Below are 115,343 nucleotides of genomic sequence, written 5' to 3' on the forward strand. Positions count from 1 at the left end.
TCAACCTGAAGAATCGCTCCATCGATATCGTCAGCGCCTTTCCGGGCAGCCGACTCAGCCCCCGCTACCACGACACCCGCAAAGGCACCGTGGCCCTGGCCGCCCCCCCGGCCGATTCCCTGGCCCGGGGCGAAGATCCGGCCTACTGCCGCTGGGTCGTCTTTCCCACCTTCATCGACGAGGGCGAGCCCTGGTGCGAGCCGATTTCCCGCGCCGAGAGTTTCGCCCTCATCGCCGAGCAGTCCTTCAACAAGGAGCGCATGGGGGTGACCGGGTTCACCGCCCTGGCGGCCATGCTCGACGGGGCCGCCTGCTATCAGATCGGCTACCGCTCCACTGCAGAAGCCCTCGATCTCATCGCCCGCATCCGTCGCGGAGAGGCCCCATGAGCCCGGAGCAGCCCCAGCGCCTTCTCCTCGACCTCCTGGCCCGGCCCCAGGCCGCCACCTCCCTGACACCGGGGCAGTGGGAGACGCTGCTCTGCCAGGCCCGGGCCGCCAATCTCATCGGCACCCTGGCCGAGCGTGTCGACGCCGCCGGCATCCCCTTGCCCGACGGCCTGGCGCGCCACCTGCGCGGGGTGGCGCAGCTCAGCGCACGGCAGCGGGAATCGGTGCTTTGGGAAGCGCACCTCCTCGACCGCTGCCTCGCCCCCCTGGGTATTCCGGTCGTCCTCCTGAAGGGTTCGGCCTACGTGCTGCGGCAACTGCCGGTGGCCCGCGGCCGCCTGTTCGGGGACATCGACATCCTGGTGCCGCGGGAGCATCTGGGCGCGGTGGAGGTCGCCATGATGACCGCTGGCTGGACCTCGGCCAAGCTGCATCCCTACGACCAGCGCTACTACCGCCAGTGGATGCACGAACTCCCGCCCATGCTCAACGTCCGCCGCGGCACCATCCTCGACATCCATCACACCCTGCTGCCCCTCACCAGCCGCCATCATCCCGATCCGGCGCTGCTCTTTGCGGCGGCAGAGGCTCTTCCCGGGTTTTCCTGCCTGCGCACGCCCTCGCCCGCCGACCTGGTCATCCATAGCATCACCCACCTCTTCCACGAAGGCGAATTCCACAACGGCCTGCGCGACCTGGTGGACATCGATGGTCTGTTGCGCCATTTTGCGGCCAGGGATGCGGGCTTTTGGGACGGTCTGGTGCCACGAGCCAGGCAATTGCAACTGGCCTCCCCCCTCTTCCTGGGGCTCCATTTCGCGCAACACGTGCTGGCGAGCCCCATCCCCCCTGCGGTGCTGGCCGCGGCCGCAGCCGCGGGAGCGCCGTCGGCGCCAGGCCTGCGGCTCCTGGAGACCCTGTTTTCCCACGCCCTGCGGCCGCAGCATCCGCGTTGCCTGGGCCCGATGAGCGGCTTTGCCCTCTGGTTGCTTTACGTCCGGGCGCACTGGTTGCGCATGCCGCCCCATCTGCTGACCGTCCATCTCACCCGCAAGGCCTGGCGCAGCGTCTTCCCGGAACCGGAACGCACCCGGCACGACGACGAGCCGGGGCTGCCCGGCTGAGGCGTTGCTCGCGCTCTACCGCCCCCGTTCCTCGAGCAGGGATTGCAGATGATTGACGGGGATGGCGTAGGTGATGCCAGAGGGCTGGCTCAGGGCGGATTCGCGGGTGGCCTTGACGAAGACCATATTGATGACGCCGATCACTTCACCGCTTTCGACGTCGTACACCGGGCTCCCGCTATTGCCCGGGTAAGCCACGGCGTCGAGCTGGAAAATACGGAACGCGCCGGCCTGGGTACGTCTGATGACCTGGGCGTTGAGACCACGGGCATTCGCCGCAGGGAGGACGATGGGGGGAATCGCCGAAACGATGCCCCGGTGGGAAACGGGGAAGAAGCCCAGGACAGACCCGATGGGAAAGCCCGTGAAGGCGATTTCCTGCCCCTCGCGCACCGTCTCGGCCCGGCCCAGAACGACGGGCGGCAGGGGCGATCCGTCAATTTCCAGGACGGCGAGATCGTGGGCCTTGTCTTCGACGATGACCCGTGCACGCCGTAATTGCCCCCCTCCCTCGGAGGCCCCGGCCACCTGAACGGCGAGGGAAGCGCCTTCCTCGCCGGCCAGTACCGCGACCACATGGGCATTGGTGACGATGTGCCGCCCGTCGCCCACGGCGAATCCGGTCCCCCGCAGGGTGAAGGGCGGCGCGGCGAGGGCCTTGTAATTCCCCACCGCCACGACGGAAGGCTTGATGCGGGCGACGGTATCGGGCAAAGCCCCCGCCGCGAAAGCCGGCATCCAGACCAGCAGGCCGAGCAAACCACCGACGAGCGGCCTCAACACAAGCGCATCCCCGGCGCGGCGCCCGCCATCACATGAGCCGCGAGCTGCGGATGCGGGGAAGTTCGGGCGAGGGGTCGGTCACGGCGGGATCGAAGGGGTGTTCTTCCTTGCGGAAGAACTCGACGACCCGCTTCACGTAGCCCCGGGTTTCCTGGTAAGGCGGCACGCCACGGTAGCGATTCACGGCCCCCTCACCCGCGTTGTACGCCGCCGCGACGAGGGCGACATCACCGCGAAAATAGGCCAGCAACCAGCGCAGATAAGCCAGACCACCGCGGATGTTGTCTTCCGGATCGAAGGGCTTCTTGACGTTGAAGCGGGCGGAAGTTTCGGGGATCAGTTGCATGAGCCCCTGGGCGTTCTTGGGCGAGACTGCCGTCGGGTTGAAGTTGGACTCGACCCGGATCACGGCGAGAGCAAGGCGCGGATACACGCCATACTGCGGCGCCAGCCGCGCCACCAACTCGTAGACCTTGCGCGCCTCGAGCGTGGCGTTGGCGATGATCTCCTCGCCCGCCATGTCTTCCGGCGGCGCGGGGTCGATCATGCACTCGGGCTTCTTGCTGGCGATATCGCCGAAGAAACGCAGCATGCGCTGGGCGTGCGCATGACCCTGGTCGGCGGCGAGGCGAAAGAAATAGGCCGCGAGCTCGTCGTCGCGCTGAACCCCGCGTCCGTTGGCGTAAATCCAGCCCACGCTGTACTGGGCCTCGCCGTCGCCAAGGCGGGACGCCTCGCAGTAAAGCTTTACGGCCTCCGCGACATCCCGTGCAACGCCTTCACCATGCTCGTACGCCCGCGCCTGGCTACGCAGCAACTCGCCCTTGTGGGAACTGAGGCTTTCGCTCGCCGCGGCGCCGCCGCAGGCCAGGGCGAGCGCCATGCCCAGTCCGGCCCATCGCCGGACAAGGGATGCGCGCCGCCCGTAAAGCATGGCCTGTCGCTCCGTCACAGGCGCCAGAGGGTCGCCCCGGCCGCCTCGAAGGCCGCCTGGTCGAACTGGCTCTTGACGTCGATGACGACGCCGTTGGCCTGCAACTTGACCATGTAGTCCGCCACCGGACGCGTCTTGATTTCCTTGTGGGATACCGCAGCCACGATGGCCGCCGCCTTGGGCAGGCTATCCCAGGAAACCAGGTCGACGCCGTATTCGTGGCGCGCCTCGGCGGCATCGGCCACCGGATCGTGCACCAGAACCTCGGTCCCGTAGGACTGCAACTCGCGAATCACGTCGATGACGCGGGAATTGCGCAGATCGGGGCAATCCTCCTTGAAGGTCAGGCCCAGGACAACGATGGGAGCACCCTTGACCGCCCAGCCATTGCGCACCAGGTGCTTGATGGTCTGTTCGGCGACGAACTTGCCCATGCCGTCGTTGATACGCCGGCCGGCCAGGATCACTTCGGGGTGGTAGCCGAGCATTTCGGCCTTGTGGGTCAGGTAGTAGGGGTCGACGCCGATACAGTGGCCGCCCACCAGACCGGGACGGAAGGGCAGGAAGTTCCACTTGGTTCCGGCGGCCAGGAGCACTTCCAGGGTATCGATGCCGATGCGGTCGAAAATGATGGCCAGTTCGTTCATCAGGGCGATGTTGAGGTCGCGCTGGGTGTTCTCGATGACCTTGGCGGCTTCGGCGACCTTGATGCTGGACGCCTTGTAGACACCGGCGGTAATGATGTCGCCGTAGACACGGGCCACCAGATCGAGGGTGGCGGGCGTGTCACCGGAGACGACCTTGACGATCTTGGTGACCGTGCGTTCCTTGTCGCCCGGGTTGATGCGCTCCGGCGAGTAGCCGATGAAGAAGTCCTGCTTCCATTTCTGGCCGGACAGCTTCTCGATGATGGGGATGCAGATTTCCTCGGTGGCGCCGGGATAGACGGTCGATTCGAAAACGACGGTGGCTCCGCGCTTGAGGTTGCTGCCCACGAACTCGGAAGCGCCCACCAGGGGGCTGAAGTCCGGCTGATGAGCCTCGTCAACGGGTGTCGGGACCGCCACGACGATGAAATCCGCTTCGCGGATGATGGCCGGATCGGTGCTCACCTCGAGTTGGGTCGCGGCCCGCAGATCCTCGCTGGACACTTCACCCGTGGGATCCTCGTAGCGGCGATAGGCCGCCACCTTTTCCGCGGACAGGTCGAAACCCAGCGTGCGGTATTTCTTGCCAAACTCGACGGCGAGCGGCAGCCCGACGTAACCCAGTCCTACTACAGCGATGGTCGTCATCTCATTCCTCTACGATTAACCAAATCAAAAAATTGAATCAAATCAGAGTCCACTGATCAGCTTTGCCACTTCCGCCTGCTGCGGGAACTTGTCCCCCAGCTTGGCGAGTACGTCCAGATGCTTGCGCGCCTCGGCCTTTTCACCGGCCTTGACCAATACCCGGGCGAGATTGAGCCGGATTTCGGCCTGCGCCGGAGCGAGATCCACCGCCTTGCGCAGCAATTCGAGGGCTTTGCCGGTGTCACCCTTCTCGGCCAGCAGCACGGCCAGCGTATCCATGAGCGACGGCGAATTGGGGGCCAGACTGACCGCCTTTTCGGCATACTCGATGGCCTTGGGATCCTTCAACTGGCCCAGGGCCCAGGCCAGATTGTTCAGCACCCGCGGACTGTTGGGCGCGATGTCCAGCATGGTGCGATACTGCTTCGCGGCCATCGCCCAATCCCCCTTGCTGGCGGCCACTTCAGCCAGGTACTGGCGCACCACGACATCCTTGGGATTGTCCTTCAGCCAGGTGGCGATGACCCGCTCTGCCTCAGCCTTGTTCCCCGCTTGCTCCAGGGTGGAACTGGCCTTGATCGCCAGTTCAGGCACCCTGCCCTTGTCGAGACCCAGGCGATAGGCCTTGGCCGCGTCTGCCCAGGACTTCTGGGACGTATGGACGTCGCCTTCGAAGGCGTAGCCGACAGGTTCAGCGGGACGCTGCTTCTGGACGGTCTTGGCAAGACTGAGGGCGTCCCTCGCCTTGCCGTCCTTCACCAGAAGGAATATCAAGGCACGCTGCGCCTCGAGGAAGTCCGGCTTGATTTCCAGGGCCTTGTGCAGATCCCTGACCGCCTGGCCTTCATCCTTGGCGGCGACACTCACTTCCGCCAACTTCAGGTAGGGCACGGGCGAGTGCGGCTGAAGCGCCGGAAGCTTGCCGTAGGCTGCCTTGGCCTGGTTGAAATCGCCGGCAAGCACCTGGGCGCGGCCCAGGACGTCGTAGAGTTCCGGCCGATCAGGAATCGCCGTCAGCGCCTCCTGGGCGGCCGCCACAGCCTTTTTGGCGTCCTTGGCCCGCAAATGGGACTCGACGAGGGCCAGGCGGGCGACGACGTCGGTCGGATTGGCGCTCACCGCCTTGCTGACCCAGCCCTGGGCCTCGTCCGCCTTGCCGCCGCTGGCGGTAATCATTTCGGCGATGGCCAGGTGGGCAGGCACACTCTTGGGGTCCGCGGCCAGCACGGTTTCAAAGCGACGCCTCGCCTCCTGGGGCTTCTTGTCACGAAGATCGAGCAGCGCCAGATTCTTCGCCGCCGGAAAGTAACCGGGCTTCAGGGCCGCAGCCTTTTCGAAAGCCTTGCGGGCCCCGTCATAGTCGTTCTTGCTCCCCAGAATTTCCCCGCGCAGGTTGAACACCGCCGGATCGTCGGGACGCTTCTTTTCCAGGGCAGCGACGGCCGCCAGGGCCTTGTCGATCTCATTGCGGCGCAGATGGGCGGACACGATGGCCAGATCGGCGACGGGCCCGCTGTCGCTGGCCGAAATGTCCGCCAGTTCTTCAAAGGCAGCGTCAGCCTTGCCTCCGGCCATGTGCATCATCGCGAGACGGGTACGCTTGGCCGGATCCTTGGGGTCGAGGGCCGCCGCCTTGACAAAGAATTGCTCCGCCTTCTTGTAGTCCTTCAGCTGGACGTAGACCTCACCGGCCAGGGCCAGCATCGCGGGGGACTTGTCGATCTGGTCCAGCACCGGCTTCAAGGTTTCCAGGGCTTTCTCGGGCTGGCCGGTCTTCAGGTAGGTGGAGACCAGAAGACGGCGGGCCAGCGGCAGGGTGGATTCGGCGGTCAATGCCTTGGCCAGATTGTCCTGGGCCTGGGTATAGGCCCCCAACTGGAAATCGACCGCCCCTGCGAGTTGCATGGAAACTGCCGAGGGGCGAATCGCCTTGTGGTACTGCTCGAGAACTTCCTTGGCCGCCTTGAAATCCTTGTTCTGATACGCGAGCTGCGCCTGCAGGAACTGCAGGCCCGGGGGATTGCCGATGCCTTTGCGCGCCTGCTCCAGGGCCTGCTTGGCGTCGTCCGGACGCCCCGCCCTGAGGAGGGTGTTCACCAGCGCAATATGGGCGCTACCAAACCGGGGCTTCTTCTCCACCGCCTTGCGGTAGGCGGCCACGGCCTCATCCGCCTCCCCCTTGCCGACCATGATGTCGCCCCGGAGTTTCCAGGCTTCGACCGCATCGGCATTCTGGGCCAGGATGCCGTCGACGATCGCCAGGGCACCGGGGACATCCTTGTCAGTGGTCGCTTTGACCCGGGCCGAAACGAGCAGAGCGGGCACATGGTCGGGCTTCGCGGCAAGGGCCGCCGCAAGGGCCGCCTTGGAAGCCTCCACATGACCGGCAGCCCCCTGGGCGATACTCATGGCGGTATGGTACTCGGCACTCGCCTCATTCCCGGAAACCTGTACCTTGGCGAACTCCTCCACCGCCTTCTTGGCCTCGCCCCGCATGGTGAGCGATCCGACCAGGACGGGAACGACCTTTTCGGCGGGGTACTTGAGTTCGAGCGCCTTCCTCAACTCCACTTCGCCCGGCGCAAGATTGCCTTCATCCACCAGCGCCTTGCCCAGCAGAAACCGCGCTTCGGCCGAATTGGGATCCTTCTGGAGCGCATTCTTGAGCTGGATCACCGCAGCCTTGGTGTCATTTTTGGCCAGGAAATCCTTGGCCGAGGACAGCAGCTTGGCCGGGTCGTCACCCCCACAGGCCGCAAGAGCAAGAACGAGTGCAAGGGCCGAAAGACGGAAGCTGTGCGAAGAGGTCTTGGTCATGAATTGATCTTTCCGGAGGCGAGGAAACGAGAGCTTATTTGAGGCCGAAGCGATGCATGAGGTCGTACAGGGTCGGGCGGCTGATGGCGAGCATTTCGGAGGCTTTTACCACATTGCCATTGGCCCTGCTCAAGGCCGCGATGACGGCCCGCCGCTCGGCCTCGTCACGCACCTTGCGCAGGTCGAGATCCCGTTCCTCCTGGGAACCGTTGTCACGCAGACCGAGATCCTCACGGGCGATTATATTGCCGTCGGCCATGATGACCGCGCGCTTGATGCAGTTTTCCAGTTCCCGCACGTTTCCGGGCCAGGAGTGAGCTTCGATGGCCTGCACGGCATCGTCGCCCAGGGCGATGGCCCCCCGGTTCTGTTCCTCGGCAAAGCGACGCACCAGGGCGTGGGCCAGCAGGGCCGCATCGCCCAGACGATCCCGCAAGGGAGGGATGTTGACCACGATTTCGGCCAGGCGGTAGTACAAGTCTTCGCGGAACTTGCCCTCGTCGATCAGGCCCCGCAGATTCTGGTGGGTGGCGCAGACGACCCGGACATCCACCGCAATCTCCTGCCGCCCCCCGACCCGCTCCACCACCCTCTCCTGCAGGAAGCGCAGGAGCTTGGCCTGGAGGGGAAGCGGCAAATCGCCGATTTCGTCGAGCATGAGGGTGCCCTTGTGGGCCGTTTCGATCTTGCCCGGGGTCGTCTTGGCCGCACCGGTGAAGGCACCCTTCTCATAGCCGAACAACTCGCTCTCGAGAAGATTGTCGGGAATCGCGGCGCAATTGATGGCCACGAAGCGCTCGGCGCGACGAGGAGACGCCTCGTGCAGACCCCGCGCCAAGACCTCCTTGCCGGTGCCGCTCTCGCCCAGCAGCATGACCGTCGCGTTGCTGCCGGAGACCTTCTCGATGGTACGGCACAGGCGCAGCATCTCCGGATCCCGCGTGATGAGCCCGTTGAGGGCATCCGGCTGACGCATGGCGTGCAGACGCTGGTTTTCCTTTTGCAGGTCGTAGAGCCGGAACGCCCGGTCCACGGTAAGCGCCAGGAGATCCGGTTCGAAAGGCTTGGCGAAAAAGTCGTAGGCGCCCAGGGCCACGGCGCGCAAGGCGTTGGTCTGATCGTTCTGACCGGTGAGGACGATGACTTTGAGATCCGGCTCGGCGGCGACCATCTGCTCCAGCAGGCGGAAGCCCTCGGAAACCGAATCCGGGTCCGGCGGAAGCCCCAGATCCATGGTCACCACGGCGGGCTGATGGCGCTTCAACTGCGCCAGCGCAGACTCCCGATCCGAGGCGGTCACCACGTCGTACTGGTCGAAGGACCACTTGATCTGCTTCTGCAAGGCCGGATCGTCCTCGACGACCAGCAGCGGCCTCGATTTTTCGCCGCTCATGCCGCGCTCTCCTGCTGGCGCAGATCGGCCCGCGACCCGCCCTCGAACAGGGGCAGCAGCACGGTCACCCGCGTCCCCTGATTCACCACGCTGTCTACCAAGATTTTCCCCCCGAGTTCATTGATGTACTGCGAGCTTTCGTAGGCGCCGATACCCATCCCGGCGTCCTTGGTCGTCTGGAAGGGCTTGAACAGGCGCTCGCGGATGAAGTCCGCCGACATTCCGTGGCCCGTATCGCCTACTTCCAGCATTGCCTGCCCCCCCTGCTTCTCGATGCGAATCCATACCCGGCCGCGCGGATCGGTGGCATCCAGAGCGTTCTGCACCATATGGCCGAGAACCCGCTCCAGTCGCTCCTCGTGCCCCCGGGTCATGAGAGCCTCCGCGATGTCGACATCCACCGTGCGCCCAAGTACCGCTTTGTTCTTCTGGATGCGCTCGGCAATCAATTTCAGGTTCACCCCCACCGGCGTACCGGGTGGCGTGGCCCCTTCCCGCAATTGAAGCATCAACTGCCGCATGCGTTCGACGGAATTTTCCACGGTCATCAGCATGTCTTCCTGAAATTCTGCGTTGTCCTTGTGTTTTTCCGCATTGCGCAGCATCAGGGAAAGCTGGGTGACGATATTCTTCAGGTCATGCACCACGAAGGCCGACATGCGGTTGAAGGCGTCGAACTTGCGCGCTTCGAGCAGGGCTTCGGTGGCCTGCAACTGCGCCAGGAAGGCTGCCGCCTGCCGTCCTGCGGTCTTCAGGAGATCATTGACCTCCCAGTTGACCTCGATGCGGGTCCGCGCACTGGCCAGAACGACGAAGCCGATCATTTCGGTGCGGGCCAGGAGCGGAACGATGAGCCAGGCATCGGGAATCTCGCCCAGCCAATCCGGCAGCGCGAGGCCCTCGTAGCGCCTCGAATAGCAGCGGTACTCCTCCAGATTGACGACCCAGCCGCTATCGGTGAGAAAGTGGCTGAAGGGCGAACCCGCCTCCTCCCGCGCCGCCACGGCGGGCATGTTCCAGCGCGCCGTCTGCACGAAGCTTCCTGCGGCCGAATCCCGCAGCCAAAGGCCGCCCCCCGGACTTTCCAGCATGTCGGCGAGACCCTTGATGACGTGCAGCCCCATGGTCTGCGGTGATCCCTGCTCCGAAAGAGTCTGGGTGAACTTGAGCCATTCCTCGCGATAGTCGTAGCGGTAGCTGAGAAAGTGCTTGCCGAGGAAAACCCGCACCCTGGCCCGCATGGATCCGGAAAAAGCAACGATGCACAAGCCGAGGAAGGCCATGAAGAGCAGGGCAAACTGCAGGGCCCGGCCCCAATCCCCGCCAAAGTAGCGGACGTAGTACCCCACGCCCGCCATGAACAGAAGGTAGCCCCCGGAAAGCAGCAGCGCCAGCGAATGGAATGCGACCTTCTGGGAGACCCGCAGGCGGGAGGTCCAGTCGCGGCTGCGATTCACCGGCAGGGCGATGAGCGGAACGATGAGCGCATGGGCAAATCCCCGCACGCTGAACACGTCCGGATCGACACGCCCGAAGAGCAGGGCATCGGAATAGAAGTAGAGGTCGTAAACGAAAGCCGCCGCGAGCCCCAGACAGAGAGGCTTGACGTTCCAGCGCGAATCGGTGGCCAGACTGCGATAGAACTGCTCGACCAGGAGCAGGGCGACGACGACCATGGCCAGGGATTGAACGAGATAGAACTTGGCCACCACCAGGGGCAGGCCGCCGGCCAGCCAGACCAGCACACGCAGACCGACGCCCACCAGCGCGACTGCTCCGACCAGCAGCACCACCGGGCGCGAGAGCGGGCGCCGCGTCCCTTTTTCCGGCCCGGAGCCCAGGAGCACGAGGATGAGGCCGTACCAGGCCGCGTAACGCAGGGCATCGCACACCTCTGCCGCCCCGCGGAAGTCCCGGGCAGCGCTGAACACGATTCCCAGGCTGGCGAGAGCCCACAGAGCGGAGGCCAGCACAGCCCCCAGCATGATGGCGGCCGGTTGGCGCTCCCCCTCGGCCTGACCCCGCCGGCTCAGCAGATAGCCGAAGAGCAGGACGTAGCCCGCCGCTGCCAGGCCATAGCCCCAGGCCGACAGTTCAGCGATACCGGAATCCATGGATCAGAAAGTCCCTTCGGACGGGTGGCGGATCACGACCCCGCCACATGGACACCCCCTCCGCCCAGCGGGGGGGGGCTGAGGCGATCACCTTGGCGCCGCGAATCCCCGACAGGGGGTCACTGGGCGCCCTTCGCCGTCAACACCACCCCCACCGTCTCGAAGAGGACCAGGATGTCCAGGAACAGGGTGTGATTCTTGACGTAATAGAGGTCGTACTGGAGTTTTTCGGCGGAATCCTCCACCGAAGCCCCGTAATGGTACCTGACCTGGGCCCAGCCGGTGACACCCGGCTTCACACTGTGGCGCACGGCGTAGAAAGGGATTTCCCGGGTCAGCTGATCGACGAAGAAGGGGCGTTCCGGCCGCGGTCCCACCAGGCTCATGTCGCCGTTGAGAACGCTGATGAGTTGCGGTAGTTCATCGACGCGGAGCTTGCGGATCACGCGGCCCACGCGGGTCACGCGGGAATCGCCGGAGGTCGCCCAGCGTGGCTTGCCGTCCTTTTCCGCGTCGGTGCGCATGCTGCGGAACTTGATGACGTTGAACAGACGTCCGTTGAGACCCACCCGTTCCTGACGGTAGAAGATTGGCCCGGCGCTCTCCAGGGAGATGATCAGGGCCGTCAGCAGCATGACCGGCGCCGCCAGCATGAGGAGCACCAGGGCACAGGCGATGTCGAAGGCACGCTTGACGAAGCTGCGCCAGGCCCCCTGGCCGAAGCCGTCGCCGAAGATCAGCCAGCCGGCGTAGAGGGAATCGAGGCGAATCTGGCCCAGGGTCTGCTCGAAATGGCTGGCCAGATCGAGAACGCGAATCCCGGCCAGCTTGCAGTCCAGCAGTTCCCGCAACGGCAGGGCGCCTCCGCGCCGCTCCGTCACCGCCACGACGATCTCGTCCACCTTCAATTGCCGCGCCGTATCGGTAAGGTGCTTGACATTGGACAGCACCTGATCGGCGGGGACGACGATCTCCTCCTCGTTGGAGGCGGGATAGAAGCCGACGACGAGGGCCGCCGGATCGGATTTGTTGAGGGCCTTGCGCACGGCCAGGGCCTTGGCCCCCGCGCCGAAGACCAGAATGCGCCGCACCAGCATCTGGGTCGGGGGGGCATGGACCGTGCTGACCCGATTGACCAGCATGCCGAAAACGGCCGACATGGCTGACAACTGGAGAAACTCGCGGCTCACCGCCGCGACGGGAAGCAGGAGAAAGAGCCCGTAGGCGAGGGGAACGGCGAGGTAAAGGGAAAGCACCGCCCGGGCTCGCGTCTGATGGATCGTCCGCCCATGGAAACGCTGATAGAACCCGAACCAGGCATTGAGCAGCAGCATGATCACCCCCAGGATCACCGCATAGACGGCAACCATGGCGAGGTCGATGGGCAAACCGGCGCCGACCCACAGGGTCGCGATGATCATCGCGACAAATACGAAGGAGAAATCGAAAAGGACTTGCAGCAGCGTACGCCACCGAACCCAATGATTGAACATCCTGACCACTGCTTACTCCGAGGCTTTGTGCGCGGGGCGCAATTTTTGTCGGCGGGTCCGTAAACCACCAGGCGGTAGCAGGCCGGACCCTCGCTCCGCGGGCGCTCCAACACGGCACCCGCCCATTCCTGTGGAGCGCATCTTAGGTTTGGGGTGCCAAAAGGGGGAGGCATTATTTCACGTCGCCCGGGAAATGCCGATAGCGGGGCGATCCCGCCATCGCTGCGCCGCAACAAAACGTGCCGGATTTGGTCCGAACCCCGCCTCCGCGGCAGCCTCCACCAGCCCTTCCGAGGGCGACATGTATTATTTCACGCGCACATTTTGGGTGAGCGTGTACCCTTGCGGGGCTTGAGCGGGAGGCATGTTCCCGGGACCCGTCGGGCGCGGAGTTTCGCGCTTCCCGCGCCCCCCGGGGAACCCTCCCGGGGGGCGCGGGACAGGGCAATCCTTGCTATGCTTCGCGCTTTTTCCCCGGAACCGCCGGACAGGAATTCAACCAGGCGCCCCGTTCCGGGGCGTCGCTGCCAAGACTTGACGAATCAATGAATCCAGAAATTCCCGGATATCCTGCGGACGCCTGCGGAAAACCCGTCATCGGCCTGGGCGACGCCGAGCTGTATGGCTACGCCCACCTCATCCGCCTGACCGAATCCCTCATCCTGGACCTGTTCAGCCGCGGCCTGCTGTCGGGAACCACCCATACCTGCATCGGCCAGGAACTCTGCCAGATGAGCGTGGTGCGGGCGCTGTCCGACCCCAATGACGTGGTGCTGTCCAATCACCGCAACCACGGTCACTTTCTCACCTATTCCGGCAATTTCCTCGGCCTGGTGGCCGAAATCATGGGGCGCGAGGCTGGCGTCTGCGGCGGTTTCGGGGGCAGCCAGCATATCGCCTTCCGTCATTTCCACAGTAACGGGGTCCAGGCCGGCATGACCGGTATCGGTGCCGGCCTGGCCCTCGACCGCCGCCTTGCCGGCAGCACCGCGGTGGTGGCCATCATGATCGGCGACGGCACCCTGGGCGAGGGCATGCTCTACGAGAGCATGAACCTTGCCGCCGTCTGGCAGGCCCGCGTGCTCTTCGTGGTCGAAAACAACGGCATCGCCCAGACCACCTACACCGCCGACACCGTCGCCGGCACCATAGAAGGCCGCGGCCAGGCCTTCGGCCTCAGGACCTGGCGCCTGGACGACAGTGCGCCCGATTTCGCCGCCGCAGTCGCCGACGTGGTGGCCGAGATGCGCGCGGGCGAAGGCCCCGGCATGCTGGTCATCGATACGCGCCGCCTGGGCCCCCACAGCAAGGGCGACGATCTGCGCAGCGACGCGGAAAAGGACTTCATCGCCCGCCGCGACCCGGTCGCCGCTCTGGGCGAACGCCTGGGCGACTCCGAGCGGGAGGCGATCGAAGCGCGCAACCGCGCCTTCGTCGCCCAGGTCGAAGCCCTCGCCCTCGCTTCACCCGAAGCCACCTTCGCCGACCTCCCCACCCATAGCCTGCGCCCCGCCGCAGCGGCGCCCGCAGCCGAGCTGCGCTCCGAGGCGAAAACCGTGCGCCAGTCGCTCAACGACGCCCTGCGCCACCTGCTGGCCAGCGATTCCCGCAGCCTGGTGATCGGTGAAGACCTGCACGAACCCTACGGCGGCGCCTTCAAGGTCACCGCCGGGCTGTCCGAGGAATTCAAGGGACGGGTCATCTCCACCCCCATCAGCGAGGCCGGCATCACCGGCGCCGCCATTGGCCTGGCCCTGGCCGGGCGGCGTCCCATCGTCGAAATCATGTTCGCCGACTTCCTGACCCTGTGCATGGACCAGATTTACAACCATGCGGTCAAATTCCCCGGCATGTTCGAGGACTGTTCCGTTCCCCTGGTGGTGCGGGCGCCCTGCGGGGGCCGCCGCGGTTACGGCCCCACCCACAGCCAGAGCCCGGAAAATCTGCTGGTTTCCGTCCCCGGCCTCACGGTGCTCTACGCCAGCCACCGCCACGCCAGCGGTGCCATGCTGGCGGATGCCTCAAGCCGCTGGCCCAATCCCACGGTATTCCTGGAGCACAAGCTGCTCTACGGCGAAACCCAGGACCCCCTTGATTACACGGTCGTCCCGGCCAGCCCGGCCGACGCGGGCGCCGATCTCTTCCCGACCCTGCGCCGGGGCGCCGTCGATCCCGACGTCACCCTGGTGGGCTTCGGCGGCATGCTGCCCTTCATCGAGCGGGCGGCCCAGCGCCTGGCGGAGGAAGAAGAGCTCGAAGTCGAGATCGTCGCCCCCGCCCTGCTCAGCCCCCTGCCGCGCCATACCCTGCTGGAAGCCCTGCTGGAAAGCCCGCGCATCGTGGTGGTCGAGGAATCCCACCACGAATTCGGCGTCAGCGCCGAACTGCTCGCCTGTCTGGCGGAAGCCGGCTACCGCGGCACCGTGGTCCGCCTAGGCCTGCCGCCGGTGCCCATCGCCGCGGCGCGCAGCCTGGAACGCGCCCAGCTGATCGACGAAAACGTCATCGTCGACAACGTCCTCGAATTGTTCTGATTGAAACGGATTTCCCTATGGCTGCAGCAATTCATGTCCCGCGGGTGAATAACAACGACGACGAGGTCAAGCTCGTCGGTCTCGACGTCGCCGTCGGCGCCCGCATCGAAAAGGGCCAGATCGTCGCCCAGGTGGAGACCGACAAGGCCGTGGTCGATGTGGAAGCCACCGCCGCCGGTTTCGTCCTCGCCGTCCAGGGCGAAGTGGAACAGGTACTCCGGGTGGGCTCGGTGCTTCTCTGGGTCGGCGAGACGCCGGACGAAGCGGTCCCCGAAGCGGAAACCGCCGCCGGCGCCCCCGGCGCCCGCGACCTTTCCGCCCCCACGGCACGGGCCCGCCTGCTGCTCGCCGAATACGGCCTGCAAGCGGCGGACGTGCCCGCCACCGGCCCCCGCCTGAGCGTCCGCGACATCGAGGCCCACGCCGAACGCCTGGGCCTCAGCCGGCGCCCCGCGGCGAGCGCCGCGCCGGCCGCCGCCGAATCCGCCCCTGTCGAACCGGGCGCCCGCGTCGGCCTGAGCGGCGAAGAGAAAGGCATGCTGGCCACGGTGCTCTGGCATCGCGACGTCGCCGTCCCCGGCTACGTCGAGGTGAGCTACGATGCGACCCCCTGGGACGAACTGGCCCGCGACTACGGCGCCCGCCACAAGCTGCTGCTCAACCCGCTCCTGCCGCTGCTGGCCTGGCGTCTGGTCGAGCTGGCGCGGGACAACCCCCGCATCAACGCCACCCTGGTCGGCCGGGAAAGGCACGAATACCGCGACGTGAACCTGGGCTTCACGGTCCAGGCCGGGGCGACCCTCTACCTCACCGTGCTGCGCGACGCCGCCCGCCGGGAGCCCTTGGCCTTCGTACAGGACCTGATCGACATCCAGCGCCGGGCGGCAGCCCACAAGCTGGCCCCCGAGGAACTGCAGGGCGCCACCATCGCCTTTTCCAGCATGGCGCGCTGGAAGGTCAATCGCCACGTTCCCATCCTGTCGCCCCACACCGCCCTCATGGTGGCCCATACCGCCAGCGCCGACGGCACCGGCATCCTGGGCGCGAGCTACGACCACCGCGTCCTCAACGGCTCCGAAGTCGCCGCCTTGCTGCGCCAGTTGAGCACGCCGCCCCGCCTGGACCCATAACCCGAAAGAGCACCCATGACCCTCGACAAGAACACCATCCAGGCCGCCATCAAGGCCAAGATCGTCGACATCGCCCGCATGCTGGGCAGCGACGCCAGCGACCTGGCCGCCGACGAACTCATCCCGGCCACCGGCTACATCGATTCCGCCGGTCTCCTCGACCTCATCGCCTGGTACGAGGCCGAATTCGACATCCAGGTCGCTGCCGAGGAATTCACCATCGACAACCTGGGCACCCTGGAGTCCATGGCCGGCTTCGTCCTGGCCAAGAAGGGCCTCGCCTAGGCATGGGAGCCCGACCGGCTCAAGCCTGCGGCGCTTTGCATCCCTTCTTCCTGGAAAGCGGGGGCGCCCGCCTTTTCGCAGTCCATCATCTCCCGGCGCCGGAACATCCGGTACGCGGACAGGTGCTCTGCGCCCTGCCCTTCAACGAGGAAATGAACCGCAGCCGCAGCATGGTGACCCTGCTCGCCCGGCGCCTTGCCGAAGGGGGTTACGGCACACTGGTCGTCGACCCTCTCGGCACCGGGGACAGCGCGGGGCACACCCGGGACGCCCGCTGGGAAATCTGGCGCGACAACCTGCGCGCGGCGCGGGACTGGCTGGGCGCGCAGCCCGGCAAGCAGCGGGTCTTCCTGGGTATTCGCCTGGGCGCCATCCTGGCCGCCGAACTGGCCGCCGAGACCCCCGGCCCCGCAACGGCCCTCGCCCTGTGGCAGCCGGTGACGGACGGCAAGCTGCACCTGACCCAGTTCCTGCGCGTGCGCATCGCCGCCCATCTCGACCGCCCCGACCTGCCCAAGGAAACCACCGCCGGCATGCGCGAAAGCTTTGCCGCCGGCGAGTGCGTCGAGGTGGCCGGCTACGAACTGCACCCGCAATTCGCCCGCAGCCTGGACGCTCTCAAACTGGCCCCCGCCGCTCCTGCGGCCGGCACCCCCTGCCTGTGGCTGGAAAACGGCAGCGAGGACGCCACCATCCCCCCGGCCAGCCAGACCGTCATCGACCGCTGGAACGCCGCCGGCGTCCCCGTCGTCGCCCAGACCTTCACCGGCCCCGCCTTCTGGCAACTGCACGAGCGCGTCCTGGCCCCCGCCGCGGTCGAGGCGACGCGGACCTGGCTCCTGGGCCTGGAATGAGCGCATGAAAGAGGAAGCCCTTAGTTTCGACTGCCAGGGCAGCGCCTTGGTCGGCATCCTGCATCGGCCGGAAACCCCCGGCCGGCGGGGCGTGCTGGTCATCGTCGGCGGCGGCCCCCAGTACCGGGCCGGCGGCCACCGCCAGCTCACCCTGTGGTCCCGCCGGCTGGCCGCTGAAGGCTACCCCGTCCTGCGCTTTGACTACCGCGGCATGGGGGATGCCCACGGAGACTTCCGCGGTTTCGAGCACATCGGCGACGATATCGATGCGGCCATCGCCGTCTTCCGCGCGCAGGTTCCTGAATTGGAAGAAGTGGTGCTGTGGGGCGAATGCGACGCCTCTTCGGCCATCCTCTTCCACGCCCACCGCCACCCCGGCGTCGGCGGCATCGTCCTGCTCAACCCCTGGGTGCGCACCGAAGCCGGTGAAGCCCGCGCCATTCTCAGGTTCTACTACCTGCAACGCCTGACCCAGGCCAGCTTCTGGAAAAAGGTATTCAGCTTCAAGTTCAACCCCCTGGCGTCGGTGACCTCGGCCCTGGGCCTGCTGTCCAAGGCCCGCAGCGCGGCTGCGCCGCCCTCCGCGACCGCCCCCGGCCCTGCCGCCGCGCCGGCCCTGCCCGCCGACCGTCCCCTGCCGGAACGCCTGCTCTTCGGCATGACGCGCTTCAAGGGCAAGGTCATGCTGGTCATGAGCGGGCGCGACCTCATCGCGCGGGAATTCGACGATCTGGTGAAAAGCTCGCCGGCCTGGCTGGCGGAGTTTGCGGCCAAGCCCGTCACCCGCTTCGATTTCGCCGAAGCCGACCACACCTTTTCTTCCGCCGCCCAGCGCGAGCAGGTGGTGAACTGGGGCCTCGCCTGGCTACGTAGCTGGTAAGCCCCCCGAGAACCGATTCCCATGGCACGCCCCCACATCGAACCCGTCACCGACGCCAGCCTGGACGAATTCGCCCAGTTTCTGCACGAAAACCTCTCCCGCGACCAGTCCCCCGCCCAATGGTCGCAGCGCTTTCGCACGTCCTGGATCGACCCGCAGCCCAACTACGGTTTCGTCCTGCGCGACGAGGGTCGCATCGTCGGCGGCATCGGCGCCATCTACGCCCAGCGCATTCTGGGGGGCAAGGAAGAGCGCTTCTGCAACATCACCAGTTGGTGCGTCCTCGACGCCTACCGCCAGCAGAGCATGCGGCTCGCCATGGCGGTCATCGGCCAACCCCGCTTCCACTACACCGACTTCTCCCCCACCAAGGTGGTGGCGGGAACCCTCCAGTTCTTCAAGTTCCGTGCCCTGGACGACCGCCAGGCAGTCCTCTTCAACCTGCCGGGGATTGCCCTGAGCAGCCGGGTGCTGACCGAACGCCGCGCAATCGAAGCCGCCCTGCAAGGCGAAGCCCTGCGCATTTACCGCGACCACGCCGATTTCCCCTGGCTACGGCACGTCCTGGTGGGGCGCCCGGGAGACTGGTGCCACGTCATCTACAAACCGCGCCGCTTCAAGCGCCTGCCGGCGGCGGGCATCATCCACCTGAGCGACGGCGCCGCCTTCTGCCGCCACTTCCGCCGTCTGGCCGGCCACTTCCTGGCCCGGGGCATGGTGACCACCCACGTCGAATGCCGCCGCCTGCCGCAGTTGCCCTGGCCGTCTGCGGTACGCAGCGGATTCAATCCCAAGATGGTCTTGAGCACGACCTTGAAGGACGAGGACATCGACTACCTCTATTCCGAAACCGTCGCCCTCGACCTGTGAAGCCCATGCGCAAGCTCCTCATGATCGCCTACCACTACCCCCCGGTGAAGGGGAGCAGTGGCATCCAGCGGACCCTCAAGTTCTCTGCCTACCTGCGCGAGCACGGATGGGAGCCGATCATCCTGACCGTACACCCGCGGGCCTACGCCCAGGTCTCCGACGACCAGATGGGCGAAATTCCTGCCGGCATGGTGGTCGAGCGCGCCTTCGCCCTCGACACCTCGCGCCACCTGGCCCTGGGCAAGCGCTATCTGGGCTGGATGGCCCAGCCGGACCGCTGGGCGGCCTGGACCCTGGGCGGCGTATGGAGCGGCCTGCGCCTCATCCGCCAGCACCGGCCGGCGGCGATCTTTTCCACCTACCCCATCGCCACCGCCCACCTGATCGGCCTCTCCCTCGCCCGTTCGAGCGGCCTGCCCTGGATCGCCGATTGCCGCGACTCGATGACCGAGCCCGGCTACCCCACCGATCCCCTGACCTGGAAAACCAACCGCCGCCTGGAACAATCCATGGTGCGCCACTGCACCCGGGCCATCTTCACCACCCGGGGCACCCTGGACATGTACGCCGAGCGCTATGCGGAAATCCCCGCCGAGCGCTGGGCCATCATCGAAAACGGCTACGACGAGGAGAACTTCCGCGACGCCGAGCAGGGTGCGGCACCGGCCCCCGCCGGTTCCCGGGAGCGGCTCACCCTGATCCACGCCGGTATCCTCTACCCCGCCGAGCGCGACCCGCGCCCCTTCTTCGCCGCCCTGGCCCAGTTGCGCGACAAGGGCGCCGTTCATGCCGGCAATCTGCGGGTCGTCCTGCGCGCCTCGGGCAACGAGGCGGAATACGGCAAGATGCTCGGCGCCCTCGCCCTGACCGATTTCGTCGAACTCGCGCCGCCGGTGCCCTACCGCGCCGCGCTGCAGGAAATGCTGGAAGCCGACGGACTGCTGCTCTTCCAGGGCAGCATGTGCAACCACCAGATCCCGGCCAAACTGTACGAGTATTTCCGCGCCGGCCGCCCCCTGTTCACCGTGGCCGACCCGGTGGGCAACACGGCGGAAACGGCCCAGGCGGCAGGCGCCGACGCCATCGCCGACATTCGCGACGCGGCGGATATCGCCCGGCGGCTGGAATCCTTCCTGGAGGGTCTGCGGCAGGGCACGGTGCGAGGCGTGGCGCCGGAGACGGCGGCGAGGAACTCGCGCAAGGCGCGCACCGCCGAGTTGGCAGCCCTGCTGAACAGCGTCACCGGCTCCGCCGGTCGCTGAGGGGGACGCGAGGTGCGCGCCGCCCTGGTATTCCTGTGGCGATCAGGCCGCCAGCTTGGCGGTCACGAAATCCAGCAGGGTGCCGAAGGTCTGGAAGACCGCGCCGTCGATTTCGTCGTCCTCGACGGAGAATCCGAAGCGATCCTCGAAGGCCGTCAAGACGGCCACCACACCGATGGAATCGACTTCGGGCACCGCTCCCAGGAGTGGGGTGCTTTCGGTGAATTTCGCCGCACGCCCTTCGAGGTTGAGGGTCTCGTCCAGCAATTTGATCAGTTCGCGTTTGATATCCAAGGCACTTCCTCTAGGGGCAAGAATCACCGTTTCGGGGCGTCCCCCGCCGGTTGCGGGGCGACGGATTATAACCGCAGCCGCCGGGCGCCCTGCGTGAGAATCCTCACGACGGCGGGCGCGGTGCGGCGTACCGCTACCCTCCCTTCCCCCCCCGCCGGGCCGGCGAGGAAAGACCAGCGACTCGACCGGCGTCCCCCGCACTAAGTCTCACCATGCTGTTCAACTCCTACGAATTCCTGCTGGTCTATCTGCCCCTGACCCTGGCGGGCTACTTCGCCCTGGGGCGACGCTCGGCCACCGCCGCCGCCACCTGGCTGGCCATCGCCTCCCTGGCCTTCTACGGCTGGTGGGACGTGCGTTATCTGCCCCTGCTGGGCGCCTCCATCGCCTTCAACTACCTGATGGGGGGCGCCATCGCCCGCCGGGCCGGCACCCCGGCGGCCAATCGCCTGCTGGCCCTCGCGGTGGGCGGCGATCTGCTGGCCCTGGCCTGGTACAAGTACGCCGGATTTTTCGCCAGTTCGGCCAACGCCCTCCTGGCTGCCGGCCTGCCGGTGCCGGAAATCGTCCTGCCCCTGGGGATTTCCTTCTTCACCTTCACCCAGATCGCCTACCTGGTGGACGCCTGGGCCGGCAAGGTGCGCGAAACCCGGCCGGTGCACTACGTGCTGTTCGTGTCCTACTTCCCCCACCTCATCGCCGGCCCGGTGCTGCACCACGGCGAAATGATGCCCCAGTTCGACCGCCTGCGGAATTACCGGCCGCGGCTCAACAACTTCATCATCGGCGGCAGCATTTTCATCTTCGGGCTGTTCAAGAAGGTGGTCATCGCCGACAACCTGGCACCCAACGTGGGGACGGTCTTCGACCAGACCAGCAACCCCACCCTGCTGGTGGCCTGGGGCGGCGTCCTGGCCTATACCTTCCAGCTCTATTTCGATTTTTCCGGCTATTCGGACATGGCCATCGGCCTCTCCCGCCTCTTCGGCGTGCGCCTGCCCCTCAATTTCAATTCGCCCTACAAGGCGACCTCGATCACCGATTTCTGGCGCCGCTGGCACATGACCCTGTCCCGCTTCCTGCGCGACTACCTCTACGTTCCCCTGGGGGGAAACCGCAAGGGCAAGGCGCGCCGCTACGTGAATCTCCTGCTCACCATGCTGCTGGGCGGCCTGTGGCACGGCGCCGGCTGGACCTACGTCCTGTGGGGCGCCCTGCACGGCATTTACCTCTGCATCCACCACGCCTGGTCGGCCCTGGCCCGCGGCTGGCGGCTGCCGCGCCCTCTGGCCGTGGCGCTCACCTTCGGGGCCGTCATCGTCGGCTGGGTGTTCTTCCGCGCCACCAGCGTCGCCCAGGCCCTCGACATCCTGGCCGGCATGGCGGGCCTGCACGGCGTCGCCCTGCCGGAAGCCATCGCGTCCCAACTCGGCCCCCTCAAGGCCCCCCTGGCCGAGATGGGCGTGCAGTTCTACTTCGGCAAGGGCGCCCAGTTCGTCTCCACCTGGGTCTGGGTGGCCCTCGCTGCGGCCATCGCCTTCGGCCTGCCCAACACCCAGGAGTGGCACCACCGTTTCGGCCCGGCGCTGGAAGCGGTCAGGAGCGACCGCCGCGCCCACCTGTCCCTCAGCAGCGGATGGGCTCTCGGTCTGGGTCTCGCTTGCGCCCTGTGCGTGGTGATGCTGTCGCAGCCCTCCGAGTTCCTCTATTTCCAGTTCTGATGCGGACATGAGCCTGCGCCCCCCCTCCCCCGCATCGGCCCGTCGGCGCTTTGCTGCGCTCTGGCTCGCCGCCCTCGTCGTAGCTCTGGCTGCGGTGGCTGCCTTCACCCGCCTGGCGGACCCCTACGGCCTCTACGAAGGTCCTCGCTGGGCGGCCTTCAACGCCCTCAAGGCCCGCCCCGACCTCACCCTGGGGGACATCAAACTGGCCGGCGCCCTGCGCCTGCGGCCGGACGCGGTCGTCCTCGGCAATTCCCGCGCCGACATCGGTTTCGATCCGCAAAGCCTCGCCGCCCGCGGCTGGGGCGAGCGCCCTTACAACCTCGCGGTGCCGGGCTCCGGCATCGAGACCAATGTGCACCAGCTGCGCACCCTGCTCGACCAGGGCGTCGTCCCCCGCCGCCTGCTGGTGGGCGTCGAATTCCTCGATTACCTGGAACGCCAGGGCGCCAAGCCCGCGCGCGCTCTGGCGGAACCCCGCCCCTGGCCGGAGCGCCTGCTCCGGCTGCGCCTGCAGGGCCTGTTCACCCTGACCGCCATCAAGGACAGCCTGGCCACCGTCGCCGCCCAGCATCGCGACGACACGCCGGTACTGCGCGCCGATGGCTTCAATCCCCTGCGCGAATACCCCGCCCTGGCCCGCAAGGAGGGCTATTTCTCGCTCTTCCGCCAGCGCGGACTGGAAAACGCGCGCCGCTTCCGTGACAGCCGCCCCCCGGCGGACTGGGAGGATACCCACGATTACCGGGCCCTGGAGCGCCTGCTGACCCTGGCCGCCGAGCGGGGCATGCGCGTCGACCTGGTGATCTACCCCTACCACGCCCAGGTGATCGGCCTTTTTGCCCGCTACGAGCTGTTGCCGGCCTTTGCGGCCTGGAAGTCCGCCCTGGTCGATCTGACCGATCGCCGGGCCACGGCGGGCACCGCCGTGCGCCTGTGGGATTTTTCCGGCCTCGACGAACGCACCGCCGAAGCCATCCCCCCGCGCAACGACAGAGGCAGCGTCACGCGCTGGTATTGGGAGGCCGGCCACTTCAAGGCAGCCCTGGGGGACGATATCCTGCGCCGCATCGGGGAAGAAGCCCCCGCCCACCGCCTGGCGCCCCCGCGCCTGCGTCCGCCGGACCTGACCCCGGCCCTGGATTCCCTGCTGTCCGCCCGCCCCGATCTGCGGGAAGATCTCGACCAGATCGTCGCCACGGTCAAGTGAAACGCATGCCGAGCCTCGCCCTCCCCCCATCCCCTCTGCTGCGCTGCGGCCGAGGAGATCCCGCCACGACGCCGCGCGCATTGCGCCCTGAGGCCCCCATGAAACCCGCCCTCTCCTGCCTGTTCGCCCTGCTCCTTGCCCTGCCGGGCATCACCGCGGCCGCCGCCGTCGATGCCGAGAAGGACTGGGCCGAACGCTCCCGCGCCCCCGGCGTCCTCGTCGCCGAAGGCTTCGACGACATCCAGGCCTGGGCGCGGTACAGCTGGGACAAGGCGGGCTGCAACGCGGACTACCAGGTGCGCGTCAATGGCTCCGTGGCGGGCTGCCGCAACAACGCCTGGGATTCCGCCGAGCGCAGCTCGGGCAAGGGCTCGGTGCGCTTCGACATCCTGCCGCGCACTTCGGAAGGTGGCGGCGGCAACATCGTCATCCCCTTCGGCGACTTCGCCACGCGGCAGTTCGGCGCCAACAGCGATCTCTGGGTCTCCTGGCGCCAGAAGATGGACGCCCGCTTCATCGCCGGCTTCCGCACCCGCGAGGGGCGCATCGCCAACGCCAAACAGGTCATCATCGCCCAGGGAGACATTCCCATCCCGGGAAGCACCAAGGTCGTCGAGGGCCAGGCGTGCAGCGAGAATCAGGTCGTCGTGGTCGCCTCCACGCCCCACCAGGGCAGCGCCCATCCCATCGGCTACATCGAGTGCGCCCGCTACCGCCCCTTCGAGCAAGCCCTGCGTGCCGGCCAGTATGGGGGCGATGCCCGGGGCAGCACCGCCATCACGCGCCAGAACATGCGTACCGACGGCAAGGGGCGTCACACCTGCATCGGTTGGCCCGCCCACCTGGACAAGAGCGGCTGCCTCAGCTACCGGCCCGACGAGTGGATCAGCTACATGGTGCACCTGAAACTCGGACCCGCCAGCCCCCGCGGCTATGAGGATTCCACCTACGAGTTGTACGGCGCCTACGCGGGCGAGGATTTTCAGCTGCTCCACCGCGTCTCCCTGGTCATCCCCCGCGGCCAGTACTATGTCGGCGGCGACCCCGCCGAGCGCTCGTCCTACAAATCGGGCTGGACCCCGACCAACGCCCACCCGGAAGCCAAGTACGGCAAGCTCTGGCTCCTGCCCTACATGACCAACAAGGATCCCCAGGAGGATTCCGGGCGGGGCTCCACCTGGTACGACGAGGTGATCGTTTCCCGCTGTCGCATCGCCGCCCCCGGGCGTCCTCTGGCGGATCCCTGCGCCGGCCAGACCGGAGCCCCCACGGACCGTCCGCGGGAGGCCGTCCCGGCTCCGGCCTCGTCGGCCTCGTCGGCCACGCCGACCATGAGCAGCGCCAAACCCGCCGCTCCTGCCCCCGCGCCGGTGCCAGCGCCCCCGGCATTGCCGCGCCCGGCGCCGACCCCCGGCGATCCGGTCGCCCTGCTGCACAGCCTCAAACCGGGGGAATGGGTCGAACTGGCCAACAGCCCCCTCGCCAAAGCCGTACTCAACGCCTGCAAGCTGCCCCAAATCGAAGCCGCCTACGACCGCCTCGGTCACGGCCTCATCGGCTGCAATGTGGAATCCCTCTTGTCCTACAGCGGCGGCGCCTACGACAGCCGCGGCCACCGGCTCCTGGTCTGGGGCGGGGGCCACTCGGGCTACGCCGGCAACGAAATCTACGCCTACAACCTCGCCGCCGGGCGCTGGGAACGCCTTACCGACCCCACCCCGCCCCTCCTCGACGTGCGCTACGACAAGGCCAGCAAGAAGCTGGTGGGCGAAGACCCGCCCTGGCGCGACCCCCGCTACCCCCCAGCCCCCATTTCCGTGCATTCCTACGACCAGTTGGCCTACCTGCCGGAGCAGCACCAATTTTTCGCGGCCGGGGGCGCCACCTTCAGCGGCAATGGCTTCTCCACGGCCAAGACCTGGCTCTTCGACCTGAGCAAGAGCGACGCTGGCGGCTGGTCAGAGGCGGAACCCATGCCCGGCAAGCCCTACGGCCTATACGAATACAACATGGCCACGGCCTACGACCCGGTTGCCAGACGCGTCGTGATGCGGGGTTACACTCAGTCGGCCACCTACGATCCCGTCTCCCGTACCTGGTCCATCACGGGCAAGGGTCTGGCCTCGCGCCGACTGGGTTCGGTGGGGGAAATCGACGCCAAACGCCGCCTCTTCGTGCTCATCGGCGGCGGTGCGGCCGAGGTCTACCCGGTCGGCCCCAAGGGCGAACTCGGGCCACCCAAACCCTTAGGCGCCGGCGGCGACCGCGAAATAGAGCAGTGCTATGGCCCCGGGCTGGAATACGACAGCCGGGCAGAGCGGCTGGTCGCCTGGTGCAGCGGAGGGGACGTCTACGCCCTGGAGGGCACCCCCCTGCGCTGGGTCAAATACGCCGCCTACAACACGGCCTTTCCCGGCCCCCGCACACCGCAGATGCGGGGCACCTACGGCCGTTTCCGCTACATGCCCGAGTACGACGCCTATATCGTCGTCAATGGCCTGCGCGACAACGTCTTCCTTTACCGTTTCCCGGGAGGCCGGCGCTGAGCCGGCTCTGAGCCCCCCATGGCCCATCGCAACATCAAGGGATTCGACGGCATTCGTGCCCTGGCCGTCATCGCCGTCATCCTCTCCCATGTCGGCGTCTACGCGGCCCTCACCGAGCGGGGCCTGCTGTCCGAACCGATCCTGGCCATGGTCGGCGGAGGCACCGGGGTTCAGGCCTTCTTCGTCCTTTCCGGGTTTCTCATCACCTCCCTGCTGATCGCCGAATTCGATGCCACGGGAAGCATCTCTATCCGCAAATTCATTCTCCGCCGCACCCTGCGCATCTTTCCGCTCTACATCCTCTTCCTGCTCATCGTCACGGTTCTGCACCTGCTGCTGCCCGGGGTCACCACCTGGCCTTCGCTTTACTACGCCTACGCCTACGCCTTCAATTTCGCCCCCACCCAGCACTACACGCCCATCCTGGGCCACACCTGGTCCCTGGCGGTGGAGGAACACTTCTACCTCGTCTGGCCGAGTCTCTTCCTCCTCACCTATGCCCGGCGCCGGCCCTATCTGGTGGGCCTGACCCTGGTCTTCATCTTTACCGCCCCCCTCCTCAACCTCGCCTTCACCCGCCTGGGCATCGGCAGGGAATACTTCGTCGGCCGCTTTTCCTTCATCGCCGGCGCCGCCATCGCCCTGGGCTGCCTCATGGCCCTCCTGGCCCACGGCCCCAGGACCGCGGACCGCTTCCGCCGCACGGTCGCGTCCCCCTGGACCCTGGCCGCCGGCCTGCTGCTCTTCGCCAACTCCCTCTACCTGCAGGTCGACTCCTGGTTCCTGAAACATGCGGGCTCCGGCCTGGCCCGCAACCTGGGCATCGCCCTGCTCGTCGGCTGGATCTACTTCAACCAGACCAGCCGCCTGACCCGCTTTCTGGAACTCCGCCCCCTCAAGTACATCGGGCTCATCTCCTACGGCCTCTATCTCTTTCAGGGGCTCTTCCTCACCACCGACCCCACCCGGACGCCGCAACAGGCCTGGCCCCCCTCCCCCGAGGTCGGTCTCCTCCTGCTGCTCCTCGCTGCGCCCCTCGCCTACCATTTCTTCGAAATCCCCTTCCTGCGCCTGAAGAGCCGCTATGCCGCCGCAACGCTCCCCGCAGGGGGGGACCCCTCTCCCACCCCGGCGCCGGCCCAGGGCCGCTGACCCGCCTTCACCCCCCCGCCACGCCCATGACCGCCCCCGGCGCCCCCGTCCCCGCAAGCCGCCCCCGGAACCTCTCCTGGTTCGTGCTGCGCCTCGCCTTCGCCGCCCTTGCCTTCGCCGCCCTCTGGGGGCCCGAATTTCTGCACTACCACGTGGCGAAAGCGCCCCCCGCCGACGCCGCCATCGAAGCCGGGCGCCAACTGCCCTCCGCCGCCGTCCTCACCGAAATCGCGGAGATGCCCCTTACCGTCGGACTCGGCGTCGCCGCGGCGGATCTGGTCCCGGCGTCAGAAGACGCGCTGCGGGGCAGGCTGCGCGCCCCGGCCTATCTGGACGAACCCCGCCCGCTCCTGGGCTACCCCGGCGACATCGAGACGGGGCCGCCGACCCTGCGCCTGGCGCTGGCCGGCCTCGCCCTGGAAGACCAATTGCTGCGGGCCTTCGAAGCCACCGGGGACGATCGCTTCCTGCGCGAAGCCCTGCGCCGCACCGTCACCTTCGCGGCCCACGAGAAAAGTCGGCGCATCGACAACGGCTTTCTCTGGAACGACCACGCCATCGCCGCCCGTATCGCCGCCATGGCGCGGCTCTGGCGCCACCTGCGCGAGCGCCCCGACGTGGCCGGCGAGCACGCCGGCCTTCCCCTCGCCGTGGTCCAGCAGGCGGCCCGCATGCTGGCCAAGCCGGATCATTTCACCGTGCGCACCAACCACGGTGTGATGCAGAACCTGGCCCTCCTGCAAATCGCCGCAGGCTTCCCCTCCCTCGATCCGGACCGCCGTCTCGTCGCCCTGGCCCTGGAGCGTCTGGGGGTCCAGGCCGGATTTTTCGTTTCCCCCGAGGGGGTCGTCCTGGAACACTCGGCCGGCTATCACGCCCACGGCAGCGAACTCCTCGCCGTGGCCCTGCGCCTGTGCGCACTCAACCGGGTCGAACCGCCCCCCTTCCTCGCCGGCGCCGCCCGACGCAGCCATGAGGTCCTCGCGCTGTTGCGACGCCCCGACGGAACGCTGCCGGCCTTCGGCAATACCGACTTCGGCACCCCGGTCCCCTCCCCGGGGCCGGACCCGGCCCCCGGCAACCACCTGTTTCCGGTTGCCGGCTACGCGCTCTGGTGGACCTCCGCCGGCGAAAGCCTCCGCGCCCGTCCGACCCAGACCGTGGTCGCCTGGGCCAAGCACGACGGCCATGGCCACAAGCGCGCCGACGAGGGCAGCCTGCTCCTGTGGTCCGACGGGGTGTCCTGGCTCACCTCCATCGGCTACTGGCCCTATGGCCACGCCCTGACCCGGATTTCCTACGGCTGGAATGCGTCCAACGCCCCCCACGAGGTCGGCGAGGGGGCCAAGAGTCCCCGCCGGGTGAGCCTGCGCGGCACCGCGGAAGGGGCGGGTGTGCGCGCCCTCGACCTCGAGCGCGTCAATGCGGAGGGGCAGACCTTCCGCCGCCAGATCGTGCAGATGGGCGGCGACCGTGTCGTGGTGATCGACGCGGTCAGCGGGCTGGGCGCCGGGGCGGAGACGGTATGGACCTTTTCGCCGGACACTGAACTCGCCCCCCATGCCCCGAGCGATACCCTGCTGGTGACCCGGGGCGAAGCCCGTATGCAGGTGGCCGTGCTGCCCGTCGCCACGGTGCTGACCCGCCATCGGGGTTCCGAGTCCCCCTTCGCCGGCTGGGTCGTGCGGGGCGGGCGGCCGACGCCGGCGCCGGCCCTGCGGGTCGAGCGCCCCGAGGCCCAATCCCTGACCGCCACCACCTTTCACCTGATCGGCTCCGGCGAGCCCCGCCCGCCCCCCGTCCTCGCACCGGACGCCAAGGCCGAGCGCTGGCGCCTGGAGTGGTCCGGCCCCGACGGCCTCGTGCTGGAGCGCCAGGACGACAGGCTGCTCCTGCGGGACGCCGCGGGCTCCCGCGAAGTCCCCTGGCAGCCCGGCCCCGACGTCGCCGCAGCCCGCGGGGCCCTGAAGCAAGCCTATGCCGCGGCGGTCGCCACCTATCCCCCCTGGCGCGACCTGACCGCCTATCGCATCGAGGCGGGCTACGCCCTGGGCGGTCTGTGGCTGGGCATCGAACTCCTGGCCTTCTTCCTTGGCAGACGGCGCCCGGGAGGAGCGCACAGGCTCCTCGGCCACGCATTTTTCGCGCTCGTCTGGGCGGCTGGCGTGATCTTCCTCCTCTTCTTTCACCTCACTTGAACAAGCACGGCATGCACGCTCCCTCCTCCCTGAAGAGCCTTATGGTCAGCGGCACCTATTTTCCGCCCCAGGTCGGCGGCATCTCGCGCATGATGGCCGAAGTCTGCCAGCACCTCGGACGGGACCGGATCGCTGCGGTATCTGGCCAGGACGGCGGCGACCTCGCCTTGTGCCAGGGCCTGCGCACCTACTGCTCTCCCGCCGCCTTCGACACCGCTTCCCGCCTCCACCTGCCCGCCCTGGCCGCCCTCCTGGGCCGCGCCATCGTCCGCGAGCGGCCCGGCCTGCTCCAGTTCGCCACCGCAGACGATGCCTGGATCGGCTGGTACACCGCCCGGCTTACGCGCCTGCCCCACCTCATCTACGCCCACGGCAACGAAATCCTCGCCCTGGCCCGCAGCCGCTGGGCAAAGCCCCTGGGGGCCTTCCAGAGCGCGGCGGCGATCATCGCCAACAGCCGCTACACCGCGGGCCTGGTGGAGGAACGCCTGGGCGTTTCCCGCGAACGCATCCATATCGTGCATCCCGGCTGCGATATTGATCGCTTCCGCCCTGTCCCGGTCCCCGACGGCCTGCGGAAGCGGCTCGCCGGCCGCCCAGACGCCTACCCGCTGCTGCTTTCGGTGGGCAATCTGGTCGAGCGCAAGGGCCAGGATCTCGTTCTCCGCGCCCTGCCCGAACTACGCCGCAGGTTCCCCGCCATCGCTTACGCCGTCGTCGGGGACGGTCGGGACAGGCCCAAGCTCGAAGCCCTGTGCCGAGAACTCGGCCTGGACGAGGTGGTGAATTTCGTCGGGCGCGGCAACGACGCCGACCTGCCGGCCTTCTACGCCGCCAGCGACCTCTTCGTGATGCCTTCCCGGGCACGCCTGGACCACGATGACGTCGAGGGTTTCGGCATGGTCTTCCTGGAGGCCTCCGCCTGCGGTAAGGCGGTCATCGGCGGCCGCTCCGGGGGCATCGCCGACGCCATTGCCGAAGGGGAGACCGGGCTGCTGGTGGACCCGGAGGACCCCGGCGCGCTGGCGGCGGCTATCCGCTCCCTGGCGGAATCGCCGGACACCATGGCCCGCTTTGGACAGGCGGGCCTGGAACGCACCCGGCGCGACTTTACCTGGGCCCGCTTCTGCGGCCGGATCGACGCGGCGCTCGCAGGTCTCGGCGCCTAGTGGTCTGCTTCGCAATTAACGAAACATGAAAGCTTGTCTTTGCGCTCCTGGCGTTGTTGCTCATCCTCGCGATAGCTTCGGCTATCGCTGCGGTTCGCGCCTAGCCAGAAACGCAAATCCGGCGCTTTCATCGTGTTCCGCCAATTACGAAGCAGACCACTAGCGGCCGCGAGCCCAGCCCGGCAGCGCCGTCTTGGCCAGTGCCAGGCAGTCTCCCGCAACGCCTGCCAGGCGCAAAGCCCTCAGGTAAGCCTCACGGGCCTTCGCCATGTCCTGGCGCGAGTAGGCGGCGTAACCCAGATCGCGCAGGTAGGACGCCACCTTTTTGGCATAGAGAATCCTGTCCTCACGGCCAAGCAAGGGGGCCAGACGGTGACGATTGTGTTCGTGAAACCGTACCGATTCGCTGACATAACGGTAGGGATCCCGGGTGACGCTGGCCGGATGTTGCCGATAGGCGCTGAGGATCTGATCGAGGTAGCCCATGGTCCCCTGCATGGCCACACGAATCCACAGGTCGATGTCCTCGCAGACGACGAAATCCGAATCGAAGTCGACCCGCGAATCGGCGAGGCGCTCCCGGGCGATCATCACGGACTGGGTATGAACCGCCGCATACTGGAGGGACATGAAGACGAAAAAGCGCGCGTCGCACTCCCACCAGGCGTCGTCGCAGGGCTTCATCCACGGCTTCGCCCGCTCCAGGAAATCGGCATCGGCCAGATAGGTCTGTCCCAGGTCGCTCCCGTCCGCCGCGATGAGCTTCAGATCGTGGAATACGGCAACCCAGTGCGGATGGCCGTCGAGCCCGGCCACCATGCGCTCGACCCGATCCGGAAACCAGAGGTCGTCGCTGTCGAGGAAGGCGAGATACCGACCGCGGGCGAGCGCCAGCCCCCGATTGCGGGCGATGCTGGGACGACCGCTGTTGGCTTGGGCAAGCACCGTCAGGCGGGAGTCTTTCCTGGCCAACGCCTGCACGAGATCGAGCGTACCGTCCCTGGACCCATCGTCGACCACGATGAGTTCGAGGTCACGGTAGGTCTGATCGAGCACCGACAAAGCGGCCTCCTCGATGTACGCCTCGGAATTGTAGGCCGGCATGATGACGGAAACCGATGGCGTTCCACCCTTGGGAGAATTCGTTTCAGCCGAGTTCGCTTGCGAGTCCATGTGCATCCCTTTCGAAGTCTTGCGCCAGACTCAACGGCCGGAAGCGGCCGGCCGTATCAGGAGATCTGCGCATCCAGTTCAATCTCGGCGCGGATCGCCTCAAGATAGCGCAAACCGTATTTGCGATCCGGCTCCAGGTAATTTCCCTCCGCCCATTCGTTCCAGGACTTGACGAAGATCAACCGGTCATCGCCCTGGTCTTGCGCCGTCATGGCCAGCGCCTGGCGGAAATGACGCTGGAAAAGTTCCGGGGTCGAATCGTGCAGGACTACGCCGTTCGAGCCGCTGCGCGGCGTATTGTCCCAATTGGGAATCACGCAGGGATACCTTCTCCCCCGAGGTTCCGTATCCGGCAACAATACCGGCAGCACCTTCTCGTATTCATGAATGGTGGGAAATCCGCGCAGGATTTCCTGCTTTTGCTTGAGCCATTTCAGCGTATTTCTCCGGGAGACCCAACCCCTGCGATGGGGAAGCCGCGGATTCACGAAGGCATCGAAGCCCTGTTCGCCGGGGCACCAAGCGGGTGACTCGTGAACCGCGACCATGTGCAACCCTCCAAGTCCGGCCCTGACGGCCATGTCGCGCCAGAAATCGAGGGTGCGCCGCGTATCCGGAATTTCCATCGGCCGATAGATCAGGAAGAGCGGTTTTCCATTGACCCGGGTATAGCGCCGATCAGCAAACATAGGCAACAGCGTGTCGAAATGGGCACGGTGGTCGTCGTCCCCCGGGTAGGTCTGCTGCGCGAGGATACGATTCGGACATCCGTGCCAGATGCCGGTCCACGTCTGATTGGCCCAGCACACGCAAAAACCGAAATCCGGCTTTCCTGCACTCACCACGTCCTGCAGCGGGCGCTCAAGGAGCTGCTTCCCGCCAAACCAATAGTGGTAATAGCAAAAGCTCTCCAGACCGTAGTCAAGGCCCAGTCTGGCCTGCTGGTCCCTGGTTTCTGGAACCCTGAGGTCATAAAACCCGAGGTCCGCAGGCAGCCTGGGCTGGTAGTGGCCGGGATAGAGCGGCTTGGCCTTCGCCGCATTGGTCCACTCGGTAAATCCTTTCCCCCACCACTCGTCATTCTCCGGAATCGGGTGGTATTGCGGCAAATAGAAGGCAATTAGACGTGGAGATGCTTTCACGAAGAGTCCAGATACAAGGAATGTTCGGTGTTAACGGACGGCGACGCCTCGTCCGATCAGGGCAAGCGCCTCGCCCCGCAGGGGATGACGCAGAACGAAGATGCTCAGCAGCCAGGCAAGGGTCGCCGCCACCCCCCCAAGGAGTATCTGAAGCCAGACCGCGGCATGAATGCTTTCGCTCAGCATCACAACCGGGAGCGTGATGACCGCCGTCCCGACTGTGACACCGAGGCTACGCCACAGGGCTCCCGCAAGCACCGCCAGGCGAAAACCAAGATATCGACTCAGCAGCAAATAGACAAAGACAGCCTTGAATCCCTGATAGGCGACGCTGGCCGCCGCGACCACTTCCAGATCACCCGTGAGCGCACCCACCACATACAAACCGAACTGAACCGGGAGCGAAGCGAGTTCGACCCACATCACTTTTCCAATCTGGCCGATGGCAATCAAGACCGACGAAAACAGATAGAACGGGGCGATCACCCAATACGCCAGGCAGAACCACTTGACCAGCGGGATGCAGTCCTTCCAGCCCTCGCCGTAGAGCAGCAATACGACCGGTTGGCCCAGCAGGGCGAGCACCACGAAGAATGGCCAGGCGACCCCGGTGATGAAGCCCGCCGAACGCAGGTAGTCGCCCCGGACATCGCCGCCCTCCCGCACCGTCTTGGAGAAATGCGGCAGTGCCACGGCCCACAGGGCATTCATGACGCCCTGATTGAAAATCTCGATCAATCCCCCAGCCCGGCTGAAGAGCCCCACCGCAACGAGGGACATCATGCGCCCCACCACCAGGTCGGCCGTTCCCTTCGCCAGCGCCCCAGCCAGATTGGACACCACGGAAAGGGAACCGAAGCTCAGGACTCGCCGAACCTCTCCAAAGCCCATCCGCCAGGGAATTTCCGCGGGACGGTGCAGGTTGGCGATGGCGGCGGAAGCCAGCACGTTGGCCAGCGAAGCATACGCAAGGCTCATGTAGCTGTGTCCCGCGTAGGCAAACACGAGGGATACGGCAAAGTGGACGACCGTCGAGCCAATCTTGACCTGTGCCACCGCGGCGAAATTCATTTCCCGTTGGAGATATCCCAGGGTGATCTGCCCAAACGGTATGAGGAGGAAATTGAGCGAGAGCACCAACATCACGTTGCGCACCCCCGGCTCCCGGTAAAAGTCGGCCGCGACACCGCTCAGGCCAGCGGTAATCGCCGCGAGGACCACCGCCACCAGCAGGGAAACCGAAAACGCCGCCCGCAGGCGCTCCCGCGTTAACTCCCGCTCCTGGATGATGTACTGGCCGACGCCGAAATCCCGCACCGCCTGGGCAAGCGCGATGAGCGCCGACGCGACCGAGAAGATGCCGATTTCCCCGGGAGACAGCAGGCGTGCAAGGATGATCGAGCCCGCGAACTGCAGCGCGATGATGCCGTAGTTCTGGGCAAAATTGATCAACAGGGCCTTGCGCAGGGTCACGACATTTCCGGATGGGGACTGAATGCTGCCTGCGGGTTCGCGAAGCGGGCAGGAACGCATGCTACCAGTTCACTCATCGACCTTTTCCCCGCCCGTGGCGCCAGGTGCGCATTCCTCCTCGCATGGCGTGCATTTTTTGGCGAGACCGACCCACGCCCGGGATAAGATGAGCGCCCGCTTCAATCCCCCCGCCGACGGGTGTTTTCCATTCCATGAGCACGCTGCGCAATTCCCTCCTCTGGTCGGTCGGCGGCCGTTACCTGACCCTGGGCCTGCAACTGGTCTCCTTCATCGTCCTTGCGCGCCTGCTGACGCCGGAAGACGTGGGCCTCTACTCCGTTGCCGCCGCCTTCATCGGGCTGACCCAGGTCCTGCGGGAATTCGGCGTCGGCACCTACCTCATCCAGGAAAAGGAACTGACGCCGGACCGCATCCGCAGCGCCTTCACCCTCTCCCTGCTGATCAGTGCGACGCTCTGTCTGGCGGTCCTCGGCCTTGCCACGCCCATCGCCGAGTTTTACCGTGAGCCCCGCCTGGAACCCGTCCTGCGGGTTCTCGCCCTCTCCTTCCTGCTCATTCCCTTCGGCAGCACGGCGCTGGCCATCCTCAACCGCGACATGCGCTTCAAGGCACTCTTCTGGATTTCCACCAGTTCTGCGGTCCTGAGCCAGCTGGCGGCCCTGGGCTTCGCAGCCCTGGGCTTCGGCTACTGGAGCCTGGTCTGGTCGTCCCTCGTCGCCACCGGCGTCAGCGTCACGGGAGCCGCCATCGCCGCCCGGGGAGGGCTCGTGCACAGGCCCACCCTGAACGAGTGGCGGCGCGTCCTCAACTTCGGCAGCCAACTGGTCGCCGGGCGCATCGTCAGCGAACTCTCGCTGAGTTTCAACGATCTGGTCGTGGGCCGCGTGCTGGGCCTCGCCGAGGTCGGCATCCTGAGCCGCGCCCAGGGCGTCATGAATCTGGCCCACCGGGATTTCCTCAACGCCATCCGCAACGTCGCGCTGCCGGCCTTCGCCAAGGCCCAGCGCGAAGGGAGCGACGTCGATCTCCTGCACGCCAAGTTCGTCGCCAACGCTGCGGCCTTCGCCTGGCCCTTCTACGGCCTGCTCGCCCTCTTCCCCCTGGAAGCCCTGCGCCTCCTCTTCGGCCCCCAGTGGGACGCCGCCGCCCCCCTGGTGCCCATCTTCTGCGCCGCCGGCGCGATCGCCGTCCTGTGGTCTTTTGCTACCTCGGCCCTGACCGGCTGCGGCCACATCGGCACCACGACCCGCATCGAACTCGCCATCCAGCCGATCCGCCTTGGCCTTATGGCCGCCTGCGCCTATTTCTTCCCTCGCCTGGAGGCCTTCGCCTGGGCGCTTCTGCTGGTCTACGCCCTCAATGTTTACATCGCCCTGAGCCTCAAGCAGACCCGCCTGCCCAGCGATGCCCGGCGCTTCATCGCCCAACTGCGCCCCAGCCTCAGCCTCGCCCTGACCACCCTCTCCCCTGCCATCCTGGTGCGCACCCTGCAAGCCAGCGGCCTGATCGAGGGATCGCTCACGATTTTCGTCTCCGTGGCCGCCCTGTGTGCGCTGGCCTGGATTCTGGCCCTCGCCACGCTGGGCCACCCGCTCCTGGACGACCCGGTCTTCGGACGCGTCAAGGCCCTCCTCGGACGGCTCGGGCCCGGCCGCAGTTCCTGAACACACCCGACCCGCCCCGGAAACAGCACCTATCATCACTCTTTTCTCGCAGCCCTCACCCGCGAGTGGATCATGAAGCGGGCCATCCGCTTCGGCCGCGCCGAGCGCTTTCGCGCCCTCCGGAGCGGCGGCACCAACGCCCGCGAGACCAGCCTGTTCGGCCTGCTCAATTTCCCGCGCTGGATGCCCCAAGACTTTCTATTCCGCTATCTCAAGGGCCAGTTGCTGCGCCTGGCCGGCAGCGACCACCGCTGGGCCGACATCCTGTGGGAAGCCCACCTGCGGCTGGGCTAAGTGATGCAGGCCCAGGAGGAAAAGAGAAGCAGCCCGCCTGGCGCCCGGGGCTGAGTCGCCCCTCCGCCCGATACCGGGATTCTCCCGCGCAGCGGGCGAGGTCAGGATTCAAGGACGCCGCGCGTCCTGCGGCCTTATCGCCCCAGGAGCCGCTCGATCTCGCCCTGGAAGCGGGCCGCCATGCGGGCTCGCGTGTTGGCCTGTAACCAGCGGTCGAGGTCGGGGTTTTCGGGCACCCCCTCTTTTTCCCGCCTGGACTTGAGTTCCAGGACATTGAGCACCATGGCGTGAATGGCGGCGACGTCGCAACTCTGCATGCTCCAGCCGGCTTTGAGCGATTGCACCAGGCGGGTGGATTCCCCCCGGTCGTCGAGCAGCAGAACGGGCCGTCGCGCCGCAAGGTACTCGTAGAGCTTGCCCGGGAGGTAGCGCTCGAAACGCTCGTCGTGGAAGAGCAGGAGTGCATCCGCCGCGCCCATCATCGCCTGGACCTCGTGCAGCGGAACGAGGGGATGGCTTTCGACCACCCCGGGAAAGGGAAAACGGGCAAGCGCCTCCTGGGTGGCCGGCGTCTTGTTGCCCACGAAGCGGACCACGAGTTTGCGCTCAAGCCCGGGGTGTTCCCGCAAAACGACGGCCAGGGCAGCGAGGAAGCGTTCCGGATCGGTATGCCCGCCAAGCTTTCCGGCAAAGAGAAACAGAGCGCGCTCATCGCCGGGCGGTGCAACGGCGCCCCGGGACGGTTCCCCTTCCGACTCCCATCCGTTGGCGATCACCTCACATTTGTGTACCAGGGTTCCAGGGTAGGTTTTGCCCAGCAAGTCGCGCTGCGATGCAGTGGTGACGGTCACCAGGTCGGCCCTGGCCAGGCAGCGCGCCTCCCACTCCCGGTCCTGCGGCTCTTTGCGGACGAAATCGAAGGGATTCAGGGACCACTCGTCCCGGTAGTCCAGAATGAGCTTGCTGCCCAGGTAACGGGCGAGATGGTACCCCGCGATGAAGGTATGAAAGGGGGGACCGGAGGCGATGAGAACCTGGGGCGGGTCGGCGCGCCAGATTTTACGGGCATGGTCGAAGATCCCGACGGCGTTGAGCAGGCCGCCATCGACGCGAGGGAAAAAGCGATAGCTGGTGACGCGGGTCGATTCCGGAATACGGTGAATCAGGACAGCGGCGCCGATCTGTTCAAGGAGTTGCAGACCCGCCGGTGTCGGAACCTCCGGCCCGGTAACGGCCAGCACCTCCACCTCCATCCCCGCCTGCACGAGGTGACGGGCCAGGGCGGCGGGTCGGTATACCCCACCCGTGATGGCCGGCGCGAAATCCCGCACGATGAGGCCCACTCGAACCGGTTTGCCCCTGGCAGGACGTATCGCCGAGGCCAGGCAGCGCAATTCCGTGCCGGCCAGTTGCGAATATCCGATGAGGGTCGAGAGGAGGGTACCGAGAAACGTTGTGGACATGGCGAAAGCGGGTCAAAACTCACACAAGGGCAGGTGCAGCGGCACCCGATGACAGATACGCCCGCACCGGGAATAGCGGCGCAAACGACAAGCGCCGTGTTTTCAGCGCGCCGACTCCGGCGCGGGTGCGGCGTCGGGCTCGGGCGCCTTGTCTGCCGCTCGTGGCGGTGGCTCCTTCCACTTCCCCACCTTGCTCAGCATCCCCTTGAGCCCCGGGAGCGAGAACCCCTGGGCGTAGGCGGCGTGGGCCGCCTCCAGCGCCTTGTCGTGCTCGCCGATCTGGAAGTAGGCGAGCCCCATGTTGTAGGTCGCGCTGGGGGAGAGGTATTCCGCGTCGGCGACGTGCTGGAGTTGCTCCCGGGCCAGGGACTTTTCCCCCTGCTTGGCCAGCCAGATGCCGTAGAGCAGCCGTGCCTGCGCATCGTCCGGCGCCTTGCGCACGGCGCGGTCGAACCAGCAGGCCATCGTATGGCTGGAACCCCGCGGTCGGTCGGTCTTCTCCCGCTCGGCCAGCCGGGCCATGGCGTTGAGCGCCCGATGATGATTGGGAAAATAGCGCAGGGTGAAATCGATGTCGGTGCCTATGGTTGCAGTACTCTGACCCGATTTCAGGTTGGCGACCCGGGGGGTGAAGTGATGGGCCTCGACGACCTGGAGTTTGCCCGGCAGCGGGTTGCGATAATCAAAGGGCCCGACCGTATCTCCGGGCCCACCGCGGGCGGCAACCGATCCGCAGGCCTCCTCGCCAGTGGCCACTTCCGCCAGGGCATGAGGTGCGGCCAGGGCCAGGATGGCCGCGGCCATAAGAAATCGCGTCGTCTGCATGGGAGGGTTCTCTGGTTTCGGCGGGGAAAAAAGCGACGGGCATATGCCCGATGGCCAGCCGCGATTATAGGCGCTGCACGCCCCCCGGTTTGCCTAATACTTCACGACAAAGATTGCCCATTGCGGATAAACTGCGCCCCTTGACCCGGCGGCCCGCCGGCAACGCCGGGCTTCGGCCCTGGCGGGGCGAGGCCGCAGACGAACCGCCCGATCCAGTCGCCATGAATACCTTCCTCCTGCACCACCTGCCCCTGGCCTCCGCCGCCGGCACCCCGGCCGCCCCCGCCCTGACCTATACCGGCAAGACGCTTTCCTACGGCGAACTGGCCGGCGAGATCGAGTCTTTGGCCGGCGGCCTCGTCCATCTGGGCCTGGGCCGCGGCGAGCGGGTCGGCATCTATCTGGAAAAGCGCTTCGAATTCGTGGTCGCGGCCTTCGGCGCCGCGGCAGCGGGCGGTGTTTTCGTCCCTCTCAATCCCCTGCTCAAGGCGGAACAGGTGGGCTACATCCTGGCCGACTGCGCCGTGCGCATCCTCATCACCTCGGCCGAGCGCTTCGAAGTGCTGCGCGAAACCCTCGCCGCCTGCCATGATCTGCGCCGCGTGATCGTCATCGGCGAACTGCCCGCCGAGCGGGAGCACCTGCCCTTCGCCCTGGAATCCTGGAGCGAAACCCTGGCCGGCCCCCGGGGGGAGCCGCACCGCGTCATCGATACCGACGTGGTCTCCATTCTGTACACCTCGGGCAGCACCGGCCGCCCCAAGGGCGTCGTCCTCTCCCACCGCAACATGGTGGCGGGGGCCAAGAGCGTGGCGAGCTATCTCGAAAACCGCGCCGACGACACCCTGCTCGCCGCCCTGCCCCTGTCCTTCGATGCCGGCTTCAGCCAACTGACCACGGCCTTCCACGTGGGCGCCCGGGTGGTGCTGCTCAATTACCTGCTGCCCAAGGACGTGCTCAACGCCATCGCCCGCGAGAAGGTCACCGGCCTCACCGCCGTGCCGCCCCTCTACATCCAGCTCACCCAGTTGAAGTGGCCGGAGACGGTCACCGACCACCTGCGCTATTTCGCCAATACCGGCGGCCGCATGCCGCGGGAGACCCTGGACGCCCTGCGCCGCGCCCTGCCCCGCAGCAAGCCTTACCTGATGTACGGCCTGACCGAGGCCTTCCGCTCCACCTACCTGCCGCCGGAGCAGGTGGACCGGCGCCCCGATTCCATCGGCAAAGCCATCCCCAATGCGGAAATCCTGGTTCTGCGGGAGGACGGCAGCGAGTGCGCCCCCAACGAACCGGGGGAACTGGTGCACCGTGGCGCCCTGGTGGGCCAGGGTTACTGGAACGATGGCGAGAAGACCGCCGAGCGCTACAAGCCCCTGCTGCACCGGGAGGCCGGTCTCGTGCTGCCCGAAATCGCGGTTTTTTCCGGCGATACGGTGCGCCGCGACGAGGAAGGCTACCTGTACTTCATCGGCCGGCGCGACGAGATGATCAAGACCTCCGGCTACCGCGTCAGCCCCACGGAAATCGAGGAGGTGCTCTACGGCACCCAACTGGTGGGGGAAGTGGCGGCCTTCGGCGTTCCCCATCCACAACTGGGCCAGGCCGTCGTCGTCGTGGCCACGCCCCGGGGCGAAACCCTGGACGTGGACGCCCTGCTGAAACTGGCCCGGGAGCGCCTGCCCATCTACATGCTGCCTGCCCGGGTCGACGTGCGCCCCGGCCCCCTGCCCCGCAACCCCAACGGCAAGATCGACCGCAAGCTCCTGTCCGGTGAATTCCAGAATCTCTACGAGTAAGTCGCCATGAGCGCTCCCGTGCACACCCCCATGCATCAGTTTCCCATCGCCCACGGCGAACTGCTGGTGGGCGGCATTCCCCTCACCCGCCTCGCCGCCCGGGTGGGCGCCGGGGTGCCCTTCTACGCCTACGACCGCCGCCTGCTCGACGCCCGGGTCGCCACCCTGCGCCAGGTTCTGCCGCGGGAGGTTCGCCTGCATTACGCCCTGAAGGCCAACCCCATGCCCGCCCTGGCCTGCCACATGGCGCCCCTGGTGGACGGCATGGACGTGGCCTCGGGACGCGAACTGCGGGTGGCCCTGGACGCCGGCGTCGCAGCGGCGGAAATCAGCTTCGCCGGCCCGGGCAAGTCCGAGGCCGAACTGCTGCAGGCCGTCGCGGCGGGCATCCTGGTCAATGTCGAAAGCCTGCGGGAACTGCCCCTGCTGGCCACGGCCTCCCGCAGCCTGGGGCGGCCCGCCCGGGTCGCCCTGCGGGTCAATCCGGATTTCGAACTGAAGAGCTCGGGCATGAAGATGGGCGGCGGCCCCAAGCAGTTCGGCATCGACGCGGAGCAGGTGCCCGAGGCCCTGGCCGAGGTGCGCCGCCTGGACCTGGCATTCGAAGGCTTCCACATTTTCTCCGGCTCCCAGAACCTGCGCGCCGAATCGATTTGCGAAGCCCAGCGCAATGCCGTGGACCTCGCCCTGCGCCTCGCCAGCGGGGCCGGCCTGCCCCTCAGGCGCCTCAACGTGGGGGGCGGCTTCGGCATCCCTTACTTCCCGGGCGAAACGCCCCTGGACCTGGCCCCCATCGGCGAGAACCTCGCCGCCCTGGTGCAGCGGCTCAAGACCGCAGCACCGGGCTGCGAGCTGACCGTCGAACTGGGCCGCTACCTGGTGGGCGAGGCCGGCATCTACGTTTGCCGCATCCTGGACCGCAAGATTTCCCGGGGCCAGGTCTTCCTGGTGGCCGACGGCGGCCTGCACCACCATCTGGCCGCTTCAGGCAATTTCGGCCAGGTGATCCGCAAGAATTACCCGGTGACCATCGGCAACCGCCTGGCCCCGGATGCCCCGCGGGAGACGGCCTCGGTGGTGGGCCCCCTGTGCACGCCCCTCGATCTGCTGGCTGACCGCATGGACCTGCCCACCGCCCGTCCCGGCGATCTGGTGGTCGTCTTCCAGTCCGGCGCCTACGGCCCCAGCGCCAGCCCCCAGGCCTTCCTGAGCCATCCGGCCCCGGTCGAAGTCCTCGTCTGATCCGCGCCTTTCCCCGAGTTTCCCTCATGTCCAAGAATTCGCTTTTTTCCGGCCACTTCGATACGCGCCAGATTCCCGCCCCGGAGAGCCTCCGCGTGGGGGATCGCCGCGTCGACTGGGAAGGCGGCTCCCTCGCCTGGAGCGACGCCGCCGACGTGGTTTTCGCCCGCCGGGACGACCGCCTGTGCGTCGCCGCGGGCCACCCGGCCTTTCCGCCCCAGATCACCGGGTCCAACGATGCCGAACGCTGGCTCAGCCTCTACGCCCAGCGCGGCGAATCCGGCCTGGCCCAGGTGGGCGGGGGCTGGAGCGTGGTCATCCTGGCGCCCTGCGAGGGGCGGCTCCTGCTGGCCATCGACCGCTTCGCCATCCAGACGGCCTGCTACGCCCGGGAAGGCTCGCGCATCGCCTTCGCCGAACGCGCCGACGACGTGGCCGTCCGGGACCGCAGCCTCGACCCGCAGGCCATCTTCAATTACCTGCACTTTCACATGATTCCGGCACCGCGCACCATTTTCCGTCAGGTGCGCCGTATGCCCCAGGCCGCCGCGCTGCTGCTCCAGGACGGCGCCTCCCAGGTGCGCCCCTATTGGCGCCCCCATTTCGAGGAGCACAAGCGGATCGATTTCGCCACCGCCAAGACCAAGTTCCGCCTCCTGGTGGAAAACGCCGTGCGCCGGGAAATCGGCCACGAGCGGGTGGGCGCCTTCCTTTCCGGCGGCACCGACAGCTCCACCGTGGCGGGCATGCTCTGTCTGGCCACCGGCGCTTCCTGCGACACCTACTCCATCGGCTTCGATTCCGAAGGCTACGACGAGATGGAGTACGCCCGCATCGCCTCCAAGCATTTCCGCACCCGCCACCACGAGTACTACATCACCCCCGAGGATCTGGTCAGCGGCATCCCCGCCGTGGCCCGTTTCCACGACCAGCCCTTCGGCAATTCCTCGGCGGTTCCGGCCTACTACTGCGCCAAGGTCGCCCAGGCCGACGGCATGGAGCACCTGCTGGCCGGCGACGGCGGCGACGAGTTGTTCGGCGGCAATTCCCGCTACGCGACGCAGCGGCTTTTCGACGCCTATCGCCACGTACCGGGCCTCATCAGGCGTCACCTGCTGGAGCCGGTGCTGGCGGATACCGACTGGCCGCGCAAGATTCCCGGCCTGCGCCAGGCCGGCGGCTACATGCGCCATTCCCGCATCCCCCTGCCCGACCGTCTGGAGAGCTTCAATCTCCTGGACCGCCTGGGGCCGGATCACGTCCTGACGACGGATTTCCTCGCCACCATCAATCTCCAGTCGCCCATGGAGGAGCGGCGGGAGACCTGGCGCCAGTGTGATACCGGCGCCCTGGTGAACCGCATGCTGGCCTACGACTGGAAATTCACCCTGGCCGACAGCGACCTGCCCAAGGTCCGCGGCGCCACCCGCATGGCCGGCATCGGCGTCGGCTTCCCCCTGCTCGATACCGAGCTGACCGACTTCTCCCTCGCCCTGGAACCCGAGTGGAAGCTCCGCAAGCTCAAGCTGCGCTGGTTCTTCAAGGAGGCCCTGCGCGGCTTCCTGCCCGACGCCATCCTCACCAAGAAGAAGCACGGTTTCGGCCTGCCCTTCGGCCCCTGGACGGTGAAACACCCCGGCCTGCGCCGTCTGGCCCAGGAATCGCTGGATTCCCTCGCCACCCGCGGCATCGTGCGACAGGATTTCGTCAGCCGACTGTTCTCGAACCTGCTGCCCGAACACCCGGGCTACTACGGCGAAATGGTGTGGATCCTGATGATGCTGGAGCAGTGGCTCGCCGCCCAGGACGCCCGTACCGGCGCATGAGGCGCCCTACACCCGGTCGCAGGCGGTGCGCAGGTAGTTGTGGGCCAGGCGCAGGACGAAGCGCGCCGGACTGCGGTCCCAGGGCGTGAAGCGGGGCACCTGGAAGAGGTCGGTGGACTCGTTGACCGAGCCCCAGGCGGTGGAAAAGGCCGCCTGGTAGCCACAGCGCCGGATGAGGTCGGGGTGCCCCGGCAGGTAGTCCTTGCCCGGCTTGCCGTTGGGGTAGGCGAAGAGGCTGGGCGGCGCCCCGAGAATTTCCCCCAGGCGGGCGCGGTCCTCGCCGATTTCGCGCAGGATCGTGGCGTCGTCCAGACGGGCCAGGATGGGATGGCTCAGGGTGTGCCCCCCCACTTCCATGCCCGCCGCCTGCATTTCCCGCACCTGGGCGGTGCTCATCATGAGGTCGCGGGGCACCGAGCCCCCGGTGATTTCCGCCAGCCCGTCGATGGCCTCGCTGCGGGCGGCCGGCTCCCGGTACTTGAGATCGATGAGGACGCTGTCGAGCAGCGCCGCTTTTTCGGGCACCGTGCCGCTGGCGTAGCGACCGAGGCCGATGGGGGAGAGATCGATTTCCGCCCCGCTGTATCCGCGCACGAGTTCGATGACCCGGTCGTTCCACATGCAACCGCCGTCCAGGAAGCCGCTGGCCACGAAGAAACTGGCGGTGAGCCCGTGGGCCTGGAGGACGGGGACGGCCTCGGTGCGGTTGTCGGCGTAGCCGTCGTCGAAGGAGATGGCCACGGCGCGGGGCGGCAGGGGCCGGCCGGCCGACAGGCGCGCCACGGCTTCCGGCAGCCCGATGCAATGGAAATTCTCCGCCACCAGACCCATCAGGCGGTCGAAGTCCTCCCGGTCGGGCTCGCCGGGGAAGAGCGGGTCGCGCTCTGCCCGCACGCGATGGAAGATGAGGATATTGAGCCGCCCCTTGCCCGCGCCGCGCGAGAGGAGCCCGGCGTAGCGGCGCAGGGCCGCCCCCAGGACGGGCCCCGTTGCGCCGCGGTGGCGTGGCGGGTCAACGCGCATCGCCACTCCCCGATGCGGCGCCCTCGACGTGGCTGACCACGTAGCGGTATTTGCCCGACTTTTCCGCCGGGATGCTGTCGACGCGCTTCACCTGCACATCGACCGACTGGCCCAGGCGGGCCTTGTAGTCGCGCACGATGCGGTCTTGCGATGCGCTGCCGAAGGGGGGGCCGGCGACGACCAGGACCTCGACGTGCTGGCGCGTGTGCTGGACGATTTTGAAGCGCTCGACGCCGGGCAGGTCGCGCACCGTGTAGATGAGCGCCAGCCCGTGCAGGATGGTGCCGTCAGCCGCCACCACGAAGTCGGTGGTGCGGCCCTGGATTTCCTGCATCAGGGGCAGGGTGCGCCCGCAGGAGCAGGTCTTGTCGGACAGGATGCCCACGTCGCCCGTCCGGTAGCGCAGGAAGGGAAATTCGTGGGTGGCCAGGTGGGTCACCACGATTTCGCCGGCCATCCCGGGCGCCACCGGGCGGCCGTCGGCCCCCACGGTTTCGATGATGATGTCCTCGGCCTGGAGATGCATGCCGCCGTGAGGGCATTCGTGCACCAGAAAGCCCGCGTCCCGGGCGCCGTAGCCATTGGCCACCGGGCAGCCGAAGACGCGGCGGATGGTGGCCCGCTGGTCGTCGTAGAGGCGCTCGCTGGTGACGAAGGCCACCTTGATGCCCAGGTCGTCCATGGCGATGCCCCGGCTTTCGGCATGGCGGCCGATGAGCGAGAGGGCGGAGGGGTAGCCGAAGAGCATGGCCGGCCGCCGCTTGCGGATGGCCGCGACGAATTCGTCCAGACGCCGCTCGGACATCTCGAAGGCCGGCAGCAGCGTGGTGCGCAGCAGGCGGTCGCGCAGCAGGCGGACACGGTCCTGGGCGCCGAGTTCGATGGGGCTGCCCCAGACGACCATCTCCGGGTCGCCGATATCGACGCCCCACCAGCGGGTCACGCGCCACTTGGCGCCCACGTCGTGGCTCTTCCTGGCCTTGCCGATGTAGAAGATCAGGGGTTCGCCCGAGGAACCGCCGGTGTTGTAGCGGCTCAAGGGACCGGCGTCCTCGGCCCGCAGGCTGTCGCCCGCGGCCCGCAGGGTCGGCTTGTCGCACAGGGGTAGCGCGGCCAGATCGGCGACCTCGCGCAGATCGCGGGGATCGAAGCCCAGGTCGGCAAAGAGGCGGCGCGTATGGGGCACGGTCCTGCCGATGCGGGCGAGGAAATCCCGCAGGCGCTCCAGGCGCCAGGCCTCCAGGCGATCCCGCGACCAGTACTGCTGCTCTTCGAGGCGGCGGCGGATGGCGACCGAGTCGTGATGCTTCAGGCGCTCGTGCAGGGGAAAGATCAGGCCACTGCACAGGGAGGTATAGGCACTCATGGGGATGGGCGGACAGTTGGCGGCCGTGGCTTGCGGGCGGCCGGGCGCGCGGGTACCGCAACGGGGAGCGGCGCACGCCCGTCGCCCACGTCCCGGGCAACCAGGGCAACGATGGCGACGAGGTAGTAGGGCAGGTCGTAATTGACCAGATTCACGAAGGCCCCTCCCACGGCAAAACCCATGAGGGAAACCTGGATCATGCGCATCAGGGGCGGCACCCAGTCGGCGTCCGGACCGTCCCGCGCGGCCTTGGCCACCCGGGAGGCGAGGCGCCAGGTGAGAAATCCGATGGCCAGATAGAGGAAGAGCCCCACATAGCCGTGCTCGGCCAGGGCCTGGAAGTAGATGCTGTGGGGCGAATAGGCCTTGGCCCATTCGGTGACCGCATAACGGTGCCAGGTGGCCGGGTTTTCCGTGACGTTGTAGCCGCCGCCGGAAATGGGGTTGGAGGCCGACATGTTGAGGATCATCTGCCAGGTGTACAGCCGGCTCTGGGCGGAGTGATCCTGGTGGCTGGAAATGGACGACATGCGATCCGTCCAGTTGTCGGGCATGAAGGCGGCCATGCCCCCCAGCACCACCGCGAGTGTCAGCAGGGTGACGACGGTACGCTTGCTCTTGACCCCGAGGAAAAACGCCATGGTGACCACCGCCAGGAGCGCGCCGCGGGAGTGGGTTCCGAGGGTGGATACGAAGGTGAAGAACATGGCGGCGAACAGGGCCCGCCGGTGCCAGATGTTTTTCATCTGTCCCGCCAGGTAATAGAGGAGCGGGATGACCATGACGAAGGCCACGCCCAGTTCGTTATTGCCCTCGATGAAGCTGCCCGGCGGCCCCCACACCGTCCCGCCGCCGCCGCGCAACAGGGTGAACAGCCCGCCCTTGGCCCCGTAGAAGGCGACCGAGAGGGTCACCACCCCCACCAGAAGGTTGATCTGCTGCTTGCCGCCGATGAGCAGCAGGCTGAGGAAAAGCATGATCTGAATCTTGGCCACCTTGCTCCACATGGCCCAGACCACTTCCGGAGTGTTGAAGGACACGGCCGCGGTAAGGCAGTTCCAGGCGAAGAAGACGACCAGGAGCACCGCCGGGGCACTGGTCGGAAAACGGAAACGCTGCTTGGTGATGAAGAGGCCGAGGAAGGTCATGCCGGCGGCGACCTGCCCAAAAGGCAGGCTGTAGGCGAAGCCGAAGGTGAGCCGGTGGGGACTCATCATGCTGATCCAGGCCCAAAGCAGGGGGGCAATGTAGCTGCGGCGGAAACACATGAAAAGCAGGCCGCCGAAGACGACGACCAGGGCAATGTCACGCATGGCTCACCACCGTTCCACCAGCGGCGAAGCGCCTATAGACCTCCAGCCAGCGCGGCCGGATGCGCTCCCAGGCGTAGTCGGCGGACGCTTCCAGTCCGGCGGCGACCAGACGCTGACGCAAGGCGGGATCGCGCAGGACTTGCAGGCCTGCCTCGGCCATGGCCTCCGCTGCCCCTACCGGCACCAGGAGGGCGTTGGCCCCATGGGTGACGAGGTAGGGAATCCCCCCTGCGTCGGTGCTCACCACCGGAACGCCGCTGGCCAGGGCTTCCAGGATGGAAATGGGCATGTTGTCCACCCGGCTCGGGTTGAGCATCAGATCCGCCTGAGCGTAGAGCGCCGGGATGTCGCGATTCTCGATGCGCCCGGAAAAATGCACGGCATCGCCCATGCCGAGATCGCCGGCCAGGTGACGCAGGGCCGCTTCCTCCGGGCCGCTGCCGGCGACCGTGAGACGGGCGGCGGGAAATTCCTGGCGCACCCGGGCAAAGGCGCGCAGGGCGGTGGGAATGTCGTAGATGGGTTCCAGGTTGCGGGTCACGATCAAGTGGGGCGCGTCGGGGCGCCGCTCGTCCCGGGAAGGGGAGAAGCGCGACAGGTCGACGATATTGGGTACGATCTCGGCACTATGGCCGAATTCCCGGAAGACCTCGGCCAGATAGCCCGAAGGCACGACCAGTGCCGTAGCCCAGGCCGGACTGCGCACCACCCAGCGGGGTGCCGCGGCAAAGAAGGCCCGCGCCTCTCCGCCCCGGTAATTGACGATGCAGGGCACGCCCCGCAGGCGGGCGAGGACGATGGTCGGCAGGGCGAAGACGTACCAGGCGATGCCCGAATTGGCGAAGAGGTGCACCACCTGACTGCGCCCCAGGCCCCACCACAGCCGGAAGAGGTAGGGCACGAAGCGGAATGCGGCCCGCAGGCCCTTGAGGGAGCCGACCCAGGCAGGCGCATAGGGCGCGTTGGTTTGCACGAAATGGACTTCCAGCCCCTCCGCGACGAGGAATTCGCGCAACTGGCGACACTGGTTGGCCATCCCCCCCGAGGGCGGCGGCAGGGGCCCCACCAGGAGCACCGCGGGCGCTTCTCCCATTGTGTCAGCGCCCTGGCCGCGGCGGCTGCGCAACAGAAGGAAGACGGCACCACCCGAGGCCAGCACCAGGAGCGGCAGTTCGATCAGGAGCCGCAGGCGCAGGCGCTGCATACGCTCGATGGCCAGGGCGTTGCCGGGGGTGGCGAGGATCTGGATGCGCGGATGGACGCCGGTCAGGATGGCGGCGGCCTGCTCCGCAGAACGGGAGAGCGACCCCGCCAGGTGCACCAGGGGCTGCCCCTCGTAGGCGCCGAGATTGGTCCCCATCCACAGGTACCAGCCTTCCAGGCCGCGCCGATAGTAGTCCCGCAGGGCGGTTTCGCGGATGAAGCCCAGACGGCCCGGACCGTTGGAGACGATCTGACCCACTGCTCCCGCCCCGGCGAGGGCTGCACGCCACTCGGCCACGCTGAGCGGGGTACCGTCCGGCGCGATGACGTGGAAATTGTTGAAGACGTCGATGAAGACCCAGCGCCCCGCCTGGCGATCGAAGACTTCCAGCACGGCGTGGCCGTGGCCGCCGAAGCCGTCGAAGGAAAAACCCCACTCGCGCACGACGATGCCGGCAGCGTGGGCCAGGGCGATGAAGGTCTGGGTGAAATCGGCGCAGTAGCCGCGGCCTTCGTCGCGAATCTTGCGGTAGGCGGTCCAGGTATCGGCCTGGATCGCCCCGCCGTCGCGGGCGTTTTCGGTCAGATGACCAGCCAGGCGCAGAGCCCGTTCCCAATCGCTCCCCTGGGGCGCGACCTGCTTGACGACCTCGACCAGGCGGGGGTCGGGGGCCACCGTATCGGTCTTGAACTCGGCAGGGAATTGGGGCGGCAGCCAGTCGAAGCGCTCCCCCGCCACGGGCAGCACCAGGAGCGCGTTGCGCAGCCGCACCGCCTCGGACGACGGCCGCGCCGAGCGGCCGAGGTCGGCCAGGATGGCAATAACCACCGCCAGGCAAGCCAGGAGCGCGACCAGCCGGGTATTGCGCGAGAGTCCCCTAGCCATGGGCAAGCAGGCCACCGTGCGCGAGGGGGGGCCTGCCCCTTACCAGCACAGCCCTTCGACCCGCCCCTTGAGCCTCACATTGGCCGGCAGCCCCACCAGGTCGATGACCTGATGTTCGGGCCGCACGTGCTCTTCCAGGGCGGCGAAAATTTCCGGCGTGGCCAGGCCCACCACCAGAATTTCGCATTCGGCGGCCACTTCGGCCAGGTTATCGCGCATCAGCTCGCCCAGGTGGGGAACGTGCTGGTCGATGAAGCGGCGGTTGGCGCCCAGCAGGCGGGAAAGCATCACCTCGGGGTCATAGACGCGCAGTTGCACGCCCTTGCCCACCAGTTGCTCTGCCAGGGTGACCAGGGGCGATTCGCGCAGGTCGTCGGTACCGGTCTTGAAGGACAGGCCCACGAAGCCCACCTTGCGCGAGCCGGTGGACAGCACCTTGCTGAGGGCGTGCTCGACGTGGACCTTGTTGGACGACAGGATGCCCGCATGCATGGGCAGATCGACGTCGCGCTGCTTGCCCAGATACACCGTGGCGCGCAGGTCCTTGGGCAGGCAGGAGCCGCCGAAGGCGTAGCCGGGCTTCAGGTAGGCCTTGGAGATGTTGAGCTGGCTGTCGCGACAGACCAGGTCCATGACCTGGAAGGGATCGACGCCCAGGGCCTCGCACAGGCGGGCGGTCTCGTTCGCGAAGGTGATCTTCAGGGCGTGGAAGTTGTTGCAGCAGTACTTGACCATTTCGGCGGAGCGCACGCTGCTGCGGTAGAACTCGCAGGGCAGGTGGCCGAAGAGGGAGCGCAGGCGGTCCGCCGGGTAGTCGTGGTTGCAGCCGACGATGGTGAAGGGAGGCTTGTCGTAATCGCGGATCGAGCTGCCTTCGCGCAGGAATTCGGGCTGGAAGCAGCAGAAGAAATCGACGCCTTCCTTCTTGCCGGAGGCTTCCTCGATGATGGGCCGGATAACGTCCTCGACGGTTCCCGGCACCAGGGTGGAGCGGAAGACGAAGACGTGGGGCGCGGACTTCTTCTTCATGGCCTCGCCGACCTGCTGGGCCAGGCGCAGCATGGCGCTCTGGTCCTGGCTGCCGTTGGCGGCCGAGGGCGTGCCGACGCAGACGAGGGAAATTTCGGATTCGGCCATGGCCTTGGCGGCGTCCTGGGTCACGGAGACGAGGCCCGAGGCCACCACCTTCTGCATGAGGTCCACCATGCCCTCCTCCACCACCGGGGTCTTGCCGGCAGCGATGAGGTCGAGCTTGGTCTGATCGACGTCCACGCCGATGACCCGATGCCCGTCCCGCGCGAGGCAGGCCAGGGAGACGGCGCCGACATAGCCCAGACCGAAGATGCTGATATTCATAGTGCGATTCCAATCGTGCAAAGGTGAAATTCTAGTTTTTCGCCACGACCCGGGCGATGATCCCGTCGAGGCGGCGCATGGAGGCCTGCCAGTCGTGGTTGCTCAACATCCGCTCCCGACCGGCCCGGGCGAGGCGTTCCCGCTCGCCGGCGTCTTCCATGAGGCGTAAACAGGCAGCAGCATAGGCCGCAGGGCCGTCGCCGACCAGGAAATGTTCCTCATCGAGGGCGTCGACGCCGCCGGCCCCGGCCGGGCTGGTGACCACCGGCACCCCCATGGCCATGGCTTCGAGGATCTTGTTCTGGGTGCCGCGGGCGATGTTGAGGGGCGCCACCATGGCCGCCGAGCGCAGGATGTACGGCCGCACGTCGGGCACCGATCCGGTGACGGTGACCCCGGGCAGTTCGCCGAGTTTCTGCACCGCCGGGCTGGGGTCAGCGCCGACGATGAGGAGCTTGGCCTGGGGCCGCCTGGCCTGGATGAGGGGCAGGGTATTGCGGCAGAAATCGAACATGCACTCCTGGTTGGGGTAGTAGTCCATGCGTCCGATGAAGGATAGGGTGTCGGCATCGTAATCCCCGCCGTCGGGCTTGAAGAAGCCGGCGTCGACGCCGTTGGGGAACCAGTCGGAGGCACGGGCCGCGCCGTAGCCTTCAAGGGTTTCCCACTCCGCCCGGGTGGTGGCGGTGCACAGGTCGAATTTGCGCGCCAGGCGCCGTTCCGCGGCCTCCATCTTGGCGCCCTCCAGCCGGTAGCCCAGGGAAAGGGGAAAGGGCTTGTAGTTCGCGTACTCCAGCCACTTCTGCGAATCCATGTCACCGAAATCGAGAATCTTGGGGGTGCCCTGCACGTGTTCCACGTACTGCGCCACCGACGAACAATGGACGAAGATGAGGTCGAAGCACTCCGCGGCGAGCAACTCGTCCACCTTGCGCTTCAACTCCGGCGAATAGAAGAAGCCCATGGACGACGGCGTGACCAGGGGCAGCCGCACTACCATGCGCACGACCTGGATGGGATTGCTCACCCGCCCCATCTCGTAGCGATGGCAATGGCCCGCGATGCCTTCCCCCTCCAGGGCCTCTGCGGGTGAGCGGGCCAGGGAGCAGACCGTGACGCGGTGCCCCTGGGCGCTCAGGTGGCGGATCATGTTGAAGGGGCGAATCTTGCCGCCCCGCTTGGGGGGGAAGGGGAAACGATGGCAGACGTAGAGGATGTTCATGCGAGATAGGATTGCAGTTCGACGGTCACGTCTTCGTGGGAGCGCCGGTCGAGATAGACGCGAGCCCAGACTTCGAAATTGACCAGGGCCACCAGGGCGTCGGTGTAGTCCTGCCGGCTGGCCCGGTGGTCGGCCACCAGGCGCTGCACCACGGCGGAATCGAAGAGCCCGCGGCGGGCCATGGCTTCCGGGGACAGCAGGCGGTCGAGGAGCCGGCCCAGTTCCCCCTTGAGCCAGGCGCCCATGGGGGTGCCGAAGCCCCGCTTCTTGCGGTGCAGGATGTCGGCGGGCAGACGGGCGCCCAGGGCCTTCTTCATGGCCGCCTTGAGAACGCCCCCCTTGACCTTGACGGCCTCGGGCATGGTGGCCGCCATTTCAAGGAGTTCGTGGTCGAGAAGCGGCACCCGGCATTCCAGCGAGACGGTCATGCTCATCTTGTCGGTGAGCATGAGCAGGTCGTCGGGCAACTGGGAGGCCATATCCACCGCCAGCATGCGGTTGCAGGAATCGTCCTGCCGCGCACCGGCGAAGGCATCCACCAGGGGATCCCAGGCCTCCTGCGGCGCGGCGCGCTGCAATTGCCCAGCCAGGGAGCGATCCATGATCTGCAGATAGGCGCGGTAGCGTTCCTCGAAGGACAACTCGGCCGTGGCGAGGAAGCCCTTGGCCAGACGGGCGACGTTGAGCCATCTGGAATGGCGGTCGGCGGGCAGGAGCCGCCCCACCCCCTTGGCCATGCCCTGCAGCGCCCCCGGCAGGCGATTGAAGCGCTCGGCGTAGTGGTTGCCCAGGTAGCGCCGATAGCCGCCGAAGAGTTCGTCGCCTCCCACGCCGGAGAGGATGACGGTCACGTCGCGGCGGGCAAATTCGCTCACCAGGTAGGTGGTGATGAAGGCGGTGTCGGCGATGGGTTCGTCCATGTGCCATAGAAGCCGCGGCAGGAGGGAGACCACATCGGGCTTGACCACGATTTCGTGGTGGTCGGTGGCGAAAAGCTCGGCCACCCGGCGGGCGTAGGGGAGTTCGTTGTAGAAATTGTCCGCCGCCGAGCCCCCGAAACCGATGGCGTAGGTCTTGACCGGCTGTGTCGTGGCGGCCGCCATGCAGGCCACCACGGCGGAGGAATCGATGCCCCCGGAGAGGAAGGCGCCGATGGGCACGTCGGAAACCATCTGGGCCCGCACCGCCCGGTCGATGCCCTCGGCGATGCGCTCGATCCATTCGCTTTCGGAAACGCGGCCGTCGATCTTTTCCGGCGGCGACCAGTAGCGGCGCTGGCAGGCCTCGCCCCCTTCGACGACGAGCAGGGTGGCCACCGGCAGTTTGCCGATGCCGGAGAACATGGAGCGGGGCGCCGAGACGTAGCCCAGGTTGAGGTAACTCGCCAGGGCCACGGGGTCGACCTCGGCCGTGCTGCCGGGCAGGGCAAGAAGGGCCTTGGCCTCGGTGGCGAAGGCGATGCGGCGGCCATCCCGGCGCCAGTAGAGCGGCTTGACGCCGACGCGGTCACGCCCGATGAGCAGGCGGCGGCGGCGGGAATCCCACAGCGCAAAGTTGTACATGCCGTTGAGGCGCAGGACGAAATCGTCGCCCCAGGCCTCGTAGGCGTGCAGCAGCACCTCGCAGTCGGAGCCGGTGCGGAAGCGGTGGCCCAGGGCGCTCAGTTCGTCGCGCAATTCGCGGAAATTGTAGATTTCGCCGTTGCACACCAGCCAGAGGGACTCGTCCTCGTTGGTGAGCGGTTGATGCCCTCCCGCCAGATCGATGATCGACAGGCGGCGCATGCCGATGACGCAGTTGCCGTCGTGGTGCCAGCCGTGGTCGTCGGGCCCCCGGTGGCGGGTGACGTCGCCCATGAGGGGCATGAGCGCTGGATCGGCAGGAGTGCCGTCGAGATGGATGATGCCGTAAATGCCGCACATGGCAGCGCTCTCTCTTAATGGGGGCCTAACACGGCCTGCCGCTGGGGCGGCAGGAGGCGACGGTAGACGTTGCGGTAGTTTTCCGCGCTGCGCGTCCAGGTCCGCTCGCGCTCGACAAAGGCGCGACCGGCCTCGCGTATGGCCTGCCAGCGATGGCGATCGGTCAGGAGTCGGGCCACCGCGACCGCGAGGGCCTGGCTGTCATTGGCCGGGAAGAGAATCCCCGTTTCGCCGTCGCGGATCAATTCCCGGTGCCCCCCCACGTCGGAAGCGACGAGGAGTTTGCCCTGGGCCATGGCCTCCAGGGGCTTCAAGGGCGTCACCAGTTCGGTGAGACGCATGGGCTTGCGGGGGTAGCAGAGAAGGTCGATCTGGCTGTAGTAGCGCTGCACCTCGGCGTGGGGCACCCGGCCGCTGAAGACGATGCGGTCGGCGAGCCCCAGGGCGACGGCCTGATCGCGCAGCGCCGCCGCCTGGGGACCGCCCCCGACGAGCAGCACCTTGAGATCGGGAAAGCGCGGGGCCAGCAGGGCGAAGGCTTCCAGCAGGAGGTCGAGGCCTTCGTAGCCGTAGAAGGAGCCGGCGAAGCCCAGGACGGTGGCCCCTTCGAGCCCCAGACGCTGCCGCAATTCGGGATCGGGCGCCTGGCCATAGGCGAAGGCTTCGACATTGACGGCGTTGGGGATGACGGTCACCTTGGAGGCAGGGATGCCCCCGCGGGAGAGGATGTCCCCCCGTAGCCCTTCGCAGATGGTAGTCACCGCGGCGGCCCGCCGCAGGGCCCAGGTTTCCAGCGCCCGACCGATGCGGTAGCGCAGGCTGCCTTCCCGGGTGGTGCCGTGGTCGACGGCCGCATCTTCCCAGGAGGCGCGCATCTCATAGACCACCGGCACGCCGCGCCGCCGGCCGGCGCGCAGGGCCGGGATGGCGTTGAGGACCGGGGAATGGGGATGCAGGATGTCCGGTTCAAAGAGACAGATCAGTTCCTCGAGTCGCGCCTGGGTGGCGTCCATCTGGCGGAAGTAGCCCCGCAAACCGGCCATGGCGGCCGTGGCGGGCGTGCGATGGAAGGTCCAGCCGTCCACCGTTTCCTCCAGGGCCTCGCCGGGGCCTTGCTTGGGCGTGGTGAGATGCAGGGTCTCCCAGCCGAAGCCCCGCTGCTCGTGCAGGAGGGCCAGGGTGCGGAAGGCATAGCCGCTGTGCAGCGGAATCGAGTGGTCGAGGACGTGCAGCACCCGCAGGGGACGGTCGGCGGCGATCACGCGGCAATCTCCAGCTTGCGCGGCTGATCCTCCGCGAGGACGTTGCGCAGGAAGGCTTCGAACATGAGCGTCGTCCAGATGGCGCTGGAGTAATCGCGCACGCCGCTGTCGTGGGCGCTGACCAGGTGTTCGAGAGTGTTGCGGTTGAAGAGCCCGGTGTCGGCCAGGGTGCTGCCCAGGAGGGCGTCCCGCACCCGCTGCTTGAGCGGCCCGCGGAACCAGCGCGCCAGGGGCACGGCAAAGCCCATCTTGGGACGATAGAGCACGGCCTCGGGAAGCTGCGGTTCCAGGGATTTCTTGAACAGCCACTTGCCCTCGTTGCCGCGGATCTTCAGGTCGGGCGGCAGGGTGGCCAACCACTCGACCAGGGGGTGGTCCATGAGGGGCTCCCGCACCTCCAGGGAATGAGCCATCGAGGCCCGGTCCACCTTGGTGTTGATGTCGCCCACCAGATAGGTCTTGATGTCCAGGTACTGGATGAGGGCCAGGGGGTCGTCGGTCTGCACCCGCCCGGCGTGACGTGCAAAGACTTCATAGGCGTTGTAGCCGCCCAGATCGGCCCTGAGGCGGGGCGAAAAGAGCTGGCGCCGCATGGGGTCGCGCAGGATGGAAACCGAGTGGAAGTAGGCCTGGGCCGAGGTGCGGGCCAGCGCTTCGAAGGTGGTCTTGGCGCGGAAGACGCGGGGCGCCCAGTCGGCCTTGGGATAGACCTTGCCCAAAAGGCCGAAGACCGGCTTGCGCACCCCCAGGGGCAGCAGGCTGCGCATGCGTTCTTCCATGAGGTGCAGGCGGTAGCGACGATAGCCGCCGAAGCTCTCGTCGCCCCCGTCGCCGGAAAGGGCCACCGTGACGTGACGGCGGGCCAACTGGCAGACGCGATAGGTGGGGATGGCGGAACTGTCGGCGTAGGGCTCGTCGTAGAGCCGGGCCAGGGTGTCGATGAGGTCGAAATCGTCGCTCTCGACCAGGTCGACGTGGTGGTTGGTGTGGTAGCGGTCGGCCACCATGCGGGCGAATTCGGCCTCGTTGAAGGCCGGGTCGGAGAAGGCGATGGAGCAGGTATTGACTGGATCGCCGGAAAGACCGGCCATGGCGGCGACCACCGCGCTGGAATCGACGCCGCCGGAGAGGAAGGCGCCCAGGGGCACTTCCGAAACCATGCGCAGGCGGACCGATTCCTTGAGGCGGCGCAGGAGTTCTTCCCGGGCTTCTTCCTCGCTGGGCCGGGGGCCGGCCTGGAAGCGCAGATCCCAGTATTCCCGCGGTTCGGGAAGCGCCATGCCGCGCCGCACCAGAAGAGCATGTCCGGGGCAGAGTTTCTTGGCCTGGCGAAAGACGGTACGCGGTTCGGCGACGTAGCCCAGGGCGAAATACTCTTCGATGGCGGCGGGGTCGATGTCGCGCCGCAGGCCGCCGTGAGCCAGGAGGGTTTTCAGCTCGGAGCCGAAGAGCAGCATGCCGTCGTCGAGCAGGGCGTAGTAGAGGGGCTTCACCCCCAGGCGGTCGCGCACCAGGAAGAGGGTGTCGCGGTTGCGATCCCACAGGGCGAAGGCGAACATGCCGCGAAAGCGGTCGACGCAGGATTCGCCCCAGGCCTCCCAGGCGTGCACGATGACTTCGGTATCGCTGCGGGTGTGGAAGACGTGCCCCAGGGCCTGCAACTCGGGGATCAGTTCCTGGTAGTTGTAGATTTCACCGTTGAAGACGACGCAGACGCTGCCGTCCTCGTTGTAGAGCGGCTGCTGCCCGGTGGACAGGTCGATGATGGACAGGCGCCGGTGGCCAAGGCCGACGCCGGGTTCCACATGGGTTCCGCCTTCGTCGGGGCCGCGGTGGAACTGGGTTTCGTTCATGCGGTGCAATACGGCGGGATCGATGGCCCGCTTGCCCCGCGTATCGAAAATTCCGGTAATGCCGCACATGGTGTCGTTCAGTCTCTGTTGGTCAGGGTTGGGTCGCCGGCACCAGGCTCAGCGGACCGTGGAGAGGCTACGGCCGGCGATGAGCCCGCCGTAGAGACGGTCGTAGGCGGCGATCATCGCACCGATGGAAAAACGCCGCTCGACTTCCTGGCGGCCGGCCAGACCCATGTGGCGCGTCGCTTCGGGCGCCAGGGCACGGGCGACGATGGCCGCAGCCAGGGCCGGAGCGTCGGCCGCTGGGACCAGCTCGCCGGTGGCGTTCGGCAAGACGAGTTCGCCGTTGCCGCCCACCGCCGTGGCGACGACCGGCAGGCCGGACGCCATGGCCTCCAGGATGGTATTGGAAACGCCTTCGGCCAGGGAAGGCAGGACGAAGAGATCCAGGCCCCGCAGGATATCGGGAATATCTGCCCGCTCCCCCGGGAGCCAGGCCAGATGGGCGACTCCCGCCTCCTCCAGAATGGCGAGGGAACGGGCGCGCAGGGGGCCGTCGCCGATCATGACCAGGCGCAGGCGGTCGGCCAGCTCGGGACGGGTTTGCAGGGCGAGGACGAAGGCCCGGGCCAGGTTGGTCTGGTCCTTGACCTCCTGCATGCGGCCGACGGTGCCCACGAGCCAGTGGCCGGGACCGAAGGGGCAGCCGGTAATGGCCTGCCGTGTGGCAGCGGGCGCAAAACGCTCCGCATCGACTCCGTTGTAGATTTGTCCCACCCTGCGCCCAGATATGCCGACCCGATGCACGAGATAGTGTTCGAGATCGCGGGACAGGGCGAGGTAATACGTCACAAACGGGCTGTACAGGCGGCGAATCCAGTGGCCTTTACGGCTCGAACCGTCCAGGTCGCCCACGTCACGGCCGTGCTCACTGTGCACGCGCACCGGCACGCCGGCGGCCCAGGCGGGCAGCGCGGCTTCCAGCGCCCCCAGGTTGCGGGTATGGACGATGGCCGGCCGCTCGGCACGGAAAAGGCGGAAAAGGCGCGGGTAGAGATGGAAGGCGTGCCCCGGCGGCTTGTCGAGGGCCAGGAAACGGACGTCGTCAGCGGTGATCCGCTGGCGAAAATCGGTCACTTCGGTCAGGGCGACGACCAGGTGGCGGTAAGCGCCCCGGGGCAGGCGATTGATGAGATTGACCACCCCGTTTTCCAGCCCGCCGGTGGCGAAGCGGTAGACGACGTGGATGATGAGGGGCCGGGTATCGGCTGCCGTCACCGGGGCGCCCCCTCACCGTCGAGCAGGGCATGCAGGGCAGGCGCCGCTTCTGCGGCGAAGCGCTCGAGGACGGTGGCAGGCGCTGCGCCGCCGGCGCTTTCGCTTGAAATCACGATGACCGCCGCGGCATCTCCGCGACCCAGAAGCCGCGACCAGACGGTGCGCAGGCGGGCTTCGACCTCGCTCGTACAAAGGGCGCCATCGACCCAATACCAGCGCCAGATGGTCCGCCGTCGGGCGTCGGTTCCCACTGCCGCGGCCTTGGGCGCGAGCTGGAGGACGGGAAGCTCCAGGACGCGCCCGGCCAGCGGCACGGCCTGACGCGAGGTGGCGATGACGGTCCACTGCGGATCATCGGCGCGCACCACCGTATTGGTCGAGGTGATGAGTTTTCTCTCGGGAGTCTGCTGGCGGTAGTAGGCGACGAAAACGTCGACTCCGGCCCCGTCCCGGGTCAGGTGGACCCGGCCTGTGGCGGAAGCCTTCTGATAGGCGGGGACGAAGGCGGTCGGGGCCGAGGCGGCCTGCCAGGCGCCCCAGGGGATGCGGGCGAAGTCCGGAGGCGGCACCTCTGCGGCCCGTGCCTCGCTGTGTTCGACCCAGGCCATGAACGCGGGGGGCAAGGCCGCAAAGGCGATCAGCAGGGCGATGACGGCGCCGAGCCGGCGGGAGGAGAACCGGGGCACCCAGGGGGTTTCCGGGGCTTCGGGCAGCGCGCCGTCGGGTTCGGCCCTCTCGGCCCAGCGGGCGCCGATCCAGAACAGGAGGAGGATGACGAGGCCGAAGAAGACCCAGCCGTAAACCAGGTGATCGACGCCGACCGCCAAGCGGTTCCCGGAAAGATGGCCGAGCATGACGATCATGTAGGCCCGCGCCCAGTTGGCGACGATGGGCACGACGACGGAGAGCGCCATGAAGGCCAGCCGGCGCCAGGGCGCGCGGAAATTGAGGTAGGCGAAGAGCGTCCCCACCATGGTCGAGGCGAGCAGATAGCGCACCCCGCTGCACGCTTCGACCACCGACCAGTGGCCGGAGGGAATGACGAAACTCAGGCCTTCCCGGTAGACCGGAACCCCCGTAAACCGCAGCCCCGCCACGGCGAAATCCGCCGTCCAGTCCATGAGCCGCGGCATGGCGAATTCGCCCACCGGAACGGCAAAGAGCAGGAAAGCCAGGGGAAAGGCAAGGCGCCAGGCCAGGCGGGGGCCGAGCAGGGCGAGAAAGGCGAGGATGAGGGTGAGCACTGCCGCCAACTGGACCAGGGCATTGGCCGAGGCGAGTTCCCCCAAGAGCCACAGGAGGCCCACCGGAAGCAGCGCCAGGGTCCAGGCCGGAGCCGGCTCCGGCGCCAGGGGAGCGATGCGCTGGCGGGCGCGCCAGACCAGCCAGGCGCTGATGAGGGGAACGACGAATCCGTGGGTAAAGGTTTCCGACCGGGCCCAGATGGCCACCATGGAGGTAAAACTTGTACCGTACAGGAGGAGGATCGCGGCGCCCACAAGGAGGAGCGCCAGGCCGGTGGCCCGCCATTCGCGACGGGCCACGGACGGCAAGGGAGCCGAATCGGGCGTCACGGCTTCACTCCGCAGGGGCTCTTCCCCAGGGGAAACGGGCGATCGTTCTGGTGCATGTCGGCGCGGACGGAGGCCATGTCACCCCAGGTTGCGGACGATATGGGGCCCGAGCCAGTTGGCGAAACCCAGGGGCAGGCGGCGCCAGGCTTCGATGAACAGGCGGTATTTGGCGTTGGCCGGATTGTTCTGGGGAATCCCGTCCCGCTTGAAGAGGCAGTATTCGTAGGACAGGGGCTGGGGCTCGAAGCCCCAGTTCTTCTTGAAGGCGTAGGGTCCGGTATCCCGCTTGCTGCGCCCGAAATCGAACAGGCGGGCCCCGCGGGACGCCGCGTGGCGCATCAGTTCCCAATACTTGAAGTCGTTGGCCGCCAAGTCCCGCGCCAGGAGATCATCTCCCGCGTAGTAGGGCAGTACCTCGTCGCGGAAGTAAAAGCTGAGCACCCCGCTCAGGGGCTTGCCTTCCGGGGTCGTGACGATGAGGACTTCGCAGTCGTCGCCAAAGTGTTCCCGTAGGGCCTGGAAATAGCGCTTGGACAGGGCCGGCGTGCCGTGCCGGTGCACATTGTCGGCGTAGAGGGCAAAAAAACGATCGACATCGGCATCGATGGCGCTCAAGAGCCCGTTCTTGATCCCCTTGCGCACCATGGCGCGCTGCTTGCGCGGGATGGCCAGCATATTGGCTTCGTCGTCGTCCGAAATCGTCTTGCGGAAGGTGACATAAAGATCCTGGCGCGGCCAGTCGGTGTGGCGGGCACACAGGTTGCGGAATTCCAGATGCTCGACCCCCAGGCGGAGGGCAAGAGCCCTGGCCTGCTCTTCGAGGAGCGCCGCCGCTTCGACGTCCACCGTCGCGATGCCGCCATAGACGGCGAAGGGCAGCGACGTCAGGCCATTGCCGAACAGGGCGCTCTTGACATGGGCCAGGGGCAGAACGGCGACGATGGCGCCGTCCCGTTCCGCGTAGAGAAAATGGGTCGGGTGGCGGAAGACCCGCGCCGTGATGTCCTGCCAGGCGGAAAGATGGAAGAAGGTCGCCTGGGGGCAGGCCCGCACGAACCCGTCCCACCTCGCGGCCGCTTGCGCGTCGCCGAGGTTCAGTTGGCCGCAGGTCAGCATGGTCTGGCTTGCTGCGAGGTCAGGGCCTGATCATCCGCCGGCGCCGTGGCGTCGTAGCGCATGGCCTCCAGGCTTTGGGGGCTGGCCAGTTCGGCGGCGAAGACCTCGTCCATGCGGCCCCAGGAAAAATCCTGCAGCAGCCGGGCGAGACGGGCCTCGGTGCGGCCGATATTGACGTAATGCCGGAAGCGGCTCTTGAGGGCGATGCCCTCGACCCGGGGCTGACCGGGATCGATTTCCCAGGGGTGCATGTAAAACACGGCGGAGCGGGCTTCGCCCTGATTGACGGCGCGCAGCAGGCGGCGGGACACGGCGTAGGGCAGCAGTCGGAAGTAGCCGCCGCCACTCGCCGGCCAGTTGCGTCCCCCCAGACGGACCGTGGTGGGCGGAATTTCCACCACCCCCCCGACGCGGTGGGCGAAACGGGGAGCATCGGGCATGCCGTAGTGATCGTGGCGCACGGGATAGACGCTGGAACTGTAGCGGTGCCCGGTCCGTTCGAGAATGTCGAAGGCCCAGGGATTGCGCAGCCCGATGGAAAAGCTGGGGGCGCGATAGCCCTTGACCTCCTCGCCGGAGAGGTCTTCCAGGATCACCTTGGCCAGCCGGACGTCCGCCAGGAAGGCTTCCGGGGTCTGGTCGTGGGCCCGCTCGTGACCGTAGCCGTGGCTGGCCAACTCGTGCCCCGCGGCGACAATATCGCGCACCAGTCCCGGGTAGCGCTCGGCGACCCAGCCCAGGGTGAAAAAAGTCGCGCGGGCCGCATGGCGGGCGAAGAGTTCGAGGAGACGGTCTACGTTGCGCTCCACCCGGCATTCCCGCGTCGTCCACTCGGAGCGCGCGATGCGCGGCGCGAAGGCAGAGACCTGGAAGTAGTCCTCGACGTCGACCGTGAGGGCATTGACCGGCAGCCGAGCGCTCACTGCGCCCCCTGGGCAGCGGCGGTCCTAGCCAGAAGCCAGCAGGCGATATCCTCGGCAATGCGGCGGGCGGCCTGGCCGTCCCAGAACTCCGGCACCCGACCCCGCTTGCCGCCGGTGGCCAGAACGCTTTCCGTCGCGGCCAGGATGGCGGCGGGATCGCAGCCCACCAGGGTATTGGTGCCCTCGTCGATGGTGATGGGGCGCTCGGTATTTTCCCGCACCGTCAGGCAGGGTACGCCCAGAGCCGTCGTTTCCTCCTGCAGCCCGCCTGAATCGGTGATGACGACCAGGGACGAGGACATGAGACCGATCATTTCCAGGTAGCCCTGGGGCGGCAGCAGAATCATGCGCGGCGTCGCCACCACATCGCCCAGGCCAAAACGCTCGATATTGGCGCGGGTTCTGGGGTGCAGGGCGAATATGAGCGGGATGGTGTCGGAAATGGTGCGCAGGGTGGTGAGCAGCGGCCCCAGGGTCTCGGGACTGTCCACATTGGACGGCCGGTGCAGGGTGATGAGCCCGTAGCCCCGCGCGCCCGCCAGGATGGCCGGATCGACGCCCGCGGCGGCCAGGATGTCCTGGGGCCGCTTGGCCTTTTCCCGGTGGAAGAGCAGGGAGTCGATCATGACGTTGCCGACGAAGCGGACTCGCTCGGCCGGGATGCCCTCGCGCTCCAGATTGGGCGCTGCGTCCCGCTCGGTGGTGTAGAGGCGATCGGCGATCTGGTCGGTGAGGATGCGGTTGATTTCTTCCGGCATGGCCCGGTCGAAACTGCGCAGACCTGCTTCCACATGCACGGTGGGTACGCCGCGCTTGACGGCGACGAGACTGCACGCCAGGGTTGAATTGACGTCGCCCACCACGAGCACGGCCGAGGGTCGGAAGTCGTCGAGCAGAGGCTCGAAGCGCTTCATGACCTCGGCGGTCTGTACCGCGTGGCTGCCGGAACCCACTTCCAGGTTGATGCCGGGCCGGGGCAGGCAGAGATCCTCGAAGAGCTTGTCGCTCATATCCTTGTCGTAATGCTGCCCGGTGTGGACGAGCACGGTCGGAATAGGCGGCTGGTGCTCGGCAAAAGCCCGCAGGATGGGCGCCATTTTCATGAAATTCGGCCGGGCACCGACGATGCACAGCACCGGACCGAGGCCGACAGGCCAGGAAGTCGCGTTCATTTCTTGTTGTTTCCTTGAGGAGCCTTCTGGTTCGCGGCTGCAGCGACCAATTGCTGCAACAGGGCCAGGGTGGCCGAATTGATACGCTCCAGCCGCAGCAGACTCTGCTCCAGCCGCGTGATGCGCTCGCTGACGTGACCCTTGCGCAGGCCGGCCAGCGCATTGGCGGCCTCCTCGGCCGCGGCGAGGTCGAGTTCGAGGCGGGAGATGTCCAGCTCGACGCCGGAAGTCGGCGCCACCGGCGCGGCGAGGCGGACCCCCGTGGCGGGCACGGCGCTCCCCGGTACGATGGGAGCACCGGTTTCCTCGTAGATTTCCTTGGCCACCTCGAGGACGTCGTCGGCGGTAAAGGATTTCTTTCCGCTCAGGAAGCCGAACAGCAGGAGACGGTCGCACAGTCCGTTGATGCGCCGGGGAATGCCACCACTGGCCTTGTGGACGGCCTCGTAGGCGCGGGCGTCGAAGGCGGGGCTACCCTTGGAACCCGCGCATTTCAGGCGGTGTTCGATGTAGCCCTGGGTCTCTTCCTCGTCGAGCGGCCCGATGTGGCACGAGGCGATGACCCGCTGGCGCAACTGCTGCATGTGGGGGCTCTGGAGAATCTCGCGAAACTCCGGCTGGCCGACCAGGAAGCTCTGCAACAGGGCATGGTTGCCGAACTGGAAATTGGACAGCATGCGCAATTCCTCGACCGCCCGGGGCGTGAGGTTCTGCGCCTCATCGACGATGAGCAGGCAGCGCTTGCCCTTGCCGGTAATGGTGACCAGGAAGGCTTCCAGGGCCATCAGGATGTCGGATTTGGAAATGTCCTTGGTGCGCACACCGAAGGCCGCCGCCACCAGGCGCAAGGTATCGTCGGCATCGAGTTGGGTGCTGACCAGGTGGGCGGCGACGACCTTGCTCTGATCGAGGCTGTCGAGCAGGCCGCGCACGATGGTCGTCTTGCCCGCACCGACCTCGCCGGTGATGACGATGAACCCTTCGTTCTGGTGCATCCCGTATTCGAGATACGCGGTCGCCCGGCGATGCTGCTTGCTGCCGAAATAGAAGGACGGATCGGGGTTGAGCTGGAACGGTTTGTTCGCCAGCCCGTAATATGACTCGTACATGTTTTCTCAGAAGTGGGCGGAAATGGCGCCCGTGACCGAGTTTTCCGAGTAATTGTTGGCGGTGTCGCTGTCGAACTCGGTCCGGCGCAGGCCCAATGATGCACTGGTATGGGCGCCGAGCTTTGTGGAGTAAGTCACGTTCAGCGACTTTTGCGTGGAGCGGACATTGCCCGCGGTCCCGTTCTGACCGCTGGTGGTCGAGGCCGAAACCCCGGCTGACAGCGAAGAAAGCGGCGAGAGCTTGTGCGACCAATTGACGTTCAGGCCGCGCTGTTCGATGTTGCGGGCCAGGGACAGATTGAGATCGAGAAGCGCGAGGGACTGATCGACCAGCGACTGCCTGCGGCTTTGCGAAGCGGTGAAGGTCACCGTGTTGTTGCCCCCGATGAGGGCAAAGCTCAGATCCTGGCGCCGGGAAAGCGTGGCCTGGGAGGAAAGAAAGTCGGAAAACACCCGCTGATCCGGAGATAGGCCCAGTCTTTGGATATACGCTTCCGCCAGCGCTGCGCGTACCTGGGGGTCCGTGATTTCGGGAGGAATCAGCGCCAGAAACAGGTCGTAAATCGTTCCGACGACTGTGGACCCCGACTGATGCATGGCGCTGACGTCCTTGGTATCGCTGAAGCGCCAGGAAGAACGCGGCGTCCGGTGGGTCATGGTGAAGCTGTGCCCATCACCGAAGAAACGGCGTTCCCGGAAAGCCGAAACATTGGTCCGGTCGGTGGGACGCCAATCGAGCCCGTAGCCGTGGGTGGTTCGGGTTTCCCCGTCGGGGCTGGTGAAGTTGTTGGTCTCGCGGCCGGCCGAGACGCGGAAGCGCCACTGGCGATCCGGCTCCCAGTAAAGGTTGCCAAAAAGCCGCTCGGATTCGTTATTGCGCCCGGTGCTGCGCTGGACATCCTGGCGCAGGGCGTCGAGGGACCAACTCAGGCCACCGAACCCGACCCCTCCGTGCAGATTGGCGCTCCATTGATTGCTGTCGGTGTTGGTCGAGGTACTGCCATCGGAACGCGTCGTCGAGCGGGTATAGCGCACCAGGTATTCGGCAAAGTCGGAAAGACGCCCCCGGGTGTAGGGAGAGAGCCGGAAGGAGGACGTCTCGGTACTGTTCGCGTTGATGCTGGCATTCGACGACGACTGGGTGCCGAAGGCCGAAATGCTGGCCTGGGAAATATTGCCGCCGGCGTCGAGAAACAGCCAGTCCTCGACGGCTTCCAGGGTGCCGAAGGCGTTGAGGGAATTCTGGGTTTTGTTGGCGCTCGAATGCTGCGCGTAGTAGATCTGGCTGAGTCCGTAATCGAGATAACCCTTGAGCCGCGCCGATTCGCCCTGGATGCGAATCCCCGGGGTGATCTGCGTGATCTGCTCGCTCCCGGAGGCGCCCCGTGACGCGCTCAGGCGCCCGTTGTCGGTCAAGGTTTCGGTGAGCGAAATACGCGGCACGATCACCCAGGCCGGTTTCGGCCCCACGGCCGATTGCTGCGCGGCAAGCGGCGGGGAACCCAGACCCGCCCCCACGAGAATTACCGAAAGCAAAGGACGAAGGAAGAATCCGTCCGCACTGCGCCGAGCTTCGTCGCGATGCACGCGCCTTCTATGCACCGTAGCCGTACCCATAGCCATATCCATAGCCATACCCTTCGGCCTGAGGGCCACGGGTCTTGTTGAGCACGACCATGCGTACAGGACACGCGTCGATGGTACTGAGGGCTTGTTTGACGTCGGCCTGCAGGGTGCGCTCGGCCTGCACGACCATGAGCACCTGCCCCATATGGGTCGCCAGGACGCGGGATTCGGTGGTGAGCAGGAGCGGCGGCGAATCGAAAATGATGATCCGGTCGGAGTAGCGACTCCCCATGTCTTCCAGGAGATTGGTCATGGCATCGCTGGCCAGGAGCTCTGTCGCCCTCGGATGCTGCGTGCCCGCCGGCAGCAGGGTGAGTTTCTCGACATTGGTGCGCAGCAGCACCTGGGACAGGTCGACGGATTTTTCCGCCAGCACGTCGAGCAACCCCTTGGCAGGCGGCAAGCCAAGCATGTTGAGCACCGACGGCCGCGCCACGTCTGCATCGACCAGCATCACCGTGTTATCGAGTTCCATGGCGATGCTCATGGCGAGATTGATCGCAGTGAAACTCTTCCCCTCGCCCGGCAGGGCGCTGGTCACCATGATGAGATTGCCATTCTCGATGGGGGCAGCACCCTTGCCCATGGCATTGTCGATCAAGGGACGCTTGATGACCCGGTATTCGTCCGCCGCCTGGGAACGGGGCGTATGGGGCCCAAGGATGTGAGACTTGGCCAAGGCATCGAGGTCGAGCTCGATGCGCCGGGACTGGACCGCCGGTTTCGCAGGCGCCGCCGGGGCAGCCGGCTGCGCAGCCTCGGCCGACGCTCTGGCGTGCTGAGCCGTGCCCTGGGGCAGAACCTCCCCCGCATCGGCGGGAACCTCGACTCCGGCTTGGCGCAGTTGCTCGAGCCGCCGGGCGGCCTGTTCGATCAGATCCATGAATCAGCCTCCGCGGGGCGCCAGAAGAAAGAGCGCAGTAAGGCCCGCTCCGTAACTGGCAAACAAGGCGACCACCCCGGCGATGAAGCGTCGCAGCCCTTGCTTGTCACGCTTGGCCATATCCGCATCGGAGACCATCGAGATCGTGCCCAGCAAGGGAAGACCCGTCGTTTCGCGCAGGGATTTCCCATCCACGAACACCGGACGTAACTGGCTCATCAGGACCGCCGCCGCTATGCCGGCGCCCAGAGCCGCGATGAGACCGATGGGCAGGAGCAGCATGCGATTGGGCGCCACTGGCGTTTTGGACACCGTGGGCGGATCGATGAGGCGAAAATCCGCCAGCCCGGCCACCGATTCCAGGTCGCCCGTCATGCTGGCCGATTCACGGCGTGCGAGCAGGGCATCGTAATTCTTCTTCTGAACATCGTAGTCGCGATTCAGGGCGGCATACTCCGCCTCGATTTCCGGCATGGTTTTCATGCGCTCGACAAGATGCTTGTACCGGCCCTCGTACTCCGCTACCCGGGTGCGCAAGGACGCCACGTTGGCTTCGGCTTCGGCCAGGGAAATCTTGAGTTGTTGATAGACGGGGTTGTTACTCACGGCAGATGCTGGATTCGAGGCCGCAGCCTTCTTGCGCGTCGCTGCCTCCTGAGTCTTCTGCTCCTCGAGTTCCTTGATGAGGCGACGGGTATTGGCCACGTCGGGATGCTGCTCGGTGTAGCGTTGCAAAAGCGTGTCGAGGTTGCGCTTGAGAGAATCGATGCGGCCATCGATCTCGGGAATGGAAACCCCCGCGTTGGAGGCGCCATGATCCGGGAGCAGTATGGGATCTTCGCCGACGATTTGCCGCTTGAGCGCATCGCGGGAGTTCTCCGCTTCGCGCAAGTCCAGCCTGGAACGGGCCAATTGGGCGCTGACGTCCCCCAGTCGCTCCGTACCAAGCTTGCCATCCGCGGTCTGGATATCGATGTTGCGTAGCTTGAAGTCCTTCAGTCGGCCCTCGGCTTCCTCTAGTTTCTTTTCGTAGGAGCGAATCTGGTCGTCGATAAACTTGCGGGCCGAATCGGAATCCTTGCGCTTCTCACCCAGGCCCGACTCGACGAAGATCGACACCAGCGACTGCACAACGCGCTTGGCCTTTTCGGGCTCCGGGTCACGGAAAGCCAGGGTGTAAAGATTGTCCCGCGAGGTGCTCTTGATCTGGAGGGTCTTCATCATCCTCTCGATCAGCTCATCCTGATTGCCCTTGGAAGTCTGACCAAGGTCCAGATCTGCCATGCGAATGAGCTTCTCGACATTCGGCCGGCTGATGAGGGTGCGGCTAAGGATGTTGACCTGCTGCTCGATATTGGGCTGCACTGCCAACCCGGACATCAGGGGCTTCAGGATCGACTGGGTATCCACAAAGATACGTGCACTGGCCTCGTATTTGTCGGGAACCCGCAAGACGATACCGGCCCCGACTATCCCCACTACCCAGGCAACGGCGAGGCCAACCCAGCGGTGGCGCCAACTGGCCTTGAGGAGGACACGAACCTGCTGTAAGACTTCATCCATCGGAATTTCGCCGTAGTCGCGGACAGGGGGGCACGCCGAGCATGCCCCGCCCTATCGGAAATCGAGCAGGATGGTTCAGAACCAGCTCTGCGGAATGATCAGCACGTCGCCGGGCTTGAGCTCGACGTTGGCGGACACGTCGCCCTTTTTAACCAGATCCTTCAGGCGGACGCCGTACTGCTTGTTGCCTTCCGAGGTCCGCAGGATGCTGGCGCTGTTGCCGTCGGCGAAGTCGGTGAGACCGCCGACTGCAATCATCACGTCCAGTACGGTCATCTTCTGCTTGTAGGCCAGAATCTGGGGCTTGGCCGCCTGACCGATGACGCGAATCTGCTCGCTATAGGGCCCCACGAAACCCGTCACGATGACCGTGACTACCGGATCGCGAATGAACTTGCCGAGTTCTTTCTCGATGTCGCGAGCCAGGGCGGTGGGATTCTTGCCCATGGCGACCAGATCCTCGACCAGGGGCGCAGAAATCTTTCCATCGGGCCGAACCGGAACGCCCATGGACAATTCCGGATTGCGCCAGACCTGGATGTTCAGCTGGTCACCGGGACCGATGATGTAGTTGTAGTCATCGGAAGCGGCCGCAGCCGGAGCAGGCGGGTAGGACGCACAACCGGAAACGAGCGACGCGAGAACTGCCGTCGCAGCCAACAGGCAGGCCCCTGCCATCCTTTTGAGTCGAACCGTCATGACTTCCCCTCACCTTTTGGGCAAACAAACCCCGGCATTCTAGCGGAAATCCCCCTACCGAGGCCATGGGCGCTGCAAGGCCGGCGGAATTTTTCACGAAATTCGCATCACACCGCCTGACGCAGGGCATCGACCACATCGAGACGGGACGCACGCACCGCCGGAAATATCGAGGCCAGGGCGGTGGCGACGAAGCCGATCCCGCCGGCCAGCAGCACATTCGTGACGGAAAGGCGGACACTCGCGACATAACCGAGATTGGCATTGGGCGGCGGCGGCATCTCGATGCCGATCCAGGAGATGAGCGCCGCCATGGCGCAGCCCAGGGCCATGCCCAGCACGGCGCCGATCAGCCCGACCAGGGTGCTCTCGAGAACGATCAGCTTGAACACCCGCGCCGACCTGTCGCCGATGGCGCGCATGGTGCCGAATTCTGCCTGGCGCTCGAAGACGCTCATATTGACGCTATTGACCACCGAGAGCAGCACCATGAGCAGGATGATGAGTTGCAGGGCGCCGAATTGCGCCTTGTAGAGCTGGACCGACTTGTCGTAAAAATCGGACAGGGTGCGCCAGCTCTTGACGTCGAAGCCCTGCTCCGCGAGTCGGGTGGAAATCTTTCCCAGAGCCCTTTCGGTATCTTCCGTGCGGTGCAGCAGGACGACGACCTGGTTCGCCCCGGACGTCAGCAGGAGTTCCTGGGCCGCCGCCAGGGGGATGCGGATGGCGCGGGCGTCGAATTCCTTGGAAAAGCTCTGAAAGACCCCCGTCACGGTGAAGTCCAGGGTATTCATGGCCCCCTCGGCGGCGTTCAGCACCAGGGTGAGCTTGTCTCCAGGCTTGACCGCCAGCGCCTGGGCAACCCCCTGGCCGATCAGGATGCCTTCCGTATCTTCGGCGGCAAGCTGGCGCCCCTGCACGATGGAGAGATAGCTGCCGAGCTGCGCCTCCTTGGCGGCCTCGATCCCCTCGCCGATCACGGCGAGGTCGCGCTTGCCGTTATTGAGCAGGCCGGCGAAATAGAGCCGGTTGCTCACCGTCACCACGTCGCGGTCCTCGGCGATGGACGCAGCGAGCTTTTCCGGTTCGTCGATCAGGTACTGCTCGGGAAAGCGCGTCCCCTTCTCCAGAAATCCGGACTTGAATATCTGCACATGCCCCGTCTGGGAGTGGATGATCGCCTCCCCCAACTGGACGAACATGTCCTCGATGAACCCCGCCGCGAGGATGAGCGCCGTAACGCCGAAGGAAATGGCGGCGAGCGTCATGCCGGTGCGGATCTTTTGCCGCACCACGTTCCTGAAGGCAAGTCCGATCATGGGGGTTCCGTTCAGCGCTGGTGACGCAGGGCGTCGACGATGACCATGCGGGAAGCCTTCCAGGCCGGGAAGAGGCTGGCAAGCAGGGTCGTGACCACGGCGAGGAACCAGGCGTCGAAGGCGAGGTCGGCAGTGACCAGGATTTCGGCGTCGAAGCCCTGGTCCATGCCTGGAGGGGGTGGCATGGGGATTCCGACGGCGGATATCGCCAGGGAAAGCAGCCAACCCAGCAGGGCGCCGGTCATGCCGCCCACGAAGCCGAGGACCAGACCTTCGAGGACGAACTGGCGCAAGACCCCAAGCCGACGCACCCCCAGGGCCATGGCCGTACCGATCTCCCCGGTACGTTCGATGACCGCCATGGACATGGTGTTGGAAATGCTGAGCACGATGATCGCGGCGATCAGAATCTTGACCACCAGAACCTGCTTGGAGAACAGGGTGACGGTCTTGTTGTAGAAATCGGCGAGATCGCGCCAGGGGACGAGCTGGAATTCCTTCGGATCCATGCGCCCCGAGAGGGCCGTCAGGGTCGCGTCAGTGCGGGCGGTATCGTCCAGGAGCACCACCCAGGAAGTCGATCCATCGACCTTTACCAATTTGCGGGCCAGGGCGATGGGCACCCGCAGGGCCGCGTCGTCGTAGGCCTTGGCGGTGGAAATGAATATCCCGCGCACCGTCACGTCGGAGGCATTCATGCCCCCCTTGGCGGTGCTCGTCATCAACACCAGCTTGTCGCCCACCTTGACACCGATATTGGCCGCCAGCCCGGCGCCCATGATGATGCCGCGAGGATCGTCGGCACTCAGATTCTCGCCGCGGGCAATGCGGATCGAAGTGCTCAGATCCTTTTCCCCCTCAGGATCCACCCCGTCGCCGATGAAGGACACGGTCGAGTCGCCCATGCTCACCAGGCCGGTGAGGGAGAGCCGCGGCGTCACCGCGACCACGCCAGGAGCCTTGCGCACGGCGTCCTCCGCCTCCGTACCCGGCGGCAGCAGGAAAGCGTAGGGGTCCGAAATGCCGACCTCGTAGTACCCGGGGCGCACCACCTGGATATGGCCCAATTGGGAATGAATGGTCGATTCGCGCATGCTGATGAGCAGCCACTGGATGAAACCGCCCGCCAGCAGAAAGGACACGATACCGCCCACGATGATGACCAGGGCGAACAAGGCCCGCCTCCGGTGCCGCAGAACGTTGCGCGCTGCAAGCTGCATGTCGCCAAGCAGGTTTTTCGCGTCCATGGGGCGGGGAATCCATTCCGGAATTCAGATGGACTATGATAGCAACCAAGCGACGCTCAGGGGAACCGCTCATGCACATCCAGTTTTCGTACGACCAGGCCTTTTCACGCAATATCGGCTGGGTGACCGAGGCCGAACAGGCCCGCCTCAAGCAAAAGAGGGTTGCCATCGGGGGCCTGGGCGGGGTCGGCGGCATCCATCTGCTCACCCTGGCCCGTCTGGGGGTCGGCGCCTTCACCATCGCCGATTTCGACACCTTCGACATCGTCAATTTCAATCGCCAGGCGGGGGCCGTGGTCAGCACCCTGGGGCGACCCAAGTCGGAAGCCCTGGCCGAAATGGCCCTGGACATCAACCCGGAGATGGACCTCCGGGTTTTTCATGATGGTATCCAGCCCGAAAATATCGAAGCTTTCCTGGAAGGCGTGGACGTCTATGTGGACGGCCTCGACTTCTTCGCCTTCTCCGCCCGCCGCCAGACTTTCGCCGCCTGCGAGAAGAAGGGCATTCCCGTCGTCACCGCGGCGCCACTGGGCCTGGGAACCGCCCTCCTCGTCTTCGGGCCCGGCGGCATGTCCTACGAGGATTACTTCGGCTTCGAGGGCTGCGACGAGATGGAAATGGCCATCCGATTCCTCGTCGGCCTGTCGCCCGCCATGCTGCAAAGGGGCTACGTGGCCGACATGAGCCGTGTGGACCTCGCGGCGCGCAAGGGGCCATCGTGCATCGCCGCCTGCCAGCTCTGCGCCGGCGTCGCCGCAGTGGAGACCCTGAAGCTCCTGCTGGGCCGGCCAGGCGTGCGGCTCGCCCCCTGGGGCAGCCAGTTCGACGCCTACCGCATGCGCTATATCCGCACCTGGAGGCCCCTGGGGCACCGCAATCCCTTGCAGCGCCTGATGCGGGCGCTGGTCAAACAGCAGCTCAACAAGAACCGTAAGGCCTGATCCGGCATGGACCGCGATACCCTGCTGAAGATCCTCGATCTGGCCCGCTGGGCCCCCAGCGGCGACAACACGCAACCCTGGCGCTTCGCCATCGGAGCCGACGGCAGCCTCACGGTGCTGGGGCACGACACGCGCAAGGAAATCCTCTACGACTTCGAGGGCCACGCCAGCCACATGGCCCACGGCGCCCTTCTGGAAACCTTGCACATCGCCGCATCGGCCTTCGGCTACGCCGCGCAGGTCAGCATCGAATCGGCACCGCCGGACGACGCGCCCCGCTACCGGGTTCGCTTCGCGGCCAGCGCCGAAGGCCCCCACCCCCTTCTGCCCTTTGTCGAGCAGCGTGCCGTACAACGCCGCCCCATGCGCACGACCCCCCTGACGCCCGCGCAGCGTAACGCCCTCACCGCCGCCGCGGGGCCGGACGCCCGACTGCGCGTCTTCGAGGGCTTTGCCGCCCGGGCCCGAGTGGCTCGCCTGCTCTGGGACAACGCCCGCATCCGCCTCACCTGCCCCGAGGCCTATCCGGTCCATAAATCGATCATCGAGTGGGGTGCCCGCTACAGCAAGGACCGCATCCCGGAACAGGCCGTCGGGGTCGATCCCCTCACCGCCCGGCTCATGCAATGGGTCATGGGAAGTTGGTCACGGGTCGAGTTCTTCAACCGCTACCTCATGGGGACCGTACTGCCTCGGGTCCAGCTCGACGTGCTGCCCGCCCTGGGCTGCGCCGCCCACATCCTTCTCAGCCCCGCCCGGCCGCCCCAGTCCCTGGCCGACTGGGTCTCCCTGGGCCGGGCCATGCAGCGCATCTGGCTGACCGCTGCCCAGCAGGGCCTCCATCTCCAGCCGCAGATGACCCCCGTGATCTTTCGCTGGTACGCCCAGGCGGGCCAGCGCTTCTCGGCAAGTCCCGGCCTGCACGAGCAGGCCCGCGCCCTGGCCGCCAAGCTGGAAGCCCTGGCGGGGGCCTCCCCCGGCGACCCCATGGGCTTCTTCGCCCGGGTAGGCGTTTGCGCGGCCCCACGCAGCCGTTCGACCCGCCTCGAAGTGCGCGATCTGCTCGTCGACGACGCCCCCTGAACCATGAAGATCCTCTTTTTTTCCGAGTGCGTGACCCTCGCGCACCTGGCCCGCCCCCTCGTTCTCGCCGGCGCGGCGGTCGAAGCCGGGCACGAGGTCACCATCGCCCGCTCGCAAGCCTACGCCGGGATTGCCGCCCACTACCCCTTCGCCAGCGCGCCCCTGGAGTCCATCGCCCCGCGGCAATTCGCCGCCGCGCTCGCCTCGGGCAGCCCGCTTTACGACGCCGCCACCCTGGAACGCTACGTCGCCGACGACCTGCGCCTCATCGAGCACATCAAACCTGATGTCGTGGTCGGCGACTTTCGCCTCTCCCTGAGCGTCAGTGCCCGGCTGGCCGGCGTTCCCTACACCACTCTCACCAACGCCTACTGGAGCCCCTACGGCACCCAGCGCTACACCGTCCCCACCCTGCCGCTCACCCGCTTTCTGCCCATAGGCGTCGCCGACGTCCTCTTCAATCTGGCGCGGCCCTTCGCCTTCCGCTACCACGCCCTGGCCCTCAACCGCGTCCGCCAGCGGCATGGACTGCCTTCCCTGGGGCTCGACCTGCGCCGTGTTTACACCGACGCCGACACCGTGCTCTACGTCGATCACCCCGCCCTCTTCCCCCTGGTCGGAGCACCGGAAAACCACCGCTTCATCGGTCCGATCCTCTGGTCGCCCCCGGGCGCCACACCCTCCTGGTGGGATTCCCTGCCCCCCGACCGCCCCATCGTCTATGCCACTCCGGGCAGCTCCGGTCACGCCGGCCTGCTGGCCACCGTCATCGACGCCCTGGCCCCGCTACCGGTGAGCATCATCGCCGCCAGCGCTGGCCAGGCCACTCGCCTGCCGGCCGCCCCCAAGCTTTTCCTGGCCGACTATCTGCCGGGCACCGAAGCGGCCCGCCGCGCCGCGCTGGTCGTCTGCAACGGGGGCAGCCCCACCTGCCAGCAGGCTCTCGCCGCGGGAGTCCCCGTGCTGGGAATCCCCACCAACCTGGACCAGTTCCTCAATATGGCCCCCATCGTCGCCACCGGTGCTGGCGCCCTGCTGCGAGCGGACCGGGTGGACGCCACGACCCTGCGCGCCACCGCCGAACGCCTCCTCAATACCGACCCGCCCCGCGCCGCCGCGCGCACCCTCGCAGCCCAGTTTCGCGAATACTCGGCGCCAGAACGCTTTCTGGCCTCGCTGCCAGCGGCAATGGGCCAGAGAGCGACCAGGAACCCGGTAGGCGATTGACGCCCAATCTTCCTGCGGAGTACGCCCAGGTCCTTTTCCATGGCTCCGACGACAGGGTCGCGAGCCCCACAACCCCAACTTGCAGTCCGATTGCATCACATTCCCAAGGGAACCGTCGCTTGCCCAAGGGGTGGCGAAACATCGGAAGCTCCCGCAAACCCTGCCCATGTGCCCCCAAGGGGGCCGAAGGGCATACAATCGATGCATGCAAAAAATCGTCCGCCGGCATGCCCTGAAAGACCAAGCCCGCGATACCGAATACTGGCTGTCGCAGCCTGTTGCCGAACGGTTGGACGCCGTGGAATTGCTGCGCCGTGCCTGGCTGGAAAGTCATCCCGATGCTGTCCAAGGACTTCAAAGAGTTTGTCGCATTACTAAACGACAACAGGGTTGAATACCTCGTGGACGGGGGATACGCCATGGCTTTCCATGGCCGCCCACGACGGCCGGCCAATCCATTTCGTCGGTCTCGCCGACCTCAAGACCAACAAACGTGCCTCGGGCCGCCTCCGCGACCTCGACGACCTGGAGAATCTTCCCTGACATGAGCGAACCGATCACCCTCCTCCTCGGCGTCCATGCCCACCAGCCCGTGGGCAACTTCCCGGATGTCATCGAAGACGCCCACCAGCGCTGCTACAAGCCGTTTCTGGAGACTCTCTTCGCCTACCCGGATTTCCGTTTCGCCGCTCATTTTTCCGGCTGGCTGCTGGACTGGCTGCGGGAAAGGCACCCGGACGACATGGAGCTGCTGGCAGCCATGGTGCGGCGGGGGCAGGTGGAACTGTTCAGTTCCGGCGACACGGAGCCGGTGCTGGCCGCCATTCCCCATCGGGACCGGGTGGGTCAGCTCAAGACCCTCAACGCCAAGCTGGCCGCATGGACCGGCGTGTCCCCCACCGGCGCCTGGCTCACCGAGCGGGTGTGGGAATCCGCCGTGGTGCCCGCCCTGGCGCAGACCGGCATTCGCTACGTGACAGTGGATGACTACCACTTTTTCTGCACCGGCAAGGACGCCAGCGAACTGGACGGCTACTTCACGACCGAGGAGGGGGGCCTGCACCTCGATCTCTTCCCCATTTCGGAAGCGTTGCGGTACCGCCTGCCCTTCTCCCCGGCCCACGAAGTGGTCGGCTACCTGGAGCATCTGGCCGACCAGGGCCAGGCGGCGGCGGTCTATTTCGACGACATCGAGAAATTCGGCATCTGGCCGGAGACCTACGAGTGGGTCTACAACCGCGGCTGGCTCAAGGGCTTCATCGAGGGCGTGCTGGCCAGCCCCAGGGTGCGCACCGGCACTTATGCGGATTTCCATCGGCGGCACCCGACCCGCGGCGTGGTCTATCTGCCCACCGCCTCCTACAGCGAGATGAACGAGTGGACTTTGCCCATGCCCGCCGCCGCCACCTACGCCGCCCTGCTGGCCAAGGAAAAGGCCGAGGGGCGCGGCGACCTGCACCGGCCCTTCCTGCGTGGCGGCATATGGCGCAATTTTCTGACCCGCTACCCGGAAGCCAACTGGATGCACAAGCGCATGCTGGGGCTTTCCGAGCGCCTCGCCGCCCTGCCTGCCCCGCCGCAGGAACTCACTGCCGACCTCTACTGCGCCCAGGCCAACGACGCCTACTGGCACGGCCTGTTCGGCGGCCTGTACCTGCCCCATCTGCGCCGGGCGGTGTGGAACAACCTGGCGGCCCTGGAAGGCGCACTCGACGCCCTTGCACCCCGCCCCGCCAGGGCAACGGCTGACCTCGACCACGACGGCCACCGGGAAACCGTGGCCCACACCGCGGCCCTGCAAGTGGTCCTGCGCGACGATGGCCTGGGGGCGGCCCACGAACTCACCAGCTATGCCCTCTGCCACAACTTCGGCGACACCCTGGCCAGGTACCCGGAGCACTACCACGCCAAGATCGGCAGCGGCCCCTCGGCCCACCAGGGCGACGGCATCGCCTCGGCCCACGACATCGTGCGCTTCAAGCATCCGGTGGGGGCGGAGGATGTGGTCCCGGATGTCTTGCCCCGGGCGCTCTGCCTGGATCGGCTGGATGGCGTCCCGCTGACCGACTACACCCCCGTCGAAGCCCGCGATGAACCGCCCTTCGACAGGCTCGGGGCGAACGGTTTGGGGGAGGTCGAGGCGCTCGCGTTCCACCGCCCCAGCATCGCCAAGGCTTATGTCCTCGAAGGCGCCACCCTCACCGTCACCTGGCACCTCAGCGGCCTCGCCGGCCACCGCCTGGAAACCGCGCTCAATCTGGCCATGCCCAGCTGCGACGGTTTCCTCGGCCGCTACGTGGCCCCCGACGGCAGCATCCCCGGCGGTTTCGGCCAGGCCCTGGCCCTGGCCGAAAGCTCCGGCCTCACCCTGGAGGACGGCGTCCTCGGCGGCGCCCTGCGCCTGGCCTGCGATCCGCCGGCGACCATCACGGGCCGGCCCCACCATACGGTTTCCCAATCCGAGGCAGGCTTTGAGAAAATCATGCAGGCGGCTGAAATCGCGCTGGCCTGGAACATTCCCGGCGACGATTGCCGCATCCGACTCCAACTTACCGTCGAGGCCCTCCGTCCATGACCGGCACCCGCTATCAACTCGAAGTCAATCCGGAAATCCCGCCCCGCCTCGAACGCCTGGAGGAACTGGCCAATAATCTCTGGTATAGCTGGGACCGCCCCAGCCGGGCCCTGTTCGCCAGCTTGTCCAGCGCCCTGTGGCAGGCCACCGGCCACAATCCCAAGGCCTTCCTCAAGCGCGCCGACCAGAAGCGCCTGGAAGCCGCCGCCGACAATCCGGTCTATCTGGGCTCCCTCAACCGCGTCCTGTCGGCCTACGACACCTACCACGGCCTGCCGGCGGGCAGCCATCCCCACGCGCGCCCCTTCCGGGACGACGATCTGATCGCCTATTTCTGCGCCGAATTCGGCTTTCACGAAAGCCTGCCCATCTATTCCGGCGGCCTGGGCATCCTGGCCGGCGACCACTGCAAGGCGGCCAGCGATCTGGGCCTGCCCTTCGTCGGCGTCGGGCTGCTCTACCGCCAGGGCTACTTCCACCAGACCCTGGATGGCGATGGCCGCCAGCACGCCACCTACAGCGATTCCGACTTCGACGACCTGCCCGTGACGCCGCTCACCACGGCCGAAGGTGGCGACGTGCGGGTGTCCATCGACATGCCCGGTCGCACCGTGCAGGCCAAGGTGTGGGAAGTCCGGGTCGGCCACGTGCGGCTCATCCTGCTCGACACCTGGCTGCCGGAAAATTCCGACCACGACCGGGAAATCACCCACCGTCTCTACGGCGGCGACCGCAGCACGCGCATCGAGCAGGAAATCCTGCTCGGGGTGGGCGGCGTGCGCGCCCTGGCCGCCGTGGGCCTCAAGCCCACCGTGTGGCACGTGAACGAGGGCCATGCCGCCTTCCTCATCCTGGAGCGCATCCGCGGCCTGATGCAGGCCGGCCAGGACTACGCCGCCGCCCTGGAGGCCGTGGCCGCCAATGTGGTCTTCACCACCCACACCCCGGTGCCGGCGGGGCACGACCACTTTTCCGAGGCCATGATCCGCGAGTACTTCGGCCGCTGGTGCCAGGATCTGGGCATCGCCTGCGACCAGGTCGTGGCGCTGGGGATGGAGCCGGGCAAGGGCGAGTTCAACATGACGGCCCTGGCCATCCGCGGCTCCCGCCACCACAACGGCGTTTCCCGCATCCACGGCGAGGTGTCGGCCCGCATCTGCGGCCATCTGTGGCCCCAGGTGGCGCCGGAGGAAAATCCCATGGACTACGTGACCAACGGCGTCCATATCCCCACCTTCCTGGCCACCGAATGGTACGAGACCTTCGACCGCTACCTGGGCGTGGGCTGGCAGCAGCGGCAGACCGACGGGACCTGCTGGGAGGGCGTCGAGCGCATCCCGGACCAGACCTTCTGGAGCATCCGCCAGTTGCTCAAGTCCCAGTTACTGCACCTGGTGCGCGCCCGCATCCGCGAGCAGCACGGCCGCAACCAGGGTTCCCCAGCCCATCTGGATCGCCTGCTCCGCCTGGCCGACCCGGGCAAGCCCAATGTCCTCACCATCGGCTTCGCCCGCCGCTTCGCCACCTACAAGCGGGCGGCCCTCCTCTTCCAGGATCCCGCCTGGCTGGAGGAAATCGTCTCCGACCCGGAGCGGCCCGTGCTCTTCCTTTTTGCCGGCAAAGCCCACCCGGCGGACCAGCCCGGTCAGGAGATCATCCGCAGCATCGCCGACATGGCCCGCCGGCCGGAGTTCGAAGGGCGCATCCTGCTGGTGGAAGGCTACGACCTGCACCTCTCGCGCCGCCTGGTGGCCGGCGTGGACGTGTGGCTCAACAATCCCATCTACCCCCTGGAAGCCTCCGGCACCTCCGGCATGAAGGCGGCCATGAACGGCGCCATCAACCTCTCGGTCCTCGACGGCTGGTGGGGCGAGGGCTACGACGTGCAGGACGGCGTTCCCAATGGCTGGGCCATCAAGCCCGCCTCGGGCCACCTGGACGAAACCCGGCGCGATGCCGAAGAGGCCCGCACCCTGTACGAACTGCTGCAGGACCAGGTGGTCCCCGCCTACTATCGCACGGGCCCCATGGGCTATTCGCCGGAGTGGGTGGCCATCGCCAAGCGCTCCATCGCCAGCATCACGCCGCGCTTCAACGTGGCGCGCATGGTGGGCGAATACGCACAGAAGTTCTACGCCCCCGCCGCCCGCCAGGGGCGCCGCTACGCCGCCGACGGCTACACCCCGGCCCGCGACGTGGCCGCCTGGAAGGCCCGCGTCCGGGCCGCCTGGCCGGCAGTCCGCATGCGCCGCCTGGACGACCCCACGCGGCGCATGCGCTTCGGTCAGGCCCTGCGCCTGGAGGTAGCGGTGCAGCTCGACGGCCTGTCGCCTTCCGACGTCACGGTGGAAGCCCTCTTCGACCGGCCCGACAGCGAGCACTACCACTCCCGCGCCCGCCACTACGAACTGGCCCCCGTCGGCCCCAACGACCAGGGCGAGCAGATCTTTGCCCTGAACCTCACACCGGAGCAGTGCGGAAAGTTGCAGTACCGTCTGCGGGCCTTCCCTTCCCATCCCCTGCTGACCCACAAGTTCGAACTGGGTCTCATGGCCTGGCTGTGAAGCCCGTCGCGCGGAGAGCGTCATGAGCGCCGTCGCCTCCCCCGCCTGGAAGGCCCTGCAGGTCCTGGCAGCCACGCAGGGTTCAGCTCACCTGCGCGAGCTGTTCGCCGCCGACCCGGAGCGCTTCACGCGCTTTTCACGCCGCCAGGACGACCTGCTGATCGATTTTTCCAAGCAGCGCATCAGCGCGGAAGTCTTCGCCGCGCTCCTGGACCTGGCGCGAGCCGCGGACCTGGAGGGCTGGCGGGAGAGACTCGCCGCCGGGGAGGCGATCAACGCCAGCGAAGGCCGCGCCGTCCGCCACATGGATCTGCGCGCCGGGGCTGCCGCTCCGGCGGCCGTACGAACGGTGCTGGCGCGCCTTGAGGCCTTCTGCAGCGCGGTGCACGACGGCACCTGGCGGGGTTATTCCGGCGAACGCATCACCGACGTGGTGAACCTCGGCATCGGCGGCTCCGACCTGGGCCCCCGCATGGCCGTGCGCGCCCTGGCCGCGCGGCAATTGCCGGGCCTCAAGGTGCATTTCGTCGCCAACGTGGACGGCGCGGACCTCGCCACCACCCTGGACGGACTCAATCCCCGCCGCACGCTCTTCATCGTCGCCAGCAAGACCTTCACCACCCTGGAGACCATGACCAACGCGGCCAGCGCCCGGGAGTGGCTGCTCGGCGCCGCCGGCAGCAGTGCCGCCGTGGCGCGGCACTTCGTGGCGCTATCGACCCATCTATCGGCCACCGGCGCCTTCGGCATCGCGCCAGAAAACGTCTTCGAATTCTGGGACTGGGTCGGCGGGCGCTTCTCCCTGTGGTCCGCCATCGGCCTGCCCATCGCCCTGGCGACGGGCTTTCACGCCTTCGAGGAATTGCTGGCCGGCGCCCACGCGCTGGACCGCCATTTCCTCACCGCCCCCGCCGCCGACAATCTCCCCCTGCTGCTCGCCCTGCTGGGCGTCTGGAACAGCGGCTTCCTGGGCGCCGGCACTCACGCCGTCCTGCCCTACAGCCAGTCCCTGGAGCTTTTTCCCGCCCATCTGCAGCAGCTCGAAATGGAGAGCAACGGCAAGCAGGTGGGCCGCGACGGCCAGCCGGTGGGGGTTTCCACCTGCCCGGTGCTGTGGGGCGAAGCAGGCACCAATGGCCAGCATTCCTTTTACCAGCTGCTGCACCAGGGGGGACGCCTCATCCCCTGCGACTTCATTGCCCTCAAGGAAGCGGACTTCCCCCTGCCCGGCCACCACGCCCTGCTGCTCGCCAACTGTCTCGCCCAGTCGGCCGCCCTGGCCTTCGGCCAGACGGCGGATGAGGCCCGGGCCGCCGGCACCCCGCAGGCCCTGGTGCCCTTCAAGGTCTTCCCCGGCAATCAACCCTCGACCACCCTGGTGCTGCCCCGCCTCGACCCCTACAACCTGGGCCGCCTCATCGCCCTCTACGAGCACAAGGTGTTCTGTCAGGGCGTCCTGTGGGGCCTCAATTCCTTCGACCAGTGGGGCGTCGAACTGGGCAAGACTCTGGCCGGGCGCCTCGCGCCCGCCCTGGAAGGCGCGTCGGCCGACGCCTTCGATGCTTCCACCCGCGGGCTGATTGCGGCCCTGAGTTACCTGCGTTGAATCCATGACACTTCGTCAGTCACAACTCCCCACGCCGGAAGCCCACTCACCCCCAGAGCAGCGGGAACTCTGGGACGTGCCTGCCGAGACTCCGCAGGCACGCTACGAAGCTCTCAAGACCTGGGCGCGCCGTTTCGCCGAGGCCCGAGGAGCCGGAGTAACGGGACTTTCGATCGCTCGCGCCTTTTGTACAGCGGTTCTTGCACGGTATTGGAATATCGTTCGCCGTGACCAATCGTGCGATTGGGAAGTCCGTCCCCACGGGCTTTCGCTTCCGGGATTGCCGACTGAAGCTAGAGACGTCGCCTGCGCAATTGGCGAACTGATTGCCGAATCCCCGTTGGAGAACGCGGGCTATCTGGTCGGATCAATCTATACCGCAATGATTCCGGCACGCATGCGCGGTGATATGGGGGCCTATTACACCCCCCCCGCCCTGGCGCAGCGCCTTCTTGACCTCGCCACGGCTGCGGGAGCCGACTTTGCTAGGTGCCGCGCGCTCGACCCGGCCTGTGGTGGTGGCGCCTTTCTCGCCCCGGTCGCGCTGCGCATGCTTTCCGTATCGCCGCCCCGCCCCGCGGCCTCCACAGTGCAAGATATCGCAACGCGACTTCGCGGCGTCGAACTCGACCCCTTTGCCGCGTGGATCACTCAGGTCCTGCTCGAGGCGGCCCTCCTTCCTCTCTGTATCGCGGCACGGACCCGTTTTCCGGCCGTGGTAACGGTGGGAGATGCTCTTGCGTGGGAAGGTCCACAAAAATTTGATCTGGTCGTCGGCAATCCGCCCTACGGCCGGGTACGCCTTGACGAGGCCACCCGGAACCGTTATGCGCGGTCGCTTTATGGACATGCCAATCTTTATGGGCTCTTTACCGATTTAGCACTGCGCCGAGTCACCCCCGGAGGGGTGGTCGCCTACCTGACGCCGACTTCATTCCTCGGTGGTCAGTACTTCAAGGCCTTGCGCAAAATCTTGGCCGAGCACGCCACTCCTCTGGCCTTCGATTTCGTCACCGACCGGGAGGGCGTCTTCGATGATGTCCTGCAAGAAGTCGTCCTCGTCGCTTACCAGGCTGCTCGTTTAGAACACCGTGCAAAAGTGTCGTTGACCACACCTGCGGGCCAGGATGGTTCCAGCAGCGAAGCCCTTGGACGATGCGCGATTCCCAGGGACGGCAGCCCGTGGATCATTCCGCGGCAACGCAGAGATACGGATTTTCTCGAGCACGTCGCTCACATGCCGAGCCGCCTGAACGACTGGGGCTATGGAGTTTCCACCGGCCCTCTGGTCTGGAACAGGCACAAGCCCCAGTTGCGCTTGCGGCGCAGCGGCACGGAACTCCCCGTCATCTGGGCAGAGAGCGTCACCGGCGCAGGCTTCCGTTTCAGCGCAGACCGTCGCAATCACGCGCCTTTCATCAGCCTTGCCGATCAGCCGCATTTAGTGGCGAAGCACTCCTGCGTGCTGCTTCAGCGAACCACCGCCAAAGAACAGGATCGACGGCTGATCGGCGCAGTACTCCCACAGGAATTTCTAGATGCCTACGGCGGCGCGGTAATCGAGAATCACCTAAACATGATCATCGCCTCGGAGGTTCCGAAGGTCTCCCCGGGGACGGTTGCCAAAATTCTCAATTCGCGCCCGGCGGACCGAGTTTTTCGCTGCATCAATGGAAGCGTTGCAGTTTCGGCCTATGAACTGGAAGCCCTTCCCCTACCGACTGTCGATCAGGCCCTCCAGGTCGAACGCATGCTTGAGAGAAATGCCGCACCGGCCGATATCGAGGCAATGATCGCCCAATTCTACGGAGGCAGCGTTCCATGAGACTGGCGACGGTCGTAGAAATACAGGAAAGACTCATGATCGTCTTTCCCGACGGCACCGCCCAGCGCAATTACCTGACACGGGAAATGGCTGCCCGCACCGTTTTCGTCTGCCTCTACGCTGGCGCCATTGAAGGCAATGATTGCTGGATACGCCCCAATCAGGTGTGCCGCATGACCGACGCCCAGGCAGCGCGGACCGACACGGCCAGCCGCGAGACATGGTGTCGCGACTCTGCAAGAGGTGGCTTTACGCCACCGGTAGGAACCCCCTGGTTTGCCGATACGACCCGGGAACCTATCCGCGACGAAACCATTGGCGAGGGCTTTCTGCCTGTCCGCGCCATGATTGAACGCCCAGGTATCGCGACCACATCATCCAAAGGGCGCTACGCGCTCGAAGCAAGCTTTTCTGCGCTGTTTTCACCAGCACTCTCCAGCGAAGAATTTGCGAGCGCTGCGGCCACATGGAGGGCAAGCCATCTCAACAAGGCAGCCTTGGCGCGCCAAGCCCTGGTCGCTCGCGGTGCGCTTGTCGGTCAGGGCCAGGTCACAGTACGTTTCCCCAATGGCGAAACCAGAACCCTGGCCTCCGGCCCCTCAAGTGCAATCGCCAAAGCGGTCATCGAGGAATTTGCCCCGCGATTCCTGCGTCAAGCCCACGTTCTCTGGCTCTCGGAATCCGGAAACAAACTGGTCGCACGAGACGAGCAACTCGCCGCCACGCTTGGCATCCGGATAGACGTTTCCCGGGCCTTGCCCGACCTCATACTTGTGGATCTAGGTGACGACGCCGAAGGCCAGGGGTTTCTCGTCGTCTTCGTCGAGTTCGTCGCAAGCGACGGCCCGATCAACGCCCTGCGTCGGGACGCTCTGACAGTCATCGCGACTGATGCAGGCTTTGCCAGCGAGAGCCTTGCTTTTCTCACCGCCTTTTCTGATCGCTCGTCCCCCCAGTTCAAGAAATCGATGGCAGAAATTGCCTGGGGATCGTTCGTCTGGCTGGTCTCCGAACCCGCCCACCTCATTCACCTTCGCGCCGAGGGGCAAGTGTTGCTCTCGCAGTTGTCGTAGCCCTCCCACCATGACACCATTTCCAGGAGCCCCAGCATGAAGTCGCTTTTAATCGCTTTTGCCACCGTCCTGTGGTCCGTTCTTGCCCCCGCCGCGGTCATCAACGTCGAGTTCGAATTCACGCCCTTCGTCGGCGACGTGGCCAAGCCCGAAGTCGAGGCGGTGCCCGGCAAGGCTCGCATCCTGGTCAATAACATCCCCATCGGCGAGCAGGAAATCCGCAAGCAATCGATGCCGGTACTCTTCGAGCGGCGCGAGATCGCACCGGCGGTCTGGATCACGGGCCAGTCCATGGCCCTGGGGCTGAGGAAGGGCAAAAACGTCCTGCGCATCGAGTTCGAACCGGCCGATGCCAAGCAGGCCTACCAGACCAGCCTCAAGTGGGCCCAGGTCACCGATCAGGTGACCCAGGAAACCCGGGGCAACGCCACGACCACCACCAATCAGGCGGGCGAGGGCCAGGAGCGCAAGAAGGCCCAGGGCAAGGCCGTGGTGGAGAAGGAATTCGTCGCCGACTTCGCCCCGGAGCGCCCCTGGCACCGCTACCCGGCAGTCGGCAATCTCTCCGACGACGATCGCCAGAAGATCGCCGCCTTGGTGAAGGAGCGCGCCGAGGCCTTCGCCCCCAAGTTCGACCGCTTCTACAAGATTCTCGAAGCGCATCCCAATATTCAGGTTGCCGACGTGAAGAAGCTCAAGTGCCTGGACAAGGCCTACGCGGCCGGCGTGCGCATCCAGGCGCCGGCGCCCGCCGACCTCGACATCGCCACCACGGGCAGCGCAGCGGTGGCCGTAGCCCGGCGTGGCGGCGATCTCTTCTCCGCCGACCAAAAGGCCTTCGCCAAACTCAAGGGCAACGACACCCAGATGTGCGTGGGCATTTCCCTGAGCGTGGCCTACCCGCCCCGCCTGGTGGTGGTGCGCAGCCCGGAAGGCGTCTGGCAGGTGGCGGATTGAGGCCCTTCCTCTCGCTCGAGAGCGACACGCCCGGGAGCAGGCCACGCGCGGCCATTCCCGGACGAGGGATTGCGGGATGAGAATTCTTTTCGCCACGTCCGAAATCGCCCCCTGGGTCAAGACCGGCGGCCTGGGCGATGTTGCCGCCGCCCTGCCCCAGGCGCTGCGGGCTCTCGGCGCGGATCTGCGCGTCCTGGTGCCGGCCTATCCGGCCCTGCGCAAGGCCTTTCCGGCCGCCCTGGAACTGGCCGCCCTGCCCCCCCTGGCCCCCGCCCTGCCCCCCTGCCGCTTGCTGGGGGCCGATTCGTCCGGCCTACCCCTGCTCCTCCTGGACTGCCCGCCCCTCTTCGATCGGCCGGGCAATCCCTACCTGGACGCCCAGGGGCAGGACTGGGGCGACAACGGGCAGCGTTTCGGGCTGCTTTCCCGCGTCGCGGCACTGCTCGGCCAGGACAACTCGCCCCTGCCCTGGCGCGCCGATCTGGTTCACGCCCACGATTGGCAGACCGCCCTCGCGGCCGCCTTCCTGCATTACGAAGGCGGCGCAGCGAGCCTCGTCACCATCCACAACATCGCCTTCCAGGGCTGTTTTCCCAAGTCTCTGGCGGCCGACCTGGGGCTGCCCGACCACGCCTGGCGCTTCGACGGCGTCGAATACCACGGCCAGCTTTCTTTCCTCAAAGCCGGCCTGCAACTGGCGGACCGCATTTCCACCGTGAGTCCCACCTACGCCCGGGAAATCCAGGGGGAGGCCTTCGGCTACGGACTGGCTCCGCTGCTGCGCCACCGGGCCGAGGCCCTGAGCGGCATCCTCAACGGCATCGATACCGCTCTCTGGAACCCGGCCCGGGACCCCGCCCTGGCCTTCTCCTTCAACGCCGGCCGCCTGGGGGCCAAACGGGGCAACCGCACGGTACTGCAGGAATCCCTGGGGCTCGCGGTCTGCGATGACCGCCCCATCCTGGGCGTCATCAGCCGCCTTACCCATCAGAAGGGGCTCGATCTGCTGCTCACCCTGGGCGAGGGCCTCGCCCATCTGCCCGCCCAACTGGTCGTCCTGGGCAGCGGCGAGCGGGAACTGGAAGCGGGCTTCACGGCACTCGCCGCCGCCCACCCTGGCCAGATCGCGGTCACTATCGGTTTCGACGAGGCGCTGGCGCACCGCATCGAAGCAGGCGCCGACGCCTTTCTCATGCCCAGCCGCTTCGAGCCCTGCGGCCTCAACCAGATGTACAGCCTGGCCTACGGCACGCCGCCGGTGGTGCGGGCCACCGGCGGCCTGGCCGATACCGTGGTCGATCTCAACCCCGAATCCCTGGCCGCCGGGCAGGCCAACGGTTTCGTCCTCCAGGACGCCACGCCCCACGCCCTGTGGCTTGCCCTGGAGCGGGTCGTCGCCGCCTGGCGAGAACGTCGTACCTGGCATCGATTGCAGCAAAACGGCATGCGCCGGGATTGGTCCTGGAAGCCCGCCGCGCGGGCCTACCAGCAGCTTTACCGGGAAGCCTGCGGGCGCCGCTAGAATGCTGCTCGAAGCCCCCGCCACTTCCCCCGCCGTCGTCCTGGTGGCGGCGGTCGCCCGCAACGGCATCATCGGCCGGGGTAACGACCTGGTCTGGCGCGACCCCCTGGACATGCAGCATTTCAAGGCGCTCACCGCAGGGGGAACGGTGGTCATGGGCCGCAAGACCTGGGAATCCCTGCCGCCCCGCTTTCGCCCCCTGCCCGGCCGGCGCAATCTGGTGGTCAGCCGTCAGCCCGGCTACCTCGCGCCCGGGGCGGAGGTCGTTTCATCCTTCCCTGCCGCCCTGGCAAGCGCCGCCGGGGCCGACGCCGTATTCGTCATCGGCGGCGGCGAGCTTTACGCCCTTGCACTGCCCTACGCCACCCGGCTGGAACTCACCGAGGTCGATATCGCTCCGGAGGGAGACGCGCGTTTTCCCGAAATCCGAGGCGACACTTGGCACGAGGTGGAACGGGAGGAGCACCGAACGGCCGACGGCATCCGCTTTGCCTTCGTGAGCTGGCGGCAGCGGTAAGGCGCCTTGAGCGCAACTACGGTCGGAAATGCCGAGGGAGTCTGTCGATTATTTTTACACCCAGCACTCGGCGTGCGCCTCGCAGCACCGCACTTGCAGCGCCAAGCCTCTGTTTGGTTGGCGGAAATGCATTCCGCAAAGGAATCGGCGCAAATATTGCTTGGGCGCACCACATGGGAAGATGCAAACCCTCGAAACCCATTCGATCGAGTAGTCCAACCCTCAAGAGGAGGTAACAATGACGACAATCAACACCGGTAAGGCACTGGCCCTGGCGCTGGGCCTTTGCACTTCGTTTTACGCCCAGGCCGCGGCCATCGATCTCACCACCCCCGGCGCCGAGTATAACGGCGGGGCATACACGCTTGGCTTTGAATTCACGGTCGCGTCCAACCGGACCATTACTTCGCTGGGTGTTTACGACTCGGGTGCTAACGGGCTGAGTTCCAATGCGCAGATCGGCATTTGGGATACCTCGGGAAATCTGCTTACCTCGACCACGATCCTGGCGGGCACGGGGCAACTGGACGGCCTGTTCCGCTATGTCAATATCAGCGGCTTCTCGCTGGTCGCGGGAACCCACTACATTATCGGCTCTTACACCACCGACCTGGCCTCGTCTCTCAACACAGGCCAGGGCGGCGCCGGCAGCATCGACCCGGGCGTGGACGTCATCGTCGATCGGTACAGCAATTTCAATTCGATTTTCTCGTTCCCGACTCAGACGGATGGACATGCCGATGGCGCCTGGCTCGGGGCGAACTTCAGGACCGGCGCGACGGGTTCCGTTCCCGAACCCGCGAGTTTGGCGCTTATTGCCCTGGGTCTGATCGGGATCGGGCTTGGCCGTCAGAGAAAATCCTAAACCCTGGCCTGCTGCCCCCAGCGGATTGCGCAGCGTGTCGTAACCGCCGAGCGCGCAAGGCTTGAAAACGAAAGCGCCTCGCAGATTCTGCGAGGCGCTTTTTCTATGGGTCGGCCGAAATAGGCGCGACGCGCGATCAATCGAGCGAGATGCTGCCCCCGGCGCTGGTCGTGCTGGTGCGGCGGAAGGCGGCGGCGCCCACCACGTGCTCCTCCAGACCACCGGCACCAAACTTGTAAGCGATGCCCGCATGGGAGGCGTTGGCGCCGGCAAAGAAGCCATTGAATCCGAAGGTACTGCCGTCGCCTCCGGAAAACCTCGAGCCACTCGCGGTACCGGTGCCCGAAAGGGCATAGTTCGACCCGCCGATGGCGACACCGAGATTGACGGCCACGGAGACAACGCTTGGTCCGAAATGGGCGGTAAGTGTGCCGCCGGTCACGTTCCCCACCACGCCGGATTCGGAGGTGGGCAGCGTGTAGCCGGCCAGGCTGTAGGTGCCGATGAGGTTGGCGCTCTGCAGGGCGGAAATGTCGGCATTCGAGGTCGGCAGACCTGCGATGTAGTGCAATTGGGTCACATTGACGGAACAGGCGCCGTCACAGTTGACCACCCCCGCCCCCGTGGCCCAGACCCCCCAACCGATGACGCCATCGATGGCAAGGGCGCCCTTGACGACCCCGGCGGTGAGGTGCTGACCATCGCTGTCGGACACGGACTTGAGGGTGGAGCCATCGCCGAAGACAGCGTCGGCCGGCGTCGCGAAGCTGTAGATATCAGCCGAACCGTCGAACACACCGGCCACGGCCACGGCATACTTGTTGCCGGAAGTCAGATCGCCCCCCAGCACACAAGAGCCGCCCCCCGATGCGGCGCAATCGCCGGCACCGTAGGGCGTCACGGCCTCTGCCGGAGGTTGCTGCGGCGGAAGGACAGGTGGGGCGCCGGCCACGCTCGGTTTGGCGTCCTTGCCCGTCACGAGAGCCGACTCGCCCCCCGAGACGATGACGCAGCCGGCCGCGTTACAGACTTCCACCGCGCCTTCGCCGGTATGGATCAGCACGCCTTGGCCGTCGGGCCCGCCATAGCCCACGGAATACTCGGTGCCCCGGATGCCGATGGTGGCCACCTGGGTGGTCACCCGGTAGGCGTCCTTGTTGCCGCGCCCGATGAGTCCGGTGATGGTGCGCAGGCCGCCGCGCAACAGGTTGAAGAAGCCCTTGTCTCCGTCACCCCCCTTGTGTTCATAGGCCTCGATGCGGAATTCGCTCTTGGGTTGGAGGGACATCTGGGCGCCGTCGGCAAAGCGCAATTGCGTACGCCCGTTGTCGCCGGTGGCGATGGTTTCGCCGGGAGCGACTTCGGCCCCCTTGGCCAAGGGCCGCTGGGCACCGGAGGCGGAAATGGCCGACACGTTGCCCGACGAGAAATCGACGCGGGCGGCCCCGGCCGCCAGGGCAGACTGGGTCACGAGGCCCAGGGAAATGAGGGCCGCGGCTTGTGCAATGCGAGTCTTGGATGGCATGGCTTATCCCGTCAATCAGAATTCACGACGCACCGTCACGGAAAAGATGTCGCGACGGTAATCGTTGAAGTGTACGTTGGACTGGTTGTCGGTCAGGGAAATCTGCGGTGTCACCGACAGCTCCTTGGTGACCAGATAGGTGGCGCCCAGGTTGAGGTTCAACTGGTCGTCGCTGCGCCGCTTGAGGAAGGAAGGATCCTCGCCGCCGTAGCGGCGGTGTTCGAAGGCCACGCTGCCGAACAGCGTGAACTTGGCATCCAGCCCCCACTGCCCCCCGGCCCGCAGCCCGTAGGCGTGGTGACCCAGGTGGTCCACATTGGATTTTTCCGGGCGCTCGTTGGCCCGGTAGGCGCTGAGGAAGGCGACCTGCCCCTCGCGGAAGGCGTGGGCCCAGGCGCCGCCCAGGACATAGCGATCGGCATTGCGCACCGACTGGGTGAGGTAATTCAGATTGGAATACTGGGCGAAGGCACTCAACTGGTTGCGCGAGTCGAGATTGTGCTGCCACAAGCCGGTGACACCGTTGGCCCGCCGAAAGTCTTCGTCATCGACGAAGAGGGTGGAACTTTGGGCGGTGATGGAATAGACGTTGCGCCCCTGGTTGAGCAGGACGCCCCCGTAGGCGTCGATGCTGGCCGTGTCGAGGTCGGTATGGTCGAAGTTCCAGCGATGGGAGCCTGAGAGCCCCCCCAGCAGGACGACGCCAGGCGACACGGGATGGCGGATGCTGATGCCTCCGCCCAGGGTACCGAACCAGTCACTGCGCGTGCGGCTGTCGGAATCGAGGGTGAAGGGCAGGCCGCCCAGAACCGGAACCGCCACCGTACTGCGACTGGGCGCGGCGTTGGCGTTGGAATCGTGTCCGATGATCCCTTCGATGTAGCCTTTGATCGAGGTGCGGCTCGCGTCGGCCATGCGGTCGATGGCGACGACCAGCTTGTCGATGGTGGCGGCGACTTCGGGCGGAACCCCTTGCTTCTTGGTGGTTTCGAATTCGGCCCTGGCTGCCTCGGTCTCGCCCACAAGCATGTAGGCGCGGGCGATTTCCGCCCGGGCGCGAACGTTGTTGGGCTCCACCGCCAGAACCCGCTCCAGGGCAAAGATCGCCCGGGTTCCCTGGCCTGCGTCCAGGGCGGAGATGCCGAGCAGCAGGTCATAGACCGGATCCCCCGCCCGCTCGCTCTCCAGGATGTCGAGCATGCGGTAGGCCTCGGCGCCCTTGCCCTGCTCGATGAGGCCCTTGGCCTGATCCGTCACCCCATCGGCCAGCACCGGGAGCGGCGCCGCAACCAGAGCGAGCCCGACGACGACGACAATTTTCTTCAACCCACGAACGACACGCACCGAATCTTCCCCCTGCCAGCCATAAGTGGCTGAATCTTATCACAACGGGGGCATATCCACTGCTGCCTGATGGGGGAAAAACCCTACCAGTTTGTTGTATTTCGGTTGATGGGAGGCGGCTCCACGGGCCGCACCGGCACCCGACTGCGGTCGTCCGCCCCCGGGCCACTGGGCAGTTGGGGCAGCAAATCGCCCTGGCCGACCTTGGGAGCCCCCCCGGGGCCGGGTTTGCTGTCCTTGTCGGCGACGGTGGTGGTTTCGCCCGGATTGACCAAGACGCAGCCCGCCGCATTACAGACTTCGACCTGACCGGAAATCGTGGTGAGGACCAGACCCCCAGCTCCCAGCTGGGCGGAATACTCGGTCCCACGGATGCCGATGGTGGCGACCGTGGTGCCTACCCGGTACTGCTCGCGGCGCCCCTTGCCGATCAAGCCGGTGATGGTGCGGAAGCCCCCCTTGAGCAGGGAGAAAAACCCCCGGTCTTCGGGACTTCCGCTCCCCCCCGCGAAGCGGAAGTCGTCCACCCGAAAGCGTGTGGCCGGTTGCAGGGACAGACTGGCGCCGTCCCGGAAGCGCAGTTGGGCGCGGCCGTCTTCCCCGGTTTCGATCGCTTCCCCGGCGAGCAGCTCGCCACCTCGGGAAGCCGGACGACGTTGGCCGTCCGCGGTGACGATGGTCGCCGCTCCTGCGGAAAAAACGATTCCTGCCGCAACCTCTGCAGCCCCCCCGGACCCGGCCACGCTCCAGGCCAGGCACAGAAGGAGCAGGCGCACCTCCCTCTTCATCGCACGCAATCCACGTGGTAGCGCCCGTCTTCCCCCTTGACCAGACCATGGATGTCGGTCTCGAAACCGGGGAAGGCGGCGTTGAATTCACGGGCAAACTTCAGGTAACTACAGATGGTGGCGTTGAAACGCTCACCCGGAATCAGCAGAGGAATACCCGGCGGGTAGGGCGTCAGCAGAACCGCCGTGACGCGGCCCTCCAGGGCATCCACCGGCACCCGTTCGATCTCCCGGTGGGCCATCTTGGCGAAGGCGTCGGCCGGGCGCATGGCGGGCACCATGTCCGAGAGGTACATCTCGGTGGTCAGACGGGCCACGTCGTTCTGCTTGTAGACGCCGTGAATCTGGGTGCACAGCTCTTTCAGGCCGACGCGCTCGTAGCGGGGGTTCTTCTGCACGAATTCCGGCAGCACCTTCCACAGGGGCTGGTTCTTGTCGTAGTCGTCCTTGAACTGCTGCAGGGCGGTGACCAGGGTGTTCCAGCGGCCCTTGGTGATGCCGATGGTGAACATGATGAAGAAGCTGTAGAGGCCGCACTTCTCGACGATGACCCCATGCTCGGCCAGGTATTTGGTGACGATGGCCGCCGGAATGCCGATGTCGTCGGCAAAGTCGCCATCCACGTCCAGCCCCGGGGTGATTATGGTGGCCTTGATGGGATCGAGCATATTGAAGCCTTCCGCCAACCGACCGAACCCGTGCCAGCGCTCGCCGGGCTTCAACATCCAGGCCTCCCGCTCCTCGATGCCTTCTTCGGAGAGGTCGTCCGGGCCCCAGACCCTGAACCACCAGTCGGTGCCCCACTCCTCATCGACCTTGCGCATGGCGCGGCGGAAGTCGAGGGCTTCGGCGATAGATTCCTCCACCAGAGCGGTGCCGCCGGGTTCTTCCATCATGGCCGCCGCCACATCGCAGGAAGCGATGATGGAATACTGCGGCGAGGTGGAGGTGTGCATCAGGTAGGCTTCGTTGAATACGTCGCGGTCGAGACGCTGGTTTTCGGCGTCCTGCACCAGGATTTGCGAAGCTTGCGACAGGCCGGCCAGGAGCTTGTGGGTCGACTGGGTGGCAAAGACCATGGATTCCCGACAGCGAGGCCGGTCGGCGCCGATGGCGTGATAGTCGCCGTAGAAGTCGTGGAAGGCGGCGTGGGGCAGCCAGGCCTCGTCGAAGTGCAGGGTGTCGATCTTGCCGTCCAGTTCTTCCTTGATGGCCTCGACGTTGTAGAGCACGCCATCGTAGGTGGACTGGGTGATGGTGAGCACCCGCGGCTTGGCATTCTTGTCGGTGGCGAAGGGGTTGGCGGCGATTTTCTTCTGGATGTTTTCCCAAGCGAACTCGGCCTTGGGGATGGGGCCGATGATGCCGTAGTTATTGCGGGTGGGCATGAGGAAGACCGGCACAGCGCCGGTCATCATGATGGAGTGCAGCACCGACTTGTGGCAGTTGCGGTCCACCACCACGATATCCCCCGGCGCCACGGTGGAGTGCCAGACGATCTTGTTGGAGGTCGACGTCCCGTTGGTGACGAAGTAGAGGTGGTCGGCGTTGAAGATGCGGGCGGCATTGCGCTCGGACGCGGCCACCGGACCGGTATGGTCGAGGAGCTGGCCGAGTTCTTCGACGGCGTTGCAGACGTCGGCCCGCAGCATGTTCTCGCCGAAGAATTGGTGGAACATCTGGCCCACCGGGCTCTTCAGGAAGGCAACGCCGCCGGAATGGCCCGGACAGTGCCAGGAGTAGGAGCCGTCGGCGGCGTAGTGGGTCAGCGCCCGGAAGAACGGCGGTGGCAGGGAATCCACATAGGCCCGAGCTTCGCGCACCACGTAGCGGGCAATGAACTCGGGCGTGTCCTCGAACATGTGGATGAAGCCGTGCAATTCACGCAGCACATCGTTGGGGATGTGGCGCGAGGTACGGGTCTCGCCGTGCAGGAAGATGGGGATGTCGCTGTTGCGGCAGCGGATTTCGGTGACGAAGGCGCGCAGTTCCGCGAGGGTTTCCTCGGGTTCGTTGGCCAGTTCCTCGTCGTCGATGGAGAGGATGAAGCAGGACGCCCGGCTCTGCTGCTGCGCGAAGGAGGTCAGATCGCCGTAGCTGGTGACGCCGAGGACTTCCATGCTCTCCTTCTCGATGGCTTCGGCCAGGGCGCGGATACCGAGGCCCGAGGCGTTTTCGGAGCGGAAGTCTTCGTCGATGATGATGACGGGAAAGTGGAAGCGCATGGTTGAGGCCGTGAAAGGTGAAAGGTGAAAAATGAAATGTGAAGGCCGAACGTGAAACGCGGGTTCCCACGTTTCACCTTTCACATCTCACCGTTCCTCAGATCTTGGGCAGGGTTACGCCTACCTGCCCCTGATACTTGCCGCCGCGGTCCTTGTAGGATGTCTCGCAGACCTCGTCGGACTCAAAGAAGAGCACCTGGGCACAGCCCTCGCCGGCGTAGATCTTGGCCGGCAGGGGGGTGGTGTTGGAAAACTCCAGAGTGACGTAGCCTTCCCACTCGGGCTCGAAGGGGGTGACATTCACGATGATGCCGCAGCGGGCGTAGGTCGACTTGCCCAGGCAGACGGTGAGCACGGAGCGGGGGATGCGGAAGTACTCGACGGTGCGGGCCAGGGCGAAGGAATTGGGGGGGATGATGCAGTGATCGCCCTCGATTTCGACGAAGGATTTGGGATCGAAGGCCTTGGGATCGACGATGGTCGAATTGATATTGGTGAATACCCGGAATTCCCGGGCACAGCGGATATCGTAGCCGTAGCTGGAAGTGCCGTAGGAAACGATCTTGTGACCATTGACCTCGCGCACCAGATCGGGCGAAAAGGGCTCGATCATCCCCTGCTCCCGGGCCATGCGCCGTATCCATTTATCTGATTTTATGGCCATTTTTCCCTGCTCCCGAGCACCCAAAAACAAAGGCGGGATTGTACCCGCCTTTGTCCAGGAAAATGGCGAAAAATCAGGGCTTGCTCAGGTGTTCTGCACCACGATGTTGGGGAATTTGCTGGTCATGTCCTTGGCCTTCTCGGCGACCTTGATGGCGATGCGCCGGGCGATGCTGCGGTAAATCTCGGCGGCCTTGGAATCCGGGGCGCCGACCACCGTCGGCTTGCCACCGTCGGACATTTCTCGGATGGCCATTTCGAGGGGCAGGCTGCCCAGGAATTCCACATCGTAGTCCTTGCACATCCGCTCGCCGCCGCCCTGGCCGAAGATGTGCTCGGCGTGACCGCAGTTCGAACAGATATGGATGCTCATGTTCTCGACGATGCCGAGGATGGGGATGTTCACTTTCTCGAACATCTTGAGGCCCTTTCTCGCGTCGATGAGGGCGATGTCCTGGGGCGTGGTGACGATGACGGCGCCGGTCACCGGCACCTTCTGGGCCAGGGAGAGCTGGGTGTCGCCGGTACCCGGGGGCATGTCGACGATGAGGTAATCCACGTCGCGCCAATTGGTCTGGCCGAGAAGCTGGTCTAGGGCCTGGGTGACCATGGGGCCGCGCCACACCATGGGGGTTTCGGCGTCGATCATGAAGCCGATGGACTGGGCCTGCAGGCCGTAGGCCTCCAGGGGCTCCATGCTGGCGCCGTCGCGGGATTCCGGCTGGCGGCCGACCAGGCCCAGCATCTGGGGTTGCGAGGGGCCGTAGATATCGGCGTCGAGAATGCCGACGGTGGCGCCGTCCTGGGCCAGGGCCAGGGCGAGATTCACGGCGGTGGTGCTCTTGCCGACGCCGCCCTTGCCGGAAGCCACGGCGATGATGTTCTTGACCCCCGGCAGCAGCTTGACGCCCTGCTGCACCGAATGGGCGACGATCTTGACCGAGACGTTGGCGGAAACGTTGCCGACGCCGGGCAGGGCACGCACGGCGGCGATCACCTGCTTCCTGATGCCATCGATCTGGGTTTTCGCCGGGTAACCCAGCTCGATATCGAAAGAGACATCTTCGCCGTCCACTTGGACGTTCTTGACGGCCTTGCCGGCCACGTAGCTCTTGCCGGTATTGGGGTCGATGGTCTGGCCCAGGGCGGCGCGGACGGTTTCGACAGTGACGCTCATCTATTTTCTCCCGAAGATACTTGACTAATTTAGTAAGGATAACACGAGCGGGGCTCCCTGTTGCATTTGCTAGAATGCCCCCTTTTCCCGCCGGCTCCGCGCCAATCCGCCATGTCCCGCCAGATCCTCGTCACCTCCGCCCTGCCCTACGCCAACGGCGCCATTCACCTTGGTCATCTGGTGGAATACATCCAGACCGACATCTGGGTGCGCTTCCAAAAAATGTGCGGCAACGCCTGCTGGTACGTCTGCGCCGACGACACCCATGGCACCCCCATCATGCTGCGGGCCGAAAAGGAAGGCATCACGCCGGAAGCCCTCATCGCCCGCGTCCATGGCGAGCATTCCCGCGATTTCGCCGGTTTCCACGTGGGGTTCGACAACTACTACAGCACCCACTCCGACGAAACCCGTTTCTACGCCAACGACATCTATACCCGACTCAAGGCGGCCGGGCTGATCGAAACCCGCACCATCGAGCAGTATTACGACCCGGTCAAGCAGATGTTCCTGCCCGACCGCTTCATCAAGGGCGAATGCCCCAAGTGCGGCGCCAAGGACCAGTACGGCGACAATTGCGAGTCCTGCGGCGCCGCCTACGCGCCCACCGAACTGAAGAATCCCTACTCGGCGGTTTCCGGTGCCAAGCCGGAACTGCGCAATTCCGAGCATTACTTCTTCAAGCTCTCCGACCCGCGCTGCGAGGCCTTTCTGCGCGCCTACACCAGTCGGGACAGCGGCGTATTGCAGCCCGAAGCCGCCAACAAGATGCAGGAATGGCTGGGCGAGCCGGGCGAGAACAAGCTCACCGATTGGGACATCTCCCGCGACGCCCCCTACTTCGGTTTCGAGATCCCTGACGCGCCAGGCAAGTACTTCTACGTCTGGCTCGACGCCCCCATCGGCTACATGGGTTCCTTCAAGAACCTGTGCGACAGGAAGGGCCTCGATTTCGACGAATTTTTCAAGGCCGACTCCAAGGCCGAGCTCTATCACTTCATCGGCAAGGATATCCTCTACTTCCACGCCCTGTTCTGGCCCGCGGAACTGGCCCATGCCGGCTACCGCACGCCGACCAGGATCTTCGCCCACGGCTTCCTCACCGTGGACGGCGCCAAGATGTCCAAGAGCCGCGGCACCTTCATCACCGCCGAAAGCTACCTGAACACCGGTCTCAACGCCGAATGGCTGCGCTACTACTACGCCGCCAAGCTCTCGGCCACCATGGAGGACATCGACCTCAACCTGGAAGATTTTGTCGCCCGGGTGAATTCGGACCTCATCGGCAAGTACGTCAACATCGCCAGCCGCGCCGCCGGCTTTATCGCCAAGCGCTTCAACGGCCGCTTGGCCCCGGCGGAAGCCGGCCTGCCCGCCATCCGCGCCATCCAGGAAGCCGCGCCGCGGGTCACTGAACTGTATGAGGCCCGGGAATTCGGCAAGGCCATGCGCGAAGTCATGGCCCTGGCCGACGCCGCCAACCAGTACGTGGACAGCGTCAAGCCCTGGGAACTGGCCAAGCAGGAAGGCAAGGAGACCGAACTGCACGCCGCCTGCACCAACGCCCTCAATCTCTTCCGCCTGCTGACGGTGCTGTTGAAGCCCGTCCTGCCGGCGGTGGCCGCCAAGGTGGAAGCCTTCCTCAACGTCGCCCCGCTGACCTGGAGCGACGCCGGTACCCTGCTCGCCGGCGGCCACGGCATCGATGCCTACGAGCATCTGATGACCCGCGTCGATGCCAAGCAGATCGAAAAGCTGGTCGAGGCCAACAAGGAAAGCCTGGCCCCTGCGCCGGAGCAGCAATCGCAGCAACGTCACGCCGAACACCAGGAGAAGGTCGCAACGAAGGCCCTCACCCCCGCCCCCTTCGACGGGCTCAGGGCAGGCTCCTCTCCTGCCAGCGGGCGAGGGGAGGCAAGTGACGCGGCCCAGGCTGCCTTCATCGGGCTGGACGATTTCATGAAGGTGGACCTGCGCATCGCCAGGATCGTCGAAGCCAGCCACGTGGAAGGCGCCGACAAGCTCATCCGCCTGCAGCTCGACATCGGCGAGGAGAAACCGCGGCAGGTCTTCGCCGGCATCAAGGCGGCCTACGATCCGGCGGCGCTCGTCGGCCGTCTCACCGTCATGGTCGCCAACCTGGCCCCGCGCAAGATGAAATTCGGCATGAGCGAAGGCATGGTGCTGGCCGCCTCCGACCCCGAGGGCAGGACCGGCGGCCTTTACATTCTCTCCCCCGACACCGGCGCCCAGCCGGGCATGCGGGTGAAGTAAGCCCTCACAGAGCATGCACCGGAATTACGCCATCATGCCTGCTGCCCTCTCCCCCGCCCCCTTCGACGGGCTCAGGGCAGGCTCCTCTCCCGCAACGCGGGCGAGGGGAGGTTACAGAGACGCGGCGCGTCTTTTACCTCGATAGTGGCCCTCAGCCGTCGCCACTTCCTGGCCGCCTCGGCGGCCTTCGGCGCCTCCCTGACGGCCCGGGCCGATCTGTTGCCCGCTTCCACTGGCCGCCGCGTGGTCATCGTCGGTGGCGGCTGGGGGGGCCTCGCCGCGGCCCGTACCCTGCGGGAACAGGCGCCCGACCTGGAGGTCGTGGTGGTCGAGAAGGAAGTGGCCTTCTGGTCCAACCCCCTGTCCAACCTCTGGCTGGTGGGACTCAACGACGGCACGCAACTGACCCGTGACCTCGGCGCCGCCGCCAGAACCTTCGGCTACCGGCTCATCACCGCCGAAGTGACGGCCATCGACCGGGAGCGCCGGCGAGTCGTCACCGCGGCGGGTGCACTGGCCTACGACTGGCTCATTCTCGCCGTCGGCATCCGGCACGACTACGGCGCCTGGTTCGGCGACGACCGCGCCGCCGCCGAGTACTGCCGCAAGCACTTCCCCGCCGCCTTCACCGGCCCTGGCGAGGCCCTGGCGCTCAAGCGCAGGATCGCCGCCTTCACTGGCGGCGACTGGCTGCTCACCGTGCCCCCCATGCCCTACCGCTGCCCCCCCGCCCCCTACGAGCGGGCCGGTCTCCTCGCCTGGTCCCTGGAAAAGCGCGGTCTCCCCGGCCACATCCACGTCCTCGACCCCAACCCGGCAGCCCTCGGTTTCGACCGTATTTTCAAGAGTGCCTACCGGGAGCGCATCAACTATCTGCCCCAGGCCCGCATCGTCAGCCTCGACCCGTTCAAGAAGGTCGTCACCACGGATTTCGACACCATTGCCTTCGCCGAGGCCATCCTGCTGCCACCCCAGCAGGCGGGCGATCTCGTGTGGCAGGCAGACCTCATGGCTCGCGATGCCGCCGGAAAGGCCACCGGCTGGGCGGCCATGGATCCCATCCAGCTCCACGCCCCCGGCGACGAGCGGGTCTATCTGGTCGGCGACATCGTGGACAAGGCCTCGCTCCTCTTCGGCCACTACCCCAAGACCGGCCACATGGCGGCCCGGCTGGGGCGCATTGCCGCCCAGGCCATCGCCGCCCGCAGCCAGGGCCGGGAGCCGGAAAAGCGCCTGCCCGAAAGCACCTGCTACGTGGCGGCCCGCGCCGAACCACGGGAACTGATGCGCGTCGACACCCACTACCGCCTGCGCGGCGACGGCGTCATCCAGCAGACGGTCAAGCAGTCCTACGACGCCCAGCCGGAAGGGGAAGATGAAGCCTGGCAGCGGGCCCAGGTCGGGGAACTCTTCGGCACGCCTGCGCTCTAGAAGTCCGCCCCGTTTACGCCAGCACGAGGCCCGACCCGCTCAGCTTTCAAATCCACAAGGGAGACAACATGTCCAGCAAAGCCATCCTCCTCGCCGCCGGCGGCGGTTTCGACCAGGTCAGCGTCGGCAGCCGCGCAGCCGCTCCACCCCGGGTCGGCGATATCACCGTGCGCCTCCACGCCAGCTCCCTCAACTATCACGATTACGTGGTCGTCAAGGGTGTGTGGGGCCCCGGCGAAACGCGCATTCCCATGGCCGACGGGGCGGGCGAGGTGATTGCCATCGGCGAAGGTGTGACGGAATTCAACCTAGGCGACCGGGTGGTCAGCACCTTCTTTCCCACCTGGCACGACGGCCCCCCGCAAGTCGAGGGCTTTGCCACCGTTCCCGGCGACGGCGTCGACGGCTACGCCCGTGAAGTCATCACCCGCCCCGCCACAGCCTTCACCCGCGCCCCCTGCGGCTACAGCCACGCCGAGGCGGCCACGCTGACTACCGCCGGCCTCACCGCCTGGCGGGCGCTGTTTTCCGACGATCACCTCAAACCCGGCGACACCGTTCTCGTCCAGGGCACCGGCGGCGTCTCCATCTTCGCCCTGCAATTCGCCAAAGCGGCGGGCGCCCGGGTCATCGCCACCTCGTCCAGCGATGACAAGCTTGCCCGCCTCGAAGCCCTCGGCGCCGACCACCTCATCAATTACAAGAAGGACGCCGCCTGGGGCGAAACCGCCCGCAGACTTACCGGCGGCCGGGGCGTGGACCATGTGGTCGAGGTCGGTGGGCCCGCCACCCTGGACCAATCCATGGTCGCCACCCGTATCGGCGGCCATGTTTCGGTGATCGGCATCCTCTCGGGCCTGGAAGGCAAGCTCGCCTTCGTCACCGCCCTGGTGCGGCAACTCCGCCTGCAAGGGGTGCTGGTCGGCAGCCGGCGTCACCAGATGGACATGATCAATGCCATCGACGCCACCGGTCTGCGTCCCGTCATCGACCGCAGTTTCCCCCTGGAAGGCATCGTCGACGCCTTCCGCTACCAGGAAAGCAACCAGCACTTCGGCAAGATCTGCCTGGAGTGGTGATCCCCGGGCGTCGGGCGGCGGTGAATGAAATTTTCACAGGCTCTCAGTGCCGCGCCCAGCGTTTCGTGGAACCGTCCGGCAGGATGAGAAAGGTTTCGTAAAGTTCATGCTGCACCCGTCTCTCCCCCGTGGTCGGGTCGAGCATGGTGCAGGCCGTCTCGCAGGTGGGGTTGCTGAACTCCCGTCCCGGCGCCCCCCGTGGCAGCCCGGGGACGGCAATTCCTCGGGCCTTGGGCTTTTCCCGCAGCAATTCGTGAATGTCTTCCGCAGGCACATGGCCTTCGACGAAATAGCCGGCCACGGTGGCGGTATGCACCGACTCCATGTCCTGGGGCACCTTCAGACGGCGTTTCACCGCGGCCATGTCGGCACTTTCCTTGTAGACCACCTTGAAGCCGTTGTCGGCCAGATGGGCCCCCCATTCGATGCACGCGAGACACGGCGAAGGCATGTGAATCTCGACCACCGGCGGGGTGGAACCCGCCCAGACCAAGCAGGGCGCAAGCAGCAGCACTATCAGGGAAAGTCTGGACATCGCGGAAGGTCGTCCTGGGCGAGAATGGAGATCATCCCATTATAGCCGCCACCCCATGCTCAGCCTGAACCGCCCACCCCGCCCCCGACTTACCCTGCGTATCCTGGCCTATGCCCTGGCCGATGTCTTCGGCCTGGTCTGCATCGCCCTGGGCGCCACCTGGTTCGTGGGGAAAAAAGGCCTGTTCATCGCCGGCTTTCCGGGCTCCCTTGTTGAAGCCGTGGCCTGCACCGCAGGCGGAGTGGCCGTCATGATTTGGGCGGTCGCCCGCATCCTGGGCGAAATTGGCAAGCAGGGACCAGAACTGCAGGCGCGTTACGCCGAATACATTGCCCGCAATCACCCGGGTGCCAAGCTGCCGCCGCAGGGCGATTAGGCCCCGTCCTCCCCCCGCGCCCCACCCGCCTGCAACCACTCCGGCAGTTCTCTCCCGCCGGCGTTGTCGATGACGTACTGGCGGATGAGGCGGCGGACGACCTGGGAGGGCGTCAGATCCTGGGCCGCGCAGATTTCCTCGAAGAGCCGTTTCTTTACGGGATCGATCAGGAGGGTCAGGCGGGCTGTTCGATTCTCCACCATAGGCTGTTTCCTGCATGGTCACCGCAGAGGCAGCGCCCGCCGCGGCGTTGTTATCATTTTATTAACATTGACACATAATACACGGCAAATGTAATGTGCGCTTGAGCGGCGCGTCAACGGTGGCGCCCGTCCCTCCTCGACCCCCATGAAAATCGCCTTCCGCCCGAAGTTGCTGGATTGCCTCCCCACCTACAATCGGGGACAGTTCGGGCGGGACATGGCCGCCGGCCTGACCGTCGGGGTGCTGGCCCTGCCGCTGGCCATGGCCTTCGCCATCGCCTCCGGCTGTTCCCCTACCGCGGGTATCTGGACGGCCATCGTCGCCGGCTTCATCACGGCCGCCCTGGGCGGCTCCCGGGTGCAGATCGGCGGCCCAACCGGCGCCTTCATTCCCATCGTCTATGGCATCGTCGCCGCTCACGGCTTCGCCAACCTCATGGGCGCCACCGTGCTTGCCGGCATCTTTCTCCTGGCGATGGGCCTGGCCCGACTGGGACAATTGATCCGCTTCATTCCGGTCACCGTGGTGATCGGCTTCACCAACGGTATCGCGGTGGTCATCTTCCTCGCCCAGATCAAGGATTTTTTCGGGCTGAAGATCGACAACCTGCCGGCGGAGTTCTTCCTGCGCCTCAAGACGCTTGCCGCCCACGCGCATACCGTGGACCCGATTACCCTGGGCCTGGCCCTGGCGTCCTTCGTCTTCCTGCTTTTCTACAATCGACTGGCCCAGCGCATTGCCGTGTTGCGCCGGGCGCCGGGGCCCCTGGCGGTCCTCGTCGCCGGCACGGTGGCGGCCTTCGTCCTCGATCTGCCGGTGGAAACCATCGGCAGCCGCTTCAATGGCATTCCCCAGACACTTCCCGACATCGGCCTGCCCGCGCTCTCGATTCACGATTTCGGCAAGCTCATTTCCCCTGCCCTGGCCATCGCACTGCTGGGGGCCATCGAGTCCCTGCTCTCCGCCCGGGTAGCCGACGGCCAGATCGACGACCGCCACGACCCCAACCAGGAGCTGGTCGCCCAGGGTCTGGCCAATATCGCCGCGCCCTTCTTCGGCGGCTTCGCCGCCACCGGCGCCATCGCCCGCACCACCACCAACGTGCGCAGCGGCGGCCGTACCCCGGTGGCCGGCATGGTCCATGCCGGCGTGCTGCTCGCCGTCGTTCTCGTGGCCGCACCGCTGGCGGCCTATGTACCCCTGGCCACGCTGTCGGCCATCGTCATGGTGGTGGCCATCAACATGGGCGAGTGGCACGAGTTCCGCGAACTGCGTCGCTACTCCCTGGCTTACCGCACCATCCTGCTCGCCACCTTCACCCTCACCGTGGTCTTCGACCTGACCATCGCCGTCGAATTCGGCATGGTGCTGGCCTGCCTCTTTTTCATCTACCGCATGTCGGATCTCACCACCGTCGAGCACCGCCCCCTGCGCGAGGCGGCCACCGAGGCCCGCTTCCTCTACCCCGATGGCACTCTGCGGGTAGCCACCTGGCAGATTTTCGGCTCCCTCTTCTTTGGCGCCGTGCACAAGCTGGAGGCCCTCCTCGACCCGGCAGCCGGGCACCCGGAGGTGGTCATCCTGGACATGAGCCGCCTGATCCAGCTCGACACCACGGGGCTCGAAGGACTGGAAAGCCTGCGCGAGCAACTCGCCAAGCGCCGCTGCCACCTGTTGCTGTGCGGCCTCAATTCACAGCCCGGTTCTCTCGTCTATCGCTCCGGCTTCGTGGACCACCTGGGGGACGACAACGTCTGTCCCGACCTGGCCCACGCCCTGCGGCGGGCGAACATGCTTCTCCCCGACCTCATGGGAGGCGATGAATTGTGAAGCCGCCGGTGTCACGCCACTTGACCATCACGGGTACCGTCCAGGGGGTCGGTTACCGCTGGTCGATGATCGCAGAAGCGACCCGCCTGGGCCTTGACGGCTGGGTGCGCAACCGGCGGGACGGCAGCGTCGAAGCCCTGGCCCACGGAGACGAGGGCGCCCTTGCGCAGTTGGCCGACTGGGCTCGCGGGGGACCGGCCGGAGCCGTCGTCGACGCCGTGGCGATCTGGGAGAGCCAGGAGAGTCCGCCTCAGGGTTTTCACCAGCATTCCACGGTTTGACAGCGGCAAAGACCTTTCGCTACAGTCGTCCCCTCCCCAGCCCGGCGCGCCCCTTTGCGCGTCCCTCGTTCACTCCCCATTCGCAGGAGATTCCCATGGCCGTTCTCGTCGGCAAGCAAGCCCCGGACTTCACCGCCACCGCTGTCTATGGCAATAACGAAATCAAGGAACTCAAGCTCTCCAGCTACCGCGGCAAGCCCGTGGTGCTGTTCTTCTACCCGCTGGATTTCACCTTCGTCTGCCCCTCCGAGCTGATCGCCTTCGATCATCGCCTTGAGGAATTCAAGCAGCGTGGCGTGGAAGTCATCGGCGTTTCCATCGACTCCCAATTCACCCACCTGGCCTGGAAGAATACCGCCGTCAAGGAAGGCGGCATCGGGCAGGTCGGCTACCCCCTGGTCGCCGACGTCAAGCACGACATCTGCCGCGCCTACGACGTGGAACTGGAAGCCGCCGGCGTCGCCCTGCGCGGCTCCTTCCTCATCGACAAGAACGGCGTGGTCATGCACCAGGTGGTCAATATGCTGCCCCTGGGCCGCAACATCGACGAAATGCTGCGCATGGTCGACGCCCTTCAGTTCTTCGAGGAACACGGCGAGGTCTGCCCGGCGGGCTGGAACAAGGGCAAACCGGGCATGACCGCCAGCCCGGAAGGCGTCGCTGCCTATCTGGCCAAGAACGCCAAGAAGCTCTGATCGCTGCGGCTGCCTTCTCATGGCCCGCCAGGTGCAGCGTCAGCTTGCCGCATCGGCCATGCGTCCCGGCCTCGCATCGGCTCGAAAACCCCGCCCCGGCGGGGTTTTTTCATACCCCCGCGAAAGCGCTGTGGTAATTTTGCCATTTATGTACAATCCGGGAACATTGAGGTTTTCGACGGATCATGGCTGACGATCGCTACCTGACCACCCGGCAAGTCGCCGCCCGACTGGGCGTATCCCTGGGCACCGTGCAGCAGATGGTGGAGTCCGGCGCGCTCGAAGCCTGGAAAACCGCGGGTGGCCACCGCCGCATCCTGGCCAACTCGGTGGAGTCCTATATCGCCCGCACTCACCCGGCGACCCGGGCCGACAATGCGGAACGCCCCCTGGACATCCTGATCGCCGAGGACGACCCCCTGCAGCGCAAGCTGTACGAAACGACCCTGGCTTCCTGGCAGTTCCCCCTCCGCGTGCGCCTGGTGGACAACGGCTTCGACGGCTTGGTGGAGGTGGGCCGTGCCGTCCCCGATATCCTCATCGCCGATCTGGTCATGCCGGCCATGGACGGCTTCGAAATGGTCCGCCGCCTGCGCGAGCGTTCCGAGCTCGCCACCATGGACATCCTCGTGGTGAGTTCGCTTTCCGACGCCGAAATCGAGGCCGCCGGGGGTCTTCCGCCCGCGGTCAATGTGTACCAGAAACCCGTTCCCTTCCACGAGCTCAAGGGCTACACCCAGGCGCGTCTGACCACGCGACGCAGGAGCTGAACATGCCTTTGGATGGATTTCCTTCAAGTCACGGCGATCCGGGCCGTAATCGGGAAGAAATCCGCTGGCGAGGGCTTTTCCGGTAACGTATCATTCGCAGAACAGTCCTGCGCATACACAAGAACGACAGGGTGAGGAGATAAACATGGGGCTATTTGGCGGCAACGCTTCCCTCGACAAGATCGACCGCGACATCGCGGCCATTGCTGACGGCAACGCGGATCTTTCCTGCTCCATCGGCAGCAGCGACAGCGGTACTGCCGGGCGCATATCGGCCAACCTCAATCGCTTCTTTTCCAAGGTCCGCGGACTCATCGTCCACGCCCGGGAAAAGAGCGTCAGCATCGCCGCCGACGCCGCCCGAATGAACCATCTGGTGCAATTGACCGGCAGCGCAGTCAAAAAGCAGGAAGATCTGGCCGAAGCCGTCTTCGCCTCCAGCAACCGGGTCAATCAGGCCGTTTCCGAAGTCGCTCTCAACGCCGACGCCATCGAGTCCTCGACGCATAACAACCTGGATCTTGCCCAGCGCTCCCTGGACCAGATGCATACCGTGGCCGACACCATGCAGTCGGCCAACGCCCACATCGAGCACTTCGCCACCACGGTGGGCGAGCTGCACACCAGCTCGATGAAGATCAACGAGATCGTTTCCCTCATCAACGACATTTCCGACCAGACCAACCTGCTGGCACTCAACGCGGCCATCGAGGCAGCCCGGGCGGGCGAGGCGGGGCGCGGCTTCGCGGTGGTTGCGGACGAAGTGCGCAAGCTGGCCGAAAAGGTCAAGACGGCAACCCAGGTCATCGGCCAGAACACCCAGTCCATGATCAACCTGGTCGTGGACACCTCGGAAAAAACCCGCGCCATCGTCGGCGACGTCACCCAGGCCAATAGTTACATCGAAACCTCCGCCCGCGACCTGGGCGCCATGGTCGAGGACTTCAAGCAGACCACCGACCAGTTGGGCACCATCGCCGGCGCCATCCGCAACCTGCGGGAAAGCAACCAGTCGATCCACAGCGAAGTCGAGGAAATCCGCAATCTGGCCCTGGACATTTCCGGCAAGGTGCGCCAGTGCGAGGATTCCTCCAAGACTCTGCGGGGTTCCACCGAAGACCTGCAGGGCACTCTGGCGGATTTCCGCACCGGCAACAGCATGTTCGACAAGCTGCACGATGCCAGCGCCGCCTTCCGCGACAAGGTGGCAGCAGTGCTGCAGCGCCTCGCCGACCGGGGGGTGAATGTTTTCGACCAGGCGTACAAGGACATTCCCGCTTCCAACCCCAAGCGCTTCACCACAGCCTACGACAGCCAGTGCGATTCCGAGCTGACCCGCATCTACGACGACCTGTTGCGCGACATGCCCGGGCTGATCTATTCCCTCGCGGTGGATAGCAAGGGCTACGCCCCGGCCCACAACAGCATTTTCTCCAATGCGCCGACCGGCGACCCGGTGGTCGACACCGCCAAGTGTCGCCACAAGCGCATGTTCAACGACCCCGTCGGCATCAAGCTGGCCACCAACCAGAAACCCTCTCTCTTCCAGACGTACGTCCGCGACACGGGCGAAATCCTCAACGACCTCTCCATGCCCATCACCATCGGCGGTCGCCACTGGGGCGCGGTACGCATCGGTTTCAAGACCGACATGGTGAAGTAGGTCCGGGGCGTGCGCAGGGCAAGCGGTGGGCAAGGGCCTGCCGTGATTCGGGGCTGACATGGCCGCAGCGGGTTTTCGTGACGTGCTCGCCTACTGGTTCGGCCAGCCCGACGATGCGGACTTCGGCAAACCCCGGGCGGTCTGGTTCAACAAGGACGCCGCGGCCGATGCCGAAATCCGGGGCCGTTTCCGCGCCCTCCACCTGTGGGCCCACGGGGGCCTCCTCAACGCCTGGGACGAACAGGCCGAATCCGCCCTCGCCCTGATCCTGGTCCTCGACCAGTTTTCCCGCCAGATCTACCGCGACCAGCCCAAGGCCTTCGCCAGCGACGGCAAGGCTTTGGCCCTGGCCGAGAAAGCCCTGGCGGCGTGCTTCGACCGGGCATTGCCCCCCCTGCAAAGGGCCTTCTTCTACTTTCCCTTCGAGCATGCCGAGTCGTCTGTCGCCCAGGCGCGGGCCGTGGCGCTCTTCGAAGCCCTGGCCGCGGAAGCGCCGGAACTGGCGAGCTTCGCCGACTATGCGCGGCGCCACCGGGAGGTCATCGCCCGCTTCGGCCGCTTTCCCCACCGCAATACCCTTCTCGGGCGAGCGAATACGCCCGAGGAAGCGGAATATCTGGCCCAACCGGGCAGCGGATTCTGACGCCCTCCATTCGGGAGGAGCGCGCATTTGGGCTACGGGTACACGACTTCCACGTTTTCCGGCGCCAGCCACTCGTGGAGGGATGCGATCAAGGCATCGTCCAGGCGCACCCGGGCAGAATCCCCCAGGAGCAATTCGCACTCGGCGCTGGCATTGCGGTAGCGCACCCGCACGGGAGCCGGGCCGGGCCCGAAAGGCGCCAGCAGGGCCTTCAGGCGGCGGGCATCGGCGCCGCCGTTCATGCGGATAAGCAGGTGCTTGGCAAAGCGGGCACGGGCTTCCCCCAGGGTCATCAGCTTGTCCGCCACCACCCGGTTGGCGCCGGAAAAATCGTCGTAGCTGACCTTGCCCTCGACCACCAGCACTTCGTCGGTGACGATCTTGCTGCGCTCGGCCTCGAACAGTTCGTTGAAGACCGACACTTCGACCATGGTCGTGCCGTCGTCCAACTGGACGAAGAGCATCTTGCCCCGGCGGGTCATCTGGGTGCGCACGCCGACCACGATACCGGCGATGGCCGTCATCTCCTTGGACGGTTCGATCTGAGCAAGGCTGCGCCGGGCGAAGCGGGCCAGTTCCCGGCGATGGGCGTCGTAGGGGTGGCCCGAGAAGAAGAAGCCCAGGGCCTGCTTCTCCTGCATGAGGCGCTCCTTTTCCTCCCAGGGCTTGACCTCGACGTACCGGGGCGCGTGCTCCTCGGCGGCCGGGCCGATGTCGAAGAGGCTGACTTGCATGGCGTTCTTCTCCGCCTGTTCGGCGAAGTCCATGGCAATGCCCACCGAGGCCATCAGCTTGTGGCGATTGTCATCCAGCGCGTCGAAGGCGCCAGCGCGAATCAGCGCTTCGATGGTGCGGCGATTGACCAGGCGCTTGTCCACACGCTTGCAAAAATCGAACAGATCCTTGAACGGTCCATCCTTCTCCCGGGCGGAAAGGATGCACTCCACCGCCTGCTGGCCAGTGCCCTTCACCGCCCCCAGGCCGTAGCGGATGGTCTTGCGATCCACCGGCTCGAAACGGTAGGCGGAGGCATTGACGTCCGGACCCCGCACAGCGATCTTGTTGGCGACGGTGTCCTCGTAGAAGATTTTCACCGTGTCAGTGTTGTCCATGTCCGAAGACAGGGTCGCCGCCATGAAGGCCGCGCAGTGATGGGCCTTGAGCCAGGCGGTGTGATAGGTGACGACGGCGTAGGCGGCGGTGTGAGACTTGTTGAAGCCGTACTCCGCGAATTTGGTCATCAGGTCGAAGAGCTGCTCGGCCAGGGCCGGGTCGTAGCCTTTCTCCCTGGCGCCGGCAGCGATGGTCTCCCGGTGCTTGGCCATCTCCTCGGGCTTCTTCTTGCCCATGGCGCGGCGCAGCATGTCGGCGCCGCCCAGGGTGTAGCCGCCGATGATCTGGGAGATCTGCATCACCTGTTCCTGGTACACGATCACGCCGTAGGTGGGCGACAGGCAGGCGGTGAGGTCCGGGTGGAAGTAGTCGATCTTCTGCTGGCCCTTCTTGCGCAGGATGAAGTCATCCACCATGCCCGATCCCAGGGGGCCGGGACGGTAGAGGGCGAGCACGGCGATGATGTCTTCGAAGCGGTCAGGGGCGAGCTTCTTCAGGAGCTTCTTCATGCCGTCCGATTCCACCTGGAAGATCGCCGTGGTGTTGGCGTCCTTGAGGATCTGGTAGGCGGCCGGATCGCCGAAGCCCAGGCTCATGAGGTCGAGTTTCTCGCCGGTCATGCGGCGGATGTACTCGACGGCCAGCTCGATGATGGTCAGGTTTCTGAGGCCGAGGAAGTCGAACTTCACCAGGCCGGCTTTCTCCACGTCGTCCTTGTCGAACTGGGAGACGGGTGAGGCGTCGGCGCCGGTAGCCTGGTAGATGGGACAGAAATCGGTGATGCGGCCCGGAGCGATGAGCACGCCGCCGGCGTGCATGCCGACGTTGCGGGTGAGATCTTCCAGGCGGGCGGCCAGGCCGAAGAGTTCGCGGATCGATTCGCCGTCGCGATCGTCGGCCATCATCTCCTTCAGGGCCGGCTCCTGCTCCAGGGCATCGGCCAGGGAAACCGGCTTGTTCTGCACCACCGGGATGAGCTTGGACAGGCGGTCGCACAGCGAATAGGGCAGGTCCAGCACGCGGCCCACGTCGCGGATGACTGCCTTGGAGGACATGGTGCCGAAGGTGGCGATCTGGGACACCGCCTCGGCACCGTAGCGCTCACGCACGTACTCGATCACCCGCCAGCGGTTGTCCTGGCAGAAGTCCACGTCGAAGTCGGGCATGGACACCCGCTCCGGGTTCAGAAAGCGCTCGAAGAGCAGGGCGTAGGCGAGGGGATCCAGGTCGGTGATACGCAGGCTGTAGGCCACCAGCGAACCCGCTCCGGAGCCCCGTCCCGGCCCCACCGGAACGCCGTTCTGCTTGGCCCAGTTGATGAAGTCCGCCACGATCAGGAAGTAGCCCGGGAAGCCCATCTGGATGATGGTGTCGCACTCGAACACCAGACGGGCGTCGTACTCCGGCCGGCGGCGCTCGCGCTCGGCGGCATCGGGGTAGAGCTCGACCAGGCGCCTTTCCAGCCCGTCCTGTGCCTCCCGCACCAGGAAATCCGCCAGGCTCATGCCTTCCGGGGTGGGAAAGTCCGGCAGGAAATTCTTGCCCAGGGTCAGTTCGACGGAACAGCGGCGGGCGATCTCGACCGCATTGGCCAAGGCTTCGGGCAGGTCGGCGAATAGCTCGGCCATCTCCGCCTGGGTCTTGAAATACTGCTCCTCGGTGTAGGGCCGCGGACGGCGGGTGTCGCCCAGGACATAGCCCTCGGCGATACAGACCCGGGCCTCGTGGGCGCGAAAATCGTCCCGCTCGAGAAACTGCACCGGATGAGTCGCCACCAGGGGCAGGCCCAGGTCGGCGGCCAGGTCCGCCGTGGCCTGGACGAAACTCTCCTGCTGGGGCTGGCCGTAGCGCTGCACCTCCAGATAGAAGGCCCCGGGAAAAAGCGCCTCCCAGGCCAGGGCCCGCTCCCGCGCCAGATCGGCATTGCCGTTGGCCAAAGCCTCGGCCACATCCCCCGCCGGCCCGCCGGAAAGCGCGATGAGGCCGTCGCACCCCGTCTCCCGCAGCCAGGGACGGCGAATTTCTGCACGATCGCGCCGGCCGTCGGCCAGGAAGGACCGCGTGAGCAGGCGGCACAACTGGAGGTAGCCCGCCCGATTGCGCACCAGGAGAAGAAGCCGTGTGGCGCCTTCGGGATTCTCCGCATCGGTGATCCACACGTCGGCGCCGGCCACCGGCTTGACTCCCCGCCCCCGGGCCGCCGCATAGAACTTCACCAGGCCGAAGAGATTGCCCAGATCGGTGAGCGCCAGGGCCGGCATGCCGTCCGCCGCCGCGCGCTTGACGGCATCCCCGAGACGCACGATGCCGTCGGTGATGGAATATTCGGAGTGCAGGCGGAGGTGGACGAAGCGTGGGGGATTCATGGGGGGCGATTTTACCGCGGACGCGGACGCAGCCGCTCCCCGACTTCAGCAGCAGGAAACGCTAACGGGATATAATCGCGCCGGCCGCTGCGGCGGTGCAAGTCACAACAAGACCAAAACTTCGCCTCGATGAAGGGGCATCCCAGGGAGTTCTCCATGCAGCGCCTTGCCTTCGCCCTTTGTCTTGCAGCGTCCACCGCCGCCCTTGCCGAAGACCCCGGTGTCCACGCGCGCATGCTCGACGAAGTGCTGCGCGTCGAATGCGCCGTCACCTTCAAGGGCAAGGCCTTCCAGGCCGGTCACGGCACCGGTTTTCTGGTGGGCAATTCGGAATACGTGCTGACCAACAGCCACGTCATCAACACCTGCCACCCGGACAACAAGATCGAAGTCCTCAAGACCGCACTGTACGAGAACTACATCGAGCCCCTCACCAAGGTGGACGTGAGCGACTGGAAAGCCCTGCTGAACGGCCTGCCCAAGGATCTGCAACAGTCCATGGTGCACGATCTCGAGCAGGATCAGGGCAAGGCGCAGAAGTTCGTCCAGGACACCAAGTGGCGGGTGGGCTACATCAAGCGTTTTCTCGACACGCATGCCCAGGAAACAGCCAGCGCCAATTTCCCCTACGTGACCCAGGCCCTGGCAGTGGTGCACCCCAGCAAGACCGGCGGAGCGCCGATCCGCACACCAGTGGCCCAGATCACCTGGTCGGCCTGGAACGACGACAAGAAAAAGAGCGCTGCCGGCCTCGACCTCGCGGTACTCAAACTGCCCCGCCCCCTGGCCGACAAGCCCAGCGTGACGGTCTTCGCCACCGGCGGTGCCCTGAGCGTATCGGAGGAGGTCTATACCGTGGGATACCCGGGCGGAAGCGATCTGATCGAGTCCGCCAAGTACATTCCGACCATGAAGCGCGGCATCGTCAGCAAGCTTGGGGGGGAGCGGGAAGTGGCCGGGGAAGCCGCAAAGAGCGGTATCAAGGGCATGCCGGTCATCGAAACCGACGCCGCCATCAACCCCGGCAACTCCGGCGGCCCCCTCTACAACCGGCGGGGCGAAGTGATCGGCATCAACACCTTCGTCCCGGGCAAGGATCGGGCCATGCAGCAGGGCATCGGCTGGGCCCTGGACATCAGCGTCGCCGTGCCGGTGATGAAGGATCTCGGCATCGCGCTGCCCCGCATCCGCGAAGCGCCCCCGGGCTGGGTCGAGAGCAACCCGGGCCTGATGTGGGCCATCATCGGCGGGGGAGCGGCCATGCTTCTGGGCGGCGTCGGCTTCGGCGTCGCGCTGCGCCGGCGTGCCGCCCGGCCGGCGGGAACCCCCGCCCCGGCGACCACGCCACGGACCCCGCCCCCCATGCCCCCCGCCGCGGCGCCGGCGGCGGTCCCCATCGACGCCACCGTGGTGGCCCGCTCCGGCATTGGTGGCCTGCCCATTCTCTTTCGCAGCGGCCCCCTGAGCGGGCAGCGCATCGAAGTGCCCCCCGGGGGCAGCTACCTCGGCCGCGACGGCTCCAAGTCCAATCTGGTGGTCGTTGCCGACAAGATTTCCGGCCGCCACCTGTGGATCGGCCAGCGCAACGGGGTCTGGGTGGTTTCGGATCCCGGCTCGACCAACGGCACCTTCGTGAATGACGTCGCCCGCGGACGCGTCACCGAGCAGCCCGTGCGGCGCGGCGACGTGGTGATCCTCTCCCCGGACGCCGTGGTGAGTTTCGAGATCCTGTAATTACCCAAGGATCACAGAGAGGTCGTCAGCTGCACGAACCACTCCGGCGCGATGCTCAGAATCCAGGCCTCGAAGCGCTTGTCCAGGCCAGACAGGATGAGCAGCCCCAGGAGCAGCATGACACCGCCCAGGAGCCGCTTGCCCGCCTTGCCGGCGGCGAGCAGGCGACCGCGCATCCTGCCCAGGGCCTGCCGTGAGGCCACCCCCAGAATCACCAGGGGCAGGGCGGCGCCGATGCCGAAGACGGCCATCAGCGCGGTGACTTGTAGCAGGTCGCGCCCCTGGCTCGCCAGGGTGATGGCGGCACCGAGGGTCGGTCCCACACAGGGGCTCCAGACCACGCCGAGCAGGAGCCCCAGGACGAACTGCCCCGGGAGCCCATCCAGGGTGATGCGGGCGAGCAGGCTTTGACCGGCGCCGGACAGACCCGAAGTCGCCGCCGCGAAGCGCTCCTGCAGACGCCCCGAGAGCAACACCAGACCAAAGCCGAGAAGCAGGATCGCCGCCACGTTGCGCAAAGCGCCCTGGTCGATGCCGACGGCAACCCCCAGGCTGGCGACCAGAACCCCCACCACGGTGAAGGACAGGGCGAGCCCCCCGGCCAGGGCGAAGGGCCCCAGGCGGTGCGCAGCAACGGCCGTCGCCAGGAGGATGGGCACCAGGGGAAGCACACAGGGCGACAGGGTGGACAGCCCCCCTGCCGCGAGGGCGAGGGCAAAGGTGGCCGGACCGAAATCCATGGCCGGACGCCCGCCTAGAGCGCCTGCTTGAGGAAGGCCGCCACCTGATCCTTGCGGGTCTCGCCGGTGAGGCGACCGATTTCCTTGCCGCCGCGGTAGAGGACGAGGGTGCTCTGCATGGTGGCCTTGTGGGCGCGCAGGGCGTTCTTCTGCTTGTCGTAATCGACCCGCAGTACGGTCAGCGCCTTCATCTCCGGGGTGGGCAGCAGTTCATCGAGCACTTTGTCCTGGGCCTTGCAGATGGGGCACCAATCCGCGTGGATGAAGACCAGGACGGGCTTGCCTTCCTTCTGGAGGGTGTCGAAGCGGGCCTGGTCGTAGGCGACACCGGCGGCGAAAGCCTGCCCGGCCACGAGGGCAAGGCCGAGAAAGAAGAGTCTGAACAGTTTGAGCATGGCAACCTCCGGAGAGCAGCGGAACGGCCCGGGAAGGGTGCCACCGCTGGATGGACAGGACGCACGGACCGCCGGACCGAAAAGCCGGGACCGCTCCTGCAGAGTAGTCGGAGCAGGGCAGAAAAACTTACGGGGCGGCAACAGGCAGCCCCGCCGATCAATTCAGCACGGCATCCCCGATCAGCCTGCGGATGGAGGTCGCCTCGAAGGGCTTGTCACAGATGGCCGAAACGCCGGCTTTTTCCACTGCCGCCAGGCGGCCCATGTTCTGCTCGCTGGTCACCATGAGCACCGGCACCGCGTTCTGCCAGCTCTGGGTGCGGATGTACTCGGTGAGTTCGCGGCCGTCCATTTCCGGCATGTTGTAGTCGGTGATGACCAGATCGACCATGGTGGTCTGGAGGCAATCCACCGCTTCCTTGCCATTGACGGCTTCGGTGATGCGTTCGATGCCCAGCTCTTCCAGGAGACGGCGCAGGTGACGGCGCGAAGCCATGCTGTCGTCCACCAGGAGCACCCGCAGGCGCTCCAGTTCGGCGGCATCCAGGTCCGCCGGGGGATTGAGATAATCGGCAGCGGCGTAGAGGGCCCGGGCAAGCTGTTCTTCGTTGAAGGGTTTGCCGAGGATGCTGCACGCCCCCGCCTGACGCACGGGATCGAGCACCTGGGGCCGCGTCTCGCTGGAAATGAGGATGAAGGGCACCGCCTCCAGATAGGGATCGGCGCGCATGGCGGCCACCAGATCGGTCCCCGCCTGATCGGGCAGGTAGAGGCTGCTGATGACCACCCACCCCCGATCGACCTTCTGCAGGGCCAGCAGCGCCTCGGCGCCCGTCTGGCAGACTTCCGTGCTGCCGACCCCCTGGTTGGCGAGCATGCGACTCACCAGATGGGCCTGCATGGTCGAAGGCTCGACCAGAACGACGTGAATTTCGGCAAGGGCTGAAGAACCCGGCATGGCGGCACCCCCTGAAAACGCTGCGTCCGGCCACTATAGCAGGGTGTTCGAGCCGCGGGGAGCAGGCCGGCGCGGGGAAACACCCTTGCTCCGACCCTAAACCCGCGCCGGCGGCAGGTCGAAGAGGAGAATCTCGCTGCTTTCCGCCGCCGCAAATTCCAGAAGCCCCTCTTCCGCTACCTTGGCCCCGTCGCCACCCTCCAGGGCGACACCGTTCAGGCTCAGGGCGCCGGAAACCACATGCACGTAGGCCAGGCGCCCCGGGTCCAGCGGCGTCGCCAGGCGCTCGCCGGGCGCCAGGAGGGCGGCGTGGATGTGGGCATCCTGGCCGATGGAGAGACTCCCCTCGGCACCGTCCGGCGTGGCCACCGGCATGAGGCGACCTCGCCGGGCGGCCGGAGAAAGCGCCTTCTGTTCGTAGCTCGCCGGCGTCCCGCGCCGCGCCGGCTCGATCCAGATTTGCAGGAGATGGGTCTCATCCCGCAAGGA

Annotated in this window: 91 protein-coding genes and 1 pseudogene (2 of these 92 running past the window's edge); 45 read left to right on the forward strand and 47 right to left on the reverse strand. The window is 66.3% G+C overall.

Features of this window, described 5'->3' with window-relative positions:
- Both IPM73_13165 and IPM73_13170 read left to right on the forward strand, forming a co-directional pair.
- On the forward strand, positions 1 to 389 hold the end of the coding sequence (locus IPM73_13165; GenBank protein MBK8918947.1) for an HprK-related kinase A. It extends 496 nt beyond the left edge of the window; only the last 389 of its 885 coding nucleotides appear in the window; its start codon lies beyond the left edge, outside the window; the stop codon is at positions 387 to 389.
- Positions 386 to 1,513 (forward strand): nucleotidyltransferase family protein, encoded by a 1,128-nt coding sequence (locus IPM73_13170; protein ID MBK8918948.1) that lies wholly within the window; start codon positions 386 to 388, stop codon positions 1,511 to 1,513. Before IPM73_13165 ends, IPM73_13170 begins: the two co-directional genes overlap by 4 nt.
- A gap of 15 nt (positions 1,514 to 1,528) precedes the next feature.
- Here IPM73_13170 and IPM73_13175 read toward each other — a convergent pair whose 3' ends face one another.
- From IPM73_13175 to IPM73_13205, 7 genes are all read right to left on the reverse strand, one after another.
- Entirely contained in the window at positions 1,529 to 2,251 is a 723-nt protein-coding gene (locus IPM73_13175; GenBank protein ID MBK8918949.1) for a trypsin-like peptidase domain-containing protein, read from the reverse strand.
- A gap of 73 nt (positions 2,252 to 2,324) precedes the next feature.
- Positions 2,325 to 3,230 (reverse strand): transglycosylase SLT domain-containing protein, encoded by a 906-nt coding sequence (locus IPM73_13180; GenBank protein ID MBK8918950.1) that lies wholly within the window; start codon positions 3,228 to 3,230, stop codon positions 2,325 to 2,327.
- 14 nt (positions 3,231 to 3,244) lie between these two features.
- Positions 3,245 to 4,525, reverse strand: coding sequence for a nucleotide sugar dehydrogenase (locus tag IPM73_13185; GenBank protein ID MBK8918951.1), 1,281 nt, complete (start codon positions 4,523 to 4,525; stop codon positions 3,245 to 3,247).
- A gap of 42 nt (positions 4,526 to 4,567) precedes the next feature.
- A complete protein-coding gene (prsT, locus tag IPM73_13190; protein MBK8918952.1) occupies positions 4,568 to 7,342 on the reverse strand; it encodes a PEP-CTERM system TPR-repeat protein PrsT in 2,775 nt (924 codons plus the stop codon).
- Positions 7,343 to 7,376: 34 nt separating this feature from the next.
- On the reverse strand, positions 7,377 to 8,735 hold the full coding sequence (gene prsR / locus IPM73_13195; GenBank protein MBK8918953.1) for a PEP-CTERM-box response regulator transcription factor: 1,359 nt from the start codon (positions 8,733 to 8,735) through the stop codon (positions 7,377 to 7,379).
- Entirely contained in the window at positions 8,732 to 10,849 is a 2,118-nt protein-coding gene (gene prsK, locus IPM73_13200) for a PEP-CTERM system histidine kinase PrsK (protein ID MBK8918954.1), read from the reverse strand. The genes prsR and prsK overlap by 4 nt, the downstream gene beginning before the upstream one ends.
- A gap of 119 nt (positions 10,850 to 10,968) precedes the next feature.
- A complete protein-coding gene (locus IPM73_13205) occupies positions 10,969 to 12,351 on the reverse strand; it encodes a TIGR03013 family PEP-CTERM/XrtA system glycosyltransferase (GenBank protein MBK8918955.1) in 1,383 nt (460 codons plus the stop codon).
- Positions 12,352 to 12,887: 536 nt separating this feature from the next.
- Here IPM73_13205 and IPM73_13210 point away from each other — a divergent pair.
- Genes IPM73_13210 through IPM73_13240 form a run of 7 tightly spaced genes read left to right on the forward strand, consistent with a single transcriptional unit; the run spans position 12,888 to position 20,157 of the window.
- Entirely contained in the window at positions 12,888 to 14,876 is a 1,989-nt protein-coding gene (locus IPM73_13210; GenBank protein MBK8918956.1) for a 2-oxoglutarate dehydrogenase, read from the forward strand.
- Between the two features lie 17 nt (positions 14,877 to 14,893).
- Positions 14,894 to 16,006: a 2-oxo acid dehydrogenase subunit E2 gene (locus tag IPM73_13215; GenBank protein ID MBK8918957.1), complete on the forward strand. Its 1,113-nt coding sequence runs from the start codon at positions 14,894 to 14,896 to the stop codon at positions 16,004 to 16,006.
- A 15-nt stretch (positions 16,007 to 16,021) separates the two neighbouring features.
- Positions 16,022 to 16,291 (forward strand): acyl carrier protein, encoded by a 270-nt coding sequence (locus tag IPM73_13220; GenBank protein MBK8918958.1) that lies wholly within the window; start codon positions 16,022 to 16,024, stop codon positions 16,289 to 16,291.
- A gap of 2 nt (positions 16,292 to 16,293) precedes the next feature.
- Positions 16,294 to 17,145, forward strand: a complete 852-nt coding sequence (locus IPM73_13225; protein ID MBK8918959.1) for a hydrolase 2, exosortase A system-associated — start codon at positions 16,294 to 16,296, stop codon at positions 17,143 to 17,145.
- A gap of 4 nt (positions 17,146 to 17,149) precedes the next feature.
- Positions 17,150 to 18,025, forward strand: coding sequence for a hydrolase 1, exosortase A system-associated (locus IPM73_13230; protein MBK8918960.1), 876 nt, complete (start codon positions 17,150 to 17,152; stop codon positions 18,023 to 18,025).
- A gap of 21 nt (positions 18,026 to 18,046) precedes the next feature.
- Complete coding sequence (locus IPM73_13235) at positions 18,047 to 18,895, forward strand: hypothetical protein (GenBank protein ID MBK8918961.1); 849 nt, start codon at positions 18,047 to 18,049, stop codon at positions 18,893 to 18,895.
- Positions 18,896 to 18,900: 5 nt separating this feature from the next.
- A complete protein-coding gene (locus IPM73_13240) occupies positions 18,901 to 20,157 on the forward strand; it encodes a glycosyltransferase (protein MBK8918962.1) in 1,257 nt (418 codons plus the stop codon).
- 42 nt (positions 20,158 to 20,199) lie between these two features.
- On the opposite strand, the gene IPM73_13245 is transcribed toward IPM73_13240, so the two are convergent.
- Positions 20,200 to 20,451: an acyl carrier protein gene (locus tag IPM73_13245; protein MBK8918963.1), complete on the reverse strand. Its 252-nt coding sequence runs from the start codon at positions 20,449 to 20,451 to the stop codon at positions 20,200 to 20,202.
- Positions 20,452 to 20,663: 212 nt separating this feature from the next.
- Here IPM73_13245 and IPM73_13250 point away from each other — a divergent pair, with 212 nt between their 5' ends.
- The 6 genes from IPM73_13250 to IPM73_13275 all read left to right on the forward strand — a co-directional run bounded on the left by IPM73_13250 (position 20,664) and on the right by IPM73_13275 (position 30,447).
- Positions 20,664 to 22,172, forward strand: a complete 1,509-nt coding sequence (locus IPM73_13250) for an MBOAT family protein (GenBank protein ID MBK8918964.1) — start codon at positions 20,664 to 20,666, stop codon at positions 22,170 to 22,172.
- Between the two features lie 7 nt (positions 22,173 to 22,179).
- Positions 22,180 to 23,382, forward strand: a complete 1,203-nt coding sequence (locus tag IPM73_13255) for a hypothetical protein (GenBank protein ID MBK8918965.1) — start codon at positions 22,180 to 22,182, stop codon at positions 23,380 to 23,382.
- 98 nt (positions 23,383 to 23,480) lie between these two features.
- Positions 23,481 to 25,928: a hypothetical protein gene (locus IPM73_13260; GenBank protein ID MBK8918966.1), complete on the forward strand. Its 2,448-nt coding sequence runs from the start codon at positions 23,481 to 23,483 to the stop codon at positions 25,926 to 25,928.
- A gap of 18 nt (positions 25,929 to 25,946) precedes the next feature.
- Complete coding sequence (locus tag IPM73_13265; GenBank protein ID MBK8918967.1) at positions 25,947 to 27,080, forward strand: acyltransferase; 1,134 nt, start codon at positions 25,947 to 25,949, stop codon at positions 27,078 to 27,080.
- Between the two features lie 26 nt (positions 27,081 to 27,106).
- Entirely contained in the window at positions 27,107 to 29,278 is a 2,172-nt protein-coding gene (locus IPM73_13270; protein MBK8918968.1) for a heparinase II/III family protein, read from the forward strand.
- A gap of 11 nt (positions 29,279 to 29,289) precedes the next feature.
- On the forward strand, positions 29,290 to 30,447 hold the full coding sequence (locus IPM73_13275) for a glycosyltransferase family 4 protein (protein ID MBK8918969.1): 1,158 nt from the start codon (positions 29,290 to 29,292) through the stop codon (positions 30,445 to 30,447).
- A gap of 159 nt (positions 30,448 to 30,606) precedes the next feature.
- Here IPM73_13275 and IPM73_13280 read toward each other — a convergent pair whose 3' ends face one another.
- The 3 genes from IPM73_13280 to IPM73_13290 are packed head-to-tail and all read right to left on the reverse strand — an operon-like array spanning position 30,607 to position 34,235.
- On the reverse strand, positions 30,607 to 31,626 hold the full coding sequence (locus tag IPM73_13280; GenBank protein MBK8918970.1) for a glycosyltransferase: 1,020 nt from the start codon (positions 31,624 to 31,626) through the stop codon (positions 30,607 to 30,609).
- Between the two features lie 50 nt (positions 31,627 to 31,676).
- The gene (locus tag IPM73_13285; GenBank protein ID MBK8918971.1) at positions 31,677 to 32,762 is read right to left on the reverse strand and encodes a glycoside hydrolase family 99-like domain-containing protein; all 1,086 of its coding nucleotides are present in this window, start codon (positions 32,760 to 32,762) and stop codon (positions 31,677 to 31,679) included.
- 30 nt (positions 32,763 to 32,792) lie between these two features.
- On the reverse strand, positions 32,793 to 34,235 hold the full coding sequence (locus tag IPM73_13290; GenBank protein MBK8918972.1) for a lipopolysaccharide biosynthesis protein: 1,443 nt from the start codon (positions 34,233 to 34,235) through the stop codon (positions 32,793 to 32,795).
- Between the two features lie 212 nt (positions 34,236 to 34,447).
- Here IPM73_13290 and IPM73_13295 point away from each other — a divergent pair, with 212 nt between their 5' ends.
- The gene (locus tag IPM73_13295; GenBank protein ID MBK8918973.1) at positions 34,448 to 35,920 is read left to right on the forward strand and encodes a lipopolysaccharide biosynthesis protein; all 1,473 of its coding nucleotides are present in this window, start codon (positions 34,448 to 34,450) and stop codon (positions 35,918 to 35,920) included.
- A 72-nt stretch (positions 35,921 to 35,992) separates the two neighbouring features.
- A complete protein-coding gene (locus IPM73_13300) occupies positions 35,993 to 36,214 on the forward strand; it encodes a hypothetical protein (GenBank protein ID MBK8918974.1) in 222 nt (73 codons plus the stop codon).
- A gap of 134 nt (positions 36,215 to 36,348) precedes the next feature.
- Here the strand turns inward: IPM73_13300 and IPM73_13305 are convergent, their stop codons facing one another.
- Both IPM73_13305 and IPM73_13310 read right to left on the reverse strand, forming a co-directional pair.
- On the reverse strand, positions 36,349 to 37,677 hold the full coding sequence (locus IPM73_13305) for a glycosyltransferase (GenBank protein MBK8918975.1): 1,329 nt from the start codon (positions 37,675 to 37,677) through the stop codon (positions 36,349 to 36,351).
- Positions 37,678 to 37,779: 102 nt separating this feature from the next.
- The gene (locus IPM73_13310; protein ID MBK8918976.1) at positions 37,780 to 38,502 is read right to left on the reverse strand and encodes a hypothetical protein; all 723 of its coding nucleotides are present in this window, start codon (positions 38,500 to 38,502) and stop codon (positions 37,780 to 37,782) included.
- Between the two features lie 221 nt (positions 38,503 to 38,723).
- On the opposite strand from IPM73_13310, the gene IPM73_13315 reads away from it, so the two are divergent.
- Genes IPM73_13315 through IPM73_13325 form a run of 3 tightly spaced genes read left to right on the forward strand, consistent with a single transcriptional unit; the run spans position 38,724 to position 43,369 of the window.
- Positions 38,724 to 40,301, forward strand: a complete 1,578-nt coding sequence (locus tag IPM73_13315) for an acyl-CoA ligase (AMP-forming), exosortase A system-associated (GenBank protein MBK8918977.1) — start codon at positions 38,724 to 38,726, stop codon at positions 40,299 to 40,301.
- Between the two features lie 30 nt (positions 40,302 to 40,331).
- Entirely contained in the window at positions 40,332 to 41,543 is a 1,212-nt protein-coding gene (locus tag IPM73_13320) for a pyridoxal-dependent decarboxylase, exosortase A system-associated (protein ID MBK8918978.1), read from the forward strand.
- A 26-nt stretch (positions 41,544 to 41,569) separates the two neighbouring features.
- Positions 41,570 to 43,369, forward strand: coding sequence for an asparagine synthase (locus IPM73_13325; protein MBK8918979.1), 1,800 nt, complete (start codon positions 41,570 to 41,572; stop codon positions 43,367 to 43,369).
- A 6-nt stretch (positions 43,370 to 43,375) separates the two neighbouring features.
- On the opposite strand, the gene IPM73_13330 is transcribed toward IPM73_13325, so the two are convergent.
- The 21 genes from IPM73_13330 to IPM73_13430 form a co-directional block, all read right to left on the reverse strand.
- Positions 43,376 to 44,392, reverse strand: coding sequence for a polysaccharide deacetylase family protein (locus tag IPM73_13330; GenBank protein MBK8918980.1), 1,017 nt, complete (start codon positions 44,390 to 44,392; stop codon positions 43,376 to 43,378).
- Positions 44,382 to 45,758, reverse strand: coding sequence for a phenylacetate--CoA ligase family protein (locus tag IPM73_13335; protein MBK8918981.1), 1,377 nt, complete (start codon positions 45,756 to 45,758; stop codon positions 44,382 to 44,384). The genes IPM73_13330 and IPM73_13335 overlap by 11 nt, the downstream gene beginning before the upstream one ends.
- Positions 45,755 to 47,071 carry a putative O-glycosylation ligase, exosortase A system-associated gene (locus tag IPM73_13340; GenBank protein MBK8918982.1) on the reverse strand — a complete coding sequence of 439 codons (1,317 nt, stop codon included), beginning with the start codon at positions 47,069 to 47,071 and terminating at the stop codon, positions 45,755 to 45,757. Before IPM73_13340 ends, IPM73_13335 begins: the two co-directional genes overlap by 4 nt.
- Positions 47,064 to 49,160, reverse strand: a complete 2,097-nt coding sequence (locus IPM73_13345; GenBank protein MBK8918983.1) for a glycosyltransferase — start codon at positions 49,158 to 49,160, stop codon at positions 47,064 to 47,066. Before IPM73_13345 ends, IPM73_13340 begins: the two co-directional genes overlap by 8 nt.
- Positions 49,161 to 49,199: 39 nt before the next feature.
- On the reverse strand, positions 49,200 to 50,516 hold the full coding sequence (locus IPM73_13350) for a UDP-glucose/GDP-mannose dehydrogenase family protein (protein ID MBK8918984.1): 1,317 nt from the start codon (positions 50,514 to 50,516) through the stop codon (positions 49,200 to 49,202).
- A gap of 31 nt (positions 50,517 to 50,547) precedes the next feature.
- Positions 50,548 to 51,738, reverse strand: coding sequence for a TIGR03087 family PEP-CTERM/XrtA system glycosyltransferase (locus tag IPM73_13355; protein ID MBK8918985.1), 1,191 nt, complete (start codon positions 51,736 to 51,738; stop codon positions 50,548 to 50,550).
- Positions 51,735 to 53,660, reverse strand: coding sequence for an asparagine synthase (glutamine-hydrolyzing) (gene asnB / locus IPM73_13360; GenBank protein MBK8918986.1), 1,926 nt, complete (start codon positions 53,658 to 53,660; stop codon positions 51,735 to 51,737). The genes IPM73_13355 and asnB overlap by 4 nt, the downstream gene beginning before the upstream one ends.
- A 14-nt stretch (positions 53,661 to 53,674) precedes the next feature.
- Positions 53,675 to 54,901, reverse strand: a complete 1,227-nt coding sequence (locus IPM73_13365; protein MBK8918987.1) for a glycosyltransferase, exosortase A system-associated — start codon at positions 54,899 to 54,901, stop codon at positions 53,675 to 53,677.
- Positions 54,902 to 54,918: 17 nt separating this feature from the next.
- Entirely contained in the window at positions 54,919 to 56,844 is a 1,926-nt protein-coding gene (locus IPM73_13370) for an amidotransferase 1, exosortase A system-associated (protein MBK8918988.1), read from the reverse strand.
- 48 nt (positions 56,845 to 56,892) lie between these two features.
- Positions 56,893 to 58,056 carry a TIGR03088 family PEP-CTERM/XrtA system glycosyltransferase gene (locus tag IPM73_13375; GenBank protein MBK8918989.1) on the reverse strand — a complete coding sequence of 388 codons (1,164 nt, stop codon included), beginning with the start codon at positions 58,054 to 58,056 and terminating at the stop codon, positions 56,893 to 56,895.
- On the reverse strand, positions 58,053 to 59,630 hold the full coding sequence (xrtA, locus tag IPM73_13380) for an exosortase A (GenBank protein MBK8918990.1): 1,578 nt from the start codon (positions 59,628 to 59,630) through the stop codon (positions 58,053 to 58,055). Before xrtA ends, IPM73_13375 begins: the two co-directional genes overlap by 4 nt.
- Before the next feature lie 78 nt (positions 59,631 to 59,708).
- Complete coding sequence (locus IPM73_13385; protein MBK8918991.1) at positions 59,709 to 60,746, reverse strand: FemAB family PEP-CTERM system-associated protein; 1,038 nt, start codon at positions 60,744 to 60,746, stop codon at positions 59,709 to 59,711.
- Positions 60,740 to 61,669, reverse strand: a complete 930-nt coding sequence (locus tag IPM73_13390; protein ID MBK8918992.1) for a DUF3473 domain-containing protein — start codon at positions 61,667 to 61,669, stop codon at positions 60,740 to 60,742. The genes IPM73_13385 and IPM73_13390 overlap by 7 nt, the downstream gene beginning before the upstream one ends.
- Positions 61,666 to 62,841, reverse strand: a complete 1,176-nt coding sequence (gene wecB, locus IPM73_13395; GenBank protein ID MBK8918993.1) for a UDP-N-acetylglucosamine 2-epimerase (non-hydrolyzing) — start codon at positions 62,839 to 62,841, stop codon at positions 61,666 to 61,668. Before wecB ends, IPM73_13390 begins: the two co-directional genes overlap by 4 nt.
- Entirely contained in the window at positions 62,838 to 63,950 is a 1,113-nt protein-coding gene (locus IPM73_13400) for an AAA family ATPase (GenBank protein MBK8918994.1), read from the reverse strand. The genes wecB and IPM73_13400 overlap by 4 nt, the downstream gene beginning before the upstream one ends.
- Positions 63,951 to 63,956: 6 nt before the next feature.
- The gene (locus IPM73_13405) at positions 63,957 to 65,420 is read right to left on the reverse strand and encodes a TIGR03016 family PEP-CTERM system-associated outer membrane protein (GenBank protein MBK8918995.1); all 1,464 of its coding nucleotides are present in this window, start codon (positions 65,418 to 65,420) and stop codon (positions 63,957 to 63,959) included.
- Positions 65,421 to 65,544: 124 nt separating this feature from the next.
- Complete coding sequence (locus IPM73_13410) at positions 65,545 to 66,459, reverse strand: tyrosine-protein kinase family protein (protein ID MBK8918996.1); 915 nt, start codon at positions 66,457 to 66,459, stop codon at positions 65,545 to 65,547.
- 3 nt (positions 66,460 to 66,462) lie between these two features.
- Positions 66,463 to 68,022 (reverse strand): chain length-determining protein, encoded by a 1,560-nt coding sequence (locus tag IPM73_13415; protein MBK8918997.1) that lies wholly within the window; start codon positions 68,020 to 68,022, stop codon positions 66,463 to 66,465.
- Positions 68,023 to 68,097: 75 nt separating this feature from the next.
- A complete protein-coding gene (locus tag IPM73_13420; GenBank protein ID MBK8918998.1) occupies positions 68,098 to 68,721 on the reverse strand; it encodes a polysaccharide biosynthesis/export family protein in 624 nt (207 codons plus the stop codon).
- 107 nt (positions 68,722 to 68,828) lie between these two features.
- Positions 68,829 to 70,040: an ABC transporter permease gene (locus IPM73_13425; GenBank protein ID MBK8918999.1), complete on the reverse strand. Its 1,212-nt coding sequence runs from the start codon at positions 70,038 to 70,040 to the stop codon at positions 68,829 to 68,831.
- 11 nt (positions 70,041 to 70,051) lie between these two features.
- The gene (locus IPM73_13430) at positions 70,052 to 71,287 is read right to left on the reverse strand and encodes an ABC transporter permease (protein ID MBK8919000.1); all 1,236 of its coding nucleotides are present in this window, start codon (positions 71,285 to 71,287) and stop codon (positions 70,052 to 70,054) included.
- A gap of 71 nt (positions 71,288 to 71,358) precedes the next feature.
- Here IPM73_13430 and IPM73_13435 point away from each other — a divergent pair, with 71 nt between their 5' ends.
- The 14 genes and pseudogenes from IPM73_13435 (at position 71,359) to IPM73_13500 (ending at position 88,045) form a co-directional block, all read left to right on the forward strand.
- Positions 71,359 to 72,231 (forward strand): ThiF family adenylyltransferase, encoded by an 873-nt coding sequence (locus IPM73_13435; protein MBK8919001.1) that lies wholly within the window; start codon positions 71,359 to 71,361, stop codon positions 72,229 to 72,231.
- A gap of 6 nt (positions 72,232 to 72,237) precedes the next feature.
- Positions 72,238 to 73,314, forward strand: coding sequence for a nitroreductase family protein (locus IPM73_13440; GenBank protein MBK8919002.1), 1,077 nt, complete (start codon positions 72,238 to 72,240; stop codon positions 73,312 to 73,314).
- 3 nt (positions 73,315 to 73,317) lie between these two features.
- Complete coding sequence (locus tag IPM73_13445; GenBank protein ID MBK8919003.1) at positions 73,318 to 74,541, forward strand: glycosyltransferase; 1,224 nt, start codon at positions 73,318 to 73,320, stop codon at positions 74,539 to 74,541.
- Between the two features lie 205 nt (positions 74,542 to 74,746).
- Entirely contained in the window at positions 74,747 to 74,935 is a 189-nt protein-coding gene (locus IPM73_13450) for a hypothetical protein (protein ID MBK8919004.1), read from the forward strand.
- A pseudogene (locus IPM73_13455) lies at positions 74,880 to 75,084 on the forward strand (hypothetical protein). The gene IPM73_13450 and the pseudogene IPM73_13455 overlap by 56 nt, the downstream one beginning before the upstream one ends.
- 1 nt (position 75,085) lies before the next feature.
- A complete protein-coding gene (locus IPM73_13460) occupies positions 75,086 to 77,116 on the forward strand; it encodes a DUF1926 domain-containing protein (GenBank protein ID MBK8919005.1) in 2,031 nt (676 codons plus the stop codon).
- Complete coding sequence (glgP, locus tag IPM73_13465; protein MBK8919006.1) at positions 77,113 to 79,680, forward strand: alpha-glucan family phosphorylase; 2,568 nt, start codon at positions 77,113 to 77,115, stop codon at positions 79,678 to 79,680. The genes IPM73_13460 and glgP overlap by 4 nt, the downstream gene beginning before the upstream one ends.
- 22 nt (positions 79,681 to 79,702) lie before the next feature.
- Positions 79,703 to 81,286 (forward strand): glucose-6-phosphate isomerase, encoded by a 1,584-nt coding sequence (gene pgi / locus IPM73_13470; protein MBK8919007.1) that lies wholly within the window; start codon positions 79,703 to 79,705, stop codon positions 81,284 to 81,286.
- 4 nt (positions 81,287 to 81,290) lie between these two features.
- Entirely contained in the window at positions 81,291 to 83,111 is a 1,821-nt protein-coding gene (locus IPM73_13475; protein MBK8919008.1) for an Eco57I restriction-modification methylase domain-containing protein, read from the forward strand.
- The gene (locus IPM73_13480; protein ID MBK8919009.1) at positions 83,108 to 84,184 is read left to right on the forward strand and encodes a restriction endonuclease; all 1,077 of its coding nucleotides are present in this window, start codon (positions 83,108 to 83,110) and stop codon (positions 84,182 to 84,184) included. Before IPM73_13475 ends, IPM73_13480 begins: the two co-directional genes overlap by 4 nt.
- A gap of 36 nt (positions 84,185 to 84,220) precedes the next feature.
- Complete coding sequence (locus IPM73_13485) at positions 84,221 to 85,141, forward strand: hypothetical protein (protein ID MBK8919010.1); 921 nt, start codon at positions 84,221 to 84,223, stop codon at positions 85,139 to 85,141.
- 76 nt (positions 85,142 to 85,217) lie between these two features.
- Positions 85,218 to 86,663 (forward strand): glycogen synthase GlgA, encoded by a 1,446-nt coding sequence (gene glgA / locus IPM73_13490; protein MBK8919011.1) that lies wholly within the window; start codon positions 85,218 to 85,220, stop codon positions 86,661 to 86,663.
- Between the two features lies 1 nt (position 86,664).
- On the forward strand, positions 86,665 to 87,180 hold the full coding sequence (locus IPM73_13495) for a dihydrofolate reductase (GenBank protein MBK8919012.1): 516 nt from the start codon (positions 86,665 to 86,667) through the stop codon (positions 87,178 to 87,180).
- Between the two features lie 238 nt (positions 87,181 to 87,418).
- Positions 87,419 to 88,045 carry a DUF4082 domain-containing protein gene (locus tag IPM73_13500; GenBank protein MBK8919013.1) on the forward strand — a complete coding sequence of 209 codons (627 nt, stop codon included), beginning with the start codon at positions 87,419 to 87,421 and terminating at the stop codon, positions 88,043 to 88,045.
- Between the two features lie 136 nt (positions 88,046 to 88,181).
- Here IPM73_13500 and IPM73_13505 read toward each other — a convergent pair whose 3' ends face one another.
- The 6 genes from IPM73_13505 to apbC form a co-directional block, all read right to left on the reverse strand.
- Positions 88,182 to 89,570: a FecR domain-containing protein gene (locus tag IPM73_13505; GenBank protein MBK8919014.1), complete on the reverse strand. Its 1,389-nt coding sequence runs from the start codon at positions 89,568 to 89,570 to the stop codon at positions 88,182 to 88,184.
- Positions 89,571 to 89,585: 15 nt separating this feature from the next.
- The gene (locus IPM73_13510) at positions 89,586 to 90,914 is read right to left on the reverse strand and encodes a DUF560 domain-containing protein (GenBank protein ID MBK8919015.1); all 1,329 of its coding nucleotides are present in this window, start codon (positions 90,912 to 90,914) and stop codon (positions 89,586 to 89,588) included.
- 83 nt (positions 90,915 to 90,997) lie between these two features.
- A complete protein-coding gene (locus IPM73_13515) occupies positions 90,998 to 91,702 on the reverse strand; it encodes a FecR domain-containing protein (GenBank protein ID MBK8919016.1) in 705 nt (234 codons plus the stop codon).
- Complete coding sequence (locus IPM73_13520) at positions 91,699 to 93,927, reverse strand: arginine/lysine/ornithine decarboxylase (GenBank protein MBK8919017.1); 2,229 nt, start codon at positions 93,925 to 93,927, stop codon at positions 91,699 to 91,701. Before IPM73_13520 ends, IPM73_13515 begins: the two co-directional genes overlap by 4 nt.
- A gap of 97 nt (positions 93,928 to 94,024) precedes the next feature.
- Complete coding sequence (locus IPM73_13525) at positions 94,025 to 94,591, reverse strand: dCTP deaminase (protein MBK8919018.1); 567 nt, start codon at positions 94,589 to 94,591, stop codon at positions 94,025 to 94,027.
- Positions 94,592 to 94,675: 84 nt separating this feature from the next.
- On the reverse strand, positions 94,676 to 95,767 hold the full coding sequence (gene apbC / locus IPM73_13530) for an iron-sulfur cluster carrier protein ApbC (GenBank protein ID MBK8919019.1): 1,092 nt from the start codon (positions 95,765 to 95,767) through the stop codon (positions 94,676 to 94,678).
- 111 nt (positions 95,768 to 95,878) lie between these two features.
- Between apbC and metG the strand changes: the two genes are divergently transcribed.
- The 3 genes from metG (at position 95,879) to IPM73_13545 (ending at position 100,551) form a co-directional block, all read left to right on the forward strand.
- The gene (metG, locus tag IPM73_13535; GenBank protein MBK8919020.1) at positions 95,879 to 98,041 is read left to right on the forward strand and encodes a methionine--tRNA ligase; all 2,163 of its coding nucleotides are present in this window, start codon (positions 95,879 to 95,881) and stop codon (positions 98,039 to 98,041) included.
- Positions 98,042 to 98,185: 144 nt separating this feature from the next.
- Positions 98,186 to 99,472, forward strand: a complete 1,287-nt coding sequence (locus IPM73_13540) for an NAD(P)/FAD-dependent oxidoreductase (GenBank protein MBK8919021.1) — start codon at positions 98,186 to 98,188, stop codon at positions 99,470 to 99,472.
- Between the two features lie 68 nt (positions 99,473 to 99,540).
- Positions 99,541 to 100,551 carry an NAD(P)-dependent alcohol dehydrogenase gene (locus IPM73_13545; GenBank protein ID MBK8919022.1) on the forward strand — a complete coding sequence of 337 codons (1,011 nt, stop codon included), beginning with the start codon at positions 99,541 to 99,543 and terminating at the stop codon, positions 100,549 to 100,551.
- A 43-nt stretch (positions 100,552 to 100,594) separates the two neighbouring features.
- On the opposite strand, the gene IPM73_13550 is transcribed toward IPM73_13545, so the two are convergent.
- Positions 100,595 to 101,086, reverse strand: a complete 492-nt coding sequence (locus IPM73_13550; protein ID MBK8919023.1) for a metal-binding protein — start codon at positions 101,084 to 101,086, stop codon at positions 100,595 to 100,597.
- Between the two features lie 55 nt (positions 101,087 to 101,141).
- Here IPM73_13550 and IPM73_13555 point away from each other — a divergent pair, with 55 nt between their 5' ends.
- Positions 101,142 to 101,462, forward strand: coding sequence for a hypothetical protein (locus tag IPM73_13555; protein ID MBK8919024.1), 321 nt, complete (start codon positions 101,142 to 101,144; stop codon positions 101,460 to 101,462).
- Here the strand turns inward: IPM73_13555 and IPM73_13560 are convergent.
- The gene (locus IPM73_13560) at positions 101,459 to 101,662 is read right to left on the reverse strand and encodes a CopG family transcriptional regulator (GenBank protein ID MBK8919025.1); all 204 of its coding nucleotides are present in this window, start codon (positions 101,660 to 101,662) and stop codon (positions 101,459 to 101,461) included. The two genes, IPM73_13555 and IPM73_13560, sit on opposite strands and share 4 nt — an antisense overlap.
- Positions 101,663 to 101,810: 148 nt before the next feature.
- Between IPM73_13560 and IPM73_13565 the strand changes: the two genes are divergently transcribed.
- From IPM73_13565 to IPM73_13590, 6 genes are all read left to right on the forward strand, one after another.
- A complete protein-coding gene (locus tag IPM73_13565) occupies positions 101,811 to 103,496 on the forward strand; it encodes an STAS domain-containing protein (protein MBK8919026.1) in 1,686 nt (561 codons plus the stop codon).
- A complete protein-coding gene (locus IPM73_13570) occupies positions 103,490 to 103,777 on the forward strand; it encodes an acylphosphatase (protein ID MBK8919027.1) in 288 nt (95 codons plus the stop codon). The genes IPM73_13565 and IPM73_13570 overlap by 7 nt, the downstream gene beginning before the upstream one ends.
- A 95-nt stretch (positions 103,778 to 103,872) precedes the next feature.
- Positions 103,873 to 104,472 carry a peroxiredoxin gene (locus tag IPM73_13575; GenBank protein ID MBK8919028.1) on the forward strand — a complete coding sequence of 200 codons (600 nt, stop codon included), beginning with the start codon at positions 103,873 to 103,875 and terminating at the stop codon, positions 104,470 to 104,472.
- Positions 104,473 to 104,657: 185 nt separating this feature from the next.
- Positions 104,658 to 105,242, forward strand: coding sequence for a response regulator (locus IPM73_13580; protein ID MBK8919029.1), 585 nt, complete (start codon positions 104,658 to 104,660; stop codon positions 105,240 to 105,242).
- Positions 105,243 to 105,387: 145 nt separating this feature from the next.
- Positions 105,388 to 106,905 carry a methyl-accepting chemotaxis protein gene (locus IPM73_13585; protein MBK8919030.1) on the forward strand — a complete coding sequence of 506 codons (1,518 nt, stop codon included), beginning with the start codon at positions 105,388 to 105,390 and terminating at the stop codon, positions 106,903 to 106,905.
- A 58-nt stretch (positions 106,906 to 106,963) separates the two neighbouring features.
- Positions 106,964 to 107,548, forward strand: coding sequence for a DUF924 domain-containing protein (locus tag IPM73_13590; protein MBK8919031.1), 585 nt, complete (start codon positions 106,964 to 106,966; stop codon positions 107,546 to 107,548).
- Between the two features lie 32 nt (positions 107,549 to 107,580).
- Here the strand turns inward: IPM73_13590 and dnaE are convergent, their stop codons facing one another.
- Complete coding sequence (gene dnaE, locus IPM73_13595; GenBank protein MBK8919032.1) at positions 107,581 to 111,027, reverse strand: DNA polymerase III subunit alpha; 3,447 nt, start codon at positions 111,025 to 111,027, stop codon at positions 107,581 to 107,583.
- Positions 111,028 to 111,183: 156 nt separating this feature from the next.
- Here dnaE and IPM73_13600 point away from each other — a divergent pair, with 156 nt between their 5' ends.
- Positions 111,184 to 112,761 (forward strand): trypsin-like peptidase domain-containing protein, encoded by a 1,578-nt coding sequence (locus IPM73_13600; protein ID MBK8919033.1) that lies wholly within the window; start codon positions 111,184 to 111,186, stop codon positions 112,759 to 112,761.
- 11 nt (positions 112,762 to 112,772) lie between these two features.
- On the opposite strand, the gene IPM73_13605 is transcribed toward IPM73_13600, so the two are convergent.
- The 4 genes from IPM73_13605 to IPM73_13620 form a co-directional block, all read right to left on the reverse strand.
- Entirely contained in the window at positions 112,773 to 113,501 is a 729-nt protein-coding gene (locus tag IPM73_13605; protein MBK8919034.1) for a cytochrome c biogenesis protein CcdA, read from the reverse strand.
- Positions 113,502 to 113,515: 14 nt separating this feature from the next.
- The gene (locus tag IPM73_13610) at positions 113,516 to 113,896 is read right to left on the reverse strand and encodes a thioredoxin family protein (protein MBK8919035.1); all 381 of its coding nucleotides are present in this window, start codon (positions 113,894 to 113,896) and stop codon (positions 113,516 to 113,518) included.
- Between the two features lie 157 nt (positions 113,897 to 114,053).
- On the reverse strand, positions 114,054 to 114,854 hold the full coding sequence (locus tag IPM73_13615; GenBank protein ID MBK8919036.1) for a response regulator: 801 nt from the start codon (positions 114,852 to 114,854) through the stop codon (positions 114,054 to 114,056).
- 96 nt (positions 114,855 to 114,950) lie between these two features.
- Positions 114,951 to 115,343, reverse strand: partial view of a pirin family protein gene (locus tag IPM73_13620; protein ID MBK8919037.1) — the 3' portion only. The gene runs 318 nt beyond the window's last position; the window shows 393 of its 711 coding nt (coding positions 319-711); the start codon falls outside the window, past its right edge; it ends in the stop codon at positions 114,951 to 114,953.

It is taken from the genome of Betaproteobacteria bacterium (assembly GCA_016720065.1).
In the GTDB taxonomy this organism is placed as follows: Bacteria; Pseudomonadota; Gammaproteobacteria; order Burkholderiales; family Rhodocyclaceae; genus SSSZ01.

Bases quoted from the DNA above. Each gene is read 5' to 3' on its own strand.
- IPM73_13505 (MBK8919014.1), bottom strand. From the start codon at position 89,570: ATGCCATCCAAGACTCGCATTGCACAAGCCGCGGCCCTCATTTCCCTG.
- IPM73_13270 (MBK8918968.1), top strand. From the start codon at position 27,107: ATGACCGCCCCCGGCGCCCCCGTCCCCGCAAGCCGCCCCCGGAACCTC.
- IPM73_13235 (MBK8918961.1), top strand. From the start codon at position 18,047: ATGGCACGCCCCCACATCGAACCCGTCACCGACGCCAGCCTGGACGAA.
- glgA (MBK8919011.1), top strand. From the start codon at position 85,218: ATGAGAATTCTTTTCGCCACGTCCGAAATCGCCCCCTGGGTCAAGACC.
- prsT (MBK8918952.1), bottom strand. From the start codon at position 7,342: ATGACCAAGACCTCTTCGCACAGCTTCCGTCTTTCGGCCCTTGCACTC.
- IPM73_13275 (MBK8918969.1), top strand. From the start codon at position 29,290: ATGCACGCTCCCTCCTCCCTGAAGAGCCTTATGGTCAGCGGCACCTAT.
- IPM73_13580 (MBK8919029.1), top strand. From the start codon at position 104,658: ATGGCTGACGATCGCTACCTGACCACCCGGCAAGTCGCCGCCCGACTG.
- IPM73_13555 (MBK8919024.1), top strand. From the start codon at position 101,142: ATGCTCAGCCTGAACCGCCCACCCCGCCCCCGACTTACCCTGCGTATC.
- IPM73_13385 (MBK8918991.1), bottom strand. From the start codon at position 60,746: ATGCTGACCTGCGGCCAACTGAACCTCGGCGACGCGCAAGCGGCCGCG.
- IPM73_13440 (MBK8919002.1), top strand. From the start codon at position 72,238: ATGGACCGCGATACCCTGCTGAAGATCCTCGATCTGGCCCGCTGGGCC.
- IPM73_13185 (MBK8918951.1), bottom strand. From the start codon at position 4,525: ATGACGACCATCGCTGTAGTAGGACTGGGTTACGTCGGGCTGCCGCTC.
- IPM73_13230 (MBK8918960.1), top strand. From the start codon at position 17,150: ATGAAAGAGGAAGCCCTTAGTTTCGACTGCCAGGGCAGCGCCTTGGTC.
- IPM73_13545 (MBK8919022.1), top strand. From the start codon at position 99,541: ATGTCCAGCAAAGCCATCCTCCTCGCCGCCGGCGGCGGTTTCGACCAG.
- glgP (MBK8919006.1), top strand. From the start codon at position 77,113: ATGACCGGCACCCGCTATCAACTCGAAGTCAATCCGGAAATCCCGCCC.
- IPM73_13430 (MBK8919000.1), bottom strand. From the start codon at position 71,287: ATGGACGCGAAAAACCTGCTTGGCGACATGCAGCTTGCAGCGCGCAAC.
- IPM73_13310 (MBK8918976.1), bottom strand. From the start codon at position 38,502: ATGCAGACGACGCGATTTCTTATGGCCGCGGCCATCCTGGCCCTGGCC.
- IPM73_13370 (MBK8918988.1), bottom strand. From the start codon at position 56,844: ATGTGCGGCATTACCGGAATTTTCGATACGCGGGGCAAGCGGGCCATC.
- IPM73_13350 (MBK8918984.1), bottom strand. From the start codon at position 50,516: ATGAATATCAGCATCTTCGGTCTGGGCTATGTCGGCGCCGTCTCCCTG.
- IPM73_13280 (MBK8918970.1), bottom strand. From the start codon at position 31,626: ATGCACATGGACTCGCAAGCGAACTCGGCTGAAACGAATTCTCCCAAG.
- IPM73_13520 (MBK8919017.1), bottom strand. From the start codon at position 93,927: ATGCGCTTCCACTTTCCCGTCATCATCATCGACGAAGACTTCCGCTCC.
- asnB (MBK8918986.1), bottom strand. From the start codon at position 53,660: ATGTGCGGCATTTACGGCATCATCCATCTCGACGGCACTCCTGCCGAT.
- IPM73_13420 (MBK8918998.1), bottom strand. From the start codon at position 68,721: ATGACGGTTCGACTCAAAAGGATGGCAGGGGCCTGCCTGTTGGCTGCG.
- IPM73_13220 (MBK8918958.1), top strand. From the start codon at position 16,022: ATGACCCTCGACAAGAACACCATCCAGGCCGCCATCAAGGCCAAGATC.
- IPM73_13330 (MBK8918980.1), bottom strand. From the start codon at position 44,392: ATGCGCGTTGACCCGCCACGCCACCGCGGCGCAACGGGGCCCGTCCTG.
- IPM73_13480 (MBK8919009.1), top strand. From the start codon at position 83,108: ATGAGACTGGCGACGGTCGTAGAAATACAGGAAAGACTCATGATCGTC.
- IPM73_13300 (MBK8918974.1), top strand. From the start codon at position 35,993: ATGAAGCGGGCCATCCGCTTCGGCCGCGCCGAGCGCTTTCGCGCCCTC.
- IPM73_13450 (MBK8919004.1), top strand. From the start codon at position 74,747: ATGCAAAAAATCGTCCGCCGGCATGCCCTGAAAGACCAAGCCCGCGAT.
- IPM73_13260 (MBK8918966.1), top strand. From the start codon at position 23,481: ATGAAACCCGCCCTCTCCTGCCTGTTCGCCCTGCTCCTTGCCCTGCCG.
- metG (MBK8919020.1), top strand. From the start codon at position 95,879: ATGTCCCGCCAGATCCTCGTCACCTCCGCCCTGCCCTACGCCAACGGC.
- IPM73_13305 (MBK8918975.1), bottom strand. From the start codon at position 37,677: ATGTCCACAACGTTTCTCGGTACCCTCCTCTCGACCCTCATCGGATAT.
- IPM73_13550 (MBK8919023.1), bottom strand. From the start codon at position 101,086: ATGTCCAGACTTTCCCTGATAGTGCTGCTGCTTGCGCCCTGCTTGGTC.
- IPM73_13565 (MBK8919026.1), top strand. From the start codon at position 101,811: ATGAAAATCGCCTTCCGCCCGAAGTTGCTGGATTGCCTCCCCACCTAC.
- IPM73_13180 (MBK8918950.1), bottom strand. From the start codon at position 3,230: ATGCTTTACGGGCGGCGCGCATCCCTTGTCCGGCGATGGGCCGGACTG.
- IPM73_13240 (MBK8918962.1), top strand. From the start codon at position 18,901: ATGCGCAAGCTCCTCATGATCGCCTACCACTACCCCCCGGTGAAGGGG.
- IPM73_13410 (MBK8918996.1), bottom strand. From the start codon at position 66,459: ATGGATCTGATCGAACAGGCCGCCCGGCGGCTCGAGCAACTGCGCCAA.
- wecB (MBK8918993.1), bottom strand. From the start codon at position 62,841: ATGAACGCGACTTCCTGGCCTGTCGGCCTCGGTCCGGTGCTGTGCATC.
- IPM73_13575 (MBK8919028.1), top strand. From the start codon at position 103,873: ATGGCCGTTCTCGTCGGCAAGCAAGCCCCGGACTTCACCGCCACCGCT.
- IPM73_13500 (MBK8919013.1), top strand. From the start codon at position 87,419: ATGACGACAATCAACACCGGTAAGGCACTGGCCCTGGCGCTGGGCCTT.
- IPM73_13265 (MBK8918967.1), top strand. From the start codon at position 25,947: ATGGCCCATCGCAACATCAAGGGATTCGACGGCATTCGTGCCCTGGCC.
- IPM73_13485 (MBK8919010.1), top strand. From the start codon at position 84,221: ATGAAGTCGCTTTTAATCGCTTTTGCCACCGTCCTGTGGTCCGTTCTT.
- IPM73_13315 (MBK8918977.1), top strand. From the start codon at position 38,724: ATGAATACCTTCCTCCTGCACCACCTGCCCCTGGCCTCCGCCGCCGGC.
- IPM73_13255 (MBK8918965.1), top strand. From the start codon at position 22,180: ATGAGCCTGCGCCCCCCCTCCCCCGCATCGGCCCGTCGGCGCTTTGCT.
- IPM73_13475 (MBK8919008.1), top strand. From the start codon at position 81,291: ATGACACTTCGTCAGTCACAACTCCCCACGCCGGAAGCCCACTCACCC.
- IPM73_13295 (MBK8918973.1), top strand. From the start codon at position 34,448: ATGAGCACGCTGCGCAATTCCCTCCTCTGGTCGGTCGGCGGCCGTTAC.
- IPM73_13615 (MBK8919036.1), bottom strand. From the start codon at position 114,854: ATGCCGGGTTCTTCAGCCCTTGCCGAAATTCACGTCGTTCTGGTCGAG.
- apbC (MBK8919019.1), bottom strand. From the start codon at position 95,767: ATGAGCGTCACTGTCGAAACCGTCCGCGCCGCCCTGGGCCAGACCATC.
- IPM73_13355 (MBK8918985.1), bottom strand. From the start codon at position 51,738: ATGAACATCCTCTACGTCTGCCATCGTTTCCCCTTCCCCCCCAAGCGG.
- IPM73_13250 (MBK8918964.1), top strand. From the start codon at position 20,664: ATGCTGTTCAACTCCTACGAATTCCTGCTGGTCTATCTGCCCCTGACC.
- IPM73_13400 (MBK8918994.1), bottom strand. From the start codon at position 63,950: ATGTACGAGTCATATTACGGGCTGGCGAACAAACCGTTCCAGCTCAAC.
- IPM73_13605 (MBK8919034.1), bottom strand. From the start codon at position 113,501: ATGGATTTCGGTCCGGCCACCTTTGCCCTCGCCCTCGCGGCAGGGGGG.
- IPM73_13415 (MBK8918997.1), bottom strand. From the start codon at position 68,022: ATGGATGAAGTCTTACAGCAGGTTCGTGTCCTCCTCAAGGCCAGTTGG.
- IPM73_13590 (MBK8919031.1), top strand. From the start codon at position 106,964: ATGGCCGCAGCGGGTTTTCGTGACGTGCTCGCCTACTGGTTCGGCCAG.
- IPM73_13335 (MBK8918981.1), bottom strand. From the start codon at position 45,758: ATGAGTGCCTATACCTCCCTGTGCAGTGGCCTGATCTTTCCCCTGCAC.
- prsR (MBK8918953.1), bottom strand. From the start codon at position 8,735: ATGAGCGGCGAAAAATCGAGGCCGCTGCTGGTCGTCGAGGACGATCCG.
- IPM73_13495 (MBK8919012.1), top strand. From the start codon at position 86,665: ATGCTGCTCGAAGCCCCCGCCACTTCCCCCGCCGTCGTCCTGGTGGCG.
- IPM73_13525 (MBK8919018.1), bottom strand. From the start codon at position 94,591: ATGGCCATAAAATCAGATAAATGGATACGGCGCATGGCCCGGGAGCAG.
- IPM73_13325 (MBK8918979.1), top strand. From the start codon at position 41,570: ATGTCCAAGAATTCGCTTTTTTCCGGCCACTTCGATACGCGCCAGATT.
- IPM73_13210 (MBK8918956.1), top strand. From the start codon at position 12,888: ATGAATCCAGAAATTCCCGGATATCCTGCGGACGCCTGCGGAAAACCC.
- IPM73_13225 (MBK8918959.1), top strand. From the start codon at position 16,294: ATGGGAGCCCGACCGGCTCAAGCCTGCGGCGCTTTGCATCCCTTCTTC.
- IPM73_13320 (MBK8918978.1), top strand. From the start codon at position 40,332: ATGCATCAGTTTCCCATCGCCCACGGCGAACTGCTGGTGGGCGGCATT.
- IPM73_13585 (MBK8919030.1), top strand. From the start codon at position 105,388: ATGGGGCTATTTGGCGGCAACGCTTCCCTCGACAAGATCGACCGCGAC.
- IPM73_13445 (MBK8919003.1), top strand. From the start codon at position 73,318: ATGAAGATCCTCTTTTTTTCCGAGTGCGTGACCCTCGCGCACCTGGCC.
- IPM73_13515 (MBK8919016.1), bottom strand. From the start codon at position 91,702: ATGAAGAGGGAGGTGCGCCTGCTCCTTCTGTGCCTGGCCTGGAGCGTG.
- prsK (MBK8918954.1), bottom strand. From the start codon at position 10,849: ATGGATTCCGGTATCGCTGAACTGTCGGCCTGGGGCTATGGCCTGGCA.
- IPM73_13600 (MBK8919033.1), top strand. From the start codon at position 111,184: ATGCAGCGCCTTGCCTTCGCCCTTTGTCTTGCAGCGTCCACCGCCGCC.
- IPM73_13425 (MBK8918999.1), bottom strand. From the start codon at position 70,040: ATGATCGGACTTGCCTTCAGGAACGTGGTGCGGCAAAAGATCCGCACC.
- IPM73_13610 (MBK8919035.1), bottom strand. From the start codon at position 113,896: ATGCTCAAACTGTTCAGACTCTTCTTTCTCGGCCTTGCCCTCGTGGCC.
- IPM73_13175 (MBK8918949.1), bottom strand. From the start codon at position 2,251: ATGCCGGCTTTCGCGGCGGGGGCTTTGCCCGATACCGTCGCCCGCATC.
- pgi (MBK8919007.1), top strand. From the start codon at position 79,703: ATGAGCGCCGTCGCCTCCCCCGCCTGGAAGGCCCTGCAGGTCCTGGCA.
- IPM73_13460 (MBK8919005.1), top strand. From the start codon at position 75,086: ATGAGCGAACCGATCACCCTCCTCCTCGGCGTCCATGCCCACCAGCCC.
- IPM73_13215 (MBK8918957.1), top strand. From the start codon at position 14,894: ATGGCTGCAGCAATTCATGTCCCGCGGGTGAATAACAACGACGACGAG.
- IPM73_13340 (MBK8918982.1), bottom strand. From the start codon at position 47,071: ATGCGTGACATTGCCCTGGTCGTCGTCTTCGGCGGCCTGCTTTTCATG.
- dnaE (MBK8919032.1), bottom strand. From the start codon at position 111,027: ATGAATCCCCCACGCTTCGTCCACCTCCGCCTGCACTCCGAATATTCC.
- IPM73_13170 (MBK8918948.1), top strand. From the start codon at position 386: ATGAGCCCGGAGCAGCCCCAGCGCCTTCTCCTCGACCTCCTGGCCCGG.
- IPM73_13345 (MBK8918983.1), bottom strand. From the start codon at position 49,160: ATGGCTAGGGGACTCTCGCGCAATACCCGGCTGGTCGCGCTCCTGGCT.
- IPM73_13435 (MBK8919001.1), top strand. From the start codon at position 71,359: ATGCACATCCAGTTTTCGTACGACCAGGCCTTTTCACGCAATATCGGC.